General features: G+C 62.8%; 110 protein-coding genes and 2 tRNA genes (2 of these 112 running past the window's edge). 54 read left to right on the top strand and 58 right to left on the bottom strand.

Going from position 1 to position 111,717, the window contains the following annotated elements:
• The 4 genes in view from O4H53_RS05750 to O4H53_RS05735 are tightly spaced (at most 32 nt apart) and all read right to left on the bottom strand, a layout consistent with a single transcriptional unit that may run on beyond the window.
• On the bottom strand, positions 1–682 hold the 5' portion of the coding sequence (locus tag O4H53_RS05750; RefSeq protein WP_269362048.1) for a peptidase. The gene continues 50 nt to the left of window position 1, outside the view; the window shows 682 of its 732 coding nt (coding positions 1–682); the start codon lies at positions 680–682; its stop codon lies beyond the left edge, outside the window.
• Between the two features lie 32 nt (positions 683–714).
• On the bottom strand, positions 715–1,515 hold the full coding sequence (locus tag O4H53_RS05745) for a transglutaminase family protein (RefSeq protein WP_269362047.1): 801 nt from the start codon (positions 1,513–1,515) through the stop codon (positions 715–717).
• Positions 1,516–2,457 (bottom strand): alpha-E domain-containing protein, encoded by a 942-nt coding sequence (locus tag O4H53_RS05740; protein WP_269362045.1) that lies wholly within the window; start codon positions 2,455–2,457, stop codon positions 1,516–1,518.
• Between the two features lies 1 nt (position 2,458).
• Complete coding sequence (locus O4H53_RS05735) at positions 2,459–3,883, bottom strand: circularly permuted type 2 ATP-grasp protein (RefSeq protein ID WP_269362042.1); 1,425 nt, start codon at positions 3,881–3,883, stop codon at positions 2,459–2,461.
• Between the two features lie 288 nt (positions 3,884–4,171).
• Between O4H53_RS05735 and O4H53_RS05730 the strand changes: the two genes are divergently transcribed.
• A complete protein-coding gene (locus O4H53_RS05730; RefSeq protein ID WP_269362041.1) occupies positions 4,172–4,657 on the top strand; it encodes a flavodoxin family protein in 486 nt (161 codons plus the stop codon).
• A 41-nt stretch (positions 4,658–4,698) separates the two neighbouring features.
• Here the strand turns inward: O4H53_RS05730 and O4H53_RS05725 are convergent, their stop codons facing one another.
• The gene (locus O4H53_RS05725; protein ID WP_269362038.1) at positions 4,699–5,142 is read right to left on the bottom strand and encodes an SRPBCC family protein; all 444 of its coding nucleotides are present in this window, start codon (positions 5,140–5,142) and stop codon (positions 4,699–4,701) included.
• A gap of 130 nt (positions 5,143–5,272) precedes the next feature.
• Positions 5,273–5,758 carry a winged helix-turn-helix transcriptional regulator gene (locus O4H53_RS05720; RefSeq protein WP_114277186.1) on the bottom strand — a complete coding sequence of 162 codons (486 nt, stop codon included), beginning with the start codon at positions 5,756–5,758 and terminating at the stop codon, positions 5,273–5,275.
• 88 nt (positions 5,759–5,846) lie between these two features.
• On the opposite strand from O4H53_RS05720, the gene O4H53_RS05715 reads away from it, so the two are divergent.
• From O4H53_RS05715 to O4H53_RS05705, 3 genes are read left to right on the top strand one after another with little or no spacing between them, the layout of a single operon-like run.
• A complete protein-coding gene (locus tag O4H53_RS05715; protein ID WP_269362035.1) occupies positions 5,847–6,488 on the top strand; it encodes a dihydrofolate reductase family protein in 642 nt (213 codons plus the stop codon).
• 16 nt (positions 6,489–6,504) lie between these two features.
• Positions 6,505–6,828 carry a YciI family protein gene (locus tag O4H53_RS05710; protein ID WP_269362033.1) on the top strand — a complete coding sequence of 108 codons (324 nt, stop codon included), beginning with the start codon at positions 6,505–6,507 and terminating at the stop codon, positions 6,826–6,828.
• Positions 6,829–6,856: 28 nt separating this feature from the next.
• Positions 6,857–7,387 (top strand): dihydrofolate reductase family protein, encoded by a 531-nt coding sequence (locus tag O4H53_RS05705; protein WP_269362030.1) that lies wholly within the window; start codon positions 6,857–6,859, stop codon positions 7,385–7,387.
• A gap of 371 nt (positions 7,388–7,758) precedes the next feature.
• Here O4H53_RS05705 and O4H53_RS05700 read toward each other — a convergent pair whose 3' ends face one another.
• Positions 7,759–8,238 carry a carboxymuconolactone decarboxylase family protein gene (locus tag O4H53_RS05700; protein ID WP_269362028.1) on the bottom strand — a complete coding sequence of 160 codons (480 nt, stop codon included), beginning with the start codon at positions 8,236–8,238 and terminating at the stop codon, positions 7,759–7,761.
• A gap of 129 nt (positions 8,239–8,367) precedes the next feature.
• On the opposite strand from O4H53_RS05700, the gene O4H53_RS05695 reads away from it, so the two are divergent.
• The 6 genes from O4H53_RS05695 (at position 8,368) to O4H53_RS05670 (ending at position 12,456) form a co-directional block, all read left to right on the top strand.
• A complete protein-coding gene (locus O4H53_RS05695; RefSeq protein WP_269362026.1) occupies positions 8,368–9,255 on the top strand; it encodes a sigma-70 family RNA polymerase sigma factor in 888 nt (295 codons plus the stop codon).
• 270 nt (positions 9,256–9,525) lie between these two features.
• Entirely contained in the window at positions 9,526–10,227 is a 702-nt protein-coding gene (locus tag O4H53_RS05690; RefSeq protein ID WP_269362024.1) for a TetR/AcrR family transcriptional regulator, read from the top strand.
• 194 nt (positions 10,228–10,421) lie between these two features.
• A complete protein-coding gene (locus O4H53_RS05685) occupies positions 10,422–10,853 on the top strand; it encodes a VOC family protein (RefSeq protein ID WP_269362023.1) in 432 nt (143 codons plus the stop codon).
• The gene (locus tag O4H53_RS05680; protein ID WP_269362021.1) at positions 10,850–11,326 is read left to right on the top strand and encodes a VOC family protein; all 477 of its coding nucleotides are present in this window, start codon (positions 10,850–10,852) and stop codon (positions 11,324–11,326) included. The genes O4H53_RS05685 and O4H53_RS05680 overlap by 4 nt, the downstream gene beginning before the upstream one ends.
• 182 nt (positions 11,327–11,508) lie before the next feature.
• A complete protein-coding gene (locus O4H53_RS05675; protein WP_269362019.1) occupies positions 11,509–11,886 on the top strand; it encodes a DUF1428 domain-containing protein in 378 nt (125 codons plus the stop codon).
• A 144-nt stretch (positions 11,887–12,030) separates the two neighbouring features.
• Complete coding sequence (locus O4H53_RS05670) at positions 12,031–12,456, top strand: SRPBCC family protein (RefSeq protein ID WP_269362017.1); 426 nt, start codon at positions 12,031–12,033, stop codon at positions 12,454–12,456.
• Between the two features lie 293 nt (positions 12,457–12,749).
• On the opposite strand, the gene O4H53_RS05665 is transcribed toward O4H53_RS05670, so the two are convergent.
• Positions 12,750–12,826 (bottom strand) — tRNA-Arg (locus O4H53_RS05665).
• Between the two features lie 335 nt (positions 12,827–13,161).
• Here O4H53_RS05665 and O4H53_RS05660 point away from each other — a divergent pair.
• Entirely contained in the window at positions 13,162–14,688 is a 1,527-nt protein-coding gene (locus tag O4H53_RS05660) for a peroxidase family protein (RefSeq protein WP_269362015.1), read from the top strand.
• Positions 14,689–14,725: 37 nt separating this feature from the next.
• Here O4H53_RS05660 and O4H53_RS05655 read toward each other — a convergent pair whose 3' ends face one another.
• The 9 genes from O4H53_RS05655 to O4H53_RS05615 all read right to left on the bottom strand — a co-directional run bounded on the left by O4H53_RS05655 (position 14,726) and on the right by O4H53_RS05615 (position 23,229).
• Positions 14,726–15,946 carry a cysteine desulfurase gene (locus O4H53_RS05655; protein WP_269362013.1) on the bottom strand — a complete coding sequence of 407 codons (1,221 nt, stop codon included), beginning with the start codon at positions 15,944–15,946 and terminating at the stop codon, positions 14,726–14,728.
• The gene (locus O4H53_RS05650) at positions 15,946–16,524 is read right to left on the bottom strand and encodes a YIP1 family protein (protein ID WP_269362011.1); all 579 of its coding nucleotides are present in this window, start codon (positions 16,522–16,524) and stop codon (positions 15,946–15,948) included. Before O4H53_RS05650 ends, O4H53_RS05655 begins: the two co-directional genes overlap by 1 nt.
• Complete coding sequence (locus O4H53_RS05645) at positions 16,521–17,009, bottom strand: YIP1 family protein (RefSeq protein WP_269362009.1); 489 nt, start codon at positions 17,007–17,009, stop codon at positions 16,521–16,523. The genes O4H53_RS05650 and O4H53_RS05645 overlap by 4 nt, the downstream gene beginning before the upstream one ends.
• Positions 17,009–18,289 carry a Fe-S cluster assembly protein SufD gene (gene sufD, locus O4H53_RS05640; protein ID WP_269362008.1) on the bottom strand — a complete coding sequence of 427 codons (1,281 nt, stop codon included), beginning with the start codon at positions 18,287–18,289 and terminating at the stop codon, positions 17,009–17,011. The genes O4H53_RS05645 and sufD overlap by 1 nt, the downstream gene beginning before the upstream one ends.
• Complete coding sequence (sufC, locus tag O4H53_RS05635) at positions 18,289–19,044, bottom strand: Fe-S cluster assembly ATPase SufC (protein WP_269362007.1); 756 nt, start codon at positions 19,042–19,044, stop codon at positions 18,289–18,291. The genes sufD and sufC overlap by 1 nt, the downstream gene beginning before the upstream one ends.
• A gap of 54 nt (positions 19,045–19,098) precedes the next feature.
• Entirely contained in the window at positions 19,099–20,019 is a 921-nt protein-coding gene (locus O4H53_RS05630; protein ID WP_269362006.1) for an FkbM family methyltransferase, read from the bottom strand.
• Positions 20,019–21,554, bottom strand: coding sequence for a Fe-S cluster assembly protein SufB (gene sufB, locus O4H53_RS05625; RefSeq protein ID WP_269362005.1), 1,536 nt, complete (start codon positions 21,552–21,554; stop codon positions 20,019–20,021). Before sufB ends, O4H53_RS05630 begins: the two co-directional genes overlap by 1 nt.
• 15 nt (positions 21,555–21,569) lie before the next feature.
• Positions 21,570–22,667, bottom strand: coding sequence for a cysteine desulfurase family protein (locus O4H53_RS05620; RefSeq protein WP_269362004.1), 1,098 nt, complete (start codon positions 22,665–22,667; stop codon positions 21,570–21,572).
• Positions 22,668–22,770: 103 nt separating this feature from the next.
• Positions 22,771–23,229, bottom strand: a complete 459-nt coding sequence (locus O4H53_RS05615; RefSeq protein WP_269362003.1) for an Rrf2 family transcriptional regulator — start codon at positions 23,227–23,229, stop codon at positions 22,771–22,773.
• Positions 23,230–23,416: 187 nt separating this feature from the next.
• On the opposite strand from O4H53_RS05615, the gene O4H53_RS05610 reads away from it, so the two are divergent.
• From O4H53_RS05610 to O4H53_RS05595, 4 genes are all read left to right on the top strand, one after another.
• Entirely contained in the window at positions 23,417–24,070 is a 654-nt protein-coding gene (locus O4H53_RS05610; protein ID WP_067291253.1) for an alpha/beta hydrolase, read from the top strand.
• 13 nt (positions 24,071–24,083) lie between these two features.
• A complete protein-coding gene (locus tag O4H53_RS05605) occupies positions 24,084–24,323 on the top strand; it encodes a hypothetical protein (RefSeq protein ID WP_269362000.1) in 240 nt (79 codons plus the stop codon).
• A complete protein-coding gene (locus O4H53_RS05600; RefSeq protein ID WP_269361998.1) occupies positions 24,320–24,913 on the top strand; it encodes an HD domain-containing protein in 594 nt (197 codons plus the stop codon). Before O4H53_RS05605 ends, O4H53_RS05600 begins: the two co-directional genes overlap by 4 nt.
• Before the next feature lie 143 nt (positions 24,914–25,056).
• Entirely contained in the window at positions 25,057–26,271 is a 1,215-nt protein-coding gene (locus O4H53_RS05595; protein ID WP_114277216.1) for an NADP-dependent isocitrate dehydrogenase, read from the top strand.
• An 88-nt stretch (positions 26,272–26,359) separates the two neighbouring features.
• Here O4H53_RS05595 and O4H53_RS05590 read toward each other — a convergent pair whose 3' ends face one another.
• Together O4H53_RS05590 and O4H53_RS05585 are read right to left on the bottom strand one after the other, a co-directional pair.
• Entirely contained in the window at positions 26,360–27,154 is a 795-nt protein-coding gene (locus O4H53_RS05590; RefSeq protein ID WP_269361996.1) for a class II glutamine amidotransferase, read from the bottom strand.
• A gap of 3 nt (positions 27,155–27,157) precedes the next feature.
• Positions 27,158–27,364, bottom strand: coding sequence for a DUF6356 family protein (locus tag O4H53_RS05585; protein WP_269361995.1), 207 nt, complete (start codon positions 27,362–27,364; stop codon positions 27,158–27,160).
• A gap of 112 nt (positions 27,365–27,476) precedes the next feature.
• Here O4H53_RS05585 and O4H53_RS05580 point away from each other — a divergent pair, with 112 nt between their 5' ends.
• The 3 genes from O4H53_RS05580 to typA all read left to right on the top strand — a co-directional run bounded on the left by O4H53_RS05580 (position 27,477) and on the right by typA (position 30,224).
• Positions 27,477–27,935, top strand: a complete 459-nt coding sequence (locus O4H53_RS05580; protein ID WP_269361993.1) for an Lrp/AsnC family transcriptional regulator — start codon at positions 27,477–27,479, stop codon at positions 27,933–27,935.
• A 9-nt stretch (positions 27,936–27,944) separates the two neighbouring features.
• The gene (locus O4H53_RS05575) at positions 27,945–28,280 is read left to right on the top strand and encodes a DMT family transporter (protein ID WP_269361992.1); all 336 of its coding nucleotides are present in this window, start codon (positions 27,945–27,947) and stop codon (positions 28,278–28,280) included.
• A 126-nt stretch (positions 28,281–28,406) separates the two neighbouring features.
• The gene (typA, locus tag O4H53_RS05570) at positions 28,407–30,224 is read left to right on the top strand and encodes a translational GTPase TypA (RefSeq protein ID WP_114277221.1); all 1,818 of its coding nucleotides are present in this window, start codon (positions 28,407–28,409) and stop codon (positions 30,222–30,224) included.
• 67 nt (positions 30,225–30,291) lie between these two features.
• Here typA and O4H53_RS05565 read toward each other — a convergent pair whose 3' ends face one another.
• The 3 genes from O4H53_RS05565 to recA all read right to left on the bottom strand — a co-directional run bounded on the left by O4H53_RS05565 (position 30,292) and on the right by recA (position 34,452).
• On the bottom strand, positions 30,292–30,579 hold the full coding sequence (locus tag O4H53_RS05565) for a DUF1330 domain-containing protein (RefSeq protein ID WP_269361989.1): 288 nt from the start codon (positions 30,577–30,579) through the stop codon (positions 30,292–30,294).
• Between the two features lies 1 nt (position 30,580).
• On the bottom strand, positions 30,581–33,238 hold the full coding sequence (gene alaS, locus O4H53_RS05560) for an alanine--tRNA ligase (protein ID WP_269361987.1): 2,658 nt from the start codon (positions 33,236–33,238) through the stop codon (positions 30,581–30,583).
• A 143-nt stretch (positions 33,239–33,381) separates the two neighbouring features.
• Positions 33,382–34,452 (bottom strand): recombinase RecA, encoded by a 1,071-nt coding sequence (gene recA, locus O4H53_RS05555; RefSeq protein ID WP_269361985.1) that lies wholly within the window; start codon positions 34,450–34,452, stop codon positions 33,382–33,384.
• A gap of 202 nt (positions 34,453–34,654) precedes the next feature.
• Here recA and O4H53_RS05550 point away from each other — a divergent pair, with 202 nt between their 5' ends.
• Positions 34,655–35,248, top strand: a complete 594-nt coding sequence (locus O4H53_RS05550; RefSeq protein ID WP_269361983.1) for a gamma-glutamyl kinase — start codon at positions 34,655–34,657, stop codon at positions 35,246–35,248.
• A gap of 93 nt (positions 35,249–35,341) precedes the next feature.
• On the opposite strand, the gene O4H53_RS05545 is transcribed toward O4H53_RS05550, so the two are convergent.
• From O4H53_RS05545 to O4H53_RS05530, 4 genes are all read right to left on the bottom strand, one after another.
• Entirely contained in the window at positions 35,342–37,546 is a 2,205-nt protein-coding gene (locus O4H53_RS05545; protein ID WP_269362086.1) for an ATP-binding response regulator, read from the bottom strand.
• A 247-nt stretch (positions 37,547–37,793) separates the two neighbouring features.
• Positions 37,794–38,960: an RsmB/NOP family class I SAM-dependent RNA methyltransferase gene (locus O4H53_RS05540; protein ID WP_269361981.1), complete on the bottom strand. Its 1,167-nt coding sequence runs from the start codon at positions 38,958–38,960 to the stop codon at positions 37,794–37,796.
• A gap of 56 nt (positions 38,961–39,016) precedes the next feature.
• Positions 39,017–40,465, bottom strand: a complete 1,449-nt coding sequence (gene guaB, locus O4H53_RS05535) for an IMP dehydrogenase (protein WP_269361979.1) — start codon at positions 40,463–40,465, stop codon at positions 39,017–39,019.
• Between the two features lie 106 nt (positions 40,466–40,571).
• Entirely contained in the window at positions 40,572–40,937 is a 366-nt protein-coding gene (locus tag O4H53_RS05530; RefSeq protein WP_269361977.1) for a hypothetical protein, read from the bottom strand.
• A gap of 87 nt (positions 40,938–41,024) precedes the next feature.
• On the opposite strand from O4H53_RS05530, the gene O4H53_RS05525 reads away from it, so the two are divergent.
• From O4H53_RS05525 to O4H53_RS05510, 4 genes are all read left to right on the top strand, one after another.
• On the top strand, positions 41,025–41,558 hold the full coding sequence (locus O4H53_RS05525; protein ID WP_269361975.1) for a hypothetical protein: 534 nt from the start codon (positions 41,025–41,027) through the stop codon (positions 41,556–41,558).
• Positions 41,558–41,764, top strand: a complete 207-nt coding sequence (locus O4H53_RS05520; RefSeq protein WP_269361974.1) for a helix-turn-helix domain-containing protein — start codon at positions 41,558–41,560, stop codon at positions 41,762–41,764. The genes O4H53_RS05525 and O4H53_RS05520 overlap by 1 nt, the downstream gene beginning before the upstream one ends.
• Positions 41,765–41,924: 160 nt before the next feature.
• Complete coding sequence (locus O4H53_RS05515) at positions 41,925–43,970, top strand: ASKHA domain-containing protein (protein ID WP_269361972.1); 2,046 nt, start codon at positions 41,925–41,927, stop codon at positions 43,968–43,970.
• Entirely contained in the window at positions 43,967–44,809 is an 843-nt protein-coding gene (locus O4H53_RS05510; protein ID WP_269361971.1) for a class I SAM-dependent methyltransferase, read from the top strand. Before O4H53_RS05515 ends, O4H53_RS05510 begins: the two co-directional genes overlap by 4 nt.
• 106 nt (positions 44,810–44,915) lie before the next feature.
• On the opposite strand, the gene O4H53_RS05505 is transcribed toward O4H53_RS05510, so the two are convergent.
• Positions 44,916–45,290 (bottom strand): VOC family protein, encoded by a 375-nt coding sequence (locus O4H53_RS05505; RefSeq protein WP_269361970.1) that lies wholly within the window; start codon positions 45,288–45,290, stop codon positions 44,916–44,918.
• 70 nt (positions 45,291–45,360) lie between these two features.
• On the opposite strand from O4H53_RS05505, the gene O4H53_RS05500 reads away from it, so the two are divergent.
• Positions 45,361–45,434, top strand: a tRNA-Gly gene (locus O4H53_RS05500).
• Here O4H53_RS05500 and O4H53_RS05495 read toward each other — a convergent pair.
• Positions 45,401–46,015 carry a MerR family transcriptional regulator gene (locus O4H53_RS05495; RefSeq protein ID WP_269361969.1) on the bottom strand — a complete coding sequence of 205 codons (615 nt, stop codon included), beginning with the start codon at positions 46,013–46,015 and terminating at the stop codon, positions 45,401–45,403. The genes O4H53_RS05500 and O4H53_RS05495 overlap by 34 nt on opposite strands.
• Here O4H53_RS05495 and O4H53_RS05490 point away from each other — a divergent pair.
• Both O4H53_RS05490 and O4H53_RS05485 read left to right on the top strand, forming a co-directional pair.
• Positions 46,010–46,564, top strand: a complete 555-nt coding sequence (locus O4H53_RS05490) for a GyrI-like domain-containing protein (protein WP_269361967.1) — start codon at positions 46,010–46,012, stop codon at positions 46,562–46,564. The two genes, O4H53_RS05495 and O4H53_RS05490, sit on opposite strands and share 6 nt — an antisense overlap.
• Positions 46,565–46,582: 18 nt before the next feature.
• Positions 46,583–46,843 (top strand): zinc ribbon domain-containing protein, encoded by a 261-nt coding sequence (locus tag O4H53_RS05485; protein ID WP_269361965.1) that lies wholly within the window; start codon positions 46,583–46,585, stop codon positions 46,841–46,843.
• A gap of 3 nt (positions 46,844–46,846) precedes the next feature.
• Here O4H53_RS05485 and O4H53_RS05480 read toward each other — a convergent pair whose 3' ends face one another.
• Positions 46,847–48,466, bottom strand: a complete 1,620-nt coding sequence (locus O4H53_RS05480) for a long-chain-fatty-acid--CoA ligase (protein ID WP_269361964.1) — start codon at positions 48,464–48,466, stop codon at positions 46,847–46,849.
• A 139-nt stretch (positions 48,467–48,605) separates the two neighbouring features.
• On the opposite strand from O4H53_RS05480, the gene O4H53_RS05475 reads away from it, so the two are divergent.
• Together O4H53_RS05475 and O4H53_RS05470 are read left to right on the top strand one after the other, a co-directional pair.
• Positions 48,606–49,052, top strand: coding sequence for a GNAT family N-acetyltransferase (locus tag O4H53_RS05475; RefSeq protein ID WP_269361962.1), 447 nt, complete (start codon positions 48,606–48,608; stop codon positions 49,050–49,052).
• On the top strand, positions 49,049–50,302 hold the full coding sequence (locus tag O4H53_RS05470; protein ID WP_269361960.1) for a cation:proton antiporter: 1,254 nt from the start codon (positions 49,049–49,051) through the stop codon (positions 50,300–50,302). The genes O4H53_RS05475 and O4H53_RS05470 overlap by 4 nt, the downstream gene beginning before the upstream one ends.
• A gap of 92 nt (positions 50,303–50,394) precedes the next feature.
• On the opposite strand, the gene pgi is transcribed toward O4H53_RS05470, so the two are convergent.
• From pgi to zwf, 3 genes are read right to left on the bottom strand one after another with little or no spacing between them, the layout of a single operon-like run.
• Positions 50,395–51,987, bottom strand: a complete 1,593-nt coding sequence (gene pgi, locus O4H53_RS05465; RefSeq protein WP_443069513.1) for a glucose-6-phosphate isomerase — start codon at positions 51,985–51,987, stop codon at positions 50,395–50,397.
• On the bottom strand, positions 51,984–52,655 hold the full coding sequence (gene pgl, locus O4H53_RS05460; protein ID WP_269361957.1) for a 6-phosphogluconolactonase: 672 nt from the start codon (positions 52,653–52,655) through the stop codon (positions 51,984–51,986). Before pgl ends, pgi begins: the two co-directional genes overlap by 4 nt.
• Positions 52,652–54,118: a glucose-6-phosphate dehydrogenase gene (gene zwf, locus O4H53_RS05455; protein ID WP_269362085.1), complete on the bottom strand. Its 1,467-nt coding sequence runs from the start codon at positions 54,116–54,118 to the stop codon at positions 52,652–52,654. Before zwf ends, pgl begins: the two co-directional genes overlap by 4 nt.
• Positions 54,119–54,326: 208 nt before the next feature.
• Between zwf and O4H53_RS05450 the strand changes: the two genes are divergently transcribed.
• Positions 54,327–55,286 (top strand): radical SAM protein, encoded by a 960-nt coding sequence (locus O4H53_RS05450; protein WP_269361955.1) that lies wholly within the window; start codon positions 54,327–54,329, stop codon positions 55,284–55,286.
• Here the strand turns inward: O4H53_RS05450 and O4H53_RS05445 are convergent.
• The 3 genes from O4H53_RS05445 to O4H53_RS05435 all read right to left on the bottom strand — a co-directional run bounded on the left by O4H53_RS05445 (position 55,283) and on the right by O4H53_RS05435 (position 57,117).
• Positions 55,283–55,636, bottom strand: a complete 354-nt coding sequence (locus O4H53_RS05445) for a hypothetical protein (protein ID WP_269361953.1) — start codon at positions 55,634–55,636, stop codon at positions 55,283–55,285. The genes O4H53_RS05450 and O4H53_RS05445 overlap by 4 nt on opposite strands.
• Positions 55,637–55,664: 28 nt before the next feature.
• The gene (locus tag O4H53_RS05440) at positions 55,665–56,741 is read right to left on the bottom strand and encodes a DUF2855 family protein (protein WP_269361951.1); all 1,077 of its coding nucleotides are present in this window, start codon (positions 56,739–56,741) and stop codon (positions 55,665–55,667) included.
• A 94-nt stretch (positions 56,742–56,835) separates the two neighbouring features.
• Positions 56,836–57,117, bottom strand: a complete 282-nt coding sequence (locus tag O4H53_RS05435) for an usg protein (RefSeq protein ID WP_269361949.1) — start codon at positions 57,115–57,117, stop codon at positions 56,836–56,838.
• Between the two features lie 232 nt (positions 57,118–57,349).
• On the opposite strand from O4H53_RS05435, the gene gyrA reads away from it, so the two are divergent.
• Together gyrA and O4H53_RS05425 are read left to right on the top strand one after the other, a co-directional pair.
• Positions 57,350–60,073, top strand: coding sequence for a DNA gyrase subunit A (gene gyrA / locus O4H53_RS05430; protein WP_269362083.1), 2,724 nt, complete (start codon positions 57,350–57,352; stop codon positions 60,071–60,073).
• 319 nt (positions 60,074–60,392) lie between these two features.
• Positions 60,393–61,073, top strand: coding sequence for a hypothetical protein (locus O4H53_RS05425; RefSeq protein WP_269361948.1), 681 nt, complete (start codon positions 60,393–60,395; stop codon positions 61,071–61,073).
• Here O4H53_RS05425 and O4H53_RS05420 read toward each other — a convergent pair.
• The 4 genes from O4H53_RS05420 to O4H53_RS05405 form a co-directional block, all read right to left on the bottom strand.
• Entirely contained in the window at positions 61,061–62,536 is a 1,476-nt protein-coding gene (locus tag O4H53_RS05420; RefSeq protein ID WP_269361945.1) for a carboxypeptidase M32, read from the bottom strand. The genes O4H53_RS05425 and O4H53_RS05420 overlap by 13 nt on opposite strands.
• Before the next feature lie 2 nt (positions 62,537–62,538).
• Positions 62,539–63,687: a heme A synthase gene (ctaA, locus tag O4H53_RS05415; protein WP_269361944.1), complete on the bottom strand. Its 1,149-nt coding sequence runs from the start codon at positions 63,685–63,687 to the stop codon at positions 62,539–62,541.
• Positions 63,688–63,722: 35 nt separating this feature from the next.
• A complete protein-coding gene (locus O4H53_RS05410) occupies positions 63,723–63,938 on the bottom strand; it encodes a hypothetical protein (protein ID WP_269361943.1) in 216 nt (71 codons plus the stop codon).
• Positions 63,939–64,245: 307 nt separating this feature from the next.
• On the bottom strand, positions 64,246–65,001 hold the full coding sequence (locus O4H53_RS05405) for an RNA methyltransferase (protein WP_269361940.1): 756 nt from the start codon (positions 64,999–65,001) through the stop codon (positions 64,246–64,248).
• Between the two features lie 100 nt (positions 65,002–65,101).
• Here O4H53_RS05405 and O4H53_RS05400 point away from each other — a divergent pair, with 100 nt between their 5' ends.
• Positions 65,102–65,722, top strand: coding sequence for a thiamine phosphate synthase (locus O4H53_RS05400; RefSeq protein ID WP_114277248.1), 621 nt, complete (start codon positions 65,102–65,104; stop codon positions 65,720–65,722).
• Positions 65,723–65,776: 54 nt separating this feature from the next.
• On the opposite strand, the gene O4H53_RS05395 is transcribed toward O4H53_RS05400, so the two are convergent.
• Entirely contained in the window at positions 65,777–66,967 is a 1,191-nt protein-coding gene (locus O4H53_RS05395; protein WP_269361938.1) for a HupE/UreJ family protein, read from the bottom strand.
• Here O4H53_RS05395 and O4H53_RS05390 point away from each other — a divergent pair.
• From O4H53_RS05390 to O4H53_RS05375, 4 genes are all read left to right on the top strand, one after another.
• Positions 66,966–67,784 (top strand): DUF4198 domain-containing protein, encoded by an 819-nt coding sequence (locus O4H53_RS05390; RefSeq protein WP_269361936.1) that lies wholly within the window; start codon positions 66,966–66,968, stop codon positions 67,782–67,784. The two genes, O4H53_RS05395 and O4H53_RS05390, sit on opposite strands and share 2 nt — an antisense overlap.
• 42 nt (positions 67,785–67,826) lie before the next feature.
• Positions 67,827–68,717, top strand: a complete 891-nt coding sequence (locus O4H53_RS05385; RefSeq protein WP_269361934.1) for a PfkB family carbohydrate kinase — start codon at positions 67,827–67,829, stop codon at positions 68,715–68,717.
• A complete protein-coding gene (locus tag O4H53_RS05380; protein ID WP_114277252.1) occupies positions 68,714–69,631 on the top strand; it encodes a pseudouridine-5'-phosphate glycosidase in 918 nt (305 codons plus the stop codon). The genes O4H53_RS05385 and O4H53_RS05380 overlap by 4 nt, the downstream gene beginning before the upstream one ends.
• A 101-nt stretch (positions 69,632–69,732) precedes the next feature.
• On the top strand, positions 69,733–70,470 hold the full coding sequence (locus tag O4H53_RS05375; RefSeq protein ID WP_269361933.1) for a DUF502 domain-containing protein: 738 nt from the start codon (positions 69,733–69,735) through the stop codon (positions 70,468–70,470).
• A gap of 117 nt (positions 70,471–70,587) precedes the next feature.
• Here O4H53_RS05375 and O4H53_RS05370 read toward each other — a convergent pair whose 3' ends face one another.
• Together O4H53_RS05370 and O4H53_RS05365 are read right to left on the bottom strand one after the other, a co-directional pair.
• A complete protein-coding gene (locus O4H53_RS05370; protein WP_269361931.1) occupies positions 70,588–71,625 on the bottom strand; it encodes a patatin-like phospholipase family protein in 1,038 nt (345 codons plus the stop codon).
• Positions 71,625–72,398: a 3-hydroxybutyrate dehydrogenase gene (locus O4H53_RS05365; RefSeq protein WP_331284222.1), complete on the bottom strand. Its 774-nt coding sequence runs from the start codon at positions 72,396–72,398 to the stop codon at positions 71,625–71,627. Before O4H53_RS05365 ends, O4H53_RS05370 begins: the two co-directional genes overlap by 1 nt.
• A 529-nt stretch (positions 72,399–72,927) precedes the next feature.
• Between O4H53_RS05365 and O4H53_RS05360 the strand changes: the two genes are divergently transcribed.
• A complete protein-coding gene (locus O4H53_RS05360) occupies positions 72,928–74,661 on the top strand; it encodes an extracellular solute-binding protein (protein WP_331284221.1) in 1,734 nt (577 codons plus the stop codon).
• Between the two features lie 84 nt (positions 74,662–74,745).
• On the top strand, positions 74,746–75,396 hold the full coding sequence (locus tag O4H53_RS05355) for an aquaporin (RefSeq protein ID WP_269361925.1): 651 nt from the start codon (positions 74,746–74,748) through the stop codon (positions 75,394–75,396).
• An 86-nt stretch (positions 75,397–75,482) separates the two neighbouring features.
• On the opposite strand, the gene O4H53_RS05350 is transcribed toward O4H53_RS05355, so the two are convergent.
• Positions 75,483–76,100 (bottom strand): helix-turn-helix domain-containing protein, encoded by a 618-nt coding sequence (locus O4H53_RS05350; RefSeq protein ID WP_269361923.1) that lies wholly within the window; start codon positions 76,098–76,100, stop codon positions 75,483–75,485.
• Between the two features lie 64 nt (positions 76,101–76,164).
• On the opposite strand from O4H53_RS05350, the gene O4H53_RS05345 reads away from it, so the two are divergent.
• From O4H53_RS05345 to O4H53_RS05330, 4 genes are all read left to right on the top strand, one after another.
• Entirely contained in the window at positions 76,165–77,679 is a 1,515-nt protein-coding gene (locus O4H53_RS05345) for a class I adenylate-forming enzyme family protein (RefSeq protein WP_269361921.1), read from the top strand.
• Positions 77,657–78,295, top strand: coding sequence for a DsbA family oxidoreductase (locus O4H53_RS05340; RefSeq protein WP_269361920.1), 639 nt, complete (start codon positions 77,657–77,659; stop codon positions 78,293–78,295). The genes O4H53_RS05345 and O4H53_RS05340 overlap by 23 nt, the downstream gene beginning before the upstream one ends.
• 331 nt (positions 78,296–78,626) lie before the next feature.
• Entirely contained in the window at positions 78,627–79,031 is a 405-nt protein-coding gene (locus O4H53_RS05335; protein ID WP_269361918.1) for a glycerol-3-phosphate cytidylyltransferase, read from the top strand.
• A 115-nt stretch (positions 79,032–79,146) separates the two neighbouring features.
• Positions 79,147–80,379, top strand: a complete 1,233-nt coding sequence (locus tag O4H53_RS05330; RefSeq protein ID WP_269361916.1) for an MFS transporter — start codon at positions 79,147–79,149, stop codon at positions 80,377–80,379.
• 44 nt (positions 80,380–80,423) lie between these two features.
• Here the strand turns inward: O4H53_RS05330 and mfd are convergent, their stop codons facing one another.
• Positions 80,424–83,906, bottom strand: a complete 3,483-nt coding sequence (gene mfd, locus O4H53_RS05325; protein WP_269361914.1) for a transcription-repair coupling factor — start codon at positions 83,904–83,906, stop codon at positions 80,424–80,426.
• Between the two features lie 31 nt (positions 83,907–83,937).
• On the bottom strand, positions 83,938–84,465 hold the full coding sequence (locus O4H53_RS05320) for a component of SufBCD complex (protein ID WP_269361912.1): 528 nt from the start codon (positions 84,463–84,465) through the stop codon (positions 83,938–83,940).
• 119 nt (positions 84,466–84,584) lie between these two features.
• On the opposite strand from O4H53_RS05320, the gene hemB reads away from it, so the two are divergent.
• The 4 genes from hemB (at position 84,585) to O4H53_RS05300 (ending at position 88,858) form a co-directional block, all read left to right on the top strand.
• Positions 84,585–85,586, top strand: coding sequence for a porphobilinogen synthase (hemB, locus tag O4H53_RS05315; RefSeq protein WP_269361910.1), 1,002 nt, complete (start codon positions 84,585–84,587; stop codon positions 85,584–85,586).
• A gap of 433 nt (positions 85,587–86,019) precedes the next feature.
• Positions 86,020–87,852 (top strand): PAS domain S-box protein, encoded by a 1,833-nt coding sequence (locus O4H53_RS05310; protein ID WP_269361908.1) that lies wholly within the window; start codon positions 86,020–86,022, stop codon positions 87,850–87,852.
• A gap of 103 nt (positions 87,853–87,955) precedes the next feature.
• Positions 87,956–88,522 carry a YSC84-related protein gene (locus O4H53_RS05305; RefSeq protein WP_269361906.1) on the top strand — a complete coding sequence of 189 codons (567 nt, stop codon included), beginning with the start codon at positions 87,956–87,958 and terminating at the stop codon, positions 88,520–88,522.
• Between the two features lie 84 nt (positions 88,523–88,606).
• Positions 88,607–88,858, top strand: coding sequence for a hypothetical protein (locus O4H53_RS05300; protein ID WP_114277266.1), 252 nt, complete (start codon positions 88,607–88,609; stop codon positions 88,856–88,858).
• Between the two features lie 86 nt (positions 88,859–88,944).
• On the opposite strand, the gene O4H53_RS05295 is transcribed toward O4H53_RS05300, so the two are convergent.
• Positions 88,945–89,835, bottom strand: coding sequence for an NAD(P)-dependent oxidoreductase (locus O4H53_RS05295; RefSeq protein WP_443069512.1), 891 nt, complete (start codon positions 89,833–89,835; stop codon positions 88,945–88,947).
• 75 nt (positions 89,836–89,910) lie between these two features.
• Between O4H53_RS05295 and O4H53_RS05290 the strand changes: the two genes are divergently transcribed.
• Complete coding sequence (locus O4H53_RS05290; protein WP_269361903.1) at positions 89,911–92,379, top strand: penicillin acylase family protein; 2,469 nt, start codon at positions 89,911–89,913, stop codon at positions 92,377–92,379.
• Positions 92,376–92,939, top strand: a complete 564-nt coding sequence (locus O4H53_RS05285) for a pseudouridine synthase (protein WP_269361902.1) — start codon at positions 92,376–92,378, stop codon at positions 92,937–92,939. Before O4H53_RS05290 ends, O4H53_RS05285 begins: the two co-directional genes overlap by 4 nt.
• Positions 92,940–92,966: 27 nt before the next feature.
• On the opposite strand, the gene O4H53_RS05280 is transcribed toward O4H53_RS05285, so the two are convergent.
• From O4H53_RS05280 to trkA, 5 genes are all read right to left on the bottom strand, one after another.
• Complete coding sequence (locus O4H53_RS05280) at positions 92,967–93,368, bottom strand: DUF2177 family protein (RefSeq protein ID WP_269361900.1); 402 nt, start codon at positions 93,366–93,368, stop codon at positions 92,967–92,969.
• A 426-nt stretch (positions 93,369–93,794) separates the two neighbouring features.
• Positions 93,795–95,093 (bottom strand): GTPase HflX, encoded by a 1,299-nt coding sequence (hflX, locus tag O4H53_RS05275; protein ID WP_269361898.1) that lies wholly within the window; start codon positions 95,091–95,093, stop codon positions 93,795–93,797.
• Entirely contained in the window at positions 95,090–95,329 is a 240-nt protein-coding gene (gene hfq / locus O4H53_RS05270) for an RNA chaperone Hfq (RefSeq protein ID WP_007119530.1), read from the bottom strand. The genes hflX and hfq overlap by 4 nt, the downstream gene beginning before the upstream one ends.
• 131 nt (positions 95,330–95,460) lie before the next feature.
• Positions 95,461–97,011 carry a TrkH family potassium uptake protein gene (locus tag O4H53_RS05265; RefSeq protein ID WP_269361896.1) on the bottom strand — a complete coding sequence of 517 codons (1,551 nt, stop codon included), beginning with the start codon at positions 97,009–97,011 and terminating at the stop codon, positions 95,461–95,463.
• A 3-nt stretch (positions 97,012–97,014) separates the two neighbouring features.
• The gene (trkA, locus tag O4H53_RS05260; protein ID WP_114277272.1) at positions 97,015–98,391 is read right to left on the bottom strand and encodes a Trk system potassium transporter TrkA; all 1,377 of its coding nucleotides are present in this window, start codon (positions 98,389–98,391) and stop codon (positions 97,015–97,017) included.
• A gap of 127 nt (positions 98,392–98,518) precedes the next feature.
• Between trkA and O4H53_RS05255 the strand changes: the two genes are divergently transcribed.
• The gene (locus tag O4H53_RS05255) at positions 98,519–98,992 is read left to right on the top strand and encodes a hypothetical protein (protein ID WP_114277273.1); all 474 of its coding nucleotides are present in this window, start codon (positions 98,519–98,521) and stop codon (positions 98,990–98,992) included.
• A gap of 142 nt (positions 98,993–99,134) precedes the next feature.
• On the opposite strand, the gene ntrX is transcribed toward O4H53_RS05255, so the two are convergent.
• From ntrX to dusB, 5 genes are all read right to left on the bottom strand, one after another.
• Positions 99,135–100,547, bottom strand: a complete 1,413-nt coding sequence (gene ntrX, locus O4H53_RS05250) for a nitrogen assimilation response regulator NtrX (protein WP_269361893.1) — start codon at positions 100,545–100,547, stop codon at positions 99,135–99,137.
• The gene (locus O4H53_RS05245) at positions 100,544–102,790 is read right to left on the bottom strand and encodes a sensor histidine kinase NtrY-like (RefSeq protein ID WP_331284220.1); all 2,247 of its coding nucleotides are present in this window, start codon (positions 102,788–102,790) and stop codon (positions 100,544–100,546) included. Before O4H53_RS05245 ends, ntrX begins: the two co-directional genes overlap by 4 nt.
• Before the next feature lie 112 nt (positions 102,791–102,902).
• Positions 102,903–104,276 (bottom strand): response regulator, encoded by a 1,374-nt coding sequence (locus O4H53_RS05240; protein ID WP_269361890.1) that lies wholly within the window; start codon positions 104,274–104,276, stop codon positions 102,903–102,905.
• Between the two features lie 3 nt (positions 104,277–104,279).
• Positions 104,280–105,353 (bottom strand): two-component system sensor histidine kinase NtrB, encoded by a 1,074-nt coding sequence (locus O4H53_RS05235; protein ID WP_269361889.1) that lies wholly within the window; start codon positions 105,351–105,353, stop codon positions 104,280–104,282.
• Complete coding sequence (dusB, locus tag O4H53_RS05230) at positions 105,350–106,336, bottom strand: tRNA dihydrouridine synthase DusB (protein WP_269361887.1); 987 nt, start codon at positions 106,334–106,336, stop codon at positions 105,350–105,352. The genes O4H53_RS05235 and dusB overlap by 4 nt, the downstream gene beginning before the upstream one ends.
• A 180-nt stretch (positions 106,337–106,516) precedes the next feature.
• Here dusB and O4H53_RS05225 point away from each other — a divergent pair, with 180 nt between their 5' ends.
• From O4H53_RS05225 to O4H53_RS05210, 4 genes are all read left to right on the top strand, one after another.
• Complete coding sequence (locus tag O4H53_RS05225; RefSeq protein WP_269361885.1) at positions 106,517–107,647, top strand: bifunctional 2-C-methyl-D-erythritol 4-phosphate cytidylyltransferase/2-C-methyl-D-erythritol 2,4-cyclodiphosphate synthase; 1,131 nt, start codon at positions 106,517–106,519, stop codon at positions 107,645–107,647.
• Complete coding sequence (locus O4H53_RS05220) at positions 107,644–108,138, top strand: phosphatidylglycerophosphatase A family protein (RefSeq protein WP_269361883.1); 495 nt, start codon at positions 107,644–107,646, stop codon at positions 108,136–108,138. Before O4H53_RS05225 ends, O4H53_RS05220 begins: the two co-directional genes overlap by 4 nt.
• Positions 108,135–108,611, top strand: a complete 477-nt coding sequence (locus O4H53_RS05215; RefSeq protein WP_269361881.1) for a CinA family protein — start codon at positions 108,135–108,137, stop codon at positions 108,609–108,611. Before O4H53_RS05220 ends, O4H53_RS05215 begins: the two co-directional genes overlap by 4 nt.
• A 138-nt stretch (positions 108,612–108,749) precedes the next feature.
• Positions 108,750–109,931: an ammonium transporter gene (locus O4H53_RS05210; protein ID WP_269361880.1), complete on the top strand. Its 1,182-nt coding sequence runs from the start codon at positions 108,750–108,752 to the stop codon at positions 109,929–109,931.
• Here the strand turns inward: O4H53_RS05210 and O4H53_RS05205 are convergent.
• Both O4H53_RS05205 and O4H53_RS05200 read right to left on the bottom strand, forming a co-directional pair.
• Positions 109,913–111,190 carry an MmgE/PrpD family protein gene (locus tag O4H53_RS05205; RefSeq protein ID WP_269361878.1) on the bottom strand — a complete coding sequence of 426 codons (1,278 nt, stop codon included), beginning with the start codon at positions 111,188–111,190 and terminating at the stop codon, positions 109,913–109,915. The two genes, O4H53_RS05210 and O4H53_RS05205, sit on opposite strands and share 19 nt — an antisense overlap.
• Positions 111,187–111,639 carry a type II toxin-antitoxin system RatA family toxin gene (locus tag O4H53_RS05200; RefSeq protein WP_269361876.1) on the bottom strand — a complete coding sequence of 151 codons (453 nt, stop codon included), beginning with the start codon at positions 111,637–111,639 and terminating at the stop codon, positions 111,187–111,189. The genes O4H53_RS05205 and O4H53_RS05200 overlap by 4 nt, the downstream gene beginning before the upstream one ends.
• A 69-nt stretch (positions 111,640–111,708) precedes the next feature.
• On the opposite strand from O4H53_RS05200, the gene hpt reads away from it, so the two are divergent.
• On the top strand, positions 111,709–111,717 hold the 5' end (the start) of the coding sequence (gene hpt / locus O4H53_RS05195; RefSeq protein ID WP_114277598.1) for a hypoxanthine phosphoribosyltransferase. 528 nt of this gene lie beyond the right edge of the window; only the first 9 of its 537 coding nucleotides appear in the window; it begins with the start codon at positions 111,709–111,711; its stop codon lies beyond the right edge, outside the window.

Raw genomic sequence — 111,717 nt, 5'->3', positions numbered from 1 at the left:
CCCAGCCGGTGGAGATGGATTGATAGACCGGATCATCCTTGCCCACGCGCTTTTGCCGCGATGTGTCGAAGGAATCGGTCTCGTATACCATCAGGTCGAAGGGCAGCCCCACCGACAGGTTCGATTTCACCGTCGAATCAAATGAAACCAGCAACAGCTTGATCGCCTCTTCAAAGCTCATGTTCCGGTCATAGGCCCGCACGAGGATCGGCTTGCCGTATTTCGTCTCTCCGATCTGGAAGAACGGCGTATCGTCGGTGATCTCGATGAAATTGCCCTGGGGGTAGACCAGGAACACGGTCGGCGGCCCCTCCCCGATCTGGCCACCCACGATGACCGAGGCGGCAAACTGGTCGTCGGAGGTCTGCCCGGTGGGTGAGCTGTCCACGATCACTTCCTTGAGGGTCGCCCCCACCAGCCGCGCCACCTGAAACATCGTGGGCTGGCGCAGGATGCTCGGGTCGCGGTCCTCGGGCGACTTGGAGCGTTCCTCCAGCAGGCTGATCATCGCCTGGGTGGTGGCCAGGTTGCCTGCGGTCATGATCGTGATGGCCCGTTCGCCCGGCGTGGACCAGGTGAACATCTTTTTGCTGGTTGCAAAATTATCGACACCCGCGCTGGTGCGGGTATCCGACATGAAGACCAGACCTTTGTTGATCCGCATCCCGATGCAATACGTCATCCGATTTTCCGATTACGAGGTTCAGCCCAGAATTACTGCTGCACCTGCAAAGATACAATCAATTCTTCCTCTGCCGACCCCAGCCGCAGCCCTTCGATCGGCGAGGCGTCGCGTGCGTCGCGCCCGATGGCGATGCGCACATAGCGTTCGTCCGGCGAATAGCCGTTGGAGATGTCGAAACCGACCCAGCCCAGCCCGTCCACATGCGCCTCTGCCCAGGCGTGGGTGGCATCCTGATCCACCCGGTCGTTCATCATCAGGTAGCCGCTGACATAGCGCGCCGGGATGCCCGCAACCCGCGCGGCAGAGATGAAGATCTGCGCATGGTCCTGACAGACCCCGCCGCCACCGCCGGTCAGCGCCTCTTCGGCCGTGGTGTGGCTGTGGGTGTTGCCCAGCACATATGGCACCCGTTCCAGGATCGCGGCGGACAGCCCGTGCAACCCGTCCAGCGGATTGTCATAGCCCTTCAATATGCCAGAGATATCGCGGATTTCAGGGCCCGGTTCCGTCGAAAGGGTCGGCTCCCTGAAGTGCCACAGCGGCGCGCGGGTATAGATCTGGCCCAGCACGCCACTGGCGTTTTTGGTCTCCACCGTGCCGGAGGCCATAATCGACAGCGCCTGCCCGCCGGGGTCGAGGCTGACCAGATCGACATGGTTTCCGTAGTGGTCAAGATACTGGTTCTCGACCTTGCCGCCCTTGACCACGATGTTCCAGTCAATGACCTCCTGCACCGCAGAGGAAAGCGGACGCAGGCGCACCTTTTGCAGCGCGTAGCTGACCGGCGCGGTGTAAAGATACTCGGTGGTATGGCTGATCTGGATCTGCATCTATCCGTTGAACCTGTAATCCTGCTCGATCTGCCAGGCAAGCCGGGCCGTGTCGTCAATCACCGTTTCGACGAATTCGTGCAAACCTTCGTCAAAGATCGACCCGATGTCACGGCCCTTGAGACGCGCCAGCAGTTCCTCGGCCAGGTCGTTGGACGGTTTGCGCATCTGGTATTCCTCTGCCAGCAGGCCCAGGTTCGCGGCGATCTGGTTGGCACAGAAATTCAATGACCTGGGCATCCGGGAATCGAGGATCAGGAAATTCGCGATGGCGGGGGCTGTAAAGTCGTCTTCCACCGCCCAGCGGAAGGACCGGTGCGCCGAAACGGAGCGCAAGACGGTTTCCCATTGCACATTGTCCAGCCGGCTGCCGACAAAGGACGGCGACGGCAGCAATGAATAATATTTCACGTCGATGATGCGCGCGGTGCTGTCCATCCGTTCGATTGCAATGCCAAGACTGCAGAAGTCATAGATGTCATTGCGCAGCATTGTCCCATGCAGTGCGCCGCGCACCAGCGCCGCCTGCTGCCGGATCACGGAGAGCACCCGGGGCACCTCGGTTTCCGGCACGGGGTTCTTCAACAGCTCGGAAAACATCATCCAGGTGTCGTTGACCGCATACCAGACCTCGGTGGTCAGCGCGGTGCGTGTCAGCCGCGCATTGTCGCGGGCGGCCTTGATGATCGACAGGACCGAACTGGGGTTATGCGCCTCGCGCAGCAGGAAATTGATCACCTGGCTGCTGTCATAACCTTCATGATGTGCCTCGTAGGTGTCCTGACTGGCCGAGGTGACGATCACCGATTTCCATTCGGCCTCCGCGTCGTTGGAACGGGTCAGCGCAATGCGGAACCCCGCCTCCACCAGTCTGGCGATGTTTTCGGCCCGCTCAAGGTAACGAAACATCCAGTACAATCCACCCGCAGTCTTTCCCAGCATATCAGTCGTCCAGAACCCAGGTGTCTTTGGTGCCGCCGCCCTGGCTGGAGTTCACCACCAACGACCCCGCCTGCAGCGCGACCCGTGTCAGGCCGCCCGGCGTGATGTTGATCCCCTTGGGCGAGACCAGCGCAAAGGGGCGCAGGTCCACGTGGCGCGGGGCCAGACCGCTTTCGGTAAAGATCGGCACGGTGGAGAGCGCCAGTGTCGGCTGCGCGATATAATTGTTTGGCCGCGCACGCAGCTTTTCGGCAAAATCGGCGATTTCCTTTTTGCTGGCGGCAGGCCCCACCAGCATCCCGTAGCCGCCCGAACCATGGACCTCCTTCACTACCAGATCGGCAAGGTTGTCCAGAACGTAGTTCAGGCTGTCGGGTTCCGAGCAGCGGTGCGTTTCCACGTTCTTCAGGATCGCCCGTTCACCGGTGTAGAATTCAACGATGTCAGGCATGTAGCTGTATATCGCCTTGTCATCCGCAACGCCGGTGCCGGGCGCATTGGCAATTGTGATATTGCCCGCACGGTAGACATCCATGATCCCCGGCACACCCAGCATGGAACTGGGGTTGAAGGTCAGCGGATCGAGGAATGCGTCATCGACCCGGCGGTAGAGCACGTCGATCACCTTGTATCCCTGGGTGGTGCGCATGGTGATATGGCCATCCACAACCCGCAGGTCGTGCCCTTCCACCAGTTCCACGCCCATCTGATCGGCAAGGAAACTATGCTCGTAATAGGCGGAGTTGAAGATTCCCGGCGTCAGCACCGCCACGCAGGGCCGGCCGGTGCAGGAAGCCGGGGCCGTTGCCTCAAGCGCGCGGCGCAGGTTCTTGGGATAGTCGCTGACCGGCTGCACGCGGATCGTGCTGAAGAGTTCCGGGAACATCTGCAACATGGTCTCGCGGTTTTCCAGCATGTAGCTGACCCCGGAAGGCGTGCGCGCATTGTCCTCCAGGACAAAGAAATCGTCCTCCCCGGTGCGCACCACGTCGGTGCCGACGATATGGGTGTAGACGCCGCCCGGCGGGGTAAAATCGATCATCTGCGGCAGGAAGGCGTCGTTGCGCGCAATCAGCTCCGTCGGGATGATCCCTGCGCGCAGGATTTCCTGGCGGTTGTAGATGTCATGCAGAAAGGCATTCAGCGCCGCCACCCGCTGTTCGATCCCGCGCGACAGCTTGGTCCACTCCCGGCTCGACAGGATGCGGGGGATCAGATCGAAGGGGATCAGACGTTCCTCGGCATCCGTCTGACCATAGACGTTGAAGGTGATTCCCGTCCGGCGAAAAAACGCCTCGGCCTCGGCCGCCTTTTGCGCAAGGCGCTGGTTGTCCTGGGCCGCAAACCACGCATCGTAATAATCATATGGGGCACGCGCACCGGCGTCTGAAAGCATTTCATCGAAGGGAAAGACTTTTGATTTCATGGGTAAAACATATGACAAACCGGTCACCTGGCAATCTTGCACATGGATTCCGAACGGCTGCTTTGCACAAAACATCGTCGCAGGCGGCAATATGCTCAAAAACAAGGCACATGCGCGCGGTGCCGCACCTGATGCCCCGGCTCACGCAGGCGTCGAAGCCGCCCGGGACCGACCGGCGCGCTGCCCCCGGCAGTTTTCCGGTTGCGCCCACCGCCCTGTCGGACAACCCTTGGGCCGGGGCGGCATGCAGCGCCTCAGCACCCGAACCCGCGGTCAGACAGGCATTCGATGACAAAGCTCCTTGTGGTCTATCATTCAAAAACCGGCGGCAGCAGGCAGATGGCCGAAGCGGCGGCAGAGGCGGCGCAGGCCGAGACGCCCACCACCCTGCTGACCGCCGCCGAAGCAGGCCCGGAGGATCTGCTGGCCGCTGCCGGTTACATCTTCTGCGGCCCGGAGAATCTCGCGGCGATTGCAGGTGTGATGAAGGATTTCTTTGACCGCTGCTATTACCCGGTGCTGGGCCGGATCGAGGGCCGCCCCTATGCGCAGATGATCTGTGCCGGATCAGACGGGGAGAACGCCAAGCGCCAGACCGCCCGCATCGCCCAGGGCTGGCGCCTGAAAGAGGTTCAAGCGCCGATCATCATCTGCATCAATGCCCAGACGCCCGAGGAAATCCTGGCGGAAAAGACAATACCGGAAAAGGACCTTGCCCTGTGCCGCGACCTTGGCGCGGCGATGGGTGCGGGGCTGAACATGGGCATGTTCTGACGCAGCCCGGCACCACGATGGCACCACCGGCCTCGGGCACCTTACTGGTTGATCTCCGGTTCCACGAGCTTTGCCAGCTTCCGCAGGCTGTCCTGCCAGCCCAGATAGCAGGCTTCGAGCGGGATCACCTCCGGAACGCCGTCCTGCACAACTTTCATTTCCGTGCCGACAGAGACAGCCTTCAGGTCGACGGTGATCGACATCTCGCCGGGCAGGTTTGGATCGTCGAACCGGTCGCTGTAGACCAGCCGCGGACCCGGAACCAGTTCCTTGTATACGCCGCCGAATGAGTGGCTGTCACCGGTCGTGAAATTGCGGAACGACATGCGATGCGTCCCGCCGACCTCGGGCGTCAGTTCGTGGACCGTGCAGAGAAACCCATAGGGTGGCAGCCAGCTGGCCACGGCGTCGGGTTCCAGAAAGGCCCGATAGACCTTTTCGGGTTTGGCGGCGATGACGCGGTGCAGACGGACCGTGTTGGGCATGACGATATCCTTTTCTTGCTCATCTTGTTTGAAGATTCTTGCTCGCCTTATTTTACGGACATCCTGCCATCCCATCGCTCGAAAACGTATGGAATTCTTGTCACGCTGCGATCTGCGCGGCAGTCCGCTGTCATTCGGCAAGTGCCGCCAGATAGGCTTCGGTCAATTCCGCGATCACCGAGCGCGCCGGCGGTGCCGCGCCAAGATGCAGGCTCCGCAATTCCGCCATGAACGCCTCCCACATCTCGGGACCGCCCTCTTCCAGAAGCTGCGCGCGGATCGACAATTCCCGCGTGACCGGCGTAAAGCGCCGGCCCCATGCGCCCATCTGCGCAAGCAGCGGCACCAGCTGGATCGCGGGTTCCGTCAGGCTGTAGACCGTCTTTTGCTTGTGCGACGGGTCCGGACTGGTGGAGAGCAGACCCGATTCAGTCAGCTTCTTCAGCCGGTCCGCCAGGATGTTCGAGGCGATGCCTTCCTCGGAATTGTTGAGCAGGTCGCGATAGTGCCGGCGGTTGCCGAACATGATGTCGCGGATGACAATCAGGCTCCAGCGGTCGCCCAGCGTTTCAAGCGTCAGGTTGATCGGGCAACCGGAGCGGATAGGTTTGTCCATGTGGGGCCTCCGTAAACTGCTTGCAATATACATACGGTTCTGGTAGTTCACAACTGCTTGCAAAACACATACAGTTTGGGAGGTAACCATGACCAAGGTAATCGTTTCCGGTTTTTCGATTTCCATCGACGGCTATGGCGCCGGGCCGGACCAAAGCCTTGAGAACCCGCTCGGCAAGGGCGGCGAGACGCTGCATACCTGGATGATCGAAACCAGCATGTTCCACGAAATGCTGGGCAAGGATGGCGGCTCGCGGGGCGTCGACAACGATTATGCGACCCGCTCAATGGAAGGCTTCGGTGCCTTCATCCTGGGCCGCAACATGTTCGGTCCCATCCGTGGCGACTGGCCGGATGAAAGCTGGAAAGGCTGGTGGGGCGACAATCCCCCGTATCACGCCCCGACCTTCATCCTCACCCAATATCCGCGCGACCCCGTCGAGATGGAGGGCGGCACCGTCTTTCACTTCGTCACCGAGGGGATCACGGCGGCGCTTGAACGCGCCAGGGCGGCGGCCGGGGACCGAAACGTCAAGATCGGCGGCGGCGTCTCGACGGTGCGGCAATATCTTCAGGCCGGTCTTGTCGACGAGATTCACCTTGCCATCTCGCCGGTGGTCCTGGGCCGGGGCGAGGCGCTGTTCGCGGGGATTGACCTGCCGGCGCTTGGCTTTTCCGTCACTGAAACTGCCGCGACCGAGGCGGCGACCCACATCGTGCTCGCAAGATAGGAAAGGCTTTCGCATCATGCCCAAATTCATCACCATCGGATATGGCGATCAGGACGGCTATGACCGCACGCCTCAGGCCGTCAGGGAGGCCGCACATGCGCAGGACACCAGACTGGTTTCCGAAGGCGCTTTGGTCAGGATTGCCGGGACACCGGTCCAGGTCCGCAATCCGAATGCCTCCGGCGTGACAACGCGCGAAGGTGCATTCATGTCCTCCGACCTTCCGGTTGCCGGTTTCGCGGTGATCGAGGCGGCCAGCCTGGCAGAGGCCATCGACAAGGTCGCGCAGGTTCCCTGTGCCGTCGCCCATGGCGTTGTCGAAGTCTGGCCCCTGAAATAGCCGATCATCACAAGGAGGGAGCAAGGGCATGGCAAAGCTCGTATTCGGAATGAATGTGTCACTGGACGGCTATGTCGACCATGAGCGGTTTGCGCCGGACCCCAGTCTTTTTCGTCATTTCATCGAAGAGGCCGAGGGTCAGCTGGGCAGCATCTATGGTCGCAACATCTATGAGATCATGCGCTATTGGGATGAGGACCACGAAGACTGGGAACCGGAGGGCGCGGCGTTTGCGGCGGCCTGGCGGAAACAGCGGAAATGGGTTGTCTCACGGACACTGGAAACGGTCGGCCCCAATGCGACCCTTGTCGGGGATGACCTGGAAGGCGCGGTGCGGCGGATCAAGGCAGAACACGCCGGAGAGATCGAAGTTGCCGGTCCGACCCTGGCACAAAGCCTGACCGAACTCGGGCTGATTGACGAATACCGGATGTACCTTCATCCCGTGGTGCTTGGCCATGGCACGGGTTATTTCGCGGGTGCCCGACCGCCCCTCACCCTGCTGTCGCATGAGCGGATTGGCGATAACGTGCTGCGGCTGGTCTATGCCCCCGCTTGATCACCCGACAGACCCGGCGGCAATTTGCGGCCTGCCGTCGCGGGGGAAGACGGCAATCTTCCCCCGCGACGGCAATCTTCCCCCGCGTCTTTTTGCGCCGGTGCAATCTTAGGCTCTGGACCCATTATTCTATATGCTCAGTTTGACAGATTTTTTCGCAGACCAGGAACATCTGCGCAAGAATAGTGGTTCTATACCAAGCAGATGTGACGCAGGCTGCGGGAAAATCCGTCAAACCCGAAGGGCGGCGATTTCACTTCATTTCAACGTCTTGGGTCGCTTGCAAATAGAACCACTATTGGCTGAACGCCCCAAACCCTTGAAATTTCGTGAAATCACCGCTGAGCATATAAGATTAATGGGTCCAGAGCCTAGTACCAGCGCACGCCCGCCACCTGCCGGATCCCGGCGTTGAGGCGGTTCCAGACGTTGATCTGCGCGATCTGCAGCAGCAGTGCCGCCCGTGCGGGTTCGTCGTAATACCGGGCCACTTCCGACCACAGCTCATCGGAAACCGCTTCGGGGCGATCCGCGAGGCGGGTCAGTTCCTCCGTGAGGGCAAGGGCGACCCGTTCCGCATCGGTAAACCAGGGGGCCTCGCGCCAGGCGGCCACGGTATGGATGCGTTTGTCATCCTCGCCAGCGTTCTTGAGCTCCTGCGCATGCATGTCCACACAAAAGCTGCAGCCATTGATCTGGCTGGCACGCAGATGAACGAGGTAGCAGGTCACCGCCGGAAGCCCGTCGGCGGTGGCGGCCTTGCCAAGCGCCAGCAGCGCTTTCATGGCTTCGGGCAGAACGAGGACCGGATGCTTCATCCGGGCTTGCATGGTTTCAACTTTATCGAGCATGGTTTCTTCCTATCTGTTCAGGTTCCCGGGGTCTTGGGCCCGGTGCGATGACATAGCGGCCGCCCGCTGTCACATCGGGCCTGAACCGTTCGTCATAAGCATGACGGAACGCAAACAAGGAATGTGACAATGCGTGGCAAAAAATTTTTGTTGGACGAATTCGAGGCCCACCGGGCGCGGCTGAACGCGGTTGCCTACCGCATGCTTGGCTCCCGGGCCGAGGCGGAGGATGCGGTTCAGGAAGCCTGGCTTCGGCTCAACCGCTCCGAACCGGACAGTATCGCCAATCTTGGCGGCTGGCTTACCACCGTGGTGGGCCGGCTGTGTCTGGACATGCTGCGCGCCCGTAAATCGCGCCAGGAAGAATCGCTGGACGGGATGCTGGACAACACGCTTCGGCCAGACCCCTCGTTGACGGCGACAAATGCCACCCCCGAAGAAGAACTTGCCATGGCCGATTCCGTCGGTCTGGCCATGCTGACCGTGCTTGAGACCCTGACACCGGGCGAGCGGGTCGCTTTTGTGCTGCATGATGTTTTCGCCGTCCCGTTTGACGACATCGCAGGGATTGTCGGGCGTTCGCCGGATGCAACCCGGCAACTTGCCAGCCGCGCGCGGCGCCGGGTGCAGGGCGCACAGACCGCCGACAGGGTCGACAATGCCCGCCGGCGCGAAGTGGTGGATGCCTTTCTTGCCGCTGCACGCGGGGGTGATTTCGATGCTTTGATGACAATGCTCGATCCCGATGTGGTCCTGCGCGGAGATTCGGTTGCCGTGAAACTCGGCGGACATGCCGAACTGCGTGGCGCTCCGGCGGTTGCCGCATTCTTCAAGGGCAGTGCCCAGGCGGCCAGACCGGCACTGGTGGACAATGTGATGGACGTTGCCGTCGTCCCCGGCGGTCAGCTTCTGCTTCTGCTGCGCCTCGACATTGCTGGCGACAGAATCACGGGCATGAATGTCATTGCAGAGCCCGAAGACATGGCGGCGTTCGACCTGTCGATTGTCGAAGACTGACGGTCAGGCCGTGGTTCGGGCTTTGCTCAGGCCTCGATCACCGATGCCCTGAAGCAAAGCCGGGACACACTTGCCGAGTTGCCGGGATTGTCCGGGCAGGCCGCCCGTTTGGGTGGCGCCTGCCCCCTGCCCGGCTTGGGCCGGGCATCACCTGTATCTCGCCCATTACCCTTTGTACGGCTCGCAAAAATCTCCGCTCATTGCACCCGTCAGCACCCATCATATCGGACATCTTGACATAGATACCGACCGGATGGTATTTTAATATCCATGCCAAGACCAACCAAACAAAATCCCGAACGCGGCGACGCCCGCACCAGGCTGCTTGAAGCGGCACGAGACGTGATCCGGTCCCAGGGTTTCGCGGCCACCACGCTTGATGACCTCTGCAAGTCGGCTGGCGTGACCAAGGGCGCGTTTTTCCATCATTTCGAAAACAAGGAAGCGCTGGGCGTCGCCGCCGCCGCTTTCTGGGCTGAGACGACATCGGCGTTCTTCGCTGAAGCACCCTATCACGATCACGACGATCCGCTCGACAGGCTGCTTGCCTATGTCGCGTTCCGCAAGGAGATCATCGAAGGCGATCTTGCCGAGTTCACCTGTCTTGTCGGCACGATGACGCAGGAGGTCTATCTCTCGCACCCGGCGATCCGCGATGCCTGTGCGGCGAGCATCTTCGGCCATGCCGCCACGCTGGAACCGGATATCGAAGCGGCCATGAAAGCGCATGGAATTACGGCAGACTGGACACCGGCGAGCCTTGCCGCCCACACCCAGGCCGTGCTGCAGGGCGCCTTCATTCTGGCCAAGGCGACGGGCGACAGCACCATCGCGCGCGACAGCGTCGATCATCTGCAACGCTATCTGCTGCTCCTGTTCGGGAGGGCACCACGCAGCGATAGGTCAGACGTCCTCCAAGGGAACACCGCAGACCAAGCCCTACCAACAGTGGCGAAGGCACGACGCATATGACTGACACATCTCGCCAATCAACGCGCGTACGCGCCAGACCAAACATCACCATCTTCGAACGCGCGCCCGATGGCGGCACGGGCCGGGCACGCGGGCCCATGACGCCCAACGCGACTTTTTCAACAGCAGTGCTGCCGGTTGAGTAATGCCGGACAATTACAACAATACTTCAGGATCAAGGGAGGACCCAAGACATGGAACCTGCAATCTATCTCTTCTTCAAAGGAAACTGCCTGGAGGCGATGAGCCATTATGCCGAGGTGCTGGGCGGTGAAATCACCGGTGTTTTCCGCAACGCCGATGCCCCGACCCCCGAAAGCCGCATGCCCGGCGGCGACGACATGGTGATGAACATGGCCATGAAGCTGGGCAGCGCCCTGGTCATGGCCTCTGACAACAACGACGAGATGTATGACAAGCCGCAGGGCTTCCGCATCGCGATCTCGCCAACCTCGCTGGCGGATTTCGACCGCATCTACGACGCGCTTGCCAAGGATGCGACGCGCGTCGAAATGGAACCCGACGAAACCTTCTGGGCCGAACGATTTGCCATGTTCACCGACAAATACGGAACGCCCTGGATGCTGATGTTTGCCGGCAGCAAGGCGCAGGGAGCATCGTCATGACCGAACTTGTCACCTGCATGTGGTACGACCACGGCGAAGCGAAAAAGGCGGCGGAGTTTTATGCCGCCACCTTTCCGGACAGCCGCGTGGACCGCGTGAACACCGCGCCGGATGACTTTCCGGGCGGCAAGGCCGGGAATGAACTGACCGTCGAATTCACCGTGCTTGGCCGCAAATGCGTCGGGCTGAACGGTGGTCCGAACTTCACACCCAACGAGGCCGTCAGTTTCATGGTCGTGACCGAAACCCAGGAAGAGACCGACCGCTACTGGAACGCCATCGTATCCAACGGCGGACGGGAAAGCGCCTGCGGCTGGTGCAAGGACCGTTGGGGCCATTCCTGGCAGATCACGCCGCGATTGTTGCTCGACCTGACGACGAGCACCGACAAGGAAAGGGCCAAACGTGCATTCGGAGCGATGATGACAATGACAAAGATCGACATTGCGGCGCTCGAAGCCGCCGTCGCTTAACGCAGTGCGCATGGGAGTCCTATGATGAAACTCTACTACGCCGAGGCGATGAACTCGTACAAAACCTGCGCGCCATGTCGCGCTCGATATCGACTTCCATTGCCTTGATCTGAGCAAGGGCCTGAGCCACGCGCTCAGGCAAGACTTAAACCCAGGAACCATCATATTCAGGGAGTGACAAGATGGGCTACATAGACGGTTTCGTGATCGCCGTGCCGACGGCGAACAAGCAGAAATTCATCGACCACGCCAAACTCGGCGACAGCGTTTTCAAGGATCTCGGCGCCACGCGCATCCTGGAATGCTGGGGCGACGATCTGCCCGATGGCAAGCTCACCGATTTTCGCAAGGCCGTTCAGGCAAAGGAGGATGAGACTGTTGTCTTTTCCTGGATCGAATGGCCCGACAAGCAAACCCGCGATGCGGCCTTCGACAAGATGAAGGACTGGATGGATCATCCGGAAAACGCCGATCCGCGCATGAACCCGGAAAAGAACCCGATGCCCTTCGATGGCGCACGGCTGATTTATGGCGGGTTCATACCGGTTGTGGAGGTCTGACGTAACCGGGGCGATGACCTGTCACATCATCGACATGCGCGGAGCCATAGATCAGGCTTTGGATCAATGTCGCCCGTCGCCAAAGCATCGCTGGTCCGGCGATCGACCGTTTCGAAAAGAAGGCTCAGCACAGAGGATAGGCTTATGAGCACACAGAAAATCACCATCGACACCGTGATCGACGCGCCGGTCGCACGTGTATGGCAGGCATATTCGACCCCCGCCGACATCACGCAATGGAACTTCGCCTCTGACGACTGGTGCTGCCCAAGCGCCAGCGCCGATCTGAAAGTCGGAGGTGCATATTCGGCGCGCATGGAAGCAAAGGACGGCAGTTTCGGTTTCGATTTCGACGCGGTTTATGAAGAGGTCGAACCGAACAAGGCGCTGACCCTGGCCATGAGCGACGGCCGCAAGGCACGCACGACATTCGAGGTTGAGAACGGAAAGACGAAAGTCACGACAACCTTCGATGCCGAAGACCAGAATCCGGTCGACATGCAACGGGACGGCTGGCAGGCGATCCTGAACAATTTCAAGCGTCATGTAGAAGGTGAAGACTGCGTCTGACGAACGTCCTGAAACATCAGGCATCGCGTAACGCGTAGGACCACAGAAAGAGGCAGCGAACAAGTATTTCAGATCTATCCTGAACCCCTTCAGCAAGGGTCTCTCTCGCCCCCTGCGCGCGGCACCAACCAAGTAAAAGCCCTTATTAACAATATGTTGGATTCCCCGCGGGGAACCCTCCAACTTCTCATTGCTGCTGGCCAGCCGAAAGACGCCAACAGACCGCAGCGCTGAAACCGGCAACGGCCTTTCGCTGCAAGGTGTCAAAGGAGTTGAAACCGGTGGAAGAGGTATGGCGCACCCATCAGGATTCGAACCTGAGGCCTCTGCCTTCGGAGGGCAGCGCTCTATCCAGCTGAGCTATGGGTGCTTACCGTGTCGCAATGCTGTGGCAATGCTTACGTGAACTTTTCGCGAGTTGAAAGATCAGAAAGAGGGCCTCGCAAATCCCGTTCCGATAATCCTTTTCTTCTCCTCTTTGTCCCCCGGCCCCTTCGCATCTGCCATCCGAGGGCAGTGCTCTGGCCGAAGAGCTGGTTCACAGATGCTCCTATACATAAGCCATCCGGCCCCCGCAATGCCTCCGAGTATGGTTTTCCGGACTTATGCGACCGGGCCGTCATGCATCAAGATACCCGCAATAAGGGAATCTGTTAGCCAGTAGCCTTCAGTACCAAATTTTTTTTCAAAGAAATGGAGATTATCATGACCAAGCAATATCACGGGCTGTCGCGGCTCGACCAACTTGCCAAGACCTGCCTTGAGGGGAATGGCCCCAATGCCGTCTTTCCCCGCGTGCTGGACCGGATGCTCAAACGCAACCCGGTGCATATCGAGAACATCAGCCATGCCGATGTGATCGACGCGCTGACGGACCTTTCCGTGACCATGGGCAAGGACGAACAGACCGATGGTCCGGCAGAGGCCGGGATGACCTTTCTCGGACAATTCGTCGACCATGACATCACGCTGGATGCCACCAGCGCATTGGGGTCGCGCATCGACCCTGCCACCATCACGAATGTGCGCACCCCCAACCTGGACCTTGACTGCGTCTATGGCGCGGGGCCCGAAGCCTCGCCGCATCTCTATGGCAACGGGGCAGCCGAACAATTCCTGATGTTCGGCCGCGAGGAAAACCACCTTGATCTCGCGCGCACCTGTGCCGGCAAGGCATTGATCGGCGATCCGCGCAACGACGAGAATGTGATCGTGGCGCAGATCCAGAGCATTTTCATCCGCCTGCACAACATCCTGATGACCTACCGCAAGGAGGATGGCGACAAGGCCAGGGACATCAAGGCCTGCGCCATGGCGGGCATGGAGCCGGAGGTCTGGAAAGACCATGTTGTCCCCTCGCTGGAAGACTTCGAACAGGTCCGCCGCTTTATCCGGCTGCATTATCAGTACATTGTCTGGAACGAACTGCTGCCGTCCTTTGTCGATCAGGCCTGCCTGAAAGCGGCCTGGCAGGGCGATCTGCTGCCGCCGATGGCGCCGGTCATGCCGGTGGAATTCACCGGTGCGGCCTACCGCTTTGGCCATGCGACAACGCAGTTCCAGTACAAGCTGCGCAAGTGGGACGCCCCGATGGGCCTGTTCTCGACCCTGGGGTTCGGCCCGCGGCCCGAAAGCGCCAATATGGAATATGACGTCATGTTCCACATGAAGGGCGGCACGGCCCATCAGCACGCGCGCCCCGTCGGCACCGGGCTGGGTTTGCCGCTGCTCAACCTGCCCTTCGTGCATGATCCCATCCACCTGAAGGACATCGACCACACCCTGACGCTGGACCAGTCCCGCAACCTGGCCCTGCGCAACATGATCCGCGACCGCTATACCTATGAGCTGGCCAGCGGCCAGATGGCGGCGGATCATTTCAAGGTGAGCAAGCGGCCCCCGGTGCCCGCCCCCCTCAAGGACAAGGGCTTCAGGAAAACCCCGCTGTGGTTCTACTGTCTGCAGGAAGCCGAGGACTTTGGCGCAGGCAAGCTGACCGGCGTCGGTGGCAACCTGGTTGCCGGGGTGTTCGCCAACCTGCTCAAGCGGGACAAGGCGAGCTTCTATCACCTGCCGCATTTCAAACCCTGGCACGGATTCGGTGGCAACCACAGCGTGCTGGCAGGCATCATCGCCTTTGTCGAAAAGCACTATGGCGACGTGGAATACGCCAAGCACCTGCGCTGCGGTCCGACCGAAGCGGCATGGAAGGCCAATACCCCGGCCGATTGATCCGGCAAGATCCGGTCTCGGGGGTCAGCCCCCGAGATCAGGCAAACAGATCATGGGCCAGTTCAAGCGCCTCGACCAGCACATCGACTTCCTGCGTGGTGTTATAGAGGCCGAATGAAGCCCGGCAGGTCGCGGTCAGGCCAAGGTGATCCATCAACGGCCCCGCACAATGGTGGCCTGCCCGCACCGCGACGCCCTTTTTGTCCAGAATGGTCGATATGTCATGGGCATGGGCCGCCCCATCCAGCGAAAAGCTGAAGATCGCGGCCTTGTCCGGCGTCGTGCCCTGCAGTTGCAACCAGTTCAGCCCGGACAGTCTTGAAACCGCATAGTCGCGCAGGTGATCTTCATGGGCGGCAATATTCTCCATGCCAAGCGCCATCATGTAATCCAGCGCAGCACCCAGGCCGATGGTCTGCACGATGCCGGGCGTCCCCGCCTCGAACTTCATCGGCGGATCGGCGTAGGTCACGTTTTCCTTGCTGACTTCGCGGATCATGTCACCGCCCCCGATGAAGGGGCGCATCTCGGCCATCCGCTCCTTGCGGATGTAGATCGCGCCGGACCCGGAGGGACCATAAAGCTTGTGGCCCGTTATGGCGTAGAAATCGCAGCCCAGGTCGCGGACATCGACCGGCATGTGCACCGCCCCCTGCGAACCATCGACCAGCACCGGCACGCCCTTGGCATGGGCCGCCGCCGTGATCGCCTTCACATCCACCTTGGTGCCCAGCACGTTGGACAGCTGCGTGATTGCCACCAGTTTGGTCCGCGGGCCGATGGCATCAATCACCGCCTGCGGGTCCAGCGCGCCGGTGCTGTCGGTATCCACCCATTTCAGCACCACGCCCTGCCGTTCGCGCAGGAAATGCCAGGGCACGATATTGGCATGGTGCTCCATCACGCTCAGCACGATCTCGTCGCCCGCTTCCATGCGTGGCATCGCCCAGCCATAGGCAACCAGATTGATCCCCTCGGTGGTGCCGGAGTTCAGCACGATCTCATCCTCGGAGCCGGCATTCAGGAACCGCGCCACAGTGCCACGCACCGCCTCGTATTTGTCGGTCGCGAGGTTGGAGAGATAATGCAACCCCCTGTGAACATTGGCATATTCCATCGAATAGGCATTCGTGACCGTGTCGATCACCACCTGCGGCTTTTGCGCCGATGCGCCGTTGTCCAGATAGACCAGCGGCTTGCCGTTCACCTCGCGCGCGAGGATCGGAAAATCCCGGCGGACCGCGTTTACATCATACATCACGTGACTCCCTGGGCGCCCAGCCCGATTAACGTCAACAGGATTCCAAGGCCGATTATCAGCCCGACTGCCGCCGCGACCAGCACCGCAAATGCCTGCCAGATGGAGGCAAGATGCAGCGCAGCGGCCACGAAATTCAGAAAGATCCAGAACCCCCAGACCGCAACGGCCAGTGACAGCAACAGCGCCAGCGCCGGCAGGAGAAAGGACATCACGATGATCGCAACTTGTGCCAGCGCGCGTAGCGTCTGGAACCAGATCACCAGCGCCAGCACATCGTCCAGCGATCCCGACCCACCCAGGGCCAGCCCGGCCCAATACATGCCATGCACATAGATCACCATCATCCCGGCGATGATCACAAACAGCGCAAGGGGCCGTTCTACATAGCCCGGCAAGGGGAATTCGGTGTCGGAGGTCTGGAAGATCACGAAAAGCAAGGCGGCATTGCCGACAGCAACCAGCGCCAGCGCCGTCCAGAGCACATCGCGCGTCAGCCGCAGCGCCATGATCTGACCTGCCGCGTCACGCGGGGCGCGCAGGGTCGTCCGCACCAGTTCTACCAATGCCGGGTTCATCCCGCCTGCTCCGCCATGGCGGCGCGGTATCCGGCAGCCCAGAACCATCCAAAGATGCCCAGCCAGACCAGCCCCACCAGGTTCATCTCGATTCCCGGGCCGACAAAACCCGCCGTCAGCCCCCAAAGCAACATCACCGGGGCCGCCGCCAGCAGCGCCCAGAACAGCGCGATCCGCGCGCCATAGCCCCCCGGACCGCGCCCGAAGGCACGTCCGGCCAGCTGGCTCAGCGCGGCAACGGCGTAAAGGATCAGCGGCGCGATGAACAGCCACGCCAGCAGCGTGCCGCCCATCAGCATGCCCAGATCCTCACCGGTGACATAGGCCTGCCGCGCCAGACGCGGGGTCTGTGCCACAAAGACCAGCAGGCAGCCGATCATCAGATAGAGCAGCGCCCGGTCCTCACGCGCGCCCTGCCCCAGCAGCCGGCGCACCACACGCCCCGGCCCCCGGTAGGTGGCCACGATATCGCGTGTCGCCGCCATCAGCCGCGACGACGGCCCAGCCAGGCGGCCATGCGGGTGTTGATCTCGTCCCGCAGGGTCTCCGCCTCAATTTCCTCGACGGCTTCGGCAAGGAAGGACAGGGTCAGCATATCCGTGGCCTCGGCCTGCGGCACCCCGCGCGACCGCAGGTAGAACAAAGCATCCTCATCAATCGCACCCGAGGTGGACCCATGCGAACAGGCCACGTCATCGGCATAGATTTCAAGCTCCGGCTTGGCGAGGAACTGGCTGTCCTCGTCCAGCAACAGCGATTGGCTGATCTGGTAGCCGTCGGTTTTCTGCGCGCCTGCCTTGACCAGGATCTTGCCCTGGAACACGCCCGTGGCGCCGTTGCGCAGCACTTTCTTGAACACCTGGCGGCTTTCGCAGTTCACCGCGTCATGGGTGATGAACACCGTGTCGTCATGGTGAAACGCCCCATCGCCCACACAGGCCCCGGCCACATGCGCCGAGGCGTCATCGCCGGTCAGTTCGATCACGCAGTCATTGCGCGTCATGACGCCGTTGACGGTCAGCGTGAAGCTCTTGAAGGTCGATTCCGCGCCCAGCCGGGCAAAGACATGCGTGGCCGCGCGCCGTTCATGGTCGCGGCCCTGCGCGCGCACATGATGAAAGGATGCACCGTCGCCCACGTCGACTTCCATCACCTTGTTGAACCGCGCCGCCGCCGGGCCGTTTTCGAGCACCGTCAGCTCGGTCCCCGCGTCCAGCTTGATGAGGTGATGCAAGATCACATCGGAAGTGGTTGATTCATGGCGATAAACGATGCTGATCGGCTTGCTTGCCGCACCGGTCACATGGATCAGAATGCCATCGGTCGCAAAGGCCGTGTTCAGCGCTGCAAGGGGCCGGGCCACGGGCGTCTGCCCGTTGGTTTCCAGCGTCCCGTACAGATCGCGCGCCCAATGCAGATCGCTGTTCGCCTCCGCCAGCCGCTCGATCCGCACGCCTTCAAGGCTCAGATCATCGGAGGCTTCGGCATCAAAGACACCGTCGACAAAGACGATCTTCACCCGGTCCATGCCGTCAAACAGCGGCGCCTCGTCATTCTCAAACACCGCCGCCGGTTCCGGCGTGACCTGGGTCAGCGTATCGGGGCGGGTGTATTTCCAGTATTCATCCCGGCGTTCCGGCAGCCCCATGGCCCGCAGGCGGTTCACCGCATCTTCGCGCGCAGGCACCGACCAGCCCCTGCCCGGTATGCTCAGGGCCGCAATCCGTGCGTCCGTCAGGTTGGTCTTTTCCGCAGTCCGGGCCATTACGCCACCTCGGCGAGGATATCGGCATAGCCATTGTTCTCGACCTCAAGCGCCAGCTCGGGGCCGCCGGTCTTGACGATGCGGCCATCGGCCATGATGTGCACGACATCCGGTTTGATGTGATCCAGCAGCCGCTGATAATGGGTGATGACAAGGAAGCCACGCCCTTCGGAGCGCAGCGCGTTCACGCCTTCGGCCACCAGTTTCATCGCATCCACGTCCAGACCTGAATCGGTCTCGTCCAGGATGCACATCTTCGGCTCAAGCATGGCCATCTGCAGGATTTCATTGCGCTTTTTCTCACCGCCGGAGAAGCCCATATTGACGGGGCGCTTCAGCATCTCCGCGTCGATCTTGAGGTCCTTGGCCTTGGCGCGCACCACTTTCAGGAAGTCGGCAGCCGACATTTCCTCTTCGCCCCGCGCCTTGCGCTGCGCATTCACAGCCGTGCGCAGGAAGGTCATGTTGCCCACACCGGGAATCTCGACCGGATATTGGAAGGCCAGGAACAGACCCGCCGCCGCACGCTCCTCGGGCTCCATGTCCAGCAGATCTGTCCCCAGCAGGGTGGCGGATCCTTCGGTCACCTCATAGCCGTCCTTGCCGGACAGCACATAGGACAATGTCGATTTGCCGGAGCCGTTCGGCCCCATGATCGCATGGACCTTGCCGGCCTCGACCTCCAGATCAACGCCTTTGAGGATCTGCTTGTCCTCTTCTTCCAGTTTCACGTGCAGGTTCTTGATGCTCAGCATGTCGTCGTCTCCTTCTTGGCCGTCACGGCCCTTATCCATTTGAAAATCAGCAGCTTATGCCGGTTTTCTCATCCATTTCGGTAGCTTGTTGAAAAAATCTTTCGGCACATCCGGTGCAAGGACGCCCCGTGTGGCAAGGTGATCGAGGCAGGCAATCACCAGATCATAAGACCCGAACACCCCCGCCGCCGCGATCGCCAGTTGCGCGACCTGTGCCTCGGGCCATTCATCCATGTCGCGCGGGTCGCGGATATAGACGGCATCCCCATCCAGCATCTGGCTGCGGAAATGTTCCGTCTTCATCGCGCTGCGCATGGAGTTGCCCAGCGGGATCGACTTGATCGCCGCCATCTTGTGCAGGACAAACCCCTGATCGCGCAGTTCCAGATCAACCTCGGCCCACATCGGCTCATTGGCGTACATCTGGGCAAAGCGGACCTCGGGGATCACCGCAACCGCCTCGCTCAGCGTGTCACGGCCATGTTCCAGCACGTCCAACTCGCTGCCCTGGATGTCCATCTTCAGCACATCCGGACGCGGCAATTCATCGCGCGGAATGTCGTCCAGCGCAATCAGGTCAATCTCCACGCCCGCGCCCTGATTTGCAAACCAGCCGGGCCGGCCCAGATAGGTGACCGAGCGTTCGTCCATCTTTAACAACGACCCCAAACCGGTTGATTTATGGGGATAAAACATACCCCTCCCGGTCTTGCCCAGGGCGCGCTGGACGAAATGTGTGTTGGGTCCGGCCTGCGCCTGCAATGCGGCAAAGGCCTCCGGCTCCGGCTCGAATCCCCAGACCTCGCAGCCGCCGATGTCCAGCAGCTCCTTGTAGTCCGGCACATTGACCGGGTTGGCCCCCACATCCGCGATCCGCAGCAGACGGTCCACCCCCGTCACGGAACGCAGGTACGCGATCCGTCCGCCCAGCTGCCGCAGGGCCGATTTGGGCATATCCGACGCCCCGGTTGTCATCAGCCGACGGACCCTTCCAGCGAGATCGCCACCAGCGCCTGCGCCTCCATGGCGAATTCCATCGGCAGCGCCTGCAGCACGTCCTTGCAGAACCCGTTGACCACCAGTGCCACGGCTTCCTCCTCGTCCATCCCGCGCGAGCGGCAATAGAACATCTGGTCATCGTCCACCTTGGATGTGGTCGCCTCGTGCTCCACGCGGGAGGAGTTGTTCCTGACCTCGATGTAGGGCACCGTATGGGCCCCGCATTTGTCGCCGATCAACAGGCTGTCGCACTGGGTATAATTGCGCGATTCCTTGGCCTTGGGGTGCATCGACACCAGCCCGCGATAGGTGTTCTGCGCCTTGCCCGCCGAAATCCCCTTGGACACGATCCGCGACTTGGTGCGCTTGCCCAGGTGGATCATCTTGGTCCCGGTGTCGGCCTGCTGCATGTTGTTGGCAATGGCGATGGAATAGAATTCGCCCTGGCTGTCGTCACCGCGCAGGATGCAGGACGGGTATTTCCAGGTCACGGCCGATCCGGTCTCGACCTGCGTCCACATCACCTTGGCCCGGTCACCCCGGCAATCGGCGCGTTTGGTGACAAAGTTATAGATCCCGCCCTTGCCGTTCTCATCGCCGGGATACCAGTTCTGAACGGTGGAATATTTCACCTCCGCGTCTTCTTCGATGATGATCTCGACCACGGCGGCATGCAGCTGCGATTCATCGCGCTGCGGCGCGGTGCAGCCTTCGAGGTAGGACACGTAAGACCCCTTGTCGGCGATGATCAGCGTGCGTTCGAACTGGCCGGTATTCTCGGCATTGATGCGGAAATAGGTGCTCAGTTCCATCGGGCAGCGCACACCCGGCGGCACATAGACAAACGAGCCGTCTGAAAACACCGCCGAGTTCAGCGTGGCATAGAAATTGTCCGACACCGGCACGACCGAGCCGAGGTATTTCTTCACCAGCTCGGGATGTTCGCGGATCGCTTCGGAGATCGAACAAAAGATCACGCCCGCCTTCTTCAGTTCCGCCTGGAAGGTCGTGCCGACGGAGACGGAATCAAACACCGCATCCACAGCCACCTTGCGGCCCTCGGCGGGCGCATCCTCTGCCCCCTCGACCCCCGCAAGGATCATCTGCTCTTTCAGCGGAATGCCAAGTTTCTTGTAGGTTTCCAGCAGCTTGGGGTCCACGTCGTCCAGCGACTTGGGCTTTTCAGCCATGCTCTTGGGCCGGGCATAATAGAACTGATCCTGAAAATCGATTTCAGGATAATCCACCATCGCCCATGTGGGTTCCGTCTTGGTCAGCCAGCGGTCATAGGCTTCCAGCCGCCAGTCGGTCATCCACTGCGGCTCTTCGTTCTTTTCGGAGATCAGCCGCACGATGTCGGGCGACAGCCCCTTGGGCGCGTAATCCATCTCGATGTCGGTGGACCAGCCATGTTTGTACTTGCCGCCCACTTCGCGCACCGCATCGACGGTATCCTGATCGACGCCGTCCTTGACGTTGTCCTGCTCTTTCACGATGTCCAAAGTCATCATCCTTTCCCTGGGCGCTTACGCGGCCCGTTGTGCATGTCGTTCGAGTTTCGCGGCCCATGCCTCGGCAAAGCGCAAAACATCGTCCTCGGTTGTCTCCAGCCCCAGCGAGACGCGGATCGCGCTTGCCGCCTCTGTGTCGTCATATCCCATGGCGCGCAACACGTTGCTTGCCTTGACCTTGCCACTGGAACAGGCCGACCCTGCGGAAATGGCAAATCCGGCCAGGTCCATCTGCATGACCTGGGTTTCACCCTTCCAGCCTTCGGTCAGGACGCAGGAGGTATTGGGCAGGCGCGGCATCTCTTTCCCGACAAAAATAGTCTTCTTTGACGCTCCCGCAAGGGCCACCTCCATAAGATCGCGCAGCTGCGCCACCCGGTCCCAGGCGCCTGCCGCCACATCCCGCGCCGCCGCCTCTGCCGCCGCACCAAAACCGGCAATCCCGATGATGTTCTCCGTGCCCGACCGGCGGTTCATTTCCTGCCCGCCACCGCGCAGGATCGGCTCGGGATCCGACGCGGTAAAGTTGATCAATGCCCCGGCGCCCTTGGGCCCGCCCAGCTTATGCGCCGACAGGATCGCATAGGAGGGTGTTTCAGCCTCGTAGATCACCGGCATCTTGCCCGCCACCTGGGTGATGTCGCAGATCACCGAATGCCCGGCCCCGCTGCCCGCCACCTGCCGTTCCGGCAACATCACACCGGTTTCGCTGTTCGCCGCCGAAACGGCCACCAGCCCCTCCGGCAGCGCCGCGCGCCAGTCAGGCGTCATCCGGCCCTCACGATCATAGACCGACGCCAGATCCCGTTCACCCCACACAGCCAGACAATCATGCTCCGTCGGCAGCGCCGCAAATGCGCCGCCATGCCGCGCCTTCTGCGCCACGGCAAGGGCTGCCGCCTCGGTCGCGCTGCCGGTAAAGATCACCTGCGACACCTTGCAGCCGACCAGCGCCGCAACCTGAGCCCTTGCACGCTCTACCAGAGCTTTTGCCGCGCGCCCCTCGGCGTGTACGGAAGACGGGTTCCCGGCAAGATCCATCGCCGCAATCATCGCTGCCCGCGCCTCCGCCCGCAAAGGCGTGGTGGCATTATGATCCAGGTAGGTTCTCATCGTTTCTTTTTGGCCCCAAATATTCCCAGGGGGTTTGGGGGACAGCGTCCCCCATTCATCCCTGAATCGCGTCGCGCTTGCGCGGCATTCAGATCACACCGCATCACTCATCCACCACGGCAAAGAGGTTCGGCACCGCCGGACAGGGCGCCAGTTCGTTCGAGATCACATCCGACAGGCGGGTCTGGTGCAGGAAGACATAGACATGCGCGCTCAGCCCCTCCCACAAACGGTTGGTCAGCGATTGCGCACGGCTGCCAGACAGCCCGCCAGAAGCCCCGGCCCCCTTGTGCATCGCATCCACCTTTTCATCGACCGCCGACAGGATATCGACCACCCGGATATCCGACGGCGGCCGCGACAGCCGGTAGCCGCCGCCGGGGCCGCGCACCGACGCCACCAGTTCGGCGCGGCGCAGCTTGACGAACAATTGTTCCAGATAGGGCAGTGAAATCGACTGCCGCTCAGCGATGTCGCCCAGCGAGACCAGCCTGTCACCCGGTTGCAGCGCGATATCGGCCAGCGCCACCATCGCATAGCGTCCCTTTGTCGATAGTTTCATATCCAGCCGTCCCCATTATGCCCGCATTGATTGACGCGGACGCGTGATGCGCATACATCCCTTTTCTGATCCGGTCCTACGGTCCGGCCCATACAGATTAGAACCGTTCTAAAGTGCCTGAGTGAAGTCGTCAACTATAGACCGCGCCATTCTGCCAGCCATTTGGAACCCGCAAACAGGGACGCCCATGCCAGAGGTTATCTTTCCCGGACCAGAAGGCCGCCTCGAAGGCCGCTATCACCCGCAAAAGGAACGCGACGCGCCCATCGCCATCGTGCTGCATCCGCATCCGCAATTTGGCGGGACGATGAATCACAAGGTTGTCTACAACCTGCATTACGCCTTCTACAACATGGGCTTTACCGTACTGCGGTTCAATTTCCGTGGCGTCGGCCGCAGCCAGGGCGAATACGATCAGGGCATCGGTGAATTGTCTGACGCCGCCTCGGCGCTGGATTACCTGCAGTCGATGAACAACAATTCCAAACACTGCTGGGTCGCCGGGTTCTCCTTTGGCGCATGGATCGGCATGCAATTGCTGATGCGGCGCCCGGAAATCACCGGCTTCATCTCGGTCGCGCCCCCCGCCAACATGTACGATTTCAGCTTTCTCGCCCCCTGCCCGTCTTCCGGCCTGGTGATCAACGGCACCGCAGACCGCGTGGCACCGCCCGCCGATACGGTCAATCTGGTCAGCAAGCTGCACGAACAAAAGGGCATCACCATCACCCATGAACAGGTCGAAGGTGCCGGGCATTTCTTTGAAGAGCCGCATATGGACACGCTGATCGGGACAACAACCGATTACGTCAAGCGCCGCCTGACCGAAACCACCCGCTGACAGGAGCACCCGCATGGCCGATCCGGTCGTCATCGAAATGGCCAACAGACTGGCCGAAGAATGCCTGGCGGTCCAGAACGAAACCGGAGAGGACCGGCTGTTCATGGAGGTCGGGAACGTGCTCGGGGCCTCATCGCAGACCCTTGAAGAGGCGTTCCTGACCGCCATCCGCACCCGGATGGCCAATGATCAGGGCCGCGCCTTCCTGCGCAAAAAGCTCAAGTCGCACCGCGAAGCGCATCCCAAGGCATGACGGAAAAGACCCGTCTCGACCGGCAGATCGACTTTCTGGTCGAGGCCGACAAGCTCAAGAACACCATCCGTGCGACCGAACTCTGCGACGGGTCGCGCTATGAAAACTCCGCTGAACATTCCTGGCATCTCACGCTCTATGCCCTTGTGCTGGCCGATCAGGCCGGCCCGGAGGTGGAGATCAACTTGGTGATCAAGATGTTGATCCTGCACGATCTGGTGGAAATCGACGCGGGCGACAATCCGATCTTCGGCCAGCTGGACCATGCCGCGATCGAAGCGGCAGAACAGGCCGCCGCCGACCGTATCTTTGGCCTGCTGCCGGAGGATCAGCGCGACCACCTGCGCGCCATCTGGGAAGAATTCGAAGCCGCCAGCACCCCCTCCGCGCAATTCGCCAAGTCGCTGGACAGGTTCCAGCCGCCGATGCAGAATCTTGCCAGCGGTGGCGGCAGCTGGACCGATTACGACGTGACCGAAGCGCAGATCCACGACCGCGTCGGCAGCAAGATCGCCATCGGCGCACCGGGCCTGTGGGACTATGCCAAAGCCCGGATCGCCGCGTTTTTCGCCGCACAAAAATCCACCTGAGCGCCCGCAGGGCACATATTCGCGGCAGTTGCGCCGGAATCTGCAGATCAAGTTCTGTATACTATCGTATACCGCTTTCCCCTGCCCGCGTTTTGCGCTATGCGCGGCGCAACAGTTCTCCATAACCGAAAGGGATAGGCTTCATGTCAAAGATCAAGGTAGAAAACCCCGTCGTCGAGCTTGACGGCGATGAAATGACCCGGATCATCTGGGATTTCATCAAGAAAAAGCTGATCCTGCCCTACCTCGACATCGACCTGAAATACTACGATCTCGGCATCGAGGCGCGCGACGAGACAGACGATCAGATCACCATCGACGCCGCCGAAGCGATCAAGAAATACGGCGTTGGCGTCAAATGCGCGACCATCACGCCGGACGAAGCCCGGGTCGAGGAATTTGGCCTCAAGAAAATGTGGCGTTCGCCCAACGGCACCATCCGCAACATCCTGGGCGGCGTCGTGTTCCGCGAGCCGATCATCTGCAAGAACGTGCCGCGCCTTGTGCCCGGCTGGACCAAACCCATCGTCATCGGCCGTCACGCCTATGGCGACCAGTACCGCGCCACGGACATGAAATTCCCCGGCGCCGGCACCTTGTCGATGAAATTCGTCGGCGAAGACGGCACCGTGATCGAGGAAGAAGTGTTCAAGGCCCCGGCATCGGGTGTCTACATGGCGATGTACAACCTTGATGAATCGATCAAGGATTTCGCCCGCGCCTCCATGAACTATGGCCTTCAGCGCGGCTGGCCGGTGTACCTGTCCACCAAGAACACGATCCTCAAGAATTATGACGGTCAGTTCATGATCCTGTTCCAGCAGGTCTTTGACGAAGAATTCGCCGACAAGTTCAAGGAAGCGGGCATCACCTATGAGCACCGCCTGATCGACGACATGGTTGCCTGTGCGATGAAATGGAACGGCGGCTATGTCTGGGCCTGCAAGAACTACGATGGCGACGTGCAGTCCGACACCGTGGCACAGGGCTTTGGCTCGCTGGGCCTGATGACCTCCATCCTGATGACCCCCGATGGCCAGACCGTCGAGGCCGAGGCGGCGCATGGCACGGTGACACGTCACTACCGCCAGCACCAGAAGGGCGAAGAGACATCGACCAACTCCATCGCGTCGATCTACGCCTGGACCGGCGGCCTGAAGCACCGCGGCAAGCTGGATGGCAACGAGGCGCTGACCAACTTTGCCACAACGCTTGAGAAAGTCGTGGTGGATACGGTCGAATCCGGTCACATGACCAAGGACCTCGCCCTGCTGGTCGGCCCCGACCAGAAGTGGCTGACCACCATGGGTTTCCTCGAAAAAGTGGACGAGAACCTGAACAAGGCCCTGGCAGGCTGAACATTCAAGGGCCGCGCAACTGCGCGGCCCTTTCCTTTTCACCGGCAGATCTTGCGAAAGACTGCCGGGTTTTCCGGGGCAGCCGATCTCAGGCGGCGCGCGCCACCGTTTCGGGTGCAAATCCCGTGATCTCGCAGCCATCAGGCGTGAACCGGCAGAAACTGCCCTGCGGCACCTCTGTCCAGCCTGTCTGATCCAGATCATAGGGTTCAGAGACGACGGCCCAGCCCTGCCAGTCCGCGCACCAGCGATAGAACAAGGACGGCGCCAGATCGTCCGAGGCATAGCGCAGGGCGTAAAGCGTATGCCCGTCCGACAGCGCCGCGGCCATGCGCATGTGCGGGCCTGTCCCCTGGGCGCGCGACAGCGCCTCGAAACGCGCCACGCTGCGGGCCATGGCGCCCTGCGGATCCGTGTCGATGCCCAGGCCGCAGGCCACCAGAAACAATGCCTCGCTGTCCGTGGCACCCTTGCGGTGCGGATAAAGCGCATCCTCGATCATCATGTCGGCGGATTTGCGGAACCGCTCGAAACCGCCCACCTGTCCGTTGTGCATGAAACTCCACCGCCCCTGCACGAAGGGATGGCAGTTGTTGCGGCTGGTCGCCGTCCCGGTGGAGGCGCGCACATGCGCCAGGAACAGCCGCGCCTGCACCTGCTCGGCCAGCGACCGCAGGTTCGGGTCCGACCAGGCCGGATAGACATCACGATAAAGCCCCGGCTCCGGCCGCCGGTCGTACCAGGCCAGACCGAACCCATCCGCATTGATCGCGGTCTTGCATTCGGTGGCATCGCGGGACTGGCGGATCAAGGAATGATCCGGGGCCGAGATGATCTCGCTCAGGAACAATGGCGCGCCCTGCCAGGCCGCCCAGCGGCACATGGGTTACTGGCCCCGGTTGTGGGTGCGGGCGTAAAGCCTGGCGATGATGCCGCTCGCCGTCTTTTCGAACAGGCAGGGGATCAGCGCATGCACCAGCGCCGCACCGGCCGCCGCGAACAACAATGCGGAAAACCGCAGCGCGAACAGCATATGTTCGAAAAAGCTCTCATCGACCTTGGCGGGGTGGTCCAGAAATACGCGTGCGAACATCAAACTCTCCTTGGTTGGTTGCCGCCAACCTAGGCCATCCGGCACAAGAAGTTTTCCCAAAGATATCGAATTTTGCCTTGATCATGGGATATCCTCCCATCATTATCCGATCATGCATAACATCGACAACATAGACCGCCGTATCCTGGTGGAACTGCAACGCGACGCGGGGCAATCGCTCGAAACCCTCGGCGCGACGGTGGGCCTGTCGCGCAATGCCTGCTGGCGGCGCATGCGCCAGATGGAGGAGGCGGGCGTGATCAAGGGGCGCGTGGCGCTGCTGGATGCCGCGCGTCTGGGCCTGCCGCTCACCGTCTTTATCCAGGTCCGCACCAATGCCCATGCGCCCGACTGGCTGGAACGGTTCTCCACCGCCACCCGCGCCATGCCGGAAATCATGGGCGTCTACCGGATGTCCGGCGAGCTGGACTATTTGATCCGGGCGCAGGTTGCGGATATGGCGGGGTACGACCGCCTTTACCAAAGCCTGATCCGCAAGGTGCCGCTCTCCGATGTCTCGGCCAGTTTCGTCATGGAAGAGATCAAGGAAACAACCGCCCTGCCCCTGTAAGGACCGCCCATGCCGCTGCATTATCTCTGGCTCTTCATCGCCATCCTGACCGAAACCATCGGCACCACCGCCCTGCAGGCCAGCCAGCAATTCACCCGGCTTTGGCCTTCGGTCTGCGTGGTGCTGTTCTATGGTGCGTCGTTCTATTTCATGGCGCTGGCGCTCAAGGTGATGCCGGTGGGGATCGTCTATGCGATCTGGTCCGGCCTCGGGATCGTGCTGATCGCGGGGATCGGCTATGTCCTTTTTGGTCAGCGTCTCGACCTGCCTGCGGTGCTGGGGCTGTCCCTGATCATCGCGGGGATACTGGTGATCCATCTCTTTTCCACCGCCTCGACCCACTGAACGCCCCTGACGCTGCGGCACAGGGCCGGCAGATGCCATGATGAAAGGGCTGAAACTGCTTTAGGGCTGGCCTTTGCTGCGTCTGCACGGTATGGCGCGCGCAACTCCCGCAAAAAGGCTGACCCCATGGACCTGCGCAATATCGCAATCATCGCACACGTTGACCACGGCAAGACGACTCTGGTGGACGAATTGCTCAAACAATCGGGCACCTACCGCGAAAACCAGGCGACCACCGAACGCGCCATGGACAGCAACGATCTGGAACGCGAGCGTGGCATCACGATTTTTGCCAAGCCGACTTCGGTCGAGTGGAAGGGCACGCGGATCAACATCGTCGACACCCCCGGCCACGCCGATTTCGGTGGCGAGGTGGAGCGTATCCTGTCCATGGTCGACGGTGTGGTGCTGCTGGTGGATGCCGCCGAAGGCCCGATGCCGCAAACCAAATTCGTGACCTCCAAGGCGCTGAAACTGGGCCTGCGGCCCATCGTGGTGATCAACAAGGTCGACAAGCCCGACGGCGAGCCGGACCGCGCCCTGGACGAGGTGTTCGACCTTTTTGCCAACCTCGACGCAAGTGAAGAGCAGCTGGATTTCCCGGCCATGTATGCCTCCGGCCGCGCCGGCTGGGCAGATCATTCGCTGGACGGGCCGCGCAAGGGTCTGGACGCATTGTTCGAACTGATCCTCAAACATGTCCCGGCGCCCAAGCAGCTTTCCGATATCGACCAGCCCTTCACCATGCTGGCCACCACCCTTGGCGGTGATCCCTTCCTGGGGCGCCTGCTGACCGGCCGGGTCGAATCCGGCACGCTGAAGGCAGGCCAGACGATCAAGGCGATGTCGCGCGACGGCAAGCTGATCGAGAATTTCCGCTGCACTAAGATCCTCGCCTATCGCGGGCTGGAGCAGACCGCCATCGACGTGGCCGAGGCAGGTGACATCGTCTCCATTGCCGGCATGACCAAGGCCACCGTGGCCGACACCCTGGCAGACCAGAGCGTGACCGAGGCGATCCCGGCCCAGCCGATTGATCCGCCCACCATCACCGTGACCTTCGGCATCAACGATTCCCCGCTGGCCGGGCGCGATGGCAAAAAGGTGCAATCCCGCGTCATCCGCGAGCGCCTGCACAAGGAAGCGGAATCAAACGTCGCCATCAAGATCAGCGACACACCCGGCGGCGAAGCCTTTGAGGTTGCCGGACGGGGCGAATTGCAGATGGGCGTGCTGATCGAGAACATGCGCCGCGAAGGGTTCGAACTGTCGATCTCCCGCCCGCAGGTGCTGTTCCGTGACATCGACGGCGAGCGGCACGAGCCGATCGAGGAAGCCACCATTGACGTGGACGACGAATATTCCGGTGCGGTGATCGAAAAGATCACCGGCGTGCGGCGCGGCGAACTGGTCGAGATGAAACCGGCCGGTGCGGGCAAGACACGTATTGTGGCCCATGTCCCCTCCCGCGGGCTGATCGGCTATCACGGCGAATTCCTGACCGATACCCGCGGCACCGGCGTGCTGAACCGCGTGTTCCACAGCTGGGCGCCACACAAGGGTCCGATCCCGGGCCGCCGCGCGGGCGTCCTGATCTCGATGGAAAACGGCACCTCGGTGGCCTATGCCCTGTGGAACCTCGAAGAACGCGGCAGAATGATGATCGGCGCCCAGGCCGACGTCTATACCGGCATGATCATTGGCGAACATTCCCGCGACAACGACCTGGAAGTGAACCCGCTGAAGGGCAAGAAACTGACCAACGTGCGCGCCTCCGGCACGGATGAGGCGGTGCGCCTGACCACGCCGATCACGCTCTCGCTGGAAGAAGCCATCGCCTATATCGACGATGATGAGCTGGTTGAAGTGACGCCAAATGCGATCCGGCTGCGCAAGCGCTTCCTGGACCCGCATGAACGCAAGCGGATGGCAAAATCGGCCTGACGGGAGATTCCGGGGCGCTGCCCCGGACCCCGGGAATATTTAAGGCCAAAAAGAAAGCAGACCAGCGTTATGCGCTGGTCTCCACAATCACCAGTTCACGTTCAGATGCGCCGCGCGCATGGCTCAAAGCCGCCTGATAGGCATCTGAATGATAACATTTTTCCGCTGATTCCAGGTCCGGAAAACGGGCCACGACATTGCGCGGGCGCGCCTTACCTTCGAGCTGCACGAAGCGCCCCCCCCGCGCGATGAATTCGCCGCCATGATCGGCGATGGCAACCGTCGCGCCTGCGGCGTATTTCTTGTAGGCCTCTTCGTCCGTGACGGTGACATGAGCGATCCAGAGTGCAGGCATGTTATCCTCCCATTACCTTTTCCGCAGCGGCAATCGCCGCCTGCGCATTTTCAGTGCTGGCACCGCCGCCCTGCGCCATGTCAGGCCGTCCGCCGCCGCCCTTGCCCCCCAGTTCGGCCACTGCGGCCTTGAGGATATCCACCGCAGACAACCGGTCCGTCAGATCCGCCGTCACCCCTGCGGCAACGGCAGCCTTGCCGCCCGCATCGGCGATCAGCAGCACAGCGCCCGTGCCCAGCCGCGCCTTGTGTTCGTCCACCAGCGCGGGCAGATCCTTGCCCGTCACGCCGCTCAGCACCTGGGCGATGAACTTGATCCCGCCGACCTCGCGGGTATCCGGTGCGGCCGCACCGCCCCCCGACATGGCCAGTTCACGGCGCAGCTGCGCCACTTCATTCGCCAGGCTCTTGCGTTCATCCATCAGGCCGCGGACCCGGTCCGGCACATCACCCGGCGCGGATTTGAGCGCCTCTGCGACACGCGACAATGCCGATTGCTGTTCACGCAGCCAGGCCAGCGCCTCCGCTCCCGTCAGCGCCTCGATCCGGCGCACACCGGCACTGCTGGCGCTGTCGCCCAGCAGCACAAAGGCCCCGATATCCCCGGTCTGGCGCACATGGGTGCCGCCGCAGAGTTCGAGCGAATAGGTGTTCCGGTCATTCCCCTTGCCCGATCCGGCCTGATGGCCCATCGAGACCACGCGCACCTCGTCGCCGTATTTTTCGCCAAACAGCGCCTGCGCCCCAAGCGCGCGCGCGTCATCCGGTGTCATGATCCTTGTATCGACAGTGGCATTCTGGCGGATGAAGCTGTTCACCTCCGCTTCGACCTGCGCCAGTTCAGCGGCGGTCAGCCCCTTGGCATGGCTGAAATCGAACCTCAGCCGGTCCGGCGCATTGAGCGAGCCGCGCTGTGCCACGTGATCGCCCAGGGCGCCCCGCAGCGCCTCGTGCAGCAGGTGCGTGGCCGAATGGTTGGCCCGGATGGCGGTGCGCCGCGCATGATCCACTTCCAGCACGGCCGCCTGCCCCACCTTGACCTCGCCCTTTGTCACCTTGCCGAAATGGGCAAAGACGCCTGCCGCCTTGCGGGTATCCGTGATGGTGATTTCACCGGTGCCGGTGCGGATCACACCCGTGTCACCGACCTGGCCACCGGATTCCGCATAGAAAGGCGTCTGGTTGAAGGCGACCTGGATGCTGTCGCCCTCGCGGGCCAGTTCCGTCAACACGCCTTCCATCACCAGCGCCTTGATCTGGCCCTCTGCGGTTTCGGTCTCATAGCCCAGAAACTCGGTCGGGCCGTTCTTTTCGGCCACGTCGAACCAGACGGTTGCATCCGCCGCCTCGCCAGACCCGGCCCAGGCCGCGCGGGCCTTGGCCTTCTGCTCTGCCATGGCCGTGTCAAAACCTTCAATATCCACCGCGCGCCCCTGCTCGCGCAGCGCGTCCTGCGTCAGGTCCAGCGGGAAGCCGAAAGTGTCATAAAGCTTGAAGGCCGCCTGCCCCGACAGGTTCGCCCCCTCCGGCAGGCCGCTGACCTCGTCCTCCAGCAGGCGCAGGCCCCGGTCCAGCGTCTGCTTGAAGCGGGTTTCCTCGTTCAGCAGGGTTTCGGTGATCAGCGATTGCGCCTGCCCCAGTTCAGGGTATGCCGCGCCCATCTGGCTGACCAGTGCCGGCACCAGACGGTGCATCAGCGGGTCCTGGACCCCCAGCAGATGCGCATGGCGCATCGCCCGGCGCATGATCCGGCGCAGCACATAACCGCGCCCGTCGTTGGCGGGCATGACCCCGTCCGCGATCAGGAAGGAGGTGGAGCGCAAATGATCTGCGATGACCCGGTGGTGCGTCCGGCCCGGCCCGTCCGGATCGGTGCTGGAGGCATCTGCCGAGGCCTCGATCAGCGCGCGCATCAGATCGGTGGCGTAATTGTCATTGGTGCCCTGCAACAGCGCGGCAACCCGTTCGATCCCCATGCCGGTGTCGATCGACTGGTTCGGCAGGTCGCGGCGGGTGCCGTCCTCGAATTGTTCGTATTGCATGAAGACGAGATTCCAGATCTCGACAAAGCGGTCGCCATCCTCCTCCGGGCTGCCCGGAGGGCCACCCCAGATGTGATCGCCGTGATCATAGAAGATCTCGGTGCAGGGGCCGCAGGGCCCGGTGGGACCGGCCGACCAGAAATTGTCATCCGTCGCGATGCGGATGATGCGGTCATCGCTCAGACCCGCATGTTTCTTCCAGATCGCCACCGCTTCGTCATCGGTATGATAGACCGTCACCAGCAGGCGCTTTTCGTCGATGCCGAACACCTTGGTCAGCAGGTCCCAGGCCAGCGGGATCGCTTCGGATTTGAAATAATCGCCAAAGCTGAAGTTGCCCAGCATCTCGAAAAACGTGTGGTGGCGCGCGGTATAGCCGACATTGTCCAGATCGTTGTGCTTGCCGCCTGCGCGCACGCATTTCTGCGCGGTGGCGGCACGTGTGTAGTCGCGGGTTTCGACCCCGGTGAACAGGTTCTTGAACTGCACCATGCCCGCCGCCGTGAACATCAGCGTCGGGTCGTTGCGGGGCACCAGCGGGCTTGAAGGGACAACCTGGTGTCCGTTCTTGTCGAAATAGGACAGGAAACTGGAGCGGATTTCGTTCAGGGTCTTCATCGGTCAGGCCTTCCGGGGCAAATACGCGTCGTTGTCAGATAGCCTTGGCAGGCTTGCCTGTCCACAGGTCCGGCATGGAAAAAGGGGCGCTGCCCGCCGGCGCGCCCCTGATGTCTTGCAAGGATTGCAATGTGGTCCGGGCCTCAGGCTTCCAGAATGTCCGCATCATCCGTGTCGGAACCGTTGAAATCCAGACCATGCGCCGCGCGGATCTTGTCTTCGATCTCCATCGCCATGGCGGTGTTTTCCTTCAGGAAGGCCTTGGCGTTTTCACGGCCCTGCCCGATCCGCTCATCCCCGTAAGAGAACCAGGAGCCGGATTTGTCGACCACGCCCGCCTTGACGCCGAGGTCCAGCAGCTCACCCATCTTGGAGATGCCTTCGCCATACATGATGTCGAATTCCACCTGTTTGAAGGGCGGCGCGACCTTGTTCTTCACGACCTTGACGCGGGTTGCATTGCCCACCACCTCGTCACGGTCCTTGAGCGCGCCGATGCGGCGGATGTCGAGGCGGACCGAAGAGTAGAATTTCAGCGCATTGCCGCCCGTTGTGGTTTCGGGGCTGCCGAACATGACGCCGATCTTCATCCGGATCTGGTTGATGAAGATCACCGTGCACTGGGTCCGGCTGATCGAGCCGGTCAGCTTGCGCATGGCCTGGCTCATCAGGCGGGCCTGCACGCCGACGCTGCTGTCGCCCATGTCGCCCTCAAGCTCGGATTTCGGCGTCAGCGCGGCAACCGAATCGACAACAACCATATTGACCGCGCCGGAGCGGACCAGCGTATCGGTGATCTCAAGCGCCTGTTCGCCGGTATCGGGCTGCGAGATCAGCAGCTCGTCGATGTCCACGCCCAGCTTGCGGGCATATTGCGGGTCAAGCGCGTGTTCCGCATCCACAAAGGCACAGACGCCGCCGGCCTTCTGCTGCTCTGCAAGGCAGTGCAGCGTCAGCGTTGTCTTGCCGGAGGATTCGGGGCCGTAGATCTCGACGATCCGGCCCATCGGCAGGCCGCCGATGCCAAGCGCGATGTCCAGCCCCAGCGATCCCGTGGAACTTGCCGTGATGTCCTGAATCGCACCTTCCGCGCCCAGTTTCATGATCGAACCCTTGCCGAACTGCCGTTCGATCTGGGCCAGGGCGCTGTCCAGCGCCTTCTGCTTTTCCGCCGACTTCTTGTTGTCCATTGTCAATAAATCTGCCGTTGCCATATGCCCGTTCCCTTAGTGTCATAGTGGCGCGGGATCGGCAATCGCCGTCCTGCGCCGGTTTTTTGTTCCGTTAATGTTCTCTATGGGACCAAAAGTGGAACATTTCAATCACTTTATTTCTTTCCCCATCTTTTACGGGAATGGGTTAAGAAGTAGTTTACGGCGACAACCCGGGATGATCTAACGCGCGAGGCCCCCTTAAATGCTTGTTTTCTTTAAGGAACGCCTGGCCTTCCTGTCGGTGCCGAAAACCGGGACAACCGCCTATGAAAGTGCGCTTGCGGCGCGGGCGGACATGGTGATCTCCGACCCGCCGATGCTGAAACACGCGCCTGTCTATCGCTACAATCGCTTCATCCGGCCCATGTTCGAAAGGGTCTGCGGGGTCGAACTGGAAGTCATGGCGGTGATGCGCGAGCCGGTCTCCTGGCTGGGCAGCTGGTACCGCTACCGCCAGCGCCCCTTCATGGAGGGCAAGCCGAATGCGACCCATGGCATCAGTTTCGACGATTTTGCCCTGGCCTATATGAAGGGGAACAAACCCGGTTTTGCCGATGTGGGCAGCCAGGCCCAGTTCATGAAAAGCCAGCCGAACGGCACCGGGGTCACCCATTTCTTCCGCTACGAAGACCAGCCGAGGCTCAAGGCCTTTCTCGAAGAACGTCTGGAAGTGACATTGTCCCTTGCCCGCGAAAACGTCTCCCCCGCGATGGCGCTCAGGCTTTCTCCGGAGGTCGAGGAGCGGTTTCGCCGCAAATGCGCCGAGGAATTCGCGCTTTACCACTCCATCCCGTAGTGCCGGTGCCACAGGTGGTTCAGGGGTCGCTGCCGGCCATATTCGTCCGGACCGGACCGTAGCTCACACCTCCCCCAATTCGAAGCACCCGGCTCAATGCATCTGCTTGTGCACCATCTCGGTCAGTTCGTTCAGTGAAAACGGTTTCGGCAGGAAAACGGAATTCGGTATCCTGCTTTGCTCCTCTCCGAAACTGTCTTCGGCATAGCCGGAGACAAAGACGACCCGCACGTCCGGCCGTTCCTTCAGCGCCTCGCGCACCCAGCTGGGGCCATCCATGCCGGGCATCACCACGTCGGTCACAAAGACATCCACGGTAAGGTTTTCGTCTTCCAGGGTCTTTAACGCCGCCTCTGCCGATTCAGCCTCAAGGACGGTAAATCCGCGCAGACGCAGCGCCCGGCTGGCAAAGGCGCGCACCGGGGCCTCGTCCTCCACCAGCAGGACAACCCCGTCCGATGCATCGGACGCGTTTGACCGCTCCGCGACATCGGGCCGCGGCGACACCTCCGGACTGTGGTCATGCACCGGGAAATACAGCACGAAGGTGGTGCCGACGCCGGGCTGGGAATCGACAAAGATGAACCCGCCGGTCTGCTTGACGATGCCATAGGCGGTCGACAGGCCGAGGCCGGTCCCCTCGCCCGTGCGCTTGGTGGTGAAAAACGGCTCGAACACCTTTTGCAGCTTGTCCGAAGCAATGCCCAGCCCGCTGTCAATCACCTCGACGGTCACATAGTCACCGGCCGGCACGGTGACGCGGTCCCGTGTCAGCGGCTCTTCCAGCGTCAGGCATTCCGTGACGATCCTGATCTCACCGCCCGCCGGCATGGCGTCGCGGGCATTGACCACGAGGTTCATCAGAACCTGTTCGAGCTGACGCTTGTCGGCGCGGATTGGGCGCAACACCGGATCATGGCTGAGCGTGAGGGTCACCTTTTCGCCGACCAGCCGGTTCAGCAGATGGGTCAGATCCGCCAAGGTGTCGCGCAGGTCCAGCGTTTCCGGCCGCAGGGTCTGTTTGCGCGAAAAGGCCAGCAGCTGGCGCACCAGCCCGGCGGCACGGTTGGCGTTCTGGTTGATCTGGATCAGGTCCCCATAATCGGCATCGCCCTGGTCGTGGCGCAGCAGCAGCAGGTCGCAATGGCCCGAGATTGCTGTCAGCAAATTGTTGAAATCATGCGCGACACCGCCTGCCAACTGGCCGATTGCCTGCATTTTCTGGCTTTGCACGAATTGCGCCTCCAGTGACTTCAGTTCTGTTGCGTCGTGCAGCACGGCAATAAGCGCCCGTTCGCCGTCTTCCATAATCCGATTCAGCACCACTTGCACGAAAGTTTCCTTGTCGGTGCGGGTCAGCCGCAGGAATTCCGACTTCTGGACCATCCGGTTGGACAGCGTGTCATTCAGCCAATCCGCGATCGGACGGCCCAGCCCCTCCATCAGTTGCGAAATATTGGCGCCTTCAACCAGCTTGGTGCCGATCAGCCCCGCCGCCATCCGGTTGAAAGAGCGCACGGCACCGTCGGGTGCCACCTTTATCATCGGCACAGGCATGTCCTGAAAGGCCTGCCACCCCTGCATCGGCGCCTCCAGGGACGCCTCCGGTGGCGGCAGCAGAAAGATCACGCGGCGCCCGGCCCCGGCATCCATTTCCGCCACCAGCATCCGGCGCGGCCCGTCAGGGCAGGATACTTCTGCCAGCGTCCCGGGCACGACGGGCAGTTCCGTGAAAATGCGATCAAGCGTCTTGACCCGTCCGCCAAGCAGCCGCCGCGCGGCATCATTGGTAAAAAGCACCGCGCCGCTGCGCCCCAGCATCAGCATCGGCAGTTGCACCCCGTCGTGCGGGGTGCGCGCAGCGGTCCGCGCGCCCATGTTCTCAAGCCGCCACAGGAACCGGTCCTGCGCGATCTCATGGACCGCCACGCGCAGATGCCCGGCCCGTGTCGCGACATCCTCCTGCGCGGCACCGCTGGCATCGGCGCGCGATTGCAACCGGTAGAGAATGCCCGCCGGATTCGCAAAGGTTTCGGTCAGGGCCGCGCCAAGCGTCGTGAAACTATCGCGCTCGAAGAGGCGATGCGCGGCGCGGTTCGCGCCGTGAATCAGACCGTCCCTTTCGGCAATAAAACAGGGGATGGTATCATGTTCAATAAAGGTCTCGATGGTATCGACCAGCCCGGACCGGCGGACGGCCTGACCCGCCGCGCGCAGGCCCAGAACGCCGCCCACCATCACCAGCGTCGCCCCGGAGCAGAACAGAGCCAGCGCAAATATCCGCTGCGACACGAACATGCCCACAGCGACCAGCACCGCCCCCAGGATCACCAGCAGCCAGGTTTGTCTGTTGCGCACCCGCAGCGGCGCCGCGCCAACCGGCGGCACCGGCGGCCGCGGTTCGGCAATAACGTCCGGCGCGTTCTGCCCCAGCGATACAGACAAAATCTATCCTCCGACGGCCCTCGAATCGTCCTCCATTAAGCGTCTCCCGGGTTAATCGAACCTTAACCACAGCAGAGATGCATCCCAAAGTTGAGTATGATTAGCCTGATACCCGCGTCAACTGCGCAGTATAGAAACCGTCTCCCGCCGCATCGACGGCAAAACGATGCGCAAAGCTGCAGGTCCAGCCGGGGTTTCGCGACAGAAAGGCCGCCAGCCGGTCCTCGTTTTCCGCCCGCAGAACCGAGCAGGTGGCATAGGCCAAAAGGCCCGAGGGCCCGACAAGCGCTGCGGCGCGGTCAAGGATCTCGTCCTGGAGCGCGGTCAATTCAGCGAGGCGCGCAGGCGTCAGGGTCCATTTTCCCTCTGCGGCGCGGCGCCAGGCACCCGAGCCGGAACAGGGCGCATCGCAAAGCACCACATCGAAGGGGGCGGCATCTGCCAGCGTCGCGGTTTCGGCAAGTGCCACGGTGACACCCGCCCGTGCCGCGCGGGCGGGCAGATCGGCCATCCGGGCGGGCGCGATGTCATGGGCGGTGACCTGCCGCGCCGGGTCCATCGCCAGGGCCAGCGCCTTGCCCCCGCCGCCTGCGCAATAATCCAGCACCCGTCCGCCCGCCGGCAGGGCGGCAACAACGGCCTGGCTTGCGGCGTCCTGAAGCTCGATCAACCCTTCGGCAAAGGCGGATGAATTGCGAATGCGGCGATGCCCTTCGGTCACGGTCAGGGCCGCCTCTGCCAGCGGGTTCACCGCGGTCTCCACCCCCTGTTCGCGCAGCATGTCTGCGGCGGCCTGCCGCTGGATGCGGGCAAGATTGACGCGCAGCACAATCGGGGCGCGCGCCTGAAGCGCGCCGGCAGTGCGGGCGGCATCTTCCCCCAGCGACGCTTCGAAAGGGGTCACCAGCCATTCCGGCAGGCACCACAGGGTTGGACGGTCTTCGGGCGGCGCGGGAAAATCCAGTTCTGCCGCGGTCGCGGGTTCGGGGGCATGGCCATCGCCGGTGAATAACGCCGCGATATCAGCCTCTTGCAGATGAAGCAGCCCCAGCATGAGCTGGCGTCCGGCCTCACCGCGCCCGAAATGCGCCGCCAGCGAACGGCAGCGCAACACGTCAAAGACATGGTCCCGGATTGCCGCACGGTCCTTGGAACCAGCAAAACGGCTGCGCCGGGCCCAGCGGGTCAGCGCCTGTTCCGCCGCCTGACCGCCCTGGATGTCATCAAGGATTTCAATCGCCGCCGCGACCCGCGCCCCCGGGGTCATCGGGCTGCAATCACATCAAGAACGTCGCGCAACAGATTGAAATTCATGATATTCCCCTATCCGGCGCGGTAGTTGGGTGACTCGCGGGTGATCTGAACGTCATGCACGTGGCTTTCCTTCAGCCCCGCCCCGGTGATCCTGACAAAACTGCAGTTCTTGCGCATCTCTTCGACGGTGGCACAGCCGGTATAGCCCATCGCAGCCCGCAGACCGCCGACCATCTGGTGCACAACGGCCGCCGCGCTGCCCTTGTAGGCCACCTGGCCCTCGATGCCTTCGGGCACCAGCTTGTCGCTCGCGGCATCCTTTTGGAAATAGCGGTCGGCCGATCCGCTTGCCATCGCGCCAAGCGAACCCATTCCACGATAAGACTTGAAGCTACGGCCTTGATAAAGAATGACTTCTCCGGGGCTCTCATCGGTGCCTGCGATCATGGAGCCAACCATGGCACAGGATGCGCCAGCGGCAATGGCCTTGGCGAAATCGCCCGAAAACTTGATGCCGCCATCGGCGATGACGGGGATCTCACCCGCCGCCGCGGCACAATCCATGATGGCGGTCAGCTGCGGCACGCCAACACCTGCCACCATGCGCGTGGTGCAGATGGAGCCGGGGCCAATGCCGACCTTGATCGCATCGGCACCGGCGTCGATCAGGGCGCGGGTTGCCCCGGCCGTAGCGACATTGCCCGCGACCACCTGCACCTCGTTGGACAGCGCCTTGACCCGTTTGACCGCAAGCGCCACTCCTTCGGAATGGCCATGGGCGGTGTCGATCACGATCATGTCGGCACCGGCATCCACCAGCGCCTGCGACCGTTCAAAGCCCGCGTCGCCCACGGTGGTGGCCGCCGCGACCCGCAACCGCCCCAGCGCGTCCTTGCAGGCGGTGGGGTTCAGCACGGCCTGTTCGGTATCCTTGAGCGTCAGCAGACCGGTCAGCTTGCCCTTGGCATCGGTCACCAGCAGCTTTTCGATGCGGCGCGCCTTCATCAGGCTGATCGCCTCTTCACGGTCCGCCGGCTCGTGCAGGATGGCAAGGTTTACCGAAGACATCATCACCCGCACCGGGGTCTTGTCATCGCTGGCAAAGCGCATGTCGCGGTTGGTCACGATCCCCACGACACGCCCGGTGTCATCGACAACCGGAAATCCGGTGACGTTATAGCGTTCCTGCAGCGCCTTGGCATCGGCCAGGGTCTGTTCCGGGGTCAGGGTGATCGGGTTATAGACGATGCCGGATTCAAACCGTTTGACCCGGCGGATCTCGCGGGCCTGTTCGTCAATGGTCAGGTTGCGGTGAACCACCCCCATGCCGCCGGCCTGCGCCATGGCAATCGCCATGCGCCCCTCGGTCACGGTATCCATGGCGGAACTCAGCAGCGGAATGTTCAGCGCAATGGATCTGGTCACATGCGTGCGGGTATCTGCGGTGGATGGCAATACAGACGACGCTGCGGGAACAAGCAATACATCGTCAAAGGTCAGGGCCTCACGAATCTCCATTTTACACCTCGGCTTGGATGGGTTCATTTGGCGGTTTCATATTTCACGGATGGTCTGGATTGGAAAGACCTATTGCGTCCATTTGCGGATGGTTCTGTATCGCGTGTCATCGGCAGGGATTCTGATGCCGGACGAACTGAACGATCATCACCGCCGCATCCATCCTGCTTTGATCGGCGGGTCCGGGCGCGCGGGCGCTGGCGTATCGCCAGAAGTCCACCGCGTCGAACTGCCCCTGCCCCGCTGCGGCACATATGGTCGGCCTGCCAGACTGCCGGTCCTCTGCCATGGCCTGTCCGATGACCTGACGCAGGTAGACACCCAGCCTCTTCTTTTCTTCGGGATCGGTCCGGGCGCGATCCATCCAGGCGAAAAGGCGGTCAAGGCCCAACGCTGGCGCGCGTTGATCCGCTGCTGCGGGGCCTGTGCCGCAGACAAGGGCGATCAGCAGTATGGCAAGGTGGCGGCGCATTGTTTACTCCTAAACAGCAATTAATTATTGCTAAACGATAATTCATCTGCTTAATAAAGATCAAGTCCAATACCAGGGAGAGTTGAAATGGATCAGGTCAACCGTCAAAAACGCATCATGTGGTGGAGCAGGATTCTTGCCGCAGCAACACTAGTTCTGGCAGTCGCGCTTCCGCCTTTGGTGTTCATCACGGTGCTGCTGCTTCCTTTCGACATGCTCGCTGCATCTGCCCATGTCGTCCCGCCGCCATCGGCCCTTTCCTCCGGCACGCAGCTTTTGATTGCCCTTGTTGCAAGCCTGCCTGCCCTGTTGCTGTCCTGGGGGCTGTGGGCGCTGCGGCCCGCGCTGATCTCCTTTGGTCGCGGCGCCTGTTTCGCTCCCGTGGTGTTTGGCGCGCTCAAACGCTTTGCGGTGGCCTTGTTCGTTTCTGCCTTGATGCGGGTGGCTGTGGTCCCGCTGACCGGCGTGATCCTCTCAATTGGTCAAGAACAGGGCGCGCTGAGCCTGCGTTTCGGCATGGGTGATCTGCAGACGATGCTCCTGGCCGCCGGAGTCTGGATCCTGGCCTGGATCATCGTCGAAGCGGCGGCACTGGATGCCGAAAACAAGCAGTTCGTCTGATGCAGATCGAGGTACATCTTGCCGTGATCCTGGCGCAACGTGGCGTGAGCGGGCGCGCATTGGCCAAACACATCGGCATCACCCAGGCCAATCTTTCACTGCTGCGGCAGGGCAAGGTCAAAGGGGTACGTTTCGAGACGCTGGCAAAGATCTGCGACTACCTTGACTGCCAGCCCGGCGACCTCTTCACCTTTCGCCGCGACTGATCGCGGGGGTTTCCCCGGGGGCTGACACGCGCGAAAATCGTCGCCGTGACGGCAAAGGGATGGCGCAAATGACGCCCAGCGTTCATTTATTGCCGCCCTTTGGCTTCCACCTGCCGCAGGGGGCGCTATGGTGGCCAAAAGCAGTTAAGGACGGCACGAGATGAGCAGCGATCCCCTGGTGATCTTCACCCCCTCCGGCAAGCGGGGAAACTTCCCTGTCGGCACGCCGATCCTGACGGCGGCGCGGCAGCTGGGGGTTGACCTGGATTCGGTCTGCGGCGGGCGCGGCATCTGCTCGAAATGCCAGATCACGCCCAGCTACGGCGAATTTTCCAAACACGGCGTTACCGTCAGCGGCAACGCGCTGAGTGAATGGAACTCGGTGGAGCAGCGCTACAAGGACAAGCGCGGGCTGAAGGAAGGGCGCAGGCTGGGCTGTCAGGCAACCGTGCAGGGTGACGTGGTGATCGACGTGCCCCCCGAAAGCCAGGTGCACAAACAGGTCGTGCGCAAACGCGCCGAAGCGCGCGAGATCGTTCTCAACCCCTCGACCAAGCTGTTCTATATCGAAGTGGCCGAACCGGACATGCACGACCCCTCGGGCGATCTGGAACGCCTGCGCGATGCGCTGCGTGAACAATGGAACCTCGAAAAGGTCAATGCAGACCTGCACATCCTGCAAATGATGCAACCGATCCTGCGCAAGGGCGAGTGGAAGGTGACGGTCGCCGTGCATCTGGGCGATACGGAAAACCCGCCCCGCATCATGCATATCTGGCCGGGATATTACGATGGCACGGTCTATGGGCTGGCGGTCGATCTGGGGTCAACCACCATCGCCGCGCATCTGTGTGATCTGCAAACCGGCGCGGTGCTGGCCTCGTCAGGGGTGATGAACCCGCAGATCCGCTTTGGCGAAGACCTGATGAGCCGGGTCAGCTATTCGATGATGAACCCCAGGGGTGCCGAGGAAATGACCCGCGCGGTGCGCGAAGGCATGAATGCGCTGTTCACCCAGATCGCAACCGAAGGCAATGTGGACAAGAACCTGATTGTCGACGCGGTCTTTGTCTGCAACCCGGTGATGCACCACCTGTTTCTGGGCATCGACCCTTTCGAGCTGGGTCAGGCGCCCTTTGCGCTGGCCACCTCCAACGCCATGCGCCTGCGCGCCGATGATCTCGACCTCAACATTCACCCCTCGGCGCGGGTCTATCTGCTGCCCTGTATCGCGGGCCATGTGGGCGCGGATGCCGCTGCCGTCGCGCTGAGCGAGGCACCGGACAAATCCGAGGATCTGGTGCTGGTGGTCGACGTGGGCACCAATGCGGAAATCCTGCTGGGCAACAAGACCAAGGTGCTGGCCTGTTCCTCGCCCACCGGCCCGGCCTTCGAGGGCGCGCAGATCAGCTCCGGTCAGCGCGCCGCCCCCGGTGCCATCGAACGGGTGGAGATCGACCCGGTGACCAAGCTGCCACGCTTCAAGGTGATCGGCAGCGACCTGTGGTCCGATGACCCCGGTTTCGAGGCCGAAATCGCCACCACCGGCGTCACCGGCATCTGCGGCTCCGGCATCATCGAGATGGTGGCAGAGATGCGCATCCACGGCATCGTCGACGCCCCCGGCCTGATCGGCACGGCAGAGCAGACCGGATCACCTGCGGTCTTTGCCGACGGGCGCACCAATTCCTACCTGGTCTATGACGGCACCGGCAATGGCGGCCCGCTGATCACCGTCACCAACCGCGACATCCGCGAGATCCAGATGGCCAAGGCGGCGCTTTATTCCGGGGCGCGGCTGCTGATGGACAAATTCGGCGTCGACAAGGTGGACCGCATCGTGCTGGCCGGTGCCTTCGGCGCGCATATCAGCACCAAACATGCCATGGTGCTGGGCATGATCCCCGATGCGCCGCTGGACAAGGTGACATCGGCCGGAAACGCCGCCGGGACCGGCGCGCGGATTGCCCTGCTGAACACCGACGCGCGGGCCGAGATCGAACAGACCGTGCGCGACATCCACAAGGTCGAAACCGCGATCGAACCGCGCTTTCAGGAGCATTTCGTCAATGCTTCCGCCATCCCCAACGCGGTTGAACCCTTTCCGATCCTCCACTCCATCGTCACCCTGCCGACAGCCACCTTCAACACCGGGGGCGATCACGGCGGCGATTCCGGCGGCAGACGCAGGCGGCGCCGGGGATGAGCAACGCAGAGCAACAGGAATTCTGGAACGCTCAGGCAGGCCCGATCTGGGTGGCCCAGATGGAAAACATGGACCGCGCCCTTGCGCCGGTGCTCGACCATGTGCTTGGCGCGGCGCATATCCGGCGGGGCGACAGGGTACTCGACATCGGCTGCGGTGCCGGCACCAGCACAGCGGCGGCGGCACGGCTGGCCGGACACGATGGCAGCGCCTGCGGGCTGGACATCTCTCATGCGCTTCTGGCCCATGCCCGCCTGTCAACGGCGGATGCCCCCGGCCTGACGTTCATCCAGGGCGATGCGCAGACGTTCGACTTCGAGCCGGATCAGTTCGACGCGATGATTTCCCGCTTTGGCGTGATGTTCTTTGAAAACACCCAGGCGGCCTTTGCCAATATCGCCAGCGGGTTGCGCCCTGGTGCGCAGCTGAGCTTTGCCACCTGGGGTGACATCGCGGAGAACCCCTATTTCACCATGCCGGCCGCCATCGCAAAGACGGTGATCGGCGCGGTCCCCAAGACTGATCCGGATGCGCCCGGCCCCTTCGCCCTGCGCGACAGGCAAAAGGTTGTCGCATTGCTGGACGCGGCGGGGCTGGTAGAGATCAAGGCCCGCGTGCTGCCCTTGGACCTGACACCGCCGGGCGACGCGGCGCAGGTGGCGCAATTGCTTTGCGACATCGGCCCGGCCCAGCGGGCCCTGACCCATTTCGAGGCGGATGACGCCGACCGCGCACGGCTGGTTGACGCGCTGATTGCAGGTCTGGAACCCTTCGAAACGCCAAAGGGCATCCGCATTCCCGCGCAGATCAACCTCTTCACCGCCCGGACCAAGGGCTGATCCCGCCTATAGCGTTTCCAGTTCATGTCGTATCGCCAACACCCTGCCGCGCCTTTGGCGATCCCGGGACATTGGCGATGCTTCGTTTCAACGAAAACCGGAAACTTTAATCCAGCTGCCGGGAGATCCACCAGGTGACGCCATTGGCATCCCGCACCCCGCCGCGCAGGTCGCCGTCGCCCTTGTCCGTCAGCGGTTGCACCTCCGTCCCGCCGGCCGCCAGCGCACGGGCAAAGGCCGCTTCCGCCTCCGCCACATAGACATGCACATGGGCTTCGGTGCTTTCCGGCATTTCGCCCATCATGATCACCGTATCATCCACAAGCGCCTCTGCATGCATGATCCCCTTGCCGCCCTCGCCCGGGATCACCCGCAGGCGGGTGGCGCCGAAGGCGGCTTCCAGAAAGCCCAGGGTCGCATTGGCATCGCGGACCATCAGATAGGGCGACGCGCTGTTGTATCCGTCAGGTTTGTAACTCATCCTGTCCTCCGCTTTGTGCGCGCCGCCCCCTTGACGGCGCTGCGCCCCGCGCATATCCAAACGCAGGCGCGCGGGTATGGTGAAAAGGTATCACGGCAGCTTCCCAAGCTTTAGTTACGAGTTCGATTCTCGTTACCCGCTCCACTTTCCACTTCATTCAATCCATCCTGCGGCGCGCGCGCAAGCGCTTGTCTGGTCTGTTGCAGCAGGGTCAGGAAACGCTGGCTCGCCGCCAGACGGGTCGCGACCTCGGCGATCTTGTCGTCCAGAAAGCGCTCCATCTCCTCCGCACCGCCGCCCTGCGCCATGAATTGGCCTACAAACAAGGTGATGTCGGCGATACTCAAACCCGCCGCCTGGGCGTCGCGGATCACTTCCAGGGTCAGAATCGCATCCTCAGGGTAAATGCGATAGCTGTTGGAAGCCTCGGGATCGGTATCAGACCGGATCAGCCCGTGGCGTTCGTAGAAACGGATCGTATCGCGGCTGACCTCCGCCCGCCTTGCCAGTTCACCGATGCGCATCATGCCCTCAAAACCGTTGACAATGGTCCACAGTTTATAGTTTGCTTCGACCTGCAGGGCAATCGGCAATCTAAGGCGATGACCCGTAAACCGGGCGGAACGGGCTTCACGATGAAGAAGATCGACTTCAAAAAGACGATGAAACAGCTTTATGGCCCCGCGGCCGGGCCATTTGCAGAGATTGACGTGCCGCAAATGCATTTTGTCAAAGTGGATGGCGCGGGTAATCCGAACACTTCGGCCGAATACCTGCAGGCGGTTCAATGCCTTTATGGCGTCAGCTATGCGATGAAATTTGCCGCCAGGGCGGCACTGTCACAGGATTATGTGGTGCCGCCGCTGGAAGGGCTGTGGTGGGCGGATGATCCAACTGCCTTTGCTGCGCGCAGAAAGGATGAATGGCAGTGGACGATGATGATCATGGTGCCGGATTTCGTGACATCCGCGATCTACGAGGCCGCCCGCGACAAGACCAGGCGCAAACTCGGCAGCCTGCCCGAAACGCTGCGGCTTGAACGCCATGACGAAGGCCTGTCACTGCAAACCCTGCATCTGGGCAGCTATGATGACGAAGCGCCGGTGCTTGCGGATCTTCATCACCGGGTGATGCCTGAACGCGGGCTGACCTTTAACGGGCCGCACCACGAGATCTACCTCAGTGATCCGCGCCGGACGGCACCTGCCCGGCTGAAAACCATCCTCAGACAGCCGGTCCGTGCCGATCCCGCGTCCCTGACCCGCTGCGCCTGACCCTTTCGGAGAATCCAGATGGCCACATCCTCCTGTCAAAGTTGCGGCATGCCGCTCGGCAAGGACCCCCAGGGCGGCGGCACCGAGACTGACGGCAGCCTCAGCACCACCTATTGTTCGATCTGCTATGCCGAAGGCGCATTCCGGCACCCGGATGTCACGGTGACCGAATTCCAGCAGCACTGCGTCGAGGCGCTGATGCGGTCGGGCATGCCGAAGATCATGGCATGGCTCTTTACCCGCGGGATCCCGCGGCTGGAACGCTGGAAAGGGGTCTGACCCCTATCCGATCAGCACCTCGCCAAATTCTTCGCGCAGGTTGCGTTTCAACACCTTGCCCGTCGCATTGCGCGGCAGCACATCGGTGAACACCACCTTGTCCGGCACCTGCCACTTGGCAATCTTGCCGTCGAACACGCTCAAGACCTCTTCTTCGGACGGGTCCTGCCCTTCGGCCCTGACCGCGACCAGCACCGGGCGTTCGTCCCATTTCTCGTGCCGCGCGCCGATTACCGCGGCATCGGCCAGCTGCGGATGCGAGATGGCGATATTCTCCAGCTCGACAGAGCTGATCCATTCGCCGCCCGACTTGATGATGTCCTTGGAGCGGTCCTTGATCGTGATATAGCCGTCCGGGTCCATGGTGGCGACATCGCCGGTGTCGAACCAGCCGTTGGTCAGGGTCTCTTCCGAGGTTTTCTTGAAATAGGCATCCAGAATCCAGTGGCCGCGTGTCACCAGATCGCCCTGCGCCTTGCCGTCATGCGGCAGCGGCTTGCCATCGTCGTCCAGGATTTCCAGCTCCACCCCGAACACCGGACGCCCCTGATTTTCGCGCAGGCGGTGCTGTTCCGCCTCCGGCAGGTCGGCGTGTTTGGCCAGCGGGCGGTTGACGGAGCCGACGGGCGACATTTCGGTCATCCCCCAGGCGTGGATCGTATCGACCCCGAATTCCTCGCGGAAGCTCTTGATCATCGACGGCGGACAGGCCGAGCCGCCCACCACGGTGCGCTTGAGGCTGGCCAGCGTGCTGCCGCTTTTCTTGGCCTCGCCCAGCAGGCCCAGCCAGATCGTCGGCACCCCCAGCGCAAGCGAGACGCGGTAGGTGTCGATCAGCCGGACCAGCGACGGGCCGTCCAGCCCCGGCCCCGGCATCACCATGCGCGCGCCGACCATGGCGCAGGCATAGGGCGCGCCCCAGGCGTTGACGTGGAACATCGGCACCACCGGCAGCACAACCTCGGCGGCGGAAATCGCGACACTATCGGCCAGGTTGATGCCAAAGGAATGCAGCACCGTGGAGCGGTGGCTGTAAAGAACACCCTTGGGGTTTCCGGTGGTTCCCGATGTATAACAAAGGCTTGAAGCGGTATATTCATCCATTTCCGGCCAGTCATAAGCCGCATCGCCCTGGGCCAGCAGATCGTCATAGGCGATGATGCCGGGCAGTTTGCCGGCGGCATCGCCCACCGCGCCCTCCATCAGGACGATATGTTCCAGATGCTCCAGCTTGTCGCGGATCGCGGCGACCAGCGGGACAAAGGTGGCGTCGATGAACAGCACCTTGTCCTCGGCATGGTTGAGGATATAGACCAGCTGTTCCGGGAACAGGCGCGGGTTGATCGTGTGGCAGACAAAACCGCCCCCCGATACGCCAAAGTAGATCTCAAGATGCCGCCGGTTGTTCCAGGCAATCGTGCCGCAGCGCGCCTGCGTGTCGAGCCCCAGGCCAGTCAGCGCCGAGGCGAGACGCCGGGCATTCGCCGCGACCTGCCCCCATGTGGTTTCCTCGACCCCGCCACCGGTGTTGACCGAATAGATCTGCCCCCCGGCATGGTACCTCTCAGCATGTTCAATCAGGCTGGAAATCAACAGGGGTTGTGACATCATCTGGCCTAGCATCGGGATCCTCCTCATCCGTTCTTTTCGCCAGAGTGGATCAGCGGCCCCGCACTTGCAAGCGTACCGTAAGGTGCCTAAAGGTCAGCTATACGGCCTGTCTGCCTGCCCGCGGGCACGCCCTGAACCGGAGGATTTCCCAATGACACTGATCATTCGCCCCACCACATCCGAAGACCGCGAGAACTGGGACCGGCTTTACCAGGGTTACGCCGAATTCTACAAGGTCGAGCAGACCCCGGAAATGCGCGATACCGTGTTCGGCTGGCTGATGGACGAGGCCCATGAATGCAACGGTCTTGTCGCCGAAACCGCCGAGGGCCGCCTGATCGGGCTGACCCATTTCCGCCCCTTCGCCAGCCCCCTGCGGGCGGCGACCAATTGTTTTCTCGACGATCTCTTTGTTGACCCGGTCGCGCGCGGTTCGGGTGCGGCGCAGGCCCTGATCGACGCGGTGGCGGAACATGCGCGGGCGCGCGGCTGGGCCACGGTGCGCTGGATCACGGCGGATGACAATTACCGCGGGCGCAATGTCTATGACCGTCTGGCCACAAGGACCATGTGGGTCACCTACGACCTCAAGACATGAACTTTCTGCAGATCACGTCCCTGCTGATTGTCATGGCCGGGGCGTTTGGTGCGATCAACTACCTGTTTCTGAAGCTGCCTTCGGCCATCGGCATCCTTGTGGTGTCGCTGCTGGCCTCCTTCGGGCTGCTGGGGATGGACCTTGCCCTGCCCGCCCTTGGCATCGCCGACACGGTGCGGCAGCTGGTCACCGGCATCGACTTTTCCGAGGCGTTGCTGGAGGGGATGCTGGGCCTGCTGCTCTTTGCCGGTGCGCTGCATGTCAAGCTGAGCGACCTGCGCAGCGAATGGCTGAGCGTGTTCCTGATGGCGACGCTGGGCATCGCCCTGTCGACGCTGGTGGTGGGCGTCGGGTTCTCCTGGCTGACCGGCATGCCGCTGCTGCTGGCGCTGGTCTTTGGCGCGCTGATTTCCCCCACCGATCCGGTGGCGGTGCTGGGCGTGCTGCGCGAGGCCGATCTGCCCAAGGCGCTGGAGACCAAGATCGCGGGTGAAAGCCTGTTCAACGACGGGGTTGGCTATGTGGTGTTCCTGGTGCTGGTGGGCCTCGCCTTTCCGGGCGCGCATCACGGGTCGGGCGGCAGCCCCCTGGGTGATGCGGCATTGCTTTTCGTGCAGGAGGCCTTTGGCGGCGCGGTGCTGGGGCTGGTGCTGGGCTGGCTGACCTTCCGGGTGATGCGCCGGATCGACGATTATTCGCTGGAGGTGCTGCTGACACTTGGGCTGGCTTTTGGCGGCTATGAGCTGGCGGTCTGGCTGCATGTCTCCGCCCCGATCATGGCGGTCTGCGCGGGGCTGCTGATCGGCGATGTGGGGACCGCGCGCGGCATGTCGGAAGAAACCCGCAAATACGTGGAGGCCTTCTGGAAGCTGATCGACGAGATCCTGAATGCGGTGCTGTTCCTGATGATCGGTTTTGAAGTCTTTGCCATCGCCCTGAACGCGGATGTTCTGGTGACCGGCGTGATCTCGATTTTCATCGCGCTGCTGGCGCGGCTGGCGGCTGTCGCGGTTCCCATCGCGATGCTGCGCCCGTTCCGCAGTTTCAGCGCCGGGGTGACGCCGATCATGACCTGGGGCGGGTTGAAGGGCGGCATCTCCGTTGCGCTGGCGCTGTCGCTGCCGGACGGCGAGTGGAAGTCGCTGATCCTGACCTGCACCTATGTGGTGGTGGTATTCTCCATCATCGTGCAGGGGCTGACCGTGGGGCGGCTGGCAAACCGGATGGGCCGGGCGCCGGACCTGATGTGACCCATCGGTGCGGCTGCGCCGCATTCGATCCATATTTTGTTGGGGCTCTGCCCCAAACCCCGGGAATATTTACAGCCAAAAAGAAAACGGGGTCAGGCCCGGTGTTTCAGGATGTAGCCCACCAGGGCGGCGGTGGAGCCGTCTTTGCCCTGGGGGTTTTCGCGGCCTTCCACGATGGGTTGCAGGGAGGTGGCCAGTTCCTTGCCCAGTTCCACGCCCCATTGATCATAGGAATTGATGTTCAGGATCACCCCTTCGACAAAGACGCGGTGTTCGTAAAGGGCGATGATCTGGCCCAGGGTGAAGGGATCGAGCAGCGGATAGACCAGCGTGGTCGAGGGGCGGTTGCCCGGAAAGACCCGGTGGCGGGCCTGGCGTTCAAGCTCATCCCCGGTCAGCCCCTTTGCCTCCATCATGCGCCGCGCCTCGGACAGCGAGCGGCCCCGCATCAGCGCCTCTGACTGGGCGAGGCAATTGGCCAGCAGCAGCTGGTGGTGATGGGCGAGGTCAGGCTCATGCCCGTTGGCGGCAACCAGGAATTCGCAGGGCACCACCCGGGTGCCCTGGTGGATCAGCTGATAAAAGGCATGCTGGCCATTGGTGCCTGCCGCCCCCCAGACCACCGGGCCGGTATGATGCACGCAATCGGTGCCGTCCATCTGCACCGACTTGCCGTTGCTTTCCATCTCCAGCTGCTGGAGATAATCCGGCAACATCCGCAGCCGCTGATCATAGGGCAAGACCGCGCGGGTCGCATAGCCGCAGAGCTGGTTGTGCCAGATGCCCACAAGCGCCAGCATCATCGGCAGGTTTTCCAGCGGCGCTGCCACACGGAAATGCTGGTCCATCGACTGGCCGCCGCGCAGAAAGGCGTCGAATCCCTTTGGCCCGATGGCGATCATCAGCGCGAGACCAATCGGCCCCCACATGGAGTAGCGCCCGCCGACCCAGTCCTCGAAGCCGAAGACCTGATCGGGGCTGATGCCAAAGGCTGCCGTCTTGTCCTCCGCCGTGCTGAGCGCTGCGAACTGCGTTGCGGGATCACCGCCGTGATCCGTCATCCAGGCCTTGGCGGTGCGGGCGTTGGTCATGGTCTCGATCGTGGTGAAGGTCTTGGAAGCGACGATCACCAGCGTGGTCTTGGCATCCAGCCCGCGCAGCGTGTCGGCGATATGCGCGCCATCGACGTTGGAAACGAAATGGCACCGCGGCCCGTCGTGATAGGGGGCCAGTGCGGCCACGGCCATTGCCGGGCCCAGATCGGAACCGCCGATGCCGATGTTGACCACATCGGTGATGGCACTTGCGCGCACTGCGTCGGCATAGCGGCGCATCCGCTCAAGCGTGGCGTGAACCTGCGGCATCACATCGGTGCCATCCATCATGACCGGCCCGCCGTCGAGATTGCGCAGCGCGGTGTGCAGGACCGCGCGGCCCTCGGTCTCGTTGATCTTTTCGCCCGCGAACATCGCGTCGCGTTTACCCGCCACATCTGCCTGTTCCGCAAGGGCGATCAGATCGGCGCGGCTGTCCGCGTCAATGTTTGTCTTGGCGTAGTCGAAATGCAGATTCTCCAGCGTGACGGAGAAATCACCCGCCCTGCCCGCATCCTCGAACAGGGCCAGCAGCGGTCTGTCGGTGACGGAATCCGCCCGGCTTTTCAGTTTGTCCCAGATCGTCATCATGCGGCCCAATGTACCTCTGCGTTGTTCAGAACGGTGGCGACGGGCGCCTCTTCGGGGGGCAATGTTTCAGCGCGTTCCAGTGCCGCGCGTTTCGCATCGCCAAAGATGATCAGATGGGTGGACATCGCGCCGCGCAGCACATGGGCGGGCAAGGTCACGCGCGCGATCTCCTGATCTTCGGGGCGGACGACGCAAAGGTTGGGCGCGCCTGCGGCCATCGCCGCCGCGACCCCGGGGGCCCCCGGAAACAGCGAGGCGGTGTGCATGTCATCGCCCATGCCCAGCACCAGCAGCGACAGCGGCAATTGCGTCTCCAGACCGGGCGCGATGGCGGCGGCGCCCTCCTCTGCCTCCAGACCCGGCTGGTAGAAAGGCAGGAACTGTGCCGCCGCGGCATGGCCGGTCAGCAGCCGCGACCGGACCAATGCCCCGTTCGAACGCGCATCCTCTTCCGGCACCCAGCGTTCGTCGGTCAGCATCACATGCACCCGGCCCCAGTCCAGATCGGTGCCGCTGAGCATGTCAAAGACCGGGCCGGGCGTGGTGCCGCCGGGCACGGCGAAGGAGGCGAATTCATGCACCAGAAGGCATTTCTTCAATTCTCCGGCCAGCCGGTTCGCGACCTTCATCGCCAGAATTTCCCGGTCGGGATATTCGATCAGGTTCATGGGGTCACCTCGCGCCATTCGCGGCCGTCACGCCGCATCAGTTCGTTTGCGTAATCCGGCCCGGCGGAGCCGCTGTCATAGGGTTTGGGCACGTCATTGCGCGCTTCCCACCCCTGGATGATCGGATCGGTCCAGGCCCAGGCGGCCTCGACCTCATCGCCGCGCATGAACAGCGTCTGGTTGCCGCGCATCACATCCATGATCAGCCGTTCATAGGCGTCGACCTGATCCGCATCCTCGCCCAGGGCTTCGGCAAAGCTCATGTCGAGGGGCACGTCGATCAGCCGCATGCCGCCCGGCCCCGGCTCCTTGATGGTCACGCCGAGGGTGATCCCCTCGTTCGGCTGCAGGCGGATCGACAGCACGTTGCGGTGGCGGCCCGCGTCCTCGCCAAAGATCGAATGCGGGGTTTCCTTGAACACCACGGTGATCTCGGAGGACCGCGCAGACAAACGTTTACCGGTGCGCAGGTAGAAAGGCGTGCCGGCCCAACGCCAGTTGCTGATATGGGTCTTGAGCGCCACGAAACTTTCGGTGCGCGACCGCGGCGATTCCACCGCCTCCCGGTAGCCGGGCATCTTTTCCTCATTGCCGGTCTCGGCCAGATATTGCCCCCGCACGATATGGTGCGGCAAGACCGGATCAAGGGCGCGGATGACTTTCAGCTTTTCATCGCGCACCGCATCCGGCGAAAAGCGGGCGGGCGGTTCCATCGCGATCAGGCACAAAAGCTGCATCAGGTGGTTCTGCACCATGTCGCGCATTGCGCCGGACTTGTCATAATATTCACCCCTGCCCCCGACACCCACGGTTTCGGCCACGGTGATCTGGATATGGTCGATGAACTGCGCATTCCACAGGGGTTCGAACAACATGTTGCCGAAGCGGACCGCCATCAGGTTCTGCACCGTCTCCTTGCCGAGGTAATGGTCGATCCGGTAGATCTGATCCTCGTTGAAATAAGTGGCCAAGGTCGCATTCAGCGCATGGGCGCTTTCCAGGTCGCGGCCAAAGGGTTTTTCAACCACGATGCGCGCATCCTTGTCTGCCATGCCCCATTGCTGCAGCCGTTCGGCCAGATCGCCGAACAGCGTCGGCGAGACGGAGAAATAATAGGCTTCAGTCCGGCCCTTGCCCTTCATGATCTCCTGCAGCTCGGCCCAGCCGGCCTCGCCCCGGGCGTCGATGGCGGTATATTCGATCCGCGACAGGAACGCCTGAAGCGCTTCTGGCGTGTGGCTGAACCCGGCGTTGAATTCCTCAATCGCCTCTGCCACCATCTCGCGATAGCCTGCGCTGTCCAGCTCGGTCCTTGCGGCGCCGATGATGCGCGATTCCGGTGGCATCTGTCCGGCGACGAAGCGGCGGAAAAGTCCTGGCAGGATCTTGCGGCGGGCCAGATCACCCGTGCCCCCGAAAATCACCAGATCGAATGGATCGACCGGAATCACCCGGCTTTCCATATGTGGCAGCCGGTCTTTGGCCTGGGTCATGCTGGCTTTGGTCTGGGTCATATCGGCCCCTGCGGTTTCTGAGCTTCCGTTAGCGCTACCATACTCGTAATTTCGGGCTTCACAAGGTCGTGCAATGCCCCCGGACAGGTCTTTTCATGCCTGGCCCGATCGCTTAGCACAAAGAATAGCATCCGAAACGATCAGACAAGGACCTATCATGAAAGATATGGCCAACGCCAAATCGCAGGCGAATGTCGGCAAGTTCATCGATCCGGCGATCACCGCCAAGGGCGAGCCGCGCGCGACAGTGGCGCTGAGCAATCCGCAGACGCTGTGGTTCAACACCGGCACGCTGTGCAACATAGAATGCGCCAATTGCTACATCGCCTCCTCGCCCACCAACGACGCGCTTGTCTATATCACCGCCGATGAAGTCCGCGATTATCTAGACCAGCTTGAGGCGCGCAACTGGGCGGTGCGCGAAATCGCCTTTACCGGGGGCGAACCTTTCATGAATCCCCAGATGATCGAAATGACAGAGGCATCGCTGGCGCGCGGATACGAGGTGCTGATCCTGACCAACGCCATGCGCCCGATGATGCGCAAGACCATGCAAGAGGGGCTCAAACGGCTGAACACGGCCTACCCCGGCAAGCTGACGCTGCGGATCTCTGTCGATCATCATCGCCCGGCGCTGCATGATGCGGAACGCGGCGAAGGGTCTTTTGACAAGACGCTCGCGGGCATGAAATGGCTGCGCGACAACGGCTTGCGCATGGCCATCGCCGGCCGCTCCGTCTTTGCCGACAGCGAGGCGGAAAGCCGCGCGGGCTATGCCGCATTCTTTGCCGAACACGGATTTGACATCGACGCCGACAATCCCGGCATGACCGTGCTGTTTCCGGAGATGGACGAACGGATCGACGTGCCCGAGATCACAACCGCCTGCTGGGGCATATTGAACAAATCGCCAGACGCGGTGATGTGTTCGTCCTCCCGCATGGTGGTCAAGCGCAAGGGCGCCGAGACGCCTGCGGTGCTGGCCTGCACCCTGCTGCCCTATTCCCCCGAATTCGAACTGGGTACAACGCTGGCCGAGGCCGAGGGTGCGGTGGCCCTGAACCACCCCCATTGCGCGAAATTCTGCGTGCTGGGCGGGGCCAGCTGCTCGGCCTAGGCTGAGGCTCCCGACAGATGCCGCTGCCAGCTGCGCTGCATCGCCTCTGGCACATGCCTGGATGCGGGCAAGACGTTCGGTTTCGGGCTGCCTGCACCGCAGGGCGGCTTCCTGCCGCGTCCTTTCGGGCCGATCCAGAAGGCTTCTGCGAACCGCCTGGATTCACGAAACAGCCATTGGTCATGAACCGACCGCAGATCGTCGGACATCCTGCGCATATAGGCCAGAGCGGAGGTCTCGGCCCCCTGCTCCCGGGCGGCGCGCACCAGCGCCAGCAGCGCGCCGTTCCTCCTGAACAATGCCTCGTGACTGATGATCAACGACAGATGCGGTGCGGCGGACCGCGCCATGAGGAAGCGGGCTAGATCACTTCGTGTATCAAGATGAGTTTTCAATCACGACAACATGTCCGTCACGCGGGCTGGCGCGGCCCTCTGCCAGATCGGCATAGACCTGGGGCGCGGCCTCGATGCCCTCGTGCACCCGAACTTGCATCCAGATCCCTGCTTCTGCTGCGACACGCTTCCAGGCGGCTGCGATGCGCTTTTCGATCTCGCCCGGCCCCCATTCCTCGCGCCGCTTCGCAATCTGGGACGGGGCGAAAAAGAACTGTGGTTTCGGCCCCGGCAGGGATTTCTGCGGGCGAAACTGGTCCCAGTGGCTGGTGCCGACGGCGGCCGAATGTTTCAAGACCTCTGCCAGATGGCTGTGCAGCTTCAGCTTGACCTCCGCATTGCCCGACATGTCCACATAGACCGAAGGCACCGGCGCGATCTTTTCGATCTCGCCATAGCTCAGCACCTGGTCACAGGCCCCCAGCCCCTCGACAAAGCTGCGGTTAGCTTCCGAGGTCAGTCCGATGACGCGATACCTGCGGCCCTCCGGCTCTGCCAGGTATTTGCACAGCCCCAGACCGGTCTTGGAGGAGGCCGAGCCGATGATGATCTGTTCCGCGCCAAAGCAATCATTGTCCATCAACCAGTCGAACAAAAGGTATGAGGTCGCCAGAAGCGGCTGCAACAGGGCGCGCAGGTGGTCCTGTTCCGCCGCCCCCTGCCGCACCGGGATATAGCGGTTGTAGACCGCAGGCAGTTCGGCCCGATGCGGCGCCGCATCCAGGATCACGCCCTGCCCGTCAATTTCCGGGGTGATCACAAGCTCCTCTGCCAGCGGATAGAACCCATAGATCCGCGCCCCCGGCTGCAGCGCATCGCTGCGGCTTTCCACCACATTTGCGACGCCCCAGACCGGGACCTGCCCCATACCGTCAACGCTCGTGGGAAAGAATTTCCAGTAGCCGATGTCAAATCCCACCGCAGCATAGGTGACATTGTTGGCCGTGATGGCAAAGCTTTCCAGCCGCAGCCGGGCCTCGCCCGGTTGCAACGGCGGGCGCGCCACCTCTTCCAGCCTGATTTGCGTGATGTTCTTCTGGTCGACAAGCAGCCGTTTCATGCCGTTCCTCCCATATGGCCTGCCTCAGCCTAACCGGGGAACAGCAGCATGTGAGCCGGAAAATGCACCGACGCCACGTCACTTTGCGATACGCTCAATGAAGGATGAATTCGCCCACCTGATTGCGCCACTCACCCGGGCCGATCAGCTTGCGATGGGTGAACCGCACGGAATGAAGCGGGCCTTCGATCTGCTCCTGCCAGAACTCGACAAAGCTGAAGAGTTTCGGATGATCCGGTGCCAGGTCGTAGTCCTGCCAGATGTAGCTGTTCAGCACATGGGTATAATCCGGCATCCGGTAAAAGAACTCTGCCGTGGTCAAACCATATCCCCTGAGCATCATTTCGGTTTCAGTTGGAACTTGTGTCTGGGCCATTTGTGACCTCTCCTTGCTGCTTCCATAGAACCACCTTGGCACGAATGAATTACTTTTCAATAAAAACAGTGTGTTATCACTCTATAAGATTGGCTGCCAGTGTTCCGGGGGCATCGTGCATTGCACCTGATATGCCCGGTCTGCTATAAAAACTTACAATATATAGATCGCCATCAGAAGCAGAGCAGTCAACGTGAACGACACGCCGGAAACCCCTGAAAACGAAGATGAAATGCCGCCACAGCGGCCCGAATTCGATGGCCCTTCGGTCACCATCGAACATGAGATGCGCACATCCTATCTGGATTACGCCATGTCGGTCATCGTCAGCCGTGCGATTCCCGATCTGCGGGACGGGTTGAAACCTGTGCACAGGCGTATCCTTTTTGCCATGCACGAGACCGGAAATACCCACGACAAGTCCTATCGCAAGTCCGCGCGGCCCGTGGGCGATGTCATGGGCCAGTACCACCCACATGGCGATTCCGCGATCTATGACGCGCTGGTGCGGATGGCGCAGGATTTCTCCATGTCGCTGCCGCTGCTCGACGGTCAGGGCAACTTTGGCTCGATGGATGGCGATAATGCCGCCGCCATGCGCTATACCGAAGTGCGGATGGACAAGCCTGCGGGTTTCCTGCTGGCGGACATCGACAAGGATACCGTCGATTTCCAGGACAATTACGACGGCAAGCAGAAAGAGCCTTCGGTTCTGCCCGCCCGTTTTCCGAACATGCTGGTCAATGGGGCCGGCGGTATCGCGGTCGGCATGGCCACCAACATCCCGCCCCACAACCTGGGCGAGGTCATCGACGCCTGCCTGGCGCTGATCGACGACCCGGATCTGACCTCTGAGCAGCTGATCGAATATGTCCCCGGCCCCGACTTCCCCACCGGCGGCATCATGCTGGGCCGCTCCGGCGCGCGCAAAGCCTATCTTGAAGGGCGTGGCAGCGTCATCATCCGGTCGAAAACCCGGGTCGAAGAACTGCGCAAGGACCGCTGGGCCATCGTCATCGACGAGATCCCCTATCAGGTGAACAAGGCCACGATGATCGAACGCATCGCGGAACAGGCGCGCGAGAAGAAGATCGACGGTATTGCCCATGTGCAGGACGAATCCGACCGCAATGGCGTGCGGGTCGTGATCGAGCTCAAGCGCGACGCGACCGCCGAGGTCGTGATGAACCAGCTCTACCGCTTTACCCCGATGCAAACCTATTTCGGCTGCAACATGCTGGCGCTGAACGGTGGCCGCCCCGAAACGCTGACCCTGCGGCGCTTCCTGACCTCCTTCATCGACTTCCGCGAAGAGGTCGTGGCGCGGCGCACTGCCTATCTTTTGCGCAAGGCGCGCGAGCGCAGCCATATCCTGTGTGGTCTGGCCGTTGCGGTCACCAACATCGACGAGATTGTCGCGACCATCCGCGCCTCTGCCGACGCCGCGGAAGCGCGCGAAAAGCTGATGACACGACGCTGGCCCGCCGCCAGCATCCTGGAATATATCGCGCTGATCGACGATCCGACCCATACCGCCAATGACGACGGCACCTATAACCTGTCAGAGGCACAGGCCCGCGCCATCCTTGAACTGCGGTTGCAGCGCCTGACCCAGATCGGCGTCAAGGAAGTCACCGACGAGTTGGAAGAACTGGCAGGCAAGATCAAGGAATACCTGGAGATTCTGGGCTCCCGCGAGCGGATCATGGGCATCATCTCGGACGAGCTGCGCGAGGTGAAAGAGCTTTTCGCCGTACCGCGCCGCACCGAGATCGTGGACTGGTCCGGCGACATGGAGGACGAAGACCTGATCGCCCGCGAGGACATGGTCGTGACCGTGACCTCCGGCGGCTATATCAAACGGACCCCATTGGCCGATTTCCGCAGCCAGCGGCGCGGTGGCAAGGGGCTGTCGGGTGGCGGGTTGAAAGAGGACGACGTGGTCACCACGCTCTTTGTGGCCAACACCCATACGCAACTGCTGTTCTTCACCACCGAAGGCATGGTCTACAAGCTCAAGACCTGGCGCCTGCCGCAGGGCAGCCGCACCTCCAAGGGCAAGGCGATTGTGAACATCCTGCCGATCCCGACGGGCGTGTCGATTGCCGCCATCATGCCGGTGGACCGCGACGAAGATGAATGGGACGACCTGCAGGTGATCTTCTGCACCGATCACGGCACCGTGCGGCGCAACAAGCTTTCCGATTTCACCAACGTCAAATCGAACGGCAAGATCGCGATGAAGTTCGAAGGCGAAAGCGAAGGCTGGAAGCTGATCAATGCGCGCATCGCCTCGAACGACGACAATGTGATGCTGACCACCAATTCGGGCCGGGCGATCCGGTTCCGCGCCGATGACGTGCGGGTGTTCAACTCGCGCGCCTCCACCGGGGTGCGGGGCATCAGGCTGGCGGGCGACGACCGTGTGGTTTCCATGTCGGTGATCCGCCATTTCGAGGCGACCTCGGACGAACGCGCCGCCTATCTCAAGATGCGCCGCGCGATGGCGGGCATTGCCGATGACGCCGAGGTCGAGGATGAGGACGAGGGCAACGCCAATGCGATCCTGCCGATGGAGCGTTACGTGGAAATGTCCGAGGCGGAAAACCTGATTCTGACGATTACCTCCGGCGGCGTAGGCAAGCTCAGCTCGGCCCATGATTATCCGCTGCGCGGGCGTGGCGGCATGGGTGTCACTGCCTGGGACAAGCGGATGCAGACGGGTCAGATCGTGGCCTCCTTCCCGGTGGAGATGGACGACCAGATCATGCTGGCCACATCCAAGGGGCAGTCGATCCGGGTGCCGGTGGATGGCATTTCGTTCCGGTCCCGTTCAGCGGGTGGCGTGAAGGTGTTCAACACCGGCAAGGGTGAAGAAGTTGTCAGCGTGGCCTGGATCGCGGATCAGGGCGATGCGGATGTTGATGGCAGCGCATCGGAAGATCCCGCTGAATAAAACCTTTCCGGTTTTCGTTGAAACGAAGCATCGCCAATGCCCCGATAGCGCCGAAGGCGTGGCAGGGTATTGGCGATACTACAGCGCTTCGGGATATACCTGAATCACTTGTTCGCTGCCTCTCCCTGCGGTCGAACGCAAAAAGTGATGCGGGATGTTTCAAGTTTATCCCGAAACGCTGTAGATAAACTGAAAATTCAATAAAGCGTCATGCGAAAAACCTGAATCAGGTAACGCTGCCTGATGTTTCAGGAATTTCGTCAGACTCAGTAATTCTCCAAATCCGATGTCGGTACAGCACCCGACGGGCAGGTCAGCCTTGGCTGATCTCTGGCACCTGCGCCAGCAGATCCAACGCCCGGACCGTTTTACGATCCGGCGCAAAACAAAGGGTCACAAACGCAAACACCTCCCGACCATATGGCCGGGAGGTGTGAATTTTCCAAACCCTGCCCCGGGGGGCAGCGGCCGTGAATTAGTCGGTGACAGTTGTGGTGGTTGTTGTGCCATTGCTGCTGTCGCTGGCTGCCAGAACGACAAGCAGCAGTGCACCGGCTGCAACTGCCGCGCCTGTGCCAAGACCGGCACCGGCTGCGTAGAGCGCGCCACCATCGTCATCCTGAACGCAACGACGTGCACGCACACCGTCGATTGTTTCGATTTCAGCTTTGCAGCTGTAGATCTGGCCATTGCCGCCCTGAACCCGGATCGGGTAGTTCGGATTGCCGGTTTCACCCAGGACAGCTGCCTGAGTTGTATTCTGTGCGGATGCACCTGCGGCAATGGACATTGCTACAGCTGCGGTAAGTGCGAAAATCTTTTTCATCTGGACCAAACTCCCAAGAGTATTTCTGTTCACAATTCTTATGACACGTATCAAAAGTCACTGAAAGCCATGTATCGCATTCATCGGCATTTTGCACCTGCTGATACAAAAAAATCGCACAAAAAACAGGAGAACATTGGCGAAAAAATGCTCATTGCCCGCTACAACTCGTAAATCTCGGTAAATTTGCTCCGCAAATAGCCCAGAAGCGGCGACTCGGATGGTGGCTTGCCCGTTGCCCGGGCGATGACATCGCGCGGTTCCAGCAGCCCGCCGTGGCTTTGTACATTGTCGCGCAGCCAGGCGGTTGCGGTGCTGGTATCCCCTTGCGCCAATTGGTCGTCCAGACCGGGAACTGCCGCGCGCATCGCCTCGTTCAGGCATCCGGCATAGACATTGCCCAGCGAATAGGTCGGGAAATAGCCCAGCAGACCCACAGACCAATGCACATCCTGCAGTACACCGTTCGACGGCCTGTCGACCGGAAAGCCGAAATCGGCCTCGAATCGATCGTTCCAGGCCGCTTCCAGGTCCTGTACCTGCAGGTCATGCGCCACCAGCGCGCGTTCCAGGTCGAACCGCATCAGCACATGCAGATTATATTGCAGCTCATCCGCTTCGGTGCGGATAAAACCGTCGGAAACCCGGTTCACGACCCTGTAGAAGGTTTCGGCATCGGGAATGCCGAAATCGCCGAAGGCATCCTTCATCTCGCCAAACAGCCAGGCGGTAAAGGCGCGGCTGCGGCCGATCTGGTTCTCGTAGATCCGGCTCTGGCTTTCGTGCACCCCCATCGACACGCCGCGGCCCAGCGGGGTCAGCAGATAGGCCCGGTCGATCCCCTGTTCATAGGCGGCATGGCCGACCTCGTGAATCGTGGAGTAAAAGCAGTTGAACGGGTCCGTCTCATTGGTCCGCGTGGTGATCCGGACGTCCAGACCGGAGCCGGAGGAAAACGGATGCACCGCCTTGTCCACCCGGCCCATGGACATGTCATAGCCAAAGGTCTTGGCCAGATGGCGGGTCAGTTTCATCTGCGCCGCCTCGTCAAATGTGCCCGTCAGCTTCGGCGGGGCCTTGGCGGCGCGGACCGCCGCGCGCAGCTCGCTCAGTTCCGGGCGCAGCGCGCCGAACATCCCGGCAATTTCCGCCCCCGTGGTGCCGGGCTCATAATCCTGCAACATGGCATCATAGACATCCCCGCCCAGGGCCAGCGCCTGCCCCTCTTCGCGTTTCAGCGCGATGACCTCGGTCAGCGTGGGGGCAAATGCGGCAAAGTCATCCGCGGCCCGCGCCTCGGCCCAGATGCCCTGTGCTTCGGAGGTGACGCGGGCGATCCGTGCCGCCAGCTGGGCGGGCACCTTGCTGGCGCGTTCAAAGCTGCGGCGGATGTGGCGCAGGTTGGCGCGGCCCACATCATCCAGCGCGCTGTCCTCGATCTCGGCCAGCCAGTCGCCCAGGCGGGGATCGACGCGGCGGGCATGCAGCACCGATTCCATCGCGGCCATTTCCTCGGCCCGTTGCGGTGCTGCACCGCGCGGCATCATGGTTTCCTGATCCCAGCCCAGCCTGCCGGCCACCTGCGACAGGGCTTCGGTTTCGCGCTGGTACGCCATCAGGTCATCATAGGCTGTCATGGTCATTTTCCTCTCAGGGATGTCGCGACGGGATAGGCGCTCAGGAACCGGGCGCGCAGGATCAGCACCCACAGGACCACTGCAAGCGCCTGATGCGCCAGGGCAATATGGACGGGCGCCGCGTAAAGCACGGTGGTGATGCCCAATGCAATCTGCAGGGCCAGTGCCGCCATCACGGCGTTGAATGCGAAACGGGTGGTGGCATGGGCAGAGCGGCGTCCGCGCAGCCAGACGACAATGCCGAAGACGGCCAGCAGATAGCCGGTCATGCGGTGGATGAACTGCACCAGCCCCGCATTCTCAAAGAAATTCCGCCAGACCGGGGTCAGGTCAAGGGCCTCGGGCGGAAAGAACTGCCCCTGCATCAGCGGCCAGTCGATGAAGTAGCGGCCCGCGTCGATCCCGGCGACCAGGGCGCCCAGCAGGATCTGCACAAACGCAAGATGCAGCAGCCCCGTGGCCATGCCGAATTGTTTTGCCTCCCTGGTCCGGCGCGCCTGCATCAGGTCGCGCTCCGACCGGCCCAGCATCAGGATGTACCAGGTGATGAACCCCATGATGACAAAGGCGAGGCCAAGATGCGTCGCGAGCCGGTAACTGGCCACATCCGTGACCCCTTCACCGCTGGTCACGCCGGAAGAGACCATCCACCAGCCGATCGCCCCCTGCGCACCGCCAAGCGCGCCCAGCAGCAACAGCCGGCCATGCCAGCCCGCCGGAACCTGCCGGCGCAGGGCGAACCAGCCAAAGCCAAGCGCCCAGACCAGCCCGATCACCCGGCCCAGCTGACGGTGGCCCCATTCCCACCAGTAGATCCGTTTGAAATCAGCCAGTTCCATCCAGGCGTTCTGCACCTGGAATTCGTCGATGGCCTGGTATTTCTCGAACTCCGACTGCCAATGCGCCTCGCTCATGGGGGGCAGCGCGCCGGTCACGGGGCGCCATTCGGTGATCGACAGGCCGGAATCCGTGAGCCGGGTCATGCCGCCCACCGCGATCATGATGAAGACCAGCGCGAAGAGGATCATCAGCCAGACCCGCATCGCGCGGCGGCCAGCGCCCCTGCCCCGGTCGATCACACCTGCCTGGGTCTGCGGCCTCGTGGTGCCGGTCTCGGCCACTTCTTCGAACAACTTGCGTTTTTCAGCCATATCCTGCCTCGGTCTTGAAGTACCGCCTTGGTAGGTCACGGCGCGACAGAGGTCCAGTGCGGCAAACCACCTGTCCGGGCGCGCAGTGTCGCACCCATGGGATGGTTCCGGGCGGGAAAGGTATCGGCGAAGGTGCGGGCAAGCTTGGCATCGTCCTGGCAATGGCACAGCCGACGCCTGCGGGCAGCGCGGTCCGCCGGGCCTGCACAGGGTTTGATCCCGACGTGATCTTCGCCCTTGCACCCTGTCACGTCCGAGGCCTGTGCCGTGCCGAAACTGCTGACATGTCATTTATGACAGGTCATAGAAGACCTGTCATAAATGACATGTCTACACCTTTTGACGCTTTCGCCAATTGTCGCGACTCCTGTCGCAGCAATCATCTGCGCGCGGTGTGCGGCGTTTCGACGGGGCAGCGCTTTTCGCAAGGCGCTCACAATTTGGTGGGGGTGCTCAACGGGTACGCGTCTTTGCCAACGAGGGTACATGCCAATGCCGCCGCACCTCTCAGGCATGTCGGATTTCGGGCAATCGCGCACCGGCGCAGCAGCCCGCACCTTACTTGCCCCGATCCTTCCAGCGCACCATCTGCCGCATCATCCCGTGCATCATCTGCACATCCGCCCGCGTCATCGGCATCCGAGACCACATGTTGCGCAGGTTCAGCTTCATCGAGGCGACCTTATGCGCGGGGAAAAAGAACCCCGCCTCCTCAAGCCGTTCCTCGTAATGCGCCGCCAGATGCTCGATCTCCTGGCCGCTGGCCCAGTCCGTGCCTGCCATTTCGGTGGTCACATCGGTGACAGAGCCCGTGGCGCGCATCCATTCATAGCCCATCAGCAAGACACATTGCGCCAGATTCAGCGATGCAAACGCCGGGTTCACCGGGACCGAAACAATGGCATTGGCCCGCGCCACATCCTCATTCTCAAGCCCCGCGCGTTCCGGGCCGAACAGCACCGCAACCCGCTCGCCCCGGGCGATCCGTTTCGCCGCCTCCGCCATTGCCGCCTCGGGCGCGAAGACCGGCTTGGTCATATCGCGGCCGCGCGCCGTGGTCGCCAGCACGAAATCGCAATCCGCCAGGGCATCCGGCAGATCAGGGCAAAGCCGCGCCTCGTCCAGCAGCCGCCCCGCGCCCGATGCCATGGCCACCGCCGCAGGGTTCGGCCAGCCATCGCGCGGTGCCACGATGCGCATATGATCCAGACCGAAGTTCCACATGGCGCGGGCCGCCGCGCCGATGTTCTCGCCCATCTGCGGACGCACAAGGACAAAGGCCGGAATTTTCGGAAGGCTCACAGGGCGGGTCATGCCGCCTCTTACCGCCGGTCCACCAGGCCCGCAAGAAAGGTTTTCATTTCCCCGCCGCTTGGGGTACGCAGACCGCCAAAGACCGCAAAGGACCGCGCCCATGGACACCCCCGAACAGCCGCAGATCTATCTGATCACCCCACCCGAAATCGAACTGGGCAGCTTTCCGGCCCTGCTGGGTTCCGTTCTTGATGCGCATCCCGTGGCCTGTGTCCGCCTGGCCCTGTCCAGCAAGAACGAAGACCGCGTTGCCCGCGCCGCCGACGCGCTGCGCGAAGTGACCCATGCCCGCGACGTGGCGCTGGTGATTTCGGATCATCTGCTGATGGTCGAACGGCTGGGCCTGGATGGCGTGCACCTGTCGGATGCCGCGCGGTCTGTCCGGTATGCCCGCAAGGAACTGGGCGAAGACGCCATCGTGGGCAGCTACTGCGGCCCCTCCAAACACGATGGCATGGCCGCAGGCGAAGCAGGCGCGGATTACGTCAGCTTCGGCCCGGCGCAGGCCTCCGCCCTGGGCGATGGCAGCCACGCAGAGACCGAGCTGTTCCAGTGGTGGTCCGAAGTGATCGAAGTGCCCGTCGTCGCGGAAGGGGCGCTGGACGCAGAGATGATCCGCACCCTGGCCCCCTATACCGACTTTTTCGGCATCGGCGACGAGATCTGGTCCACCGAAGATCCCGCTGCCACCCTTGCCACGCTGATCCGGGCGATGGTCTGAGGCAAGGGTCGCGCCCACCCCGAAGGGTGGGTGCAGCTTGCCGGTATCCAGAGACTAGAGAAACACCCGCTCTACCACCCAATAGGCCCCGATGATCGCGATCAGCAGCGATCCTGTGACCGAGACGGCGCGGAACATCACCGGGTATTCGGTCACCAGTTCTTCCTGGCCTTCCAGATGGGCCTTGCGCGCGGCCCCGACCGCCAGCCACAGCAGGATTGCAGCCATCGCGATCACGGTCAGCTGACCCAGTTCCACCCCGATGTTGAAGCCGATCAGCGCCGGCACGAAATGCCCCGGCGGCAGGCCGAAATCGCCCAGGACCGAGGCAAAACCCAGCCCGTGCAGCAGCCCGAAGCCAAAGATCACCATTGGTCGCCAGCGGCTGAGGCGGTGGAAAAAGATATTCTCGACAGCGACATAGACGATTGAAGCGGCAATCAGCGGCTCCACGATGGCGCCCGGCACATTGACCAGCCCCAGCGCGCCCAGCGCCAGCGTGACCGTATGCGCCAGCGTGAATGCAGAGACCTGCCAGACCAGCGGCCGCAGGTGGATGGACAGAAAGAACAGGCCAAGCACGAACAGGATATGGTCCAGCCCCTTGGGCAGGATGTGGTCGAATCCAACCGGGACATAGCCGACAAAAGTACCAAGGCCGGTCTGTTCCGCACCGCCCTGCAAGGTGATCTCCGGGCTGGTTTCGCCCCCGTCAAGATAGCCGGTGTAAGGGTCTTCCACCCCCTGCTGGCGCAGCACCATGGCCCCGCCGCCTTCCGGCCAGCGAACCTGCACAACCTCGGCGCGCGGATCGACCGGCGCGGTCAGCGTCCAATCGGAGATGCGGGACAGTTCGATGTCCACATCCTGAGGCATGGTGACAGAGGCGGTGCTCAGCGCCACCGGCGCGCCATCCGTGCTGAGCAAGGGCAAAGCATTCCACCGCTCAAGCAGGCCGGGGACACGGGCAATGATCTCCTCGCTGGAGAGCGCGCGCAGCGCATCATAGTCTTCGGCATTGGCGGCATCATTGGTGTCATCCACCGCGTCCAGGTCGATCCCGGCCAGAAATGCCTCAAGATTGATGTGCAGCACCAGTTCGATGGTGCCGTCCTCGACGCTCAGATCGCCAATGGTCGGCTGCAGCTCATGCGCCCCCGCGCGCTGCCCGCCAAGAAGGAACAGGCTTGACAAAAGCGCCACCAACAACAGCTTTGATATCAACCCGGTGAAAGTCTTTTGCATGTATCTGTCCCGTCTGTTTTTACTTGTTACCCTTGGCGCGGTGCCTTTGTCGCCCGCCCTGTCCCATGAATTCTGGATCGAACCGCATGATTATCAAGTCGATAATGGCGGAACCGTAGTGGGGGATTTCAAGAATGGACAGGAATTCGTGGGCAACACCCTGTCTTTCTTCGACAAAAGCACAGAGCGTTATGCCATGGTGGCGGATGGTGTCCGCACGCCGCTCAAGCCCCGCGCGGGCGACCGCCCCGCCCTGAACATCCCCGCCCCCATCGACGACGGGCTGCTGGTGGTGGTGCATGAAACCACACCGCAATATGTGACCTATACCGATTGGGACAAGTTCGTGAAATTCACCAAACACAAGGATTTCAGGGATGCCGTCGCCCTCCACGAACAAAGGGGCTGGAGCAAGGAAAGGCTGCGCGAGCGCTATACCCGCCACGTCAAGGCGCTGATCGCCGTGGGCAGCGGCGCGGGCGCGGATCAAGCCGTCGGGATGGCCACGGAATTCACCGCGCTGACCAACCCCTATGACCCCGGATTCGACGGCACCATGCAGGTCAGCCTGACCTATGACGGCGCGCCGCGCGCGGATGCGCAGGTGGAGGTATTCGACCGTGCCCCCGACGACAGCGTGACCATCACCCTGCACCGGACCGACACCGAGGGGCTTGCCGAGATCCCCGTCACGCCGGGGCATGCCTATCTCTTTGACGCCGTGACCCTGCGCGAGGCCGCCGATGCGGGCGAAACCGAAAACGCGCCGGTCTGGGAAACGCTCTGGGCCGCCCTCACCTTCGAAGTGCCGCAATGACATGGCTTGCGCCCCCACCTCGGGCACGGGTAAAGCAACTTCATGACGGCATCGCATCCCCCTGATATCCTGTGCATCGGCTCTGTCCTGTGGGACATCATCGGCCGTTCCGATCAATCCATGCGGCAAGGCTCTGACATGCCGGGGCGGATCACCCGCCTGCCCGGCGGCGTGGCGCTGAACATCGGCATGGCGCTGTCGCGTTTCGGGCTGGCCCCCGCCCTGCTGTCGGCAGTGGGCCGCGACCCGGAGGGGGATGAACTGATCACCGCCTGCGCCGTGCGCGGCCTGATCACCGATTTCATCTACCGCTCCGACGATCTGCCGACCGACCGTTACATGGCGGTCGAAGGGGCCAACGGGCTGATCGCGGCCATCGCGGATGCCCATTCGCTGGAAGCCGCAGGCGATAAGATCCTCGGGCCCCTGTCCGATGGCCGCCTGCCGCAGCCCTTTACCGGCGCCGTGGCGCTGGACGGCAACCTGACCATCGACCTGCTGAGCCAGATGGCCGAAAGCCCGTTGCTGGCCCGGGCCGACCTGCGCGTGGCCCCCGCCTCGCCCGGCAAGGCGCTGCGCCTTGGCCCATTTGTGAAGGCCGGTCGCGGGACGCTCTATGTGAACCTTGAGGAAGCAGGCCTGCTCTGCCAGGCCGAATTTGCCGATTCCCGCGCGGCGGCGACGGGCCTGCTGACGCGGGGCGCCGCCCGCGTTGTGGTCACCGATGGCAGCAAACCCGCCACCGTGGCCGACCCTGACAGCATGCTGACCGAGACCCCGCCGCCCGTCCATGTGACCCGCGTCACCGGCGCGGGCGATACATTCATGGCCGCCCATATCGCAGCCGAACGCAGCGGCATCCGCGCCGAGCAAGCCCTGCACCGCGCGCTGGAGGCCACCGCCCTTTACGTTTCCGGAGAGACCCGCATATGACCCTGCCCCTGATCCTCAGCGCCGAAGTTGCCCGGGCCCGCGACAAAGGCGCGCCCATCGTGGCGCTGGAAAGCACCATCATCACCCATGGCATGCCGCACCCCCAGAACCTGGAGGTCGCCCGGCAGGTCGAAGACGACATTCGCGGGGCCGGCGCCGTCCCCGCCACCATCGCGGTCATCGAGGGGCAATTGCACATCGGGTTGGAACCCGAACAGCTGGAAGCCCTGGCAAAGGCGACCAATGTGGCCAAGCTCAGCCGCGCGGACCTTGCCGTTTGCATCGCGCGCGGCGGCACCGGGGCCACCACGGTTGCCGCCACCATGATCGCGGCACATCTGGCGGGCATCGCGGTCTTTGCCACCGGCGGGATCGGCGGCGTACACAAGGGGGCCGAAAACAGCTTTGACATCTCGGCCGACCTGATGGAACTGGCGCAGACCCCGGTGACGGTTGTGGCGGCCGGGGCCAAGGCGATTCTGGATGTGGCAAAGACGCTGGAAGTGCTGGAAACCCAGGGCGTGCCGGTGATCGCCTTTGGTCAGGACAGTTTCCCGGCCTTCTGGTCGGCCTCGTCGCCGCTCAAGGCACCGCTGCGCATGGATGATCCGGCCAGGATCGCAGCGGCGCACCGGATGCGCGCGGCACTGGGCCTGCCGGGCGGACAGCTGGTGGCAAACCCGATTCCCGCTGCAGATGAAATCCCGGCGGCAGAGATGGCACCGGTGATTGCCAAGGCGCAGGCCGATGCCACCGCCCATGGGATCAGCGGCAAATCCGTCACGCCCTACCTGCTGCAACGCATTTTCGAACTGACCGAGGGCCGCTCGCTGACCGCCAATATCGCCCTGGTGCGCAACAATGCCCGCCTTGCGGCCCGGATTGCCGCAGAAATCGTGAAAGCACCCGCATAATTGCCAGGCAAAGCGCCTGAAATGAAGCGGAAATGGATTGCCTGCCATTGTGGCAAGCAGGCAAAGGTCTTAGCTATATCGCGATCTTGCCGGGACTGCCCATGAACACGCCTTTTGATCTTGATACATCCGAACCCCGCCGCCCCGGACTGGTGGCGCGCCTGCGCGCGTCCTTCCTGACCGGCCTTGTGGTGATCGCACCTGTCGGGCTGACCATCTGGCTGATCTGGACCGTTGTCGGCTGGATCGACGGCTTTGTGCTGCCGCTGGTGCCCAAGGCCTATCACCCCGACCGGATGCTGCAGGATTTCCTTGGCCTGGACCCTTCCGTTCAGATCAACGTGCGCGGGCTCGGGGTTGTCATCTTTCTGGTGTTCACCATCATCGTCGGCTGGATGGCCAAGGGCATCATCGGCCGGTCGCTGATCCGTTTTGCCGAAAGCCTGGTGGAGCGGACCCCGGTTGTGCGCACCATATATTCCGGGATCAAACAGATATCCGAGACGATCTTTGCCCAGTCCGAACGCAGCTTCGAAACTGCCTGCCTGATCGAATACCCCCGCAGGGGCATCTGGGCGCTTGGCTTTATCTCGACCACGGCCAAGGGCGAAGTGGCGGAAAAATCGGACCCTTCGGACGAGATGATCAGCGTCTTTGTGCCCACCACGCCCAACCCAACCTCGGGGTTTCTGCTGTTCTTTCCCAAGAAGGATGTGATCGAACTGGACATGACGGTGGAAGATGCCGCGAAACTGGTGATTTCGGCCGGGCTGGTCTATCCCAGCGACCGGGCAGAACAGGGCGACATTCTGGACATCGCACCGGTGTCCCGGGACTGAGCAAGGTCAAGGGTCAGCGCCAAGCTGCTGTAACAAATACCACTTCACATTGCGCGTAACCTCGTTTTCTTCAAAGAAAACGGTCCGGAGTTTTTAAAAACTCCGCCCCCTCGGGCTTTAACCAAACATCTCCGGAAGGTTCACGCTGCTTTCCACACCGATCTTGTCCTTATGCGCATCAAGGAAGCCCGCCGCCGCAGCTTGACCCGCTTCGAAAAGGGTCGCGATCACAGCGGGCAGCGGCACCAGCTTGGTGGCCACCGACAATTTCTCCATCAGCTTGTCGTCAGCCACCATATGCACCCTGATCCGGCTCATCGAGCCTTCGGGGATCTTGCCGCTGTCGAGCAGGCGCTGGACAAATTCAATCGCGCGCAGCTCCCTCAGCAGACTTGAATTGAAGCTGATCTCATTGATCCGGTTCTGGATCTGCTTTGGCGTGCGCGGCAGGTCGTGCCGTTCCAGCGGGTTGATGTTGATCACCAGAACGTCGTCCGGCAACCCCTTGTCAAACAAGGGAAAAAGTGCCGGATTTCCGGTGTATCCGCCATCCCAGAATGCCTCCATCTGGCCGGTTTCCGTGTCGTGCATTTCCACCGCCTGGAACACCGTGGGCAGGCAGGCGGAGGCCATGATCGCCTCCGGCCCGATCTCATCGCCCGAGAACACCCTGATCTTGCCGTTCCGCACCCGCGTCGCGCAGATGAAAAGCTGCGGCGCTATGCCATTGCAGACCTTGTCGTAATCCAGCCTGGTCACAATATCGGTCAGCGGATTGCGGTAGAACGGGCCATAGGCATAAGGCGAGGTCACATTCGACACCGCATCCGCCATGGCAACCGGCCATGAATATTCCAGCGCCTGGCTGACAGCGGCGATGCCGAAAGGGGCCATCCAGCTCTGCATCCGCAGATCCTGCATGCCCGACACCTGCCGCCAGAGCCATGCCAGGTTTTCCCGCGCACCTTCGGCACCCCCGGCAACGAAACCGGCTTTCACCGCCGCACCATTCAACGCCCCGGCAGAGGTTCCGGAAATGCCGCAGATTTCCAGGTCCGGCTCCTGCAGGAGCCGGTCCAGCACGCCCCAGGTAAAGGCGCCATGCGCGCCGCCGCCCTGAAGCGCCAGATTGATCCGCTTTTTCCCGGCTGCCATCAAAGTGCGGTCCAGCCACCGTCCACGCTGATGGCTGTCCCGGTGATCTGCGCCGCCGCGTCAGAGCACAGGAAGGTGGTGGTCCCGCCCAGCTGTTCGACCGTTGCGAATTCCTTGCTGGGCTGTCGTTGCAGCATCACGTTCTTGATCACATCCTCGCGCGACATGTCGTATTCCTTCATCGTGTCGGGAATCTGCGCTTCCACCAGCGGGGTCAGCACATAGCCCGGGCAGATGGTATTGGCGGTGATCGGATCCTGCGCGGTTTCCAGCGCCGTGGTCTTGGTCAGGCCGACGATGCCGTGTTTTGCCGCCACATAGGCGGATTTGAAGGGCGAGGCCGTCAGCCCGTGGGCAGAGGCGATGTTGATCACCCGGCCCCAGCCCGCCTTGCGCATCATCGGCAGCGCCATGGCGGTGGTGTGAAAGGCAGAGCTGAGGTTGATCGCGATGATCGCGTCCCATTTCTCGACCGGGAAATCCGGAATCGGCGCCACATGCTGAATGCCCGCATTGTTCACCAGAATATCGCAACGCCCCGCCTCGGTGATCAGCTGGCGGCATTGGTCAGCCTTGGACATATCCGCCCGGATGTAACGCGCGGTGACCCCGGTCTCCTCCGCGATCTGCCTGGCCAGATCGTGGTCTTCGCCGTTGTCGGTAAAGGAATTGAGCACGATGTCCGCCCCTGCCCGCGCCAGTTCCCAGGCAATGCCCAGCCCGATGCCGGAATTGGAACCGGTGATCACGGCGGTCTTGCCGGAAAGGTCGATTGTATAGGCCATGGTGAAATCTCCTGAAGTTGGATGCTGCGCCGCATCATGCCGCGCTGCACCTGCAAAGTGAACGCGTCGGGCAGAATAATCTTTCCCCTTGCATAGCGCGTCCGGGGGAAAGCTGAAACACCGGGTGATGCCGGTCGATGGCCCCGGACAAGGTATCTGGCCCCGGGGGTTTTCACGGGCAAAGCGCCGCGCCCGCCGCAATTTGTCCGGCACCGGGCGGGGCCAAAAAAAAACGCCAGCACGAAGCTGGCGTTAAGTTATTGAGGCAGGTTTCATACAGGCAAGAAACCTATCGAGCAGTGCCCTATGTATAAGCAATCTCGCGCCTCAGGCCAAGCATTAAGTTTGAAGTGCCCTCCAAGCCCAGCTATGCAAGGCCCTAACAAAATAAGGGCAGTGCGAGATTGTGCAGAAAATGGTGATTCATTTTTTCCAGAAAGCTTGGGCGGTTGCGGCGTTTTCTTCACTGATTCTCTGTGCCGCCCCGGCGGGCGCGGAACCGCAGCACGGGATATCTATGTACGGCGAACCCGCCCTACCACCCGATTTTGTGTCCCTGCCTTACGTGAACCCGGATGCGCCCAAGGGCGGGCGGATCGTGCTGGGGAATTCCGGCAGCTTCGACAGCCTCAATCCATATGTCCTCAAGGGCTCTATCCCCTGGCAATTGCCGTTCTTCACCCATGAGACGCTGATGGGCCGGTCCCTGGACGAACCTTTCACACTTTACGGTCTGCTGGCCGAATCAGTGGAGGTGCCGGAGGACCGTTCCTGGGTCGCCTTCACCCTGCGCGAGGAGGCCCGATTCTCTGACGGCACCCCGGTGACGGTCGAGGATGTCATCTTTTCCTTCGAACTTCTGGGAACGGAAGGCCACCCGCGCTACCGGGACTTCTGGAAACAGATCGAAAGCATCGAACAGACCGGCCCCCGGTCGCTGCGCATCACCTTCAACACCGACAACCGCGAATTGTCGCTGCTGGCAGGCATCCGCCCGATCCTGAGCAAGGCACAATGGGAGGGCAAGGATTTCGCCAATGCGCCCCTGCAGGAGGTGCCGCTGGGCAGCGGGCCCTATGTGATCAGCGACTATCAGGCCAGCCGCTATGTCACCCTGCGGCGCAATCCCGATTACTGGGGGGCAGATATTCCGTTTCGCCGGGGTACCAACAATTTCGACGAGATCAAGCTGGACTTCTACGGCGATGCCAATGTTGTCTTTGAAGCCTTCAAGGCAGGCGAAATTTCCGCCGTGCGCGAATTCAACGCCGAGACCTGGGACACGCAATACGACTTTCCCGCCGTCCAGCGCGGCGAGATCGTGAAATCGACGTTCCCCCATGCCAAACCTTCGGGCATGACCGGATTCGTGATGAACACGCGCAAACCACCCTTTGACGACTGGCGGGTGCGCGACGCGCTGATCTGGGCCTTCAACTTTGAATATATCGGCGAGACATTGACCGGCGGCAGGCTGCCGCGCATCACCTCCTATTTCTCGAATTCCGAACTTGCGATGCGCCCCGGGCCTGCACCGGCGCCGGTGGCCGATCTGCTGAAACCCTTCAGCGACACCCTGCCCGAAGGCGCGCTGACTGGCTATGCGCTGCCCGAAGGGGATGGATCAGCCCGCAACCGCGCAGGCATTCGCCATGCGATGAAACAATTGCAGGCGGCGGGGTATTCGGCCCAGGACGGGGTGATGCGGGATGCGGCGGGCAAACCGCTGACGGTGAATATCCTGCTGTCCAAGGGCAGCAGGCTGGATGTGGCCGGTTCGGACAAGATTGCCGATCTTTATGTGCAGGCGCTTGCCCGGCTGGGGATCGCCGCAACGGTCGATGTGGTTGATAATGCCCAGCTGAACAAGCGGCTTGAGACTTTCGATTTCGACATCACCACCTTCCGGCGCTCATTGTCGCTGAGCCCCGGCACCGAACAGCGGTATTACTGGGGGTCTGACGCTGCGTCAGTGCCCGGATCGGGCAACATGATGGGGATCGAAAGCCCCGCCGTCGATGCGATGATCGACAAGATGCTGACCGCGCGCGGGGCGGATGAATTCACCCATGCCGTGCGCGCGCTCGACCGGCTGCTGACGGCGGGGCGTTACGTCATCCCCTTCTGGCAGTTCGACGAAGGGTTGATCGCCCATAAGGTCGAAATGAAATATCCCGACAGGATTCCGCTTTACGGCGACGGGCCGAACTACATGCCAGAGGTCTGGTGGTGGGATGCGTCACAAAATTGAAACATCTTCGCGATACCGCAGCGCCATGAGTATTTTCGCAACGCCCCCCGCGCCCTTCCGGCCCCTCCTGCCATGTCCACAGCCATGAGGCGCCTCGCCGCCGAGGGGCTGGGCACCGCGATGCTGCTGGTCGCTGTCATCGGCTCCGGAATCATGGGCGCTTCCCTGGCCGAGGGAAACAGTGCCATCGCCCTGCTGGCCAATGCCATTGCCACGGGATGCATGCTTTATGCCATCATCACCGTGCTGGGCCCGATTTCCGGCGCGCATTTCAACCCGGCGGTCACTCTGGCCTTTTACCTGCGGGGCCAGATGCCCGGCAGGGAAGTCCCGCTCTTTGTCGCCGCCCAGGTGGCTGGTGCCGTGCTGGGGGTCTGGGTGGCACATCTGATGTTCGACCTGCCGGTGCTGCAGGTCAGCCAGACCATGCACCGCACCGGTGCCGCACAGTGGTTTTCCGAAGCCATCGCAACCTTCGGCCTGTTGTTCGTGATTTTCGGCGGGCTGAAACACCGTGAAGAGGCGGTGCCGGTACTGGTCGCGCTTTATATCACCGGCGCCTATTGGTTCACCGCCTCCACCAGTTTCGCCAATCCGGCGGTGACCTTTGCACGCGGGTTCTCCGATACCTTTGCAGGCATCTATCCCGGCCATATCGCGGCTTTCATCGCGGCACAGATCGCGGCGGTGTTTCTGGCCCATGTCATCCTGCGCCCGCTGTTCGACGACAGGTGATCCGGTTGCGCGGCCGTGCCGCATGCCATCCAGTCTGCTTGCAGCTTTGCCCCACCCCCCAGACCTATCTGGGCACCTGAAAAAGGTCAGACCAGCGAGGTCACCCAAAGGATCGTGGCATCCTCGGCAGAGGTGGAGATCACATTGTGGCCCATGGCCGCATCGTAATAGGCGCTGTCGCCCCGGCGCATCTCCACCGGTTCGTAAAATTCCGTGTAAAGTGTGATCACGCCGGTCAGCACGTAAAGGAATTCCTCGCCGTCATGGCGCACCCAGCCGTCGAATTCCTCCATCGTGCGGGCCCGGATGCGCGCGCGGTAGGGCAGCATCTGTTTCTTGCGCAGGCTCTCGGCCAGCAGCTCATGCTCATAGGTGGTGGTGGCCTTGGCCGCCCCCTCGCCCGATTTGGTGACCGCCATGCGGCCATTGATCTTTTCCGCCGCAGGCGGCGTGAATAGCTGCGGCACCGAGATTTCAAGCCCGATGGCCAGTTTCTTGAGCGCCTCATAGGTGGGCGACATCTGGCCGTTTTCGATCTTTGACAGGGTGGAGCGCGCCAGACCCGCCTGCTTTGCCGCCTGTTCCAATGTCCAGCCGCGCGCCTTGCGCAATTCCCGCACGCGCGCGCCCAGATCCAGAGGCGGGGTGATTTCCGGCTCACCGCTGGCGCGTGCAATCTCGATCAGGCTGGCGTTCTGGCTCATCCCCCTGCTTTAGCGCCCCGTGGCGGTGCTTGCAACGCGCCACGTGCTGGGCTAGCGCGGTGGCATGGCACCAACAACCGCATATACCGACTTCAATCTGGCGCAGCATGTGCTGCGGGCAGGCCTTGCCACGCCGGACAAGGTGGCGCTGGCGCTGCTCTCGGCGGACACAAGCGAGGACTGGTCCTTTGACCGGTTGACCCGGGCGGTCCGCGGCACCGGCACAGGATTGCGGGCGGCCGGCCTTGCGCCGGGTGACGTGGTGCTGATGCGCCTGGGCAATACGCCCGACTTCCCGATTGCCTATCTGGGGGCGCTGGCCGCCGGGCTGGTGCCGGTGCCCACCGCAACGGCGCTGACCGAGGGCGAAGTGGCGCGGCTGCTGCCCGATCTGCGCCCTGCCGCCATCCTGCACGACCCCGATGTCCCCTGCCCGCCGCATCCTTCGCGCATTGATGTGGACGATCTGCGCGCCATGCAGGCGCTGCCGCCGGTGGACTGGCATCTGGGCGATCCCGACAGGCTGGGCTATATCATCTATACCTCCGGCACCTCCGGCAGGCCCACGGCGGTCATGCATGCGCATCGTGCGATCCTGGCGCGGCAGATGATGTTTGACGGCTGGTACGGGCTGCGCCCGGAAGACCGGATGCTGCACGCGGGCGCGTTCAACTGGACCTTTACCCTTGGCACCGGGCTGATGGACCCCTGGACGATGGGCGCCACCGCGCTGATCCCGGCGCCCGGCACCCAGGCCGCAGATCTGCCCGAGCTGATGGCACGGCATGGCGCAACCCTCTTTGCGGCGGCCCCGGGGGTCTACCGGCAAATGCTGAAAGGGCGCGACCACCTCGCCCTGCCCGCGTTGCGCCACGGGCTGAGCGCGGGGGAAAAGCTGAACCCGGTGGTGCGCGACGCCTGGACCGCGGCCACCGGCACCCCGGTTTACGAGGCCTTTGGCATGTCGGAATGTTCCACCTTCATCTCCGGCTGCCCGGACCATCCGGCGACACCCGGCGCATTGGGCCGCGCGCAGGCGGGACGCCGGGTGGCGATCCTGACCGAAACCGGCCCCGCCGCAACCGGCGATGTGGGCACCATTGCCATTCACCGCAGCGACCCCGGCCTGATGCTGGGCTACCTTGGCGCGCCGGAACAGACCGCTGCGCGGTTTCAGGGCGACTGGTTCCTGACCGGGGATCAGGGCGTGATGGATGCGGAGGGGCAGATCACCTATCTGGGGCGGCGCGACGACATGATGAACGCGGGCGGCTTTCGGGTCTCGCCGGTGGAGGTCGAGGCGGCGCTTGCCAATGCGCCCGGCGTCACCGGCGTGGGGGCCGCCGAAGTCGAGGTCAAACCCGGTGTCAGCGTGATCGCCGCCTTCTACACCGCGCCTGCCCCTCTGGACGATGCGGCGCTGGCCCGTTATGCGGAACGAACGCTGGCGCGCTACAAGCAACCGCGCCTTTACATTCACCTTGCCGCGCTGCCCACCGGGGCCAATGGCAAGCTCTTGCGGCGCAGGTTGCGCGCGGAATTCGAGGCCAGAAAAGATGCCGGACCCGATCAAGCTTGACATCATGTCAGACCCGATTTGCCCCTGGTGCTATATCGGAAAAGCCCATCTTGACCGGGCCCTGCTGGACCATCCGGACCATCCATTCGTGATCGAATGGCACCCGTTTCAGCTGAACCCGGATATGCCCGCCGAAGGCATGGACCGGCGCGCCTATCTTGAGAACAAGTTCGGCGGCAAGGAGGGCGCGGTGCGCGCCTATGCCCCGATCGTGGATCATGCCCGGAAAGCCGGGCTGACGATCAACTTCGAGCAGATGAAACGCACGCCCAACACGCTGGATGCCCACCGGCTGATCCATTGGGCCGGGATCGAAGGGCGCCAGACGGCGGCGGTCTCCGCGCTGTTCAAGGCCTATTTCGTGGAGGCCCGCGACATCGGCGATGCCGAGGTGCTGGCCGATATCGCAGACAGCATCGAGATGGACGCAGGGGTCGTGACCCGGCTTTTGCAGACCGACGAGGACCGCAAGGCCATTCAGGACCGCGATGCCCACAGCCGCCGGATGGGGATCAATTCGGTTCCGACCTTCATCGTGGCGAACCAGCACGCGGTTCCCGGCGCGCAGCCGCCCGAGCTTTGGGCAAAGGTGATCGCAGAGCTGCAAGGCAGCTGAACCTACATACTGTTTCCGCGTGACTATGGCAGATCGGCCACATCCGGTGTCCATGTGGCACATGGGCTTTGCCAGCACCCGCCCGCTGGCCTAACCTGATGGCACAAATGGGGCACAGACCCCTGATCAGAACAGTTTGAGCGGGTACAATGACAGACATCCAGGCGACGCCGGACCGCGATGCCGTGTGGCATTCAGGCAGGGCTTTCATCATTCTTCCGCCCTCTTCAGAGGGGGGAAAAGCGGCGGCAGAGCCGGTATTCTTCCCCCGGCCCTGCCCTGTTCATGCCATCTGGCTGAAGGAATCCGGCCCGGTGCAGAGGACCGGCGCATGATCGGCCAGGTGCCCGGCCGGGTGGTGCTGACATATGGTGTTTTTGACGATTTCGGGCCGCAAACCAGCGCAAGGCTGCGCCATCTGGGCGGCCTTGGCAGAGAGCTGATCGTGGGTTGCGCCACCGATGCGCTTTGTCTGCGCAGCGGCATCCGCTGCGCCTTGCCCTATCACCAGCGGCGCGCGATGCTCGAACGCGCGCGCTTTGTGTCGCGGGTCATTGCGCAGGATTGCTGGGACCAGCTGCGCACCGATATCGTGAACTACAATGCAGGTGCCTTGGCACTGGGCGAAGTGCCCCCCTTTGTCGACCTGCAGGGGTTGAGCGACATCGTTCAGCTGCTTGAAATGCCCAATACATCAGCAACACTTTCTTGCGCAGAAACGCGGCTGGCATCCTGAGCGTTAGAAAAATTTACGACTGTTTTTATAAGTTGTTGTCTGACCTGCAACCATGGGTTATCCAAACGACGGAAAGCGCCTGTTTTTTTGTTCGGCGCACCCGTTGGAGTGCCGTGTGGACAAGCCCAAGCAAGAACTGACAATCCACAGGGCAGAGTTTGTCGGACTGATCGCGATGATGTTCGCCTCCATCGCGTTTTCCATTGATGCGATGCTGCCCGCGCTGCCGGAAATCTCGCGCGAACTGTCACCGGAACTTGCGCATCGCGCGCCGCTGATCCTGACCGCCTTTGTCTTTGGCATGGGAGCGGGCACATTGGTGACCGGCGCGCTTTCGGATGCCTTTGGCCGTCGGCCGGTGATCTTTGGTGGGGTGGTGCTTTATATTATCGGCGCAATGGCGGCCTGGGCCAGCCAGTCGCTTGAGGCGATGCTTGTCGCGCGGGTGTTTCAGGGATTGGGCGCCTCCGGCCCGCGCGTGGTGGCGATTGCCGTGGTCCGCGATCTTTTCTCGGGCCGGGATATGGCCAAGATCGTCTCTTTCGTCATGCTGGTCTTTACCCTGGTGCCGGCGCTGGCCCCGATCATGGGATCGCTGATCATCGAATTGTCGGACTGGCGCGGCATCTACCTGGCCTTTGTCGCCTTCTCGGCCATCAGCGTGATCTGGATGGCGATCCGCCTGCCAGAGACCTTGCGGAGCGAAGACCGCCGCCCCCTGCGGCTGCGCCTTTTGCTCGATGCCATCCGCGAGATCATGACACATCGCACGGTGCGGCTGGCGATCATTGTACAGGTCATGGCCATGGCCATGTTCTTTTGCACCCTGATGCTGATCCAGCCGGTCTATGCCCAGGTCTATGGCCGGGCAGAGACCTTCCCCTATTGGTTCGGCGCCGTGGCCGTGATCGCGGGCACATCCAGCATCCTGAATGCGTTGCTGGTCGAACGTCTGGGCATGCGGCGGCTGGTCAGGCTGACGTTGTTCGGACAGATCCTGCTGTCCGGGTTCATGTATTTCTCCGGCCTTGCCAGCGCCGGTGGCGTGCTGGGGTTCGGGGCCTTCCTGTTCTGGCAATTGTGCCTCTTCGCCCAGGCCGGGCTGACGCTTGGCAACCTCAATGCCATCGCGATGGAGCCGATGGGCCATATGGCGGGCATGGCGGCCTCTGTCATTGGCTCGGTATCGACCATTCTGGCGGCGCTGATCGCCTCGCCGGTTGCCCTGATGTTTGCCGACGATGTGTCGCTGCTCTTCGGTTCCGTCTTGCTCATGGCCTGCGCGGCCTGGGGTCTGATGCTGCTGCTGACACGCTCCGAAGTGGACCTCGCCGCCCCGGCGGAATAACCTGCGGCGCTTAAAGACCGGCGCCCTTGCCGCTGCGCCCTCGGTCAGGACACTTTCCTGACCTTCTTTTCCTTGGCAATCACATGCTCTGCAAGGTCACGGGCAATGGCAAAGGCGCCCTTGATCTTGTCCGCTTCGGATTTCCAGTCGCGGCGCACGACAATCTTGTTGTCCTTGACGCGTGCCAGCCCGCGCTGGTCCTGGATAAAGGCCACCAGCCCCTCGGGTGAGGCAAACTTGTCGTTGTGGAACTGGATCGTCGCCCCCTTCGGGCCACCGTCCAGCTTGGCAATCCCGGCGCGTTTGCACATCGCCTTGATCCGCACCACCAGCATCAGCGTGTTGACCTCGCGCGGCAGCTTGCCGAAACGGTCGATCAGCTCGGCGGCGAAACCTTCCAGTTCCACCTTGGTGCTCAGCCCGGACAGCCGGCGGTAAAGCCCCAGCCGCACGTCGAGGTCCGGCACGAAATCCTCCGGGATCAGCACCGGCACGCCGAGGTTGATCTGCGGGGCCCATTGCTCGTCCGCCTCCGACAGCCCCTCCATCTCGCCTGCCTTGATCTTGGCAATCGCCTCTTCCAGCATGGATTGATAAAGCTCGAACCCCACATCGCGCATCTGGCCGGATTGCTCCTCGCCCAGCAGGTTGCCTGCCCCGCGAATGTCCAGATCCTGGCTGGCCAGCGTGAACCCCGCCCCCAGCGTATCGAGGCTGCCCAGCACCCGCAGACGTTTCTCTGCGGTGGCGGTGAGCTTCGCACGCGGCTTGGTGGTCAGATAGGCATAGGCGCGGGTCTTGGAGCGCCCGACCCGCCCCCGGATCTGGTAGAGCTGCGCCAGACCGAACATGTCGGCGCGGTGCACGATCATCGTGTTGGCGGTGGGAATATCCAGCCCGGATTCCACGATGGTCGTGGCCAGCAGGATGTCGAACTTGCCATCGTAAAAGGCGTTCATCCGGTCGTCCAGCTCGCCCGCCGCCATCTGGCCATGCGCCACCACATAGGTAAGTTCCGGCAGCTGTTCCTTGAGGAAAGCCTCGATCTCGGGCAGGTCCGACACCCGCGGCACCACATAGAACGACTGCCCGCCGCGGTAATGTTCGCGCAGCAATGCCTCGCGCAGGGTGACCATATCGAATTCGCTGACATAGGTGCGGATCGCCAGCCGGTCGACGGGCGGCGTGCCGATGATCGACAGGTCGCGCACCCCCGTCAGCGACAGCTGCAGTGTGCGCGGGATCGGCGTGGCGGTCAGGGTCAGCACGTGAATATCCGTGCGCAGCGCCTTCAGCCGTTCCTTGTGGGTGACGCCGAAATGCTGTTCCTCGTCGATGATCAGCAGCCCGAGATTGTTGAACCTGATGCCCTTGGCCAGCAGAGCATGGGTGCCGATCACGATGTCGCAGGTGCCCTTGGCCATGCCGTCACGGGTCAGCGCCGCTTCCTTCGCCGACACAAAGCGGCTGAGGGTGCGCACCTGGATCGGGAAGCCCCGGAAACGTTCGGAGAATGACTTGTAGTGCTGGCGCGCCAGCAGCGTCGTGGGGGCAATGACCGCCACCTGCACGCCGCTCATCGCCGCGACAAAGGCCGCGCGCATCGCCACCTCGGTCTTGCCAAAGCCGACATCGCCACAGATCAGCCGGTCCATCGGGTTGCCGCTGGTCATGTCGTCCACAACGTCGGAGATTGCGCGCAGCTGGTCGTCGGTCTCCGTATAGGGGAAACGCGCCGCGAAGGCGTCCCAGGCGCCCACGGGGGGTTCCAGCACCGGCGCCCTGCGCAAGGCGCGTTCCGCCGCGATGCGGATCAGCTTGTCCGCCATCTCGCGGATGCGTTCCTTGAGCCTGGCCTTCTTGGACTGCCAGGCACCGCCGCCCAGCTTGTCCAGAAGCCCTTCCTCATGGCCGTATTTCGACAGCAGTTCGATGTTCTCGACCGGCAGATAAAGCTTTGATCCTTCGGCATATTCCAGCAGCAGGCATTCATGCGCGGCCCCGGCGGCAGTGATCACCTCCATGCCCTGATAGCGCCCGATGCCGTGGTCCACATGCACGATCAGATCACCGGGCGTCAGGCTTTGCGCCTCGGTCAGGAAATTCTCCGCCCGGCGCTTGCGGCGCGGCGCGCGGATCAGCCGGTCGCCCAGCACATCCTGCTCGGAAATCACCGTGATGCGGCCCTCTGGCCCCGCCGCTTCCCAGGGCGCCTCGAACCCGGATTCCAGCGCCCAGACCGCCAGATGCAGACCGCGCTTGCCGATGCGGGTGGCGTTCCTGACCGGGATCGCCTCTGCCAGGCCCTCGTCCTCGATCAGCCCGGTCAGACGTTCACGCGCGCCTTCGGAATAGCTCGCGATCAGCACCGGGCCTTCTGCCATCTTGCGGCGGATATGATCCGCCAGCGCGCCGAACAGGCTGATCGCTTCCTGCTGCCGCTCCGGCGCAAAGCTGCGCCCGATCCGCGCGCCCGCGTCCAGCACGCCGGGCCCGGTGGGTTGCGGCAGCGGCATGAACTGGATCACCCGGTGATCCTGCGTCGCCAGCAGCCAGGCCTCGTCGTCCAGATAGAGCCCTTCCGGCGGCGCGGGCTTGTAGACGCTGTCCATCTTCGAGCGGTTCGACATGGCGATGCGCCGGGTCTCGTATTGATCGGCGATGCTGTCCCAGCGGGCCAGCCGCGCCGGTGTCACCTGATCGTCCATCGTCACCGTGGCCTGCGGCAGATAGTCAAAAAGCGTCTCAAGGCTTTCGTGGAAGAAGGGCAGCCAATGCTCCGCGCCCTGATGCTTGCGCCCCGCGCTGATCGCCTCGTAAAGCGGGTCATCCGTGCCCGCCGCGCCGAACTCGATGCGGTAGTTCTGCCGGAACCGGGTGATCGCCGCCTCGTCGAGGATGACCTCGCTCACCGGGGCAAGCTCCACCACCTCCAGCTTGTCGGTGGTGCGCTGGCTGGCCGGGTCAAACCGCCGCGCGCCGTCCAGCACATCGCCGAAGAAATCCAGCCGCACCGGGCCCAGATCACCCGGCGGATAGATGTCGATGATCCCGCCCCGGATGGCATAATCGCCCGGTTCGGTCACCGTGGGGCTTTGCACAAAGCCCATGCGCACCAGAAAGGCCCGCAGCGCGGCCTCGTCAATGCGGCTGCCGACCCGCGCGGAAAAGGCCGCCTCGCGCAGCACGCTGCGCGCAGGCACCCGCTGGGTTGCGGCGTTCAGCGTGGTCAGCAGGACGAATTTGTCGGGCATCCCGTGCACAAGGGCCGCCAGCGTTGCCATGCGTTGCGCACAGATGTCGGCGTTGGGCGAAACCCGGTCATAAGGCAGGCAATCCCAGCCCGGAAAGGTGACCACCGGCATGTCCGGCGCGAAAAAGGCAAGTGCGGCCTGCATCGCCGCCATCCGCTTGTCATCGCGGGCGATGTGCAGCACCGGAGCGCCTTTGGCGACCTCCTCCAGCAGGGCCCGTGCATCATGGCCTTCGGGCACGCCCGACAGCGTGATTTTGCTCTGCTTAACCATGTCGTTCCAATTGGCCCCACGCAGGGCGCTGTCAACCGCCCAGCGGGCCAAGCGCCACGTTTTGATACATGCCCCAGATCGCGGTGACGAAAATCGACACCATGCCGATGATCTGGGTATAAAGCCGGTGCCGCGTCAGCCGCTTGCGCAGCCGCTCTCCGGTCGCACTTTCCGACTGGATCAGCCGCGCTGTGGACAGGCTGAGCGCCCCGATCAGCGACAGCGGAAAGGCCAGCAGGAACACCGCCTGCGCAAATTCCATGCCATAGACGAAGCCCAGCAGAACCAGCATGGTCAGCCCGAAACAGGCAAACCCCAGAATCCAGAGGCCCGAGACCTGCGCGATGAACAACAGCCGGTTCACATTGATGCGCACCATGTCTTCCAGATCGACCTCGGCCTGTGCGCCCTGACGGCGGGCACGCAGCACCATGTCATAGGGCACGCCCAACACCCAATGGCTGGCCGTCGACCAGGTCACCGCAAGTACAATCCAGAACCACAGGTTCGAAAAGGACCGCATGTCGATGAGTTCGAATAGGGTCTGATACCAATCCAAGTCTTGTCCTCTGGACCACAAGTGCGCAGGTCATACCCAAGGCGCCGGGCAATTCCTACCCTTGAGAGCCCACTTTTTTCATGCCAAGCAATGGGTCTGGCAAACTGAGGTATTTTTGCATGAATCCCATCGTCGCCCCCTTCCCCGCCGCGCGCCTGCGCCGGACCCGTGTCAGCCCCGCCGTGCGCGCGCTGGTGCGCGAAAACGCGCTTGAAGTGGGTGATCTGATCTGGCCGGTCTTCGTGCGCGCCGGCGAAGGCATAGAGGAACCGGTGCCCTCGATGCCCGGTGTCATGCGCCGGTCGGTCGACAAGATCGTCGAGGCCGCGGCAGAGGCCGACGCGCTGGGGATCGGGGCGATGTGCATCTTTCCCTACACCGGCCTCGAAGAGCGGACAGAGGATTGCACCGGCGCCTGGGACCCGCAGAACCACGCCAACCGCGCGATTGCCGCGATCAAGGCAAAGTTTCCGGAGATGGCGGTGATGACCGACGTGGCGCTGGACACCTACAACATCAACGGCCACGACGGTTTCGTCGAGGATGGCATCATCGTCAACGACCGCACGGTCGAGGCGCTGGTCAGGATGGCGCTGGCCCAGGCCGAAGCGGGGGCCGACATCATCGGTCCCTCCGACATGATGGACGGCCGCATCGGCGCGATCCGCAATGCGCTGGAATCGGGCGGGCATTCCGACGTCATGATCCTCAGCTATGCCGCGAAATATGCCTCTGCCTACTACGGCCCCTTCCGGGACGCGGTGGGGGCCTCCGGCGCGCTGACCGGGGACAAGAAGACCTATCAGATGGATCCCAGCAATGCCGACGAGGCGCTGCGCCTGGTGGCGCGTGATCTGGCCGAGGGTGCGGATATGGTGATGGTCAAACCCGGCCAGCCCTATCTGGACATCTGCCGGAGGGTGAAAGACAGCTTTGGCGCGCCGACATTCGCCTATCAGGTGTCGGGCGAATTCGCGATGATCAAGGCCGCCGCACAGAATGGCTGGATCGACGAAGAACGGGTGATGATGGAAAGCCTGATGGGGTTCAAACGCGCGGGCTGCGACGGCGTGCTGACCTATTTCGCCCCCGCCGCCGCGCGCCTGCTGAACGGCGGCTGACGCCCGGCCGAACCTCCGCGGCCCTGTGGAACTGCCGGACCCGGGCGGGCTGCACAATCAGGCATGACCTGACAAGATCTGCTGCGGACGGGTCTGCCGCTGCCGGATCACATCGCCTCAGGACCGCATCCGTGACCTGACAGATTTTCCCGCATTACGAGTAAGAATCACTGCATTTCCATATTCCAACGCGACGGGCGGATGGGCCGCCCGGCAAACAGGCGGCCAGAACGCACGAAAACCCCGTAAAAAATTCAACAAAACACTTTTCAGACATAAATCAGCCCACAGTTAGACACGATTTCAGTCATTACTCAACCTATAGGTTAGTCAGTGCGGGCGGCCACAGATTCCCGCACCGGTCGTATTGTGTGTTTCTTGGTGTTGCGCGGAGGGTCGCGTGTCGAATATTGCGAAGATAAGGCCTGACGTGATGGTTGAGCACGAGTTGTTGGCACAGGCGATTGCCACTGCGGAGATCGCGGTGATCGTGCTGGATCACAAGGGCGAGGTTCTGATCAGCAATCCTGCCGCATGCACCCTCCTGGGATATGAGCCCGGCCAGTTGGCCGGCATGGAAATCTCAACTGTTCTTCCGGGCCTCGACAGCGCCGCCCTGGACGCCCGGATCGCGCCACCCGCCACCTCTGCCACGCTGCATGACATCACGGGCACCCGCCGCGACAAGGAGCAGCGTCACTTCCTGGTGCATGTCACCGCCTGGAAGGACGCGGATGCACCTGCCCGTCATACCATTGTCCTGCGCGACATCACCGAGGAACGCGCCCGTGAAGACGCCCGGAACGCCGAATTGCTGCGCGCGCAGAATGCAATCAGCGGGGCCGGGATCGGGGTGTTCGAATTCGACATGATCACGAAGGAAGCCCATGTCTCCGACATCTGGCGCGACCTGATGGAGCTGCCCCGCGATGAGATCGTGGACGTTCAGAAAGAATGGCGCAGCCGGGTCCACCCCGATGACCTGAACGCCGCAGATGCCCCCATGCGCAGGCTCGCAAAAGGTCTGGAAAGCCGCAACAGCAATGAGTTCCGGCTGTTCAACCGCGACCGCAGCGAAATGCGCTGGATGCGCACCGATCTTTTCGTGGCCCGGCGGGACGCACAGGGAAACCCGACCCGGATCGTCGGCGCCCAGGTTGATGTGACCGACCGCAAGAGGACGGAACTGGCCCTGCGCAAAAGCATGAAGCAGTTCCAGTCGGCCTTTGACAACGCGCCGATCGGCAAGGCGATCATGGGTCTGGACGGCAAGCTGCTGAAGGTGAACCCGGCCTTCTGCACCTTTGTCGGTCACGACAAATCGGCGCTGAAGGGCAAGGGATTCCCGATGATCCTGCACCCTGATGAAATCGCGGAAAACATGCTGGAACTGGAGCGTCTGAAAGACGGCTACCTGTGCTATCACCAGACGGAAAAGCGTTTCCTGCACAGAAGCGGCAAGGTGATCTGGGGTCTGCTCAGCATCGCTGCCGTCCGTGACGAGGATGGCCAGGCTGTGCAATTCATTGCCCAGGTCGTCAATGTATCCGAACAGCACCGCCTGCAGGACCTGAAAAGCGAATTCGTCGCAACCGTCAGCCACGAGCTGCGCACGCCGCTGACCTCGATCCTCGGCGCGCTCAAGCTGTTTCAGGCGCAGGCCGCAGATCAGGACCTGCCAAAACCGATGAGACGCCTGCTGGACATATCGCTTCAGAACGCCGACCGGCTGGGGATGCTGGTGGGCGACATTCTCGACTTCGAAAGGTTCTCGAAAGGCGATCTGGACATCGAAACCGGCGATCACGATCTGGGCGGGCTGATCGCGACAGCGGTCGAAGAGAACCGGTCGCTTGCCAAAAGCTACCGGGTCACCATCACCACGAAACTGGACGCAGGGCCGCTGCTGTGCCAGGTCGATCCGGCGCGGATCTGCCAGATCATGACAAACCTGCTGTCGAATGCCGCGAAATTCGCCGATAACGATACAATCGTCGAAGTGATCATGGACCGCAGGGACGATATGGCGCGGGTTGTGGTGCGCAACCGCGGACGGGGCATTCCCGAGGCGTTCCGCCCCACCATCTTCCTGCCCTTCGCGCAGGCCGCGCCCACCCTGACACGCGACCATGGCGGCACCGGCCTGGGCCTGAGCATCTGCAAGCAGATCGTGGAGTATCTGGGCGGTCAAATCGGCTTTGTCAGCGTGCCCGGCGACTTCACCGACTTCTGGTTCACCCTGCCACTCTCCCGATCCCAGCAATAATTCGCCCAAAAGCCCAAAGGGCATGACATCCTGCGGAATTATGCTTAAAGTTGCCCGCAAGTCGGACCAACCGGCATCAGGCAACTTTTACGGGCAGAAAAACATGAAAAACACTCAGATTTCGCGGCGGGCGTTCACCCTTGGTGCGCTGGCGGCAACTCCTGTACTCGCGGCATGCGGCAACGGTGTGGGCGGACGGGGCAGCAGCACCATCGACGCGCGCGTGCGCGCCACGCTGGAAGAAATGTACCGCAGCTATCCCAACACCCGCAGCCTTGCGGAAAAGGCCAACGGCATGCTGGTGATGCCGCTGGTGACCGAAGCGGGCCTTGGTTTTGGCGGCGCCTATGGGCGCGGTGCCCTGCTGATCGACAATGTGACGGTGGATTACTATTCCGTCGTCAAGGGATCGGGCGGCTTGCAGATCGGCGCGCAGCAATATGCGCATGTGCTGTTCTTCATGACCCAGGCCGCTCTGACCGAATTCCGCCGCTCCCCCGGCTGGGCTGCGGGGGCCGACATGGAATATGTGATTTCGGACAAGGGCGACAGCGTGTCTGCCGATACCACAACGGTGCTGACGCCGGTTCTGGCAGCGGTCTTTGGCCGCGCCGGTCTGCGCATCGGTGCCACGCTGGAAGGCACCAAATATACGCGCATCATTCCGTAAACCGGGTCAATTTCTGTTTATGTTGACACTGCGTCGGGGCGACACCTAACCTCGGCGCATTCAACGACAGATTTGGAGCCAGGAATGATCAGAACAACAGCAATTATCGCCACTGCCCTCACACTTGGTCTGGGCGCCGCACCGGCATTGGCCGGAGATGCCGCATGGACATATTCAGACGGCATGAAGCTCAAGATCAAATGCCGTTCCAGCGGATGCAAGGTCACCGCCAAGAAACCGGGCGGCAGCTGGGTGCTGGTCGAGGAAGGCAAAGGCGGCAACGAGAACTTTCAGGTGCTCGAAGCCAAGTACAAAAAGGTCAAACCGGCGTATTGATTGACGCCTTTCCTTAACTTCGACCTGTAACCCTCTGACAAGATGATATTAATTCAGGATTGATCCTGCCCCTTCCGGAGCAGGCCCTACCCCATCGCGCGCAGGCGCTTGATCAGGCTCGATGTATCCCAGCGCGCGCCACCCAGTTTCTGCACATCCTTGTAGAACTGATCGACCAGCGCGGTGACCGGCAGGCTGGCCCCGTTTTCATCGGCTGTTTTCAGACAGATGCCCAGATCCTTGCGCATCCAGTCCACCGCGAACCCGTGGTCGAATTCATCGTCCAGCATGGTTTCATAGCGGTTGGCCATCTGCCAGGAACCGGCAGCGCCCTGGCTGATCACCTCCACCACAGCGCGACCGTCCAGACCGGCCTTCTCGGCAAAATGCAGCGCCTCGGACAAGCCCTGCACCAGACCTGCGATGGCAATCTGGTTGCACATCTTGGTCATCTGGCCCGCCCCGCTCTCACCGATGCGACGGCAGATCTTGGCATAGACCTCCATCACCGGCAGCGCCCGGTCAAACGCGCCCTTGTCACCACCGCACATGATCGACAGCGCGCCGTTTTCCGCACCCGCCTGCCCGCCCGAGATCGGCGCATCCACGAAACTGATCTGCGCCGCATCGGCGGCCTTGTACAATTCCCGCGTGACCGCCGCCGACACGGTGGTGTGATCGACAAAGATCGCCCCCGCCGTCATCCCGCCAAAGGCCCCGGTTTCGCCCAGGCAGACAGAGCGCAGATCGTCATCATTGCCGACACAGGCCATCACAACTTCGGCATCTTTCACCGCCTCGCGCGGGGTCCGCGCCATCGCGCCGCCATATGCCTTGACCCAGTCCTCGGCCTTGGCCGCAGTGCGGTTATAGACGGTTACGTCATGCCCGGCCTTCTGCAGATGCCCCGCCATCGGCGCGCCCATCACCCCCAACCCCAAAAATGCGAGTTTTGTCATCTGCTTTTCCTTGTCCATCAGTTGCGCTAGTCAGAGTTTTACCTATCACCCTGCGCGCGTTGGTCAATCGCGCCAGTCCCCTCGGAGCGCTTAATGGTCACTGTCTTTCGCTGGCTTGTACGGATCACCGCCGCCCTGATCGTGCTGAGCGTGGTGGTGGTGTCGCTCGTCTACTGGCTCGCGTCACGGTCCCTGCCCGATTACAACGACACGGTCGAGGTGGCCGGGCTGCGCGCCCCGGTCGAGATCGTGCGCGACAATGCCAATGTGCCGCATATCTTCGGCAGCGACGACCTGGATGTGTTCTTTGGCCTCGGCTTTGCCCATGCCCAGGACCGGATGTGGCAGATGATCACCCTGCGCCGCACCGCCCAGGGCCGGCTGAGCGAGGTCTTTGGCGCAAGCACCCTGAACACCGACAGGCTGCTGCGCCGCTTCGACATCTACCGGCTTTCGGTGCAATCGGTCGAGGCGCTGGATGACGCCTCCCGTGCCAAGCTGGAAGCCTATTCCGCCGGGGTGAATGCCCGGATCGCACAGATCAACTCGGAAGCGCTGGGGCGCGGCGCACCCGAGATGCTGCTGTTCAACGCACCCATGGCCCCCTGGCGGCCGGCGGATTCCATCGCCATCGCCAAGCTGATGGGCCTGCAACTGTCGGGGCACCTTCAGGCCGAGGTGCTGCGCGCGCGGGTGTCGCTGGCGCTGGCAGAGCCGGACCGGCTGCGCGACATCCTGCCCGATGTGCCCGGCCCCGGCATCGCGGCCCTGCCGGAATATGCCGCACTTGTGCCCGGCGCCCCCCGCTTTGCGGCAAACATGCCCCTTGATCCGCATCCGCTGTCGCCCTTCAGGGACATGGCCTTTGCCGGGGCCTCGAATGCCTGGGCCGCCGCCCCCTCGCGCTCTGCCGCCGGGGGGACATTGCTGGCCAATGATCCGCACCTGGGTTTCACCGCCCCCTCGGTCTGGTATCTGGCGCGGATGGAACTGGACTCCGGCGGTGTGATCGGCGGCACGATCCCGGGGATTCCGGTGGTCCTCACGGGGCGCTCCGCCACCCTGGGCTGGGGTCTGACCTCCGCCTATGTGGACGACCAGGACGTGCATATCGAGGCGCTGAACCCCGATGACGGCGAACAATACCGCACACCGGAAGGGTTCAAGGACTTTGTCACCCGCTCCTCGATCATCACGGTCAAGGACGGCGATCCCGTCACCATCACCCTGCGCTGGACCGACAATGGCCCGGTGCTGCCCGGCAGCCTCTACAACCTGGCCAGCATCACCCCGCCCGGCCATGTCGCCTCTGTCAGCTGGACGGTGCTCAGCGCCAAGGACACCTCGCTGGGCGCCGCCCTCGACCTGATGGAGGCGAAATCCATCGCCGATGCGATCCGCGCCTCGGAACGCTATATCGCGCCGGCACAGAACCTGATGCTGGTGGACCGCCAGCAAATCGCGATGAAGACAATCGGCGCGCTGCCCCGCCGGGATGCGGCGCATCAGTCCAGGGGGCGTCTGCCCTCGCCCGGCTGGATCGCCGCGAACCGCTGGCAGGGGGTGATGCCCTTTACCGCCAACCCCGCCTTTGTGGCGCCTGCGGGCGGCATCCTGGGCAATACCAACAACAAGACCGTGGACCGCCCCTTTCCGAACCATGTTTCCTATCTCTGGGGCGATACCCAGCGGGTGCAGCGCTGGCAGCGCCTGATGCAGGGGCGGCAGGTGCATACCCGCGACAGCTTTATCGAGGCGCAGCTCGACACCGTCAGCTTCACCGCAAGATCGCTGCTGCCGCTGATCGGGGCGGAACTGTGGTTTACCGAGGAAGCGGCCCCCGACGGCACCGCCGAACGCCAGCGCCAGCGCGCGCTGAACCTGCTGGCCGAATGGTCCGGCGAGATGAACGAACACCTGCCCGAGCCGCTGATCTATGCCGCCTGGCTGCGCGCATTGCAGGCGCGGCTGATCCAGGACGACCTCGGCCCGCTGGCCGCCGAATTCACCCATGTGGACCCTCTGTTCATCGAACGCGTGTTCCGCAATGTCGAAGGCGCATCGGTCTGGTGCGACGTGCGCCAGTCCGCCCCGGTGGAAACCTGCCCCGACATGGCCCGGCTGGCGCTGGATGACGCGCTGCTCTGGATCAACGAGCATTGGGGCACGCAACTGGAGTCCCTGCGCTGGGGCGATGCGCATCAGGCGACCCATGATCATCCGGTGCTGGGACAGGTGCCGGTGCTGCGCTATTTCGTGAACATCCGGCAATCGACCTCCGGCGGCGACAACACCCTGCAGCGCGGCCTGACCAAGGGCAGCCTGCCCGACCCGTTCAACAATGTGCATGGCGCGGGCTACCGGGGGGTCTACGACTTTGCCGACCCCAATTCATCGGTCTTCATCACCTCGACCGGGCAATCGGGGCATTTCCTGTCACGCCACTACGACGATCTGGCGCAGCTGTGGCGGCGCGGCGAATATATCCCGATGTCGCTGGACGAGGATCTGGCCCGTGCCGCCTCGGTGGGGATCACCACGCTGACGCCTGAAACCCCATGAACCGGGTCATCCTGTTCAACAAGCCCTTTGGCGTCCTGTCCCAGTTCACCGACAAGGGCACCGAGGGCTCCTCGCGCCCGACCCTGTCAGGTTTCATCGCCGAGCCGGGGTTCTACCCCGCAGGACGGCTGGACAAGGACAGCGAGGGGTTGCTGGTGCTGACCGACAATGGCGCCCTGCAGGCCCGTATCGCACATCCGAAATACAAGCGGCCCAAGACCTATCTGGTTCAGGTGGAGGGGCGGCCGGATGCGCAAGCACTGGATGCGCTGCGCCGGGGCGTTGTGCTGAAGGACGGCAAGACTGCCCCCGCCGAAATCACCCAGGTGGATGAACCCCTGGGCCTGTGGCAGCGCGACCCGCCGGTGCGGTTCCGCAAATCCGTGCCCGACGCCTGGCTGCGCATCACCATCCGCGAGGGCCGCAACCGCCAGGTGCGCCGGATGACAGCCCACGTGGGTCTGCCGACGCTGCGGCTGATCCGCTGGCGGATCGGGGATTGGGAGCTGAACGATCTGGCGCCCGGCGCCTGGCGCTGGGCCTCCGAGACCGGAGCCTGAAAACCGGGGCCTGAAAGCGGTCGGGGCCTAACCCACCAGCCGCGCCACCCACACCCCGCCCGTGGCCGCAACCGCTGTCAGGCAGGTGCCCCAGGTCACATCGGTCAGCGTCATCTGCCAGGTCCAGTCCTTCATCACCGCAAGCGAGGTAAACTCATAGGTGCCATAGCCCATCGCACCAATCAGCGCCGCATTGCCCAGAACCCACAACAGGCTCCTGTCCTGCGTCAGGGCGGGCCAGGACACGAACCAGAGCAGGACGCCCACATAGAAGGCGTAGAACATCAGCGCCGGGCCGATGCGGAAATTCTCCAGCAGCAGCGGGCCGATGTCACGCTCAAAGACGGGTTGGATCAGCTTTGTCAGCCCGATGTAATCGAGCCCCATGAAGATGACAAAGGTGGCAAGATAGAGAACAGCAAGGGTCATGGGGTGCTCCGCCTGGGGTGTGCAACCATATGATGCGGGGACCGGAAAATTCGAATTTTCCGGGCGAAATTCTTCAAAGAATTTCAGCTCTCCGGCGCAACATGGACTGCGGCAGACGGAAAATTCAAATTTTCCGGTCCAAACTCTTCAAAGAGTTTGTTGCGTCATGGCCCTGAAACTGAGCACCCCGCTCGACAGCCAGCCCAGAGCGACATCGCGCAAATCGGAAAATTCAAATTTTCCGGACCAAACTCTTCAAAGAGTTTGTTGCGTCATGGCCCTGAAACTGAGCGCCCCGCTGGACAGCCAGCACAGAACGAGATCGAACCATCGGAGGCATTTTCACTCTTTCGAAAACGCTTGCGATATCGCGCAAATCGGAAAATTCAAATTTTCCGGACCAAACTCTTCAAAGAGTTTGCCGCATCACAACCCCTGAAACTGCGCTTCCTGTCTGGCCGACCAGCGCACAACCAGGTCGAATCCGGTCTCTGACGGGGTTTCCTTCTCCACCACGTCCTGCTCGAACAGCCAGGCGCGTTTGCGCCCTTCGGAAAAGGCCAGCGATATCTCGGCAACCCGCACCGCCCCCTGCAGGGCCTCGGCCACGGCGGTTTGAAGCCGGTCCAGCCCCGCCCCGGTGATCGCGGAAATGGCGATCATGTCGGGGTCCCGCTCGGCGCGCTGGCGCAGGGCTTCGGCGGTCTCGGGCGGCAGCAGATCAAGCTTGTTCCAGACCTCGAATGTCCGGGTTTCCTTGGCCACCCCCAGCGAGGTCAGGATCTCGCGCACATCATGCGCCTGTTCCTCGGTCTCCGCATGGCTGATGTCGCGCACATGCAGGATGATGTCCGCCGCCAGCACCTCTTCCAGCGTCGCGCGGAAGGCGGCGACCAGTTCGGTCGGCAGGTCAGAGATGAAACCGACCGTATCGCTCAGGATGATCTCGGGCCCGTCCGGCAGCGCCAGACTGCGCATGGTGGGGTCCAGCGTGGCAAAGAGCATGTCCTTGACCATCACATCCGCCCCGGTCAACCGGTTGAACAGCGTCGATTTGCCTGCGTTGGTATAGCCCACCAATGCCACGATCGGGTAAGGCACCTTGGCCCGGGCGGCCCGGTGCAGCGCTCGGGTCTTCACCACCTTGTCGAGCTGGCGGCGCAAGCGCACGAGCTGTTCGTCGATGGCGCGCCTGTCGGCCTCGATCTGGGTTTCCCCCGGACCGCCGACAAACCCCAGCCCGCCCCGCTGGCGTTCCAGGTGGGTCCAGGCCCGCACCAGCCGCGTGCGCTGATAGTTCAGCGCGGCCATTTCGACCTGCAGCACACCCTCGCGGGTTGCGGCACGGTCGCTGAAAATCTCAAGGATCAGGCCGGTCCGGTCCAGCAGCTTGACGCCCCAGGCCTTTTCCAGGTTGCGTTGCTGCACCGGGCTGACCGAGCCGTCGACCAGCACCAGCTCCACCTCCGCCGCTTCCAGCGCATCATGCAGATCGGCGATCTTGCCCTTGCCAAAGAGCTTGCCCGCATCGACCTTGCGCAGCGGCACCACCTCGGCCCCCACCACCTCAAGCTGCGGCAGAGCACGGGCCAGCGCCACGGCTTCCTCCAGCGCGGGTTGCGGCGCGCGGCGGTCCGGGTCGGATCTGATTTCAGGGTGCAGAACCCAGGCCCGCGTCACGCGCGGGCCATCGGTATTGTCGATCTGAAAGGACGTCTTGCTCAAGAAGCGTCTTCGCCCTCGTAAAGGCTGATCGGCTGGCTTGGCATGATGGTCGAAATGGCGTGTTTGTACACAAGCTGAGACTGACCGTCGCGGCGCAAAAGCACGCAAAAGTTGTCAAACCAGGTGATGACACCCTGCAATTTCACACCATTGATCAGGAAAATCGTTACCGGAACCTTGGTCTTGCGTACGTGATTCAGGAATGCATCCTGAAGGTTCTGTCTGTCAGACGCCATAAGACTTCTCGCTTTTATTCTTGCCGGCACCCGCGGACCGGGCCCCCCCAATTTGGCCAACTATGCAGTCCCTGCCGGGGAGTTTCCACCCCCAATCTCCGCAGGTTGACCGGTTTTGGGTCAGCCCAGTGTCAGCCGCGCCACAGGTCGGGTGTCAGCAGCGCGATAATGGCCAGAGTTTCAAGCCGTCCCAGCACCATCGCACCGCAGAGGATCGCCTTGGCCGAGACCGTCAGTTCGATCAGCCGGATCGGCGTATCGGTGGCATATTCGATCAGCGGCCCGGTGGTCGCCAGCGACGCGACCGACAGCACCACCGCATTGTCGAAACGCACACCGGTCAGGGTCAGCAGCAGGGTCACCGCCGTCAGCGACAGGGCAAAGAGCATGAAAAAGATCCAGGCGATGAAGGCCCCGTTGGATTGCAGCCGCCGTCCCGCAGCCCCGGCCCCGCTGACCGAGGAAGGATGCACCAGCCGCTCCATCTCCCGCGCGCCATTTTGATAAAGCGCAAAGACCCGCAGCAGCTTGACCCCGCCCGCGGTGGTGGCCACGCCGCCCCCGATCAGCGCCAGCCCCATCAGGATCAGCCCCGGCGTCGGCAGCCCGGACCAGTTCTGCGCCTCGATCCAGTGGACGGAGACAAACCCCGTCGTCGTGAGGAAGGACAGCACCGTGAACAGCGCCCCCCAGAGCGCGCGCACCGCCTGGCCCAGATTCTCCATCGCCGACACGTCATAGGCCCCGATGAAATGCCGGGCAAACAGCACCAGCGGCACCGCCAGGGTGATGAAGATGCCGATGCGGAACTCGGGATCGGTGCGCAGCCCGCCTTGCGTCGCCGTCACCGTGTCCTTGGAAAAGGTCAGCCGCGACAGGGCAAACAGCATGAACAGCGCCATCACCGCCTCGCCCGACAGGCCGATGCCGGTGTTCTGGACCCCGCCCACCGGCGAGATGCCGGAAGTGGCCATGACCGACATCGCATGGCACAGCGCCACCAGCGGCGCCTGCCCCTCTGCCAGCAGCAGCAGCCACAAGAGCAGCGTCAGCCCGGCATAGATCGGCAGCAGCGTCATCGTCACCCGGATCAGCCGGAGCCGCGGGCTCATCGGGGCCATCCGCGACGAGGAGGTGTCGCGCCGCCCCGGCTCGGCCTGGGAGGTCACTTCGAATCCACCCAGATGCAGCGGTGCAAGGATCGCCGATGCCGCGACCCACATCAGCAGCCCCCCCATCCAGCCGACCTGGGCACGCCACAGATGCAGCGTCGGGCTCAGCCGTCCGGGTTCCTGGAACATGGCGGCCCCGGTGGTGGTGATGGCGCTGACCATCTCGAAATAGGCATTGACGAAACGTGTCGTCGGCAGCGCCTCCACGAAGGGCAGCGCCAGCATCACCGGCAGAAAGACAAAGGCCGAGAGCAGCGACATCAGGGGCCCCAGCGTGCCGTGACGCGGCGCGCGCCCCGCATGTGCGATGGCAATCAGGGAAAAGGCCACCAGCCCCAGCACCCCCGCATAAAGAAAGGCCTGCGAGGTGCCATGGTCATTCACCGCAAACCCGTGCAGCGCCGGCACCAGCATCGAGGCGCAGGCCACGCCGAAAATCAGCAGGAACAGGGGCAGTTCCAGGAAACTGTTGCGCAGCGTCGTCTTTTGCCTGTGGTGTGCGGGTCTCATGGCTCAGAAAAAGTCGATGGAAACTTGCAGCAGCTGCTCGACCTTGGGCACATCCCCGGCCAGGGCAAAGACCGCAATCGTGTCGCCCTCGTCGATGCGGGTATTGGCCAGCGGGCGCACGATCTTGCCGTTCTTGCGCAACATGCCCACCAGCACCCCTTCGGGAAACTCGATCTCCGAGACGGTGCGACCCGCAATGGGCGAGGTCGACAGCACCTCGGCCTCGATCACCTCGGCCTCGGCATCGCCAATGGAATAGACCGCGCGCACCCGGCCGTGACGGATATGGCGCAGGATCGAACTGACCGTGGTGGCGCGCGGGTTGATATAGGCATCAATGCCCAGCGGGGTCATCAGCGGCACCAGCGTGGGGTCGTTGATCAGCGCGATGGTAAAGGGGCAGCCCTCGGCCTTGGCGCGCACGCAGGACAGCAGGTTGGTCTTGTCGTCATCGGTCACCGCCAGCATCGCATCGGCGCGGCTGATGCCCGCCTCTGCCAGCAGCGCGGCATCCAGCCCGTCGCCGTTCAGCACGATGGTCCGCTCCAGCGCCTCCGCCGCGCGCTCGGCGCATTTGCGGTTCTTCTCGATCATCTTGGTGCGCATCCGGCTGGCACCGCTTTCCAGATGCTGGGCCACGGTCAGCCCCACATTGCCCCCGCCAACCAGCACGATCCGCTCCTGTTTGGAGGTGCGCTTGCCGAAGATTTCCATCGTGCGGGAAATATCCTCGTGATGGCAGAACACATAGGTGTCATCGCCCACGAAAAGCTGGTCCGCCGATTCCGGCGCAAACAGGGTCCCGTCCCGGCGCACGCCGACAACCACCGCCCGCAGCGTCGAAAACAGATCCGTCAACTGGCGCAGCGGCGTGTTCACCACCGGGCAATCCTGGTCGATGGTGATGCCCAGCAGATGCGCCTTGCCGTCCATGAACACCTCGGTGTCAAAGGCGGCAGGGGCCGAGAGACGCTGCAGGGCGGCGGCGGCCACTTCCTTTTCGGGGCTGATCACCACGTCGATGGGCATGTGGTCGCGCCGGTAAAGGTCGGAATAGATCGCATCCAGATAGCTTTGCGAACGCAGCCGCGCGATCTTGCGGTTGATGCCGAACACCGAATGGGCCACCTGGCAGGTCACCATATTGACCTCGTCCGAATGGGTCGCGGCGATGATCATCTCCGCATCGCGCGCCCCGGCCCGGTCCAGCACATCGGGATAGCTTGCGAATCCCGCAATGCCCTGGACATCAAGCGTGTCGGTGGCCCGCCGGATCAGGTCCGCATTGCTGTCCACAACGGTCACGTCGTTCCGTTCGCCGCTGAGATGGCGGGCAATCTGCCAGCCGACCTGTCCCGCGCCGCAAATGATCACTTTCATGGCGCATCCCTACCTGTTGCCCCGCGTGAAGACACCCCGCGTATCCTGCCCCGGTTAGAGGGCATGATGCAAAGCTTGGCAAGGGGCGGCAATTGCCTTTGCCCCGCGCCCGGTGCAGAATGGTTGCATGAAACGCATCTGGATGGCAGCGATATTCGGTCTGGGGGTGGCGGCAAGCTGCGCGCCGCTGACGACCTATTACAAACCCGGCGTGGCGGTCGACCGGCTGAACCGCGACACAACCGCCTGCCAGGTTGCCGCGCTGCGCGATGTGCCCGCCAGCACGCAGGTCAGACGGCTGCCGCCCGAATTCATCCCGCCCCGCAGGCGCTGCGATTCGGCGGGCAATTGCACGGTGGTGCCGGGATATTACATCCCCGGCGAGACCATCAGCTTCGATCCCAACGATGGCCTGCGCAAACGGGTCGAACAGCAATGCATGGCCGACAGGGGCTATGCCCCCGTGTCGATCCCGCCCTGCCCGGACAATGTGGCGCGCGCCGCCCCGCCCGCCGCCACCAGGGTGCTGCCGGCACTGGGTCCGGAGTCCTGCGCCATCCGCAACCGCGACGGCAGCTTCCAGATCGTCAACCGCGGCTGAACCGCACGCAAAGACCTGTGTCCTGCCAACAACCCGCTTTTCTTTTTGGCCCTAAGTATTCCCGGGGTCTGGGGCAGAGCCCCAGTCCAACATCAGCGCCGGGCGAAACAATGGCCCGGGTCCTTGGCAGCCATCCCCCGGATCACTCCGCCGTTGCCTGTTCCTCGTCCACATGGGCCACCCGCACCCCGGATTTGGCCGAGGTCACCACCCCCAGCGACTTCAGCTTGCGGTGCAGCGCCGAACGTTCCATGCCGACGAAATTCGCGGTGCGCGAGATATTGCCGCCGAAGCGGTTGATCTGGGTCAGCAGATATTCCCGCTCAAAGGCTTCGCGGGCCTCGCGCAGCGGCAGGGTGGCCAGCGCACCGGACAGCACCACGCGGCCATCGTCCTCGCCGCGCTCTTCCTCGCCGGGCAGTTCGCGCGCCTCGATCGGGCCGGTGCCCTCGCCCAGGATCAGCACCCGTTCCACCAGGTTCTTGAGCTGGCGCACGTTGCCGGGCCAAACCATGGTCTGCATCAGGGCAATCGCATCATCGCTGAGCGCCCGCTGGGGCAGCCCCTGGCTGCGGTTGAATTCGGCGATGAAATGTTCCGCCAGCAGCGGAATATCCTCGCGCCGCTCCTCCAGCGAAGGCACCGTAATCGGCACCACGTTCAGCCGGTGATAGAGCTCCTGCCGGAAGGTTTCGGCCCGGATCGCCGTCTCAAGGTCGCGGTTGGTCGATGAGATGACCCGCAGGTCCACGCGCACCTTGTCGTTGCCGCCGACACGGGTGAATTGCTGGTCCACCAGCACCCGCAGGATCTTGGACTGGGTGCCCAGCGGCATGTCCGCCACCTCGTCGAAATAGATCACCCCGCCATGGGCCTGCTCCAGCAGGCCCGGCTCCACGCCCCGGTCGGCCCCTTCGCGGCCGAACAGGACTTCTTCCATCCGGTCCGGGGCAACCCCGGCGCAGTTCACGGTAACAAAGGGCGCCTGCGCGCGACTGGAATGGGCGTGAATATAACGCGCCGCGATTTCCTTGCCCGATCCGGCAGGCCCGCTCAGCATCACCCTGCCATTCGATTTCGTCACCTTGTCCAGCTGCCCGATCAGCGCGCGAAAGGCCGCCGAATTGCCCAGCATCTCCGAGGTCACGATATCCTTGCGCTTGAGGGTCTGGTTCTCGCGGCGCAGGCGCGAGGTTTCCATGGCGCGGCGGATCACCACCAGCAACTGGTCGATGTTGAAGGGTTTCTCGATGAAATCGTAGGCCCCCTGCTTGATCGCCGCCACCGCGATCTCAATGTTGCCATGGCCCGAGATGATCACCACCGGCACATCCGGGTTGTCGCGTTTGACGGTCTTGAGAATGTCGATGCCATCCATCCGGCTGTCCTTGAGCCAGATGTCGAGGATCATCAGCGCCGGCGGCTCGGTGTTGATCGCGGCCATCGCCTCGTCCGATCCGCCTGCCAGCCGCGTCGCATATCCCTCGTCCTCCAGGATGTCCGAAATCAACTCACGGATGTCCTTCTCATCGTCAACAATCAGAATGTCACTCATGCGGTTTCCTCCATCTGGGCCGGGGTCTGGGTTGGCACGATCGGCAGGGTAATCACCGCCATCGCGCCAAAGTGGTTTTGCCCCTCGAATACGGGGGCATTTTCGAGGGTCAGGCTGCCGCCATGTTCCTCGATGATCTTCTTGACGATGGGCAGGCCAAGGCCGGTGCCCTCGCTGCGCGTCGTCACATAGGGTTCAAACAGCCGTGCCCGGTCTTCGGGCAGGCCGATGCCATTGTCGGCAATGGAGATGCGGGCGGTTGTCTCGCCCGGAACCATCCTGACGAAAATCTGCGGCACCAGGTCATCCGGCGCGCCTTTTTCCTTCAGGCTTTCAATGGCTTCGCCCGCGTTCTTGATCAGGTTCGTCAGCGCCTGCGAAATCATCGTGGCATCGACCTGGGACAGCACCGGATAATCCGGCACTTCGGCCCGGATCCGCACCCCGGGCTGGCCTGCCTGTTGCAGGAACACCGCGTCGCGCAGCAGCTGGCAGAGGTCCTCCTGCGCGGTTTCGGGCTCCGGCATCCGGGCAAATTTCGAGAATTCGTCAACGATGCGCCGCAGGTCCCCGGTCTGGCGGATGATCACGCCGGTCATCTGGTCCAGTTTCTCGGCATCATCGCCCTGCATCTGCGACCCGAACTTGCGCCTGATCCGCTCGGCAGACAGCTGAATCGGGGTCAGCGGGTTCTTGATCTCATGGGCAATGCGCCGCGCCACGTCGCCCCAGGCGGCCATGCGCTGCGCGCTGACCAGGTCGGTCACGTCGTCAAAGGCCACCACATAGCCCTCAAGCCTGCCGTTGTCGCTGCGCCGGGTGGCCATGCGGACCAGCAGGTTCTCCATCGCACCCTGCCGGGAAACCTTGACCTCGCCGGTGGTGGCCTCACCGCCACCGCTGGACAGCGTGTCGAACAGCGGCCCGAATTCCGGCACCGCGACCGTCAGCGACAGCGATTGCTGTTCCTCGGTCCAGTCCAGCAGGCGCATGGCGGAGCGGTTGACGAAGGTCACCCTGCCCTCGGGGTCCAGCCCCACCACCCCGGAGGTGACAGAAGAGAGCACCGAATCGAACAGCCGCCTGCGGCGTTCGATCTGACGGTTGTTGTCCAAGAGCGTTTCGCGCTGGCCGCGCAGCTGGGTGGTCATCTGGTTGAAGTAGCGGCCCAGCATGGCAATTTCATCGTCGCCGTCCTCTTCGCGCACCTGCACGTTCAGATCGCCGGCACCGACCTGCTGCGCCGCCCCGGTCAGCCGCCCCACCGGCCCGGACAGACGTTCGGCAAACCACAGCCCCAGCCAGACCGCCGCCAGGATCAGGATCACGGCAAAGCCGACATAAAGCAGGCCGAATTCAAACAGCAGCCTGCCCCGGTCCTTCTCCAGCTGCTGATAGAGCCGTGCGGTTTCCTGGGTTTCATCCAGCAGCGACAGGATATCGCCATCGACATCCCGGCTGACATAAAGGTAACGGTCCACCGCCCCCTGAAGCGGCACCAGGGCGCGGAATTCATTGTTTGGCCAATCCTCGATCACCAGGACCTGGGCCCCGCGCGATTCCACGATCTGTTCGGTGCTCGGTTCCTCGAAATTGAACAGGTAGGACCGCGCGCCCCGCGCCCGGATCTGACCAGTGCCGTCAATCAGATAGGCTTCGCGCAGGCCCCGCTGGGATTGCCGCTGCCCCTCGGTCAGAAGCTCTCGATCGGTCAGCACACGCCCGGCCACGATGTTCTGGTCAATGAACCGCGCCAGCGCCAGCGCGTCCTCACGCAGCCCCTCACGCTGTTCATTCTCATAGGCCTGTGCTGCGGTCAGCGAGTTTTCCACCACCGAGCGGACCCGGTCCGAAAACCAGCCCTCCAGACCCACATTGACCGTAAGACCGGCAAAGACCGCCACGCTGACCGTGGGGATCAGCGCCATCAGGGCAAACACCCCGGTCAGCCGCAGGTGCAGCCGCGAACCGGCGGATTTGGCACGCCGTGCCGCAACCAGTCGCGCCACCTGGCTCAGCACAAGGGCCGCGATCAGCAGCACATAGACCAGATCGGTCAGCAGGATCAGACGCAGGCTGGGGGTATTGGCCCCCTGCCCCAGCGGCCCCAGAATCAGATAGGTCGCCATGGCCAGGACCGGCCCCAGAACCACCAGCCCCAGGGTCGCAAGATTGCGCACGCGTTTCACGCGCCGCAGACGGCCCAGACTTTCCAAGGTGATGCTGCGTGACCGGGATGCCACCCGCTATCCTCGCCGATGATGTGATGCACGGGTGCATCAACCGCCATATTATGTGGTCCTGATCGCATTCAACGTTAAGCTGAGACACGATGGCCACGGTTATGTGGCGCTTTTACATCATTTTGCGACCCCGTGTCACCTCAATATCGAGGTCGGTGATTTTCTTGCGCAGGGTGTTCCGGTTGATGCCCAGCAGATCGGCGCATTTCGCCTGATTCCCCGAGGTCGCCCCGAGGGCGATCTCGATCAGCGGGGCCTCCACTTCGCGCAGGATCCGCGCATAAAGCCCCGGCGGCGGCAGCATTGCGCCATGCTGGTCAAAATATCGCCGCAGATGACGTTCCACGCTTTGGCCCAGCCGCTCCGTATTGGCCTGGGTGCTCAAGGGTTCCGGCGAGGGCTGCGCCCCCAACACCTGTTCGGCCTCCGCCTGCGAGATTTCGGCGGCGCGGCTGGTCAGGGCAAGCTGGCGCATCGCATGTTCCAGCTGCCGCACATTGCCGGGCCAGGGATAATTGGCAAAGACCTTGGAGGCTCCCTCGGACAGGTGACGCGGCAGGGTGGAAACCGATCCTTCGGCCTTTTCCAGGAAATGCGCCGCCAGCAGGTCGATGTCCTCAACCCGGTCGCGCAGCGCCGGCACATGCAGGGTGGCGCCGGACAGGCGGTAATAAAGATCGCGGCGCAGCGTGCCCGCCTTCATCGCGGCGGCAAGGTCGGACTGGCTGGTGGCCAGGAAACGCGGCGTATATTCGCCCGGCGCATCCATCATCCGCGCGATGCGGGCCTGAATCTCATGGTCGATGTCCGCGATCTCGTCGATCAGCAGGGTGCCGCCACGCACCCGCGCCAGCACCCGCGCGGGGCCTTCAAGCTCTTGCAGATCGGCACCCGTCACGGTCACGAAAGGCAGCGAACGGCGGTCGGAAAAGTCGTGAATCGCGCGGCCGATCAGCGACTTGCCGGTGCCGCTTTCGCCCCAGATCAGCACCGGAAGGTCCGTGTTCATCACCCGTGCCACCAGCCGGTAAAGCGCCTGCATCACCGGTGTCCGGCCCACCAGCGGCAGGTCGTCGCGTTCCTCTGTGCCGGTCTTGCCGGAGGGGGCCGCACGGGTCGCGCCCTTGCGGTCCAGCGCCCGGGCGGTCCGTTTCATCAGATCGGGCAGATCGAAGGGTTTGGGCAGGTAATCAAAGGCTTCCGCCTCCGCCGCCTTGATCGCGGTCATGATGGTGTTCTGCGCCGAAATCACGATCACCGGCATATCCGGCCTGTCCTGCGAGATTTTCGGCAGCATCTCCAGACCGTTGCCATCGGGCATGGCCACATCGGTGATCACCACGTCGCCCTTGCCCTCACCGACCCAGCGCATCAGCGTCGTCAGGCTTGAGGTGGCATGCACCTTGCATCCCGCGCGGGTCAGGGCCTGTGTCAGCACGGTGCGGATCGTGCGGTCGTCATCGGCGACCAGTACGGTACCATCCATGTCTTATATCTCCTCTTGATGCGCCGGGGCGCGGGATAACGATATGCGAAAGACGGTGCGCCCCGGTGTGCTGTCCACCGAGATCCAGCCGTCGTGTTCGGAAATGATCTTGCTGACCAGCGCCAGCCCCAGCCCGGTGCCGTTCTCGCGCCCGGATACGAAGGGATCAAAGATCACCGACCTGATGTGGTCCGGCAGCCCCGGACCATCGTCGATCACCTCGATCTGCAGGGGCAGCGACTGGCCGGAGCCATCGGCGCGGCGCAGGCGGAAGGAATGTTCGAAATAGGTGTGCAGGCGGATCGTCCCGCCCCCCTCTCCGGCGGCTTCCGAGGCGTTCTTGAGCAGGTTCAGCACCACCTGCAGCAACTGGTCCTTGTCCCCCAGTGCGGGCGGCAGCGAGGGGTCGTAATCCTCGATGATCTTCATCTGCGCACCAAAGCCCAGCAGCGCGGAGCGCCGGGCGCGGTCCAGCACGTCATGCAGGTTCACGGGCTTGCGCACCGGCTCGGTCAGATTGCCGAATTGCTCCACCTGCTCCAGCAGCTTCACGATGCGGCGGCTTTCCGCGACAATCAGATCGGTCAGTTCCAGCTCATCCGCGTTCAGGTTCATCGACAAAAGCTGCGCCGCCCCGGTGATGCCCGCCAGCGGGTTCTTGATCTCATGGGCCAGCATCTCGGCCATGCCGATGGCGGATTTCGCGGCGGATTTGACAGAATGGCTCTGGGTCATGCGCCCGGCCAGTTCGCGCGGGCTGATCATCATCAGCATATAGCCCGCACGCCCCGACAGCGGCGCGATCTGGAGCGAGGATTTCAGCGGGGCACGCTGGCCCGATCCCACGTCGATGTCATTGACGAACAAAGGCGTGTTGCTCTCGCGCGCACGCTCAAAGGCTTCTTCCAGCGGATCGTCGACGGCGATCATGTCCCACACCGGGCTGCCCTTCACATGTTTGGCAGAGGCGTTGAGAAAGCCTTCGGCGGCGGGGTTCATCGCGTCGATCCTGTTGTCGGGCGCGATCACGAAACTGGGGATCGGCAAAGAGGCCCAGATCTGGCGGTCCATGCTCATGCGGCCACCAATGCGCGGTCGGCAGTCATCGCCTCGCGCAGCAGTTTGACGGTCCGGCCCGGTGTCGCCCCGGTCAGCACCGCGCGGCGCAGTTCCGCCGGGGTGCCAGCGGTATCCATGTACCAGCCAAGATGTTTGCGGGCGACACGCGCCCCCAGTTCAACGCCGTAAAAGCCAAGCATCGCTTCGTAATGTTCCTCAACCATGTCGGCAAAGCCCTTGCCCTGCGGCACCCGGGGTTCCGGGGTGCCGTAAAGCGCATGGGAAACCTGTGCCAGCAACCAGGGCCGCCCCTGCGCCCCGCGCCCGACCATCACCCCATCCGCGCCGGAATGGTCCAGCGCCCTGCGCGCGGCGCGCGGGCTGGTGATGTCGCCATTGGCAATCACCGGGATCTCCACCGCATCCTTCACCCGGCGGATCGCGCGCCAGTTGGCCCGCCCCTTGTAGAACTGGCAGCGGGTGCGGCCGTGGATGGTGATCATGCAGATGCCTGCCGCCTCGGCGCGGCGCGCGATGTCCGCCGCATTCAGCATCTCGTCGTCCCAGCCCAGCCGGGTCTTGAGCGTGACCGGCACGTCCACCGCCGCCACCACCGCCTCGATCAGGCGCAGGGCGTGATCCGGGGTCTTCATCAAAGCGGAGCCAGAGGCGCCCTGGGTCACCTTCTTGGCCGGGCAGCCCATGTTGATGTCGATGATCCGCGCGCCCTGCCCCGCGATCATGCGCGCGGCCTCCGCCATCGGCGCAGCCTCGCGGCCCGCGATCTGCACGGCGGTGCCCTCGACACCCAGGCCCAGCTCGGCCTTTTCGCGGGTGCCAGGGCGGCGGCTCAGCAATTCCTGGCTCGCAACCATCTCGGACACCACCAGCCCCGCGCCAAAGCGCGCCACCAGCGTCCGGTAGGGCAGATCGGTGATTCCGGCCATCGGGGCGAGGAACACCGGAGGAAAGAGGTCATTTGGCAGGCGTGTCGCGGTCACATGCTTAATCCTTGTGCGCTTGGGTCAGGTCTATCGTCACCCCCCTGATACCTCAATGAATTATCGCCCCCCAATACCACAGTACAGCCCGAAATGCCTAATATTTAGGCAGCGCACTTGCACGATTGCGCCTTCAGGCCACATTGCCTAGACAGGTTTCATGCACGATCAGAGCCCTTCATGACCATTTGCGCCCTTATCGTGGCGGCCGGGCGCGGCACCCGCGCCGGGGGCGATCTGCCCAAGCAATGGCAGCGGGTCGCGGGGCGCAGCGTGCTGGCCCATACCATCGCCGCATTCCGGGCGCATCCCGCCGTCGACACCATCGCGCTGGTGCTGCATCCCGATGACCTGGACAAGGCCGCACCGTTCCGGGAGGCGGGCATCGCGGTGGCCGCAGGCGGGTCGGACCGGGCCGCATCGGTACGCGCGGGGCTTGCACTGCTGCCCGACAGCGGCAAGGTCCTGATCCATGATGCGGCGCGCTGCTGCGTCCCGCAACAGGTCATCACAGAGGTGATCGCGGCGCTGGAGCATCACGCCGCCGCTGCCCCCGGCCTGCCGGTCACAGATGCGCTGTGGCAGGGCGGCGCGCAGCGTGTCACCGGCACTCAGGACCGCGAAGGGCTTTTTGCCGCCCAGACGCCGCAGGGCTTTGACTTGCCCGTGATCCGCGCCGCCCATGCGGCATATGACGGCCCGGCGGCGGATGATGTGGCGGTGGCACGGGCGGCGGGCATTGTGGTTGCCATCACCCCCGGCGACGCCGATAACATGAAGATCACGACGCCCGGCGATTTCGCCCGCGCCGCGCGGATACTGGAGGGCCGGATGGACATCAGAACAGGCAACGGATTTGACGTTCATGCCTTTGGCCCCGGCGATCATGTGACGCTCTGCGGCCTGCGCATCCCGCATGATCAGGGCCTTGTGGGCCATTCGGATGCGGATGTGGGGATGCATACGGTGACCGACGCGATCTATGGCGCGCTGGCCATGGGCGACATCGGCCAGCATTTCCCGCCCTCGGATCCGCAGTGGAAAGGCGCCGCCAGCGAGGTTTTCCTGCGCCATGCCGCCGGGCTTGCCGCCCAGGCCGGATTCGCGATCACCCATGTGGATTGCACCCTGATCTGCGAACAGCCCAAGATCGGCCCCCATGCCCCGGAAATGCGCCGCGTCATGGCGGGGCTGCTGGGGCTGGAGGTTGAGCGTGTTTCGGTCAAGGCCACCACCTCCGAGCGGCTGGGTTTCACCGGACGCGGTGAGGGGATCGCCTGTATGGCCACGGCAACATTGGTGAAATCATGAACATCGCAAAGATGATCGGAACCGTTTTTGGCGTCGGCTACATCCGCCCCGCCCCCGGCACATGGGGTTCGCTTGTGGCGCTGCCCTGGGGCTGGCTGCTGCATGTTCTCGGCGGTTTTCCCCTGCTGGTGCTGGCGGTTGTCGCGGGTTTCGCCAAGGGCTGGTGGGCCACGGCGAAGATGACGGCGGGCAGCGATGATCACGACCCTTCCGAAATCGTCGTGGATGAGGTCGTGGGCCAGTGGATTGCCCTTTTGCCCCTGTCCTATGCCGCCTGGACGCGCGGGTTGGACATGCTGGTGATGTGGCCCGGCTGGATCGCCGCATTTCTCCTCTTCCGTCTCTTCGACATCTGGAAACCCTGGCTGGTCGGCAGGGCCGATGCGCGCGGCGATGCGCTGGGGGTGATGCTGGACGATGTGATCGCGGGCATTTTTGCAGCCCTGGGCGTGATGGTTCTGGCCGGTCTCTACCACGGGGTTCTGACATGAGCATTGCAGCGCAGATTATTGAACTGGCACAGAAAAAAGGCGTCCTTGTCTCCTGCGCCGAAAGCTGCACCGGCGGGCTGGTCGCCGCCGCGCTGACCGAAGTGCCCGGATCCTCGGTGATGTTCGACTGCGGATTCGTCACCTATACCAATGCCGCCAAGATGAAGATGCTGGGCGTGCGCCCCAGCAGCCTGCAGATGTTCGGCGCGGTCTCAGAAGAGGTCGCGCGCGAAATGGCAACAGGCGCGCTGGCACATTCCGGGGCCCAGGTGGCCGTCTCCATCACCGGGATCGCTGGCCCCGGCGGGTCCGAGCACAAGCCCGAAGGCCGCGTCTGTTTCGGCCTCGCGGCAGGCGATCAGCTCTGGGCCACAACCCAGGAATTCGGCGCCATGGGCCGCAGCCGGGTGCGCACCGCTGCCCGCGACCATGCCCTGACGCTGCTGGTGCAGGGACTTTTCAGCCTGCCCTGATACCGGGCAAAGCACCCCTGCAGTCGCCCAAATTATCGGCATTTTCAAAAAAGATGCCAAAATAGGCATGTTGAGTCTTTTCCGGGCGTTCCGCTTGCCCAAGGTGCGGCAACCCTGACGCTGACCCGGAGACACCCTATGAATGCCGCTGATTCCGCCTGGATCATGACCGCAACCGCGCTGGTCCTTTTCATGACCCTACCGGGGCTTGCCCTGTTCTATGGCGGGCTGGTGCGCGCGCGCAACGTGCTCAGCGTCTTCATGCATTGTTATGCCATCGCCTGCCTGATGTCGGTGCTGTGGTTCCTGCTGGGCTATAGTATCGCCTTTGGCCCCGGCACCGGCGGCATCTGGGGCGGGCTGGGCAAGGCAGGGCTGAGCGGGATCACCATCGACAGCCTCAGCGGCACCCTGCCCGAAATCCTGTTCTTTGCCTTTCAGATGACATTCGCCATCATCACCCCCGCCCTGATCGTCGGCGCCTATGTGGAGCGGATCAATTTCGCCTTCCTGCTGCTGTTCTCGGGCCTGTGGATGCTGCTGTGCTATGCGCCGGTGGTGCATTGGATCTGGGGCGGCGGGATGCTGGCCGATGGCGGCATCTTTGGCGAGACGGGGGTGCGCGATTTCGCGGGCGGCATCGTTGTCCATGAAACCGCCGGGATCGCGGCGCTGATCCTGGCGATCATGCTGGGCGCGCGCCGCGACCACAGCAAACCGCCGCACAACCCGGGAATGGTGATGATCGGGGCCGCGATGCTCTGGGTCGGCTGGTTCGGCTTCAACGGCGGCTCGCAACTGGCCGCCGACGGGGGCGCGGCCATGGCGATCACCGTGACCCATATCTCCGCCGCCACCGCCTCGCTCACCTGGGCGCTCTGGGAACGGATCAAGTTCGGCAAGGCCTCGCTGGTGGGTCTGGTGACCGGCACCATTGCCGGCCTCGCCTCGATCACCCCGGCATCGGGTTTCGTGGGGCCCTGGGCCGCGCTGCTGATCGGCGCCATTGCCGGCGTGCTGTGTCAGGAAGCGGTCACGCTGGTGCGCAACAAGCTGAAGGTCGATGACACGCTGGATGTCTTTGCGGTCCACGGCGTCGGCGGGATCTTCGGCACGGTGATGATCGCGGCACTGGGTGCAGGCACCTGGGCCGCACAACTGGGATCGCTGGCCATCGTCGGCATCTTCACCACGGTCGTGACACTGGTCATCGCCTATGCCTGCCGCGCCATCGTGCCGATGCGGGTGGATGCGGAAGCGGAATCAAACGGGCTGGACCTGTCCAGCCACGGGGAGCGGGCCTACGACCTGACCAGCTGATCCATGAGGGCGCCAAGGTCATCGCCCTGCGCCGCCAGCCACAGCGCCTCGGCGTGGTCCTCGCCCAGCAGGGCCACCGCCTTGTCCTGCAGTTTCGCCGCGCGGACCTCCAGCGGCATCGGCGCCGACAGGTCATGCTTCAGCCGCCGCATCGCGCCGCCGGTGAAAGAGACGGCGATTTCGGACTGCGTCTCTGACAGGCGCGCCTCTTCGCTGACGCGGATTTTGTCACGCAGCGCAACAATCTCCGGGTCTTTGGCGATCTCATCGGTGAAATTGGCAATGCCGCCGGTGTCATGGCCCAGAAGTGCCATGGCACAGGTCTGGGCATAGCTGAACTTGGCCGCCAGCCCCGTGGTCGGTGCGTCGATGTTGCACACGCTCATCCAGCGCGGATTGGTGCGGATATGGATGCTCTCCACCGCCTCAAGATCCAGATCGGCACCGCGCAGCGCCTCAAGCATCGCATGCAGCCCGTGGCAGCAGGCGTGAAACTTGTGGCTGATTTCCGTGATCCGCCAGCTGCCCCTCGGCGCGCTGACCTCTGCCGCCTCGCCGTGATGGGTGGGGCCAAATCCCAGCGGTCCCGCCAGACCATCCTCTGCCGCCGTCATCCCGGCCTGCGCCCAAAGCGTCGCCTCCACCCCGGTGCGGGCGGCCAGACCGGCATTGAGCGGCTTTGCCATGGTGCCGAACTGCGATTTCAGCCCCGAGGCCATGCTGGCGCAAAGGCCAAGCGCCGCCCGCAACTGGCGTTTGTCCAGCTCCAGCAGCCGCGCGCAGCCCATGACCGCGCCGAAGGCCCCCGCCGTGGCGGTCTGATGATAGCCCACCTGATAATGGCTGCGCCCCAGCCAGAGCCCCACGAGAATCGAGGCTTCAACCCCCAGCGTCGCGGCATCGACCACCTCGTCCAGCGGCGCGCGCAGCTCCTGCGCCAGCGCCAGAACCGCAGGCAGCACCGCAACCGAAGGATGGCCGATATGGGCGAAATGCGTGTCGTCGTAATCCAGCGCATGGGACAGCGTGCCGTTGACCAGCGCGGCCAGGGGCGCCGTTGCCGTGCCCCCGCCAAAGATCTGCGCCTGCCCCGCGCCCATCGCACGTTGCGCGGCGGCGAAATCGTCGAATTCACCGGCCTGCGCCCCGGCAATGCCGCAGGCGGCCCAATCGAACAGCGACAGGCGCATCATCACGGCAGCCTCGGCCGGAACCTCTGCCTTGCGGAAACGGATCAGCTGGTCGGTGATGGTGCTCATGCACCCGATCCGTAAAGCGCCTCTGCCCGTTTTTCAAAGGCTTTCACCACGCGCAACATGGCCTCGTTGAAGACAACGCCGATGATGCCCTGCAAGATCCGGTTGCGGAATTCGAAATCGACGTGGAAATGCACCTTGCAGCCCTGTGGCGCATCCTCGAACCGCCAGTTCGACAGCATGTATTTGAACGGGCCGTCCAGATATTCGGTGTCGATCTTCATCTGATCGGGCCAGAGCGTCACGCGGCTGGTGAATCGCTCGCGGAACACCTTGAAGCTGATCACCAGATCGGCATCCATCACGCGATGGTCGCCAATCCGTTCATCGCTGCGGATGCGCGCGGCCGCCGTCCAGGGCAGGAATTCGGGGTACTTGCCCACATCCGCCACCAGATCGTACATCTGTTGCGCGGTATAGGGCAGCTCTTTGGTCTCTGAATGGGTCGGCATTGCGTTCCGGGTCTGCTCGGGTTAGCCCTATGTCTCCGGTAAACGCCATGAAATCAAGGGCCAATGGTCATGACAGAT

Origin of the sequence: Sulfitobacter sp. G21635-S1, from assembly GCF_027213915.1 — a bacterium.
In the GTDB taxonomy this organism is placed as follows: Bacteria; Pseudomonadota; Alphaproteobacteria; order Rhodobacterales; family Rhodobacteraceae; genus Sulfitobacter.
Note: the sequence above shows the minus strand (reverse complement) of the source record. Positions and strands in the feature narration are given on the sequence as shown.

Excerpts from the sequence above, each read along its gene's own strand:
- O4H53_RS05285 (WP_269361902.1), top strand. The coding sequence starts at position 92,376 with ATGAACCGGGTCATCCTGTTCAACAAGCCCTTTGGCGTCCTGTCCCAG.
- O4H53_RS05450 (WP_269361955.1), top strand. The coding sequence starts at position 54,327 with ATGAAAGATATGGCCAACGCCAAATCGCAGGCGAATGTCGGCAAGTTC.
- O4H53_RS05515 (WP_269361972.1), top strand. The coding sequence starts at position 41,925 with ATGAGCAGCGATCCCCTGGTGATCTTCACCCCCTCCGGCAAGCGGGGA.
- O4H53_RS05585 (WP_269361995.1), bottom strand. The coding sequence starts at position 27,364 with ATGTTCGCACGCGTATTTCTGGACCACCCCGCCAAGGTCGATGAGAGC.
- O4H53_RS05350 (WP_269361923.1), bottom strand. The coding sequence starts at position 76,100 with ATGAGCCAGAACGCCAGCCTGATCGAGATTGCACGCGCCAGCGGTGAG.
- O4H53_RS05595 (WP_114277216.1), top strand. The coding sequence starts at position 25,057 with ATGTCAAAGATCAAGGTAGAAAACCCCGTCGTCGAGCTTGACGGCGAT.
- O4H53_RS05720 (WP_114277186.1), bottom strand. The coding sequence starts at position 5,758 with ATGGACAAACCTATCCGCTCCGGTTGCCCGATCAACCTGACGCTTGAA.
- O4H53_RS05590 (WP_269361996.1), bottom strand. The coding sequence starts at position 27,154 with ATGTGCCGCTGGGCGGCCTGGCAGGGCGCGCCATTGTTCCTGAGCGAG.
- O4H53_RS05740 (WP_269362045.1), bottom strand. The coding sequence starts at position 2,457 with ATGCTGGGAAAGACTGCGGGTGGATTGTACTGGATGTTTCGTTACCTT.
- O4H53_RS05525 (WP_269361975.1), top strand. The coding sequence starts at position 41,025 with ATGGATCAGGTCAACCGTCAAAAACGCATCATGTGGTGGAGCAGGATT.
- O4H53_RS05490 (WP_269361967.1), top strand. The coding sequence starts at position 46,010 with ATGCATTTTGTCAAAGTGGATGGCGCGGGTAATCCGAACACTTCGGCC.
- O4H53_RS05605 (WP_269362000.1), top strand. The coding sequence starts at position 24,084 with ATGGCCGATCCGGTCGTCATCGAAATGGCCAACAGACTGGCCGAAGAA.
- O4H53_RS05445 (WP_269361953.1), bottom strand. The coding sequence starts at position 55,636 with ATGGCGCGGTCCGCCGCACCGCATCTGTCGTTGATCATCAGTCACGAG.
- ctaA (WP_269361944.1), bottom strand. The coding sequence starts at position 63,687 with ATGGCTGAAAAACGCAAGTTGTTCGAAGAAGTGGCCGAGACCGGCACC.
- O4H53_RS05600 (WP_269361998.1), top strand. The coding sequence starts at position 24,320 with ATGACGGAAAAGACCCGTCTCGACCGGCAGATCGACTTTCTGGTCGAG.
- O4H53_RS05620 (WP_269362004.1), bottom strand. The coding sequence starts at position 22,667 with ATGAGAACCTACCTGGATCATAATGCCACCACGCCTTTGCGGGCGGAG.
- mfd (WP_269361914.1), bottom strand. The coding sequence starts at position 83,906 with ATGGTTAAGCAGAGCAAAATCACGCTGTCGGGCGTGCCCGAAGGCCAT.
- O4H53_RS05485 (WP_269361965.1), top strand. The coding sequence starts at position 46,583 with ATGGCCACATCCTCCTGTCAAAGTTGCGGCATGCCGCTCGGCAAGGAC.
- O4H53_RS05670 (WP_269362017.1), top strand. The coding sequence starts at position 12,031 with ATGAGCACACAGAAAATCACCATCGACACCGTGATCGACGCGCCGGTC.
- O4H53_RS05710 (WP_269362033.1), top strand. The coding sequence starts at position 6,505 with ATGCCCAAATTCATCACCATCGGATATGGCGATCAGGACGGCTATGAC.
- O4H53_RS05480 (WP_269361964.1), bottom strand. The coding sequence starts at position 48,466 with ATGCTAGGCCAGATGATGTCACAACCCCTGTTGATTTCCAGCCTGATT.
- O4H53_RS05545 (WP_269362086.1), bottom strand. The coding sequence starts at position 37,546 with ATGTTCGTGTCGCAGCGGATATTTGCGCTGGCTCTGTTCTGCTCCGGG.
- O4H53_RS05280 (WP_269361900.1), bottom strand. The coding sequence starts at position 93,368 with ATGACCCTTGCTGTTCTCTATCTTGCCACCTTTGTCATCTTCATGGGG.
- O4H53_RS05660 (WP_269362015.1), top strand. The coding sequence starts at position 13,162 with ATGACCAAGCAATATCACGGGCTGTCGCGGCTCGACCAACTTGCCAAG.
- O4H53_RS05675 (WP_269362019.1), top strand. The coding sequence starts at position 11,509 with ATGGGCTACATAGACGGTTTCGTGATCGCCGTGCCGACGGCGAACAAG.
- recA (WP_269361985.1), bottom strand. The coding sequence starts at position 34,452 with ATGGCAACGGCAGATTTATTGACAATGGACAACAAGAAGTCGGCGGAA.
- O4H53_RS05520 (WP_269361974.1), top strand. The coding sequence starts at position 41,558 with ATGCAGATCGAGGTACATCTTGCCGTGATCCTGGCGCAACGTGGCGTG.
- O4H53_RS05630 (WP_269362006.1), bottom strand. The coding sequence starts at position 20,019 with ATGACAACCGGGGCGTCGGATATGCCCAAATCGGCCCTGCGGCAGCTG.
- pgl (WP_269361957.1), bottom strand. The coding sequence starts at position 52,655 with ATGAACCTGATCGAATATCCCGACCGGGAAATTCTGGCGATGAAGGTC.
- O4H53_RS05475 (WP_269361962.1), top strand. The coding sequence starts at position 48,606 with ATGACACTGATCATTCGCCCCACCACATCCGAAGACCGCGAGAACTGG.
- O4H53_RS05405 (WP_269361940.1), bottom strand. The coding sequence starts at position 65,001 with ATGACCCGCCCTGTGAGCCTTCCGAAAATTCCGGCCTTTGTCCTTGTG.
- O4H53_RS05680 (WP_269362021.1), top strand. The coding sequence starts at position 10,850 with ATGACCGAACTTGTCACCTGCATGTGGTACGACCACGGCGAAGCGAAA.
- O4H53_RS05375 (WP_269361933.1), top strand. The coding sequence starts at position 69,733 with ATGAACACGCCTTTTGATCTTGATACATCCGAACCCCGCCGCCCCGGA.
- O4H53_RS05340 (WP_269361920.1), top strand. The coding sequence starts at position 77,657 with ATGCCGGACCCGATCAAGCTTGACATCATGTCAGACCCGATTTGCCCC.
- O4H53_RS05685 (WP_269362023.1), top strand. The coding sequence starts at position 10,422 with ATGGAACCTGCAATCTATCTCTTCTTCAAAGGAAACTGCCTGGAGGCG.
- O4H53_RS05225 (WP_269361885.1), top strand. The coding sequence starts at position 106,517 with ATGACCATTTGCGCCCTTATCGTGGCGGCCGGGCGCGGCACCCGCGCC.
- O4H53_RS05550 (WP_269361983.1), top strand. The coding sequence starts at position 34,655 with ATGCTTGTTTTCTTTAAGGAACGCCTGGCCTTCCTGTCGGTGCCGAAA.
- ntrX (WP_269361893.1), bottom strand. The coding sequence starts at position 100,547 with ATGAGTGACATTCTGATTGTTGACGATGAGAAGGACATCCGTGAGTTG.
- O4H53_RS05215 (WP_269361881.1), top strand. The coding sequence starts at position 108,135 with ATGAGCATTGCAGCGCAGATTATTGAACTGGCACAGAAAAAAGGCGTC.
- O4H53_RS05705 (WP_269362030.1), top strand. The coding sequence starts at position 6,857 with ATGGCAAAGCTCGTATTCGGAATGAATGTGTCACTGGACGGCTATGTC.
- O4H53_RS05300 (WP_114277266.1), top strand. The coding sequence starts at position 88,607 with ATGATCAGAACAACAGCAATTATCGCCACTGCCCTCACACTTGGTCTG.
- O4H53_RS05240 (WP_269361890.1), bottom strand. The coding sequence starts at position 104,276 with ATGGATGGTACCGTACTGGTCGCCGATGACGACCGCACGATCCGCACC.
- hemB (WP_269361910.1), top strand. The coding sequence starts at position 84,585 with ATGAATCCCATCGTCGCCCCCTTCCCCGCCGCGCGCCTGCGCCGGACC.
- zwf (WP_269362085.1), bottom strand. The coding sequence starts at position 54,118 with ATGGAAAGCCGGGTGATTCCGGTCGATCCATTCGATCTGGTGATTTTC.
- O4H53_RS05650 (WP_269362011.1), bottom strand. The coding sequence starts at position 16,524 with ATGAACCCGGCATTGGTAGAACTGGTGCGGACGACCCTGCGCGCCCCG.
- trkA (WP_114277272.1), bottom strand. The coding sequence starts at position 98,391 with ATGAAAGTGATCATTTGCGGCGCGGGACAGGTCGGCTGGCAGATTGCC.
- O4H53_RS05715 (WP_269362035.1), top strand. The coding sequence starts at position 5,847 with ATGACCAAGGTAATCGTTTCCGGTTTTTCGATTTCCATCGACGGCTAT.
- O4H53_RS05290 (WP_269361903.1), top strand. The coding sequence starts at position 89,911 with ATGGTCACTGTCTTTCGCTGGCTTGTACGGATCACCGCCGCCCTGATC.
- O4H53_RS05255 (WP_114277273.1), top strand. The coding sequence starts at position 98,519 with ATGAAACGCATCTGGATGGCAGCGATATTCGGTCTGGGGGTGGCGGCA.
- O4H53_RS05310 (WP_269361908.1), top strand. The coding sequence starts at position 86,020 with ATGGTTGAGCACGAGTTGTTGGCACAGGCGATTGCCACTGCGGAGATC.
- O4H53_RS05360 (WP_331284221.1), top strand. The coding sequence starts at position 72,928 with ATGTACGGCGAACCCGCCCTACCACCCGATTTTGTGTCCCTGCCTTAC.
- O4H53_RS05435 (WP_269361949.1), bottom strand. The coding sequence starts at position 57,117 with ATGGCCCAGACACAAGTTCCAACTGAAACCGAAATGATGCTCAGGGGA.
- O4H53_RS05495 (WP_269361969.1), bottom strand. The coding sequence starts at position 46,015 with ATGCATTTGCGGCACGTCAATCTCTGCAAATGGCCCGGCCGCGGGGCC.
- O4H53_RS05510 (WP_269361971.1), top strand. The coding sequence starts at position 43,967 with ATGAGCAACGCAGAGCAACAGGAATTCTGGAACGCTCAGGCAGGCCCG.
- O4H53_RS05420 (WP_269361945.1), bottom strand. The coding sequence starts at position 62,536 with ATGACAGCCTATGATGACCTGATGGCGTACCAGCGCGAAACCGAAGCC.
- O4H53_RS05530 (WP_269361977.1), bottom strand. The coding sequence starts at position 40,937 with ATGCGCCGCCACCTTGCCATACTGCTGATCGCCCTTGTCTGCGGCACA.
- O4H53_RS05505 (WP_269361970.1), bottom strand. The coding sequence starts at position 45,290 with ATGAGTTACAAACCTGACGGATACAACAGCGCGTCGCCCTATCTGATG.
- O4H53_RS05610 (WP_067291253.1), top strand. The coding sequence starts at position 23,417 with ATGCCAGAGGTTATCTTTCCCGGACCAGAAGGCCGCCTCGAAGGCCGC.
- sufD (WP_269362008.1), bottom strand. The coding sequence starts at position 18,289 with ATGGCCCGGACTGCGGAAAAGACCAACCTGACGGACGCACGGATTGCG.
- O4H53_RS05235 (WP_269361889.1), bottom strand. The coding sequence starts at position 105,353 with ATGAGCATGGACCGCCAGATCTGGGCCTCTTTGCCGATCCCCAGTTTC.
- O4H53_RS05470 (WP_269361960.1), top strand. The coding sequence starts at position 49,049 with ATGAACTTTCTGCAGATCACGTCCCTGCTGATTGTCATGGCCGGGGCG.
- O4H53_RS05580 (WP_269361993.1), top strand. The coding sequence starts at position 27,477 with ATGCATAACATCGACAACATAGACCGCCGTATCCTGGTGGAACTGCAA.
- O4H53_RS05380 (WP_114277252.1), top strand. The coding sequence starts at position 68,714 with ATGACCCTGCCCCTGATCCTCAGCGCCGAAGTTGCCCGGGCCCGCGAC.
- O4H53_RS05575 (WP_269361992.1), top strand. The coding sequence starts at position 27,945 with ATGCCGCTGCATTATCTCTGGCTCTTCATCGCCATCCTGACCGAAACC.
- O4H53_RS05295 (WP_443069512.1), bottom strand. The coding sequence starts at position 89,835 with ATGGACAAGGAAAAGCAGATGACAAAACTCGCATTTTTGGGGTTGGGG.
- O4H53_RS05440 (WP_269361951.1), bottom strand. The coding sequence starts at position 56,741 with ATGAAACGGCTGCTTGTCGACCAGAAGAACATCACGCAAATCAGGCTG.
- O4H53_RS05200 (WP_269361876.1), bottom strand. The coding sequence starts at position 111,639 with ATGCCGACCCATTCAGAGACCAAAGAGCTGCCCTATACCGCGCAACAG.
- O4H53_RS05265 (WP_269361896.1), bottom strand. The coding sequence starts at position 97,011 with ATGAGACCCGCACACCACAGGCAAAAGACGACGCTGCGCAACAGTTTC.
- O4H53_RS05540 (WP_269361981.1), bottom strand. The coding sequence starts at position 38,960 with ATGACCCCGGGGGCGCGGGTCGCGGCGGCGATTGAAATCCTTGATGAC.
- alaS (WP_269361987.1), bottom strand. The coding sequence starts at position 33,238 with ATGAAGACCCTGAACGAAATCCGCTCCAGTTTCCTGTCCTATTTCGAC.
- O4H53_RS05385 (WP_269361934.1), top strand. The coding sequence starts at position 67,827 with ATGACGGCATCGCATCCCCCTGATATCCTGTGCATCGGCTCTGTCCTG.
- O4H53_RS05730 (WP_269362041.1), top strand. The coding sequence starts at position 4,172 with ATGACAAAGCTCCTTGTGGTCTATCATTCAAAAACCGGCGGCAGCAGG.
- guaB (WP_269361979.1), bottom strand. The coding sequence starts at position 40,465 with ATGGAGATTCGTGAGGCCCTGACCTTTGACGATGTATTGCTTGTTCCC.
- O4H53_RS05395 (WP_269361938.1), bottom strand. The coding sequence starts at position 66,967 with ATGCAAAAGACTTTCACCGGGTTGATATCAAAGCTGTTGTTGGTGGCG.
- sufB (WP_269362005.1), bottom strand. The coding sequence starts at position 21,554 with ATGATGACTTTGGACATCGTGAAAGAGCAGGACAACGTCAAGGACGGC.
- O4H53_RS05370 (WP_269361931.1), bottom strand. The coding sequence starts at position 71,625 with ATGGCAGCCGGGAAAAAGCGGATCAATCTGGCGCTTCAGGGCGGCGGC.
- O4H53_RS05210 (WP_269361880.1), top strand. The coding sequence starts at position 108,750 with ATGAATGCCGCTGATTCCGCCTGGATCATGACCGCAACCGCGCTGGTC.
- O4H53_RS05220 (WP_269361883.1), top strand. The coding sequence starts at position 107,644 with ATGAACATCGCAAAGATGATCGGAACCGTTTTTGGCGTCGGCTACATC.
- pgi (WP_443069513.1), bottom strand. The coding sequence starts at position 51,987 with ATGATGACGATCTGGGACAAACTGAAAAGCCGGGCGGATTCCGTCACC.
- gyrA (WP_269362083.1), top strand. The coding sequence starts at position 57,350 with ATGCCGCCACAGCGGCCCGAATTCGATGGCCCTTCGGTCACCATCGAA.
- typA (WP_114277221.1), top strand. The coding sequence starts at position 28,407 with ATGGACCTGCGCAATATCGCAATCATCGCACACGTTGACCACGGCAAG.
- O4H53_RS05725 (WP_269362038.1), bottom strand. The coding sequence starts at position 5,142 with ATGCCCAACACGGTCCGTCTGCACCGCGTCATCGCCGCCAAACCCGAA.
- O4H53_RS05345 (WP_269361921.1), top strand. The coding sequence starts at position 76,165 with ATGGCACCAACAACCGCATATACCGACTTCAATCTGGCGCAGCATGTG.
- O4H53_RS05655 (WP_269362013.1), bottom strand. The coding sequence starts at position 15,946 with ATGTATGATGTAAACGCGGTCCGCCGGGATTTTCCGATCCTCGCGCGC.
- O4H53_RS05205 (WP_269361878.1), bottom strand. The coding sequence starts at position 111,190 with ATGAGCACCATCACCGACCAGCTGATCCGTTTCCGCAAGGCAGAGGTT.
- O4H53_RS05615 (WP_269362003.1), bottom strand. The coding sequence starts at position 23,229 with ATGAAACTATCGACAAAGGGACGCTATGCGATGGTGGCGCTGGCCGAT.
- O4H53_RS05745 (WP_269362047.1), bottom strand. The coding sequence starts at position 1,515 with ATGCAGATCCAGATCAGCCATACCACCGAGTATCTTTACACCGCGCCG.
- O4H53_RS05645 (WP_269362009.1), bottom strand. The coding sequence starts at position 17,009 with ATGGCGGCGACACGCGATATCGTGGCCACCTACCGGGGGCCGGGGCGT.
- sufC (WP_269362007.1), bottom strand. The coding sequence starts at position 19,044 with ATGCTGAGCATCAAGAACCTGCACGTGAAACTGGAAGAAGAGGACAAG.
- O4H53_RS05695 (WP_269362026.1), top strand. The coding sequence starts at position 8,368 with ATGCGTGGCAAAAAATTTTTGTTGGACGAATTCGAGGCCCACCGGGCG.
- O4H53_RS05390 (WP_269361936.1), top strand. The coding sequence starts at position 66,966 with ATGTATCTGTCCCGTCTGTTTTTACTTGTTACCCTTGGCGCGGTGCCT.
- O4H53_RS05565 (WP_269361989.1), bottom strand. The coding sequence starts at position 30,579 with ATGCCTGCACTCTGGATCGCTCATGTCACCGTCACGGACGAAGAGGCC.
- hfq (WP_007119530.1), bottom strand. The coding sequence starts at position 95,329 with ATGGCGTCTGACAGACAGAACCTTCAGGATGCATTCCTGAATCACGTA.
- O4H53_RS05700 (WP_269362028.1), bottom strand. The coding sequence starts at position 8,238 with ATGCTCGATAAAGTTGAAACCATGCAAGCCCGGATGAAGCATCCGGTC.
- O4H53_RS05305 (WP_269361906.1), top strand. The coding sequence starts at position 87,956 with ATGAAAAACACTCAGATTTCGCGGCGGGCGTTCACCCTTGGTGCGCTG.
- O4H53_RS05400 (WP_114277248.1), top strand. The coding sequence starts at position 65,102 with ATGGACACCCCCGAACAGCCGCAGATCTATCTGATCACCCCACCCGAA.
- O4H53_RS05335 (WP_269361918.1), top strand. The coding sequence starts at position 78,627 with ATGATCGGCCAGGTGCCCGGCCGGGTGGTGCTGACATATGGTGTTTTT.
- O4H53_RS05355 (WP_269361925.1), top strand. The coding sequence starts at position 74,746 with ATGAGGCGCCTCGCCGCCGAGGGGCTGGGCACCGCGATGCTGCTGGTC.
- O4H53_RS05690 (WP_269362024.1), top strand. The coding sequence starts at position 9,526 with ATGCCAAGACCAACCAAACAAAATCCCGAACGCGGCGACGCCCGCACC.
- O4H53_RS05735 (WP_269362042.1), bottom strand. The coding sequence starts at position 3,883 with ATGAAATCAAAAGTCTTTCCCTTCGATGAAATGCTTTCAGACGCCGGT.